We start from the raw sequence: 115,343 nt of genomic DNA on the forward strand, positions 1-115,343 counted from the left end.
GAAGAATTGATTTATTGATTTTAAGACAGCGCTTGAGATGATTTTTTACAATCCAGAAAAAAAATCTTCATTTTTTTCTGGTATATTCTATTTGTTAATTTCAGGTTAATTCATTTATGTGAATATTTTAGAAAACTTTTTTACAGGAGGTATCCACAGATGAGAAGAAGAGAGATATTATCAATTTAAAAGTTAATAAAAATAAATACGACAACGGGAGAACTTTGCCTTTGTTTTTGAAAAAAGGTATGTGATTTTTTTGTCAATTTTTAACCCCGCGTTGTCGGGGTTTTTTTTGTTGCCAATTTAACTTTCGGGGGTGATAAGTTTATGAAAGAATTTTATAAGTATTTTTTTGATTTTCACAGATTATTACCAAAAAAGCTTTTTTATCAAAAAGTATTTCTTGATCTTTTATATGTTTCAAGAGAAATTATAAATCTTTTTATACCGATGATTTTTGGTAAATTGGTAAATTCTCTTGGAAGTGAAACAGTATGGATTAACCTGAAATTGTTTATAATTGTTTATATACTAAGGGATTTAATAGGTGAAGGAGAAGGATTGTTCCGAACATCTTTAAATGATGTTTCTATACCTGCTTATTTTTATCAGGTTTCTATTAGAAATGTTCTTAAGAAAAAAGATAATATTTCTCCTGCAAAAGAGATGGATAAGATTTTTGATTTTAGATATGCATATAGGTTTTTTTATGATTCATTTACTCTTTTATTTGCATTATTGCCTTTGTTGCTTGTAGCATTTACTGTTATTATTTTCGTTCAAAATATAGTTATAGGAGTTTTAACGATTATAGGCGCAATTTTTTTAACTTTCAGTGCAAATAAGAAGATGAAAGAAGCGTCAAAGGCTTCTAAATTTATGAATGATAGTGAATATAATGTTGCCGCTGTTGTGGAAGATGTTTTAAATGGATATCAGGAGATAAAGAGTTTTAGAAGTTTTGAAATACCTTTAAAATGGGTAATTGATGCTTATAAAAATTTAAAACGTTCTTATATTGCATATGGAAATGTGGAATTAAAATACGCTGTTACCTATGAAATAATAAGTGTTTTATTAAAACCCATTTCGTTATTATATTTAGGTTTTATGATTTTTTCAGGAAATATGCAGGCAGGAAATGCTTTAGCTATAATGATGTATATCGACTATTTTAATGATTATTTTTCTCTTTATTTAGATGATATGGATTATATATCCTGGATGGTTGAAAAGGCAAAAACTGCTTATAATAAATATTTAAAGGAGGTTGCATAATATGTTTATATCTTTTGAAAATGTTGAATATAAATATAATGAGACAGTGATTCTTGATAATTTTAATCTTCAAATAAATAAAGGGGAAAAAATTGCTCTTGTAGGTTCAAGTGGTGAAGGAAAAACTACTATTATACGATTGTTGTTGAAATTTTTAACACCACAAAAAGGGAGAATATTAATAGAGAATAATGATTTAAAAGATATTCCAGATGAGGAATGGTATAGAAGAATTGGTGTATTGAGTCAGAATGCGCATATTTTCAACAGAACATTAAGGGAAAATCTTTTAATAGCAAAACCATCAGCAACTGATAAAGAATTATTAGAAGCACTTGAAAGATCAGGCTTAAAGAAGTTTCTTGAAAAAAGAAATGGTCTTGAAACGCAACTTGGCAGTAAAGGTGTTGCCATTTCAGGAGGAGAAAGAACAAGAATAGCGCTTACACGATTGTTATTAAAAGATCCAGAATTTCTTATTCTCGATGAACCGCTTGAAGGTGTTGATAAATTAGTGGAAAAAGAGGTTATAGAAAATATCAGGAATTTTATAAAAGATAAGACTTTGCTTTTAATTTCTCATAGATTCAGCATTTTATCCTTAACTGAAGAATTTGCTGTTTTACAGGATGGTAAGATTGTGGAAAAGGATAAATTCCATAATTTTTCTGAAAATAGTCTTTTAAAGAAATTTTTCAAGGCGGAAAATGAGCTTACTGAAAAATTCAGAAGGGGGAAGGAGAATGGGAACGCTGATAAAATGGATTATGAAGTCCAATAAAAAACGTTATGTGGAAATAACTATACTTAATATTTGCGGTATTTTATCTTCAATTGCAATTTCTTATTCTGCTGTAATCAGTAAGGATATTATAAATTTTGCCATTGAAAAGAATGATAAATTTTATTTTTATTCAATTATATTTTTCTTTCTGGTTATTATAGGACATATTACATTTGGTATAAGCAAAGCATATGTTTCGTATTTTAAGGGAGGATATATGCACGATGCAGGAATATATACGTATAAAACTATTATTAATAAGAATTTTCAGGATTTTATTAAAAAAACGCCTGCACAATATGCAGAACTTTCGTTAAGAACAGTAGAAAAGGTTGCAAATACACTTTCTAATTATGCAACTATGGGTGGCCTTGTTTATTTTTTCAAGTTGTTTATTTATATGAGCACTATTTTTGTTCTTGATTATTATTCGGGTCTGGCTTCCATTTTATTTTCTATAATATTAATTTTATTATTATTGGGTTCAAATGCCTATTATTATCCAAGAAGCAAAAAATTAAATGATCTGGAATTGGAAGTAAAGGAATATGTTTCAGATATGTTTGCAGGAAAATTTGAAAGTGCTCTTTTTAATGCTATAGATCATGAAATGGTTTCTTATAATAATTATGTAAAAGATTACTGGAAGAGATTAAGAAAGCTATATATAATCGATTTATTATATTCAAATACTTCAAGACGTTTTATTTCAACATTGTTTTATTTTTATATTGTTTATAGAGGAATTAAATTAAATGATGTAGGAAAATTGTATTCTATGACAACTATATTTATTATGATAAGAATGCAACTTTATAATGCAATGGGGGCCTGGCATGCTATAAGAGAGGGTATGATAGCTGCAAAACAATTGGAAGAATTTGTTGGATAAAAATTAAAAAACACCGGGAGAATTTAATCTCTCCCGGTGTTGATTTTTTATTAGTCAGCGTAGTTTACGAATTTTCCTCTCTTGAATTTAACAGCTGCCTGTGCTGCTGCTAATCTTGCAATTGGAACTCTGTATGGTGAACAACTTACATAGTCAAGCTGTGTTTTGTGGAAGAATTCGATTGATTCTGGATCTCCTCCGTGTTCACCACAAACACCTAATTTTAATTCTGGATTTACTGATCTACCGTAATCTTTTGCAATTTTAACCATTCTACCTACACCTGTTTGATCAACGTGTTTGAATGGATCTTTTTCGTAGATTCCTTTTTCGATGTAATCGTTGATGTATTTTCCGTAATCGTCTCTTGAGAAACCTAATGTCATCTGTGTTAAGTCGTTTGTACCAAAGCTGAAGAATTCAGCAACTTTAGCAATTTCGTCTGCTGTTACAGCTCCTCTTGGAACTTCGATCATTGTACCAACTTTGTATTCAAGATCTACTCCTGCTTCTTCGATTAATTTGTCTGCTGTTTCTCTTACGATTTTGTCAAGGTATTCTAATTCTTTTACTGTTCCTACTAATGGAATCATGATTTCTGGTTTAACTTTTTTACCTTCTTTTACCATTTCAATTGCAGCAAGGATTATAGCTTTTGTTTGCATTACTGCAATTTCAGGATATGTTATAGCTAATCTTACACCTCTGTGTCCCATCATTGGGTTGAATTCGTGTAAGTTTTCTACGATTTCTTTTAATTCTTCTACACTTACTCCTAATTGTGGAGCTAATTCTTTCATCTGTTCTTCGTCGTTTGGAAGGAATTCGTGAAGTGGTGGATCCAATAATCTGATTGTAACAGGGAATCCTTCCATAGCTTCAAATAATCCCTTGAAGTCTTCTTTCTGTAATGGTAATAATTCTTCTAATGCTGCTTCTCTTTGTTCTACTGTTTTTGATACGATCATTCTTCTCATTTTCTGGATTCTGTCGCCTTCAAAGAACATGTGTTCTGTTCTACATAATCCAATACCTTCCGCTCCGAAGTTTCTTGCAACTGTTGCATCTCTTGGAATATCAGCATTAGCTCTTACTCCTAATACTCTTATTTCATCTGCGAATTCTAATAATTCAGCAACTTCTCCTTCTAATCCTTTTGGTTTTATTGTTTTTACTTTACCGAGGTAAACTTTACCTGTTGTACCATCAATTGAGATCCAGTCTCCTTCTTTTACTTTAACTCCTCTTGCTTCAAATTCTTTTGCTTCTTCATCGATTACAATTTCTCCAGCACCAACGATAGCTGGTTTACCCATACCTCTTGCAACAACTGCTGCGTGTGATGTCATACCACCTGTTGCTGTTAAGATACCTTCAGCTGCGTTCATACCTCCAACATCTTCTGGACTTGTTTCAGGTCTTACAAGGATAACTGGTGTTCCTTCTTTTGCTAATTTTTCTGCATCATCAGCGCTGAATACAACTTTACCTGTTGCTGCTCCTGGTGATGCTGGTAATCCTTCTCCAATTTCCTGTGCTTTTTTGATTTCTTCTTCATCAAATGCAGGATGTAATAATTTGTCGATTTGATCAGGAGCTACTCTCATAACTGCTGTAGCTTTATCAATTAATCCTTCTTTTACTAAGTCAACAGCGATTTTTACTGCTGCTTTAGCTGTTCTTTTACCAGTTCTTGTCTGTAAGAAGTATAATTTTCCTTTTTCTACTGTAAATTCGATATCCTGCATGTCTTTATAGTGAAGTTCTAATTTGTCCATTATTTCTGTTAATTGTTTATATACATCAGGCATCATTTCGTTTAATTTTTCAAGTGGGTATGGTGTTCTGATACCAGCAACAACGTCTTCACCCTGTGCATTTGGCAAGTATTCACCGTATTTTACTTTTTCACCTGTGTTAGGATCTCTTGTGAAACATACTCCTGTTCCACTATCTTCACCCATGTTACCAAATACCATCATAACAACGTTAACAGCTGTTCCTAATAATTCTCCTTCTTTAATTCCATTGATAGCTCTATATTTTATTGCCCTTTCATTCATCCAGCTACCAAATACAGCTTCTATAGCAATCCATAATTGTTTTTTAGGATCTTGTGGGAATTCTTTTCCTGCTTTTCTATAGATTTCTTTGTATAATTCTACAACTTTTTTGAAGTCTTCTGCTTCTAATTCGATGTCTAATTTTACACCTTTTTCTTCTTTTACTTTGTTTAATGCTTCTTCAAAATCGTGATGTGGAATTCCTAAAGCAACATCACCAAACATTTGCATGAATCTTCTGTATGCATCATATGCAAATCTTGGGTTACCTGTATTTTTTGCTAATGCTTCTACTGTTTCATCGTTTAAACCTAAATTTAAGATTGTATCCATCATACCTGGCATTGAAACTGCAGCACCTGATCTAACAGATACTAATAATGGATTATCTTTGTCACCAAATTTCTTTCCTGAAACTTCTTCTAATTTTTTCATTGCTTTATCTACTTCTGCTTCAAGTGTTTCAGGGAATTTTCTATCGTGTTTCCAGTAATAGTCACAAACTTCTGTTGTAATTGTAAAACCTGCAGGTACTGGTAATCCTAATCTTGCCATTTCAGCAAGGTTAGCACCTTTACCTCCAAGTAAGTTTTTCATTTTTGCGCTACCTTCTGCAATTCCTCCACCGTAAAAATATACCATCTTTTCCATGTGTTTCTCCCTCCTTATCGAAAGAAAATTTACGAAAAATTCAAAATCAGAATTCTTCTCTTTTTAATTCCCTTCTCATTAATTCATGTATTGCCTTTTGTGGATTTTTGTTTAGATATAATACTTCATATGTTTTTTCCACTATTGGCATTTCTATTTGTAATTCTTTTATTTCTTCATATAACGCTTTACAGGTATATACACCTTCAGCAACCATATTCATGTTTTCAATGATTTCATTTAATTTTTTGCCTCTTCCTATCATTTCGCCGACATATCTATTTCTACTATGCTGACTATTACATGTAACTATCAAATCTCCAAGGCCAGCAAGTCCCATAAAGGTTTCTTTTTTAGCACCTTTTTTTTCACCATAACGGATTATTTCTGTAAGCCCTCTTGTTATTAATGCAGCTTTTGCATTATCCCAACCACCTATGCCATCAATAACCCCTGCTGCTATTGCTATTACGTTTTTTATAGAACCACCAAGTTCAACACCTATTACATCTGTTTGAGAATATACTCTGAATGATGCATTGCTAAATATTTCTTGAACCTTTTCAGCATATTCCAGATTTTCAGAAGCAGCTACAACGCTTGTTGGAACATCTCTTGCTACTTCTTCAGCATGACTTGGGCCACTTAAAACTACGTATTTTAAATCTGTAAGTATATCCTTTAAAATTTCGCTTATTCTTTCCTGTGTTTTTATTTCTAATCCCTTTGCAAGATTTACTATGATTTGTCCGTTATAATAACTTTTGAAGTTATTTGCTACTTCTCTTACTGCCTGCGTTGGCACTGCCATTACAATAATTTCCGAATTTTCTATAACTTCTTTTAAATCCATAGAAGGCTTTATGTTTTTTGGTATTGAAATTCCTGGAAGATAATAAGGATTTTCTCCGTTTTTTAAAGCATTAAAGACGTTTTCTTCTCTTGTCCATATTAAAACTTCATGTCCATTGTTTAATAATACTTTAGAAATAGCTGTTCCCCAACTTCCTGAACCAATTATTCCTATTTTCATTCTTTTCCTCCGTTTATATAACGTTTTCAATAAATATTATATCATAACTTTTGTAACAATCTGGTGTTAAAGTTTTTTATTTTTTTCTCTTTTTTCTGCTTCTTTTCGTTCTTTCCAGATTTTTGACGCTTCTTCTTTTGTTATTGGTTTATCCCAGAATAACCAGGGTTTTCTATTGGATATTTTATTTACTACTCCATTTATGATTTTTTCAGATGAAACATTATAATCACGTTCTGCAATTTTTAAAACGAGAAATGCATCATATATGAGATCTCCAATTTCTTCTTCAAGATTTTCAATATCTTCATTTTTTATGGCTTCTCTTATTTCATTAATTTCAGATTCCGTTTCGTTAAGCATATATTCTGTATTTATAGAACTTATCCATGGACATTTTTCTATATTTCTTTGAACAATGTCATATAATTTTTTAAATTCTTCCAGAAATTTTTTATCCATATATTTCACCTAATATATTAAATATAAGTCTTCTGGTATTTTTGATATTGCCCCATATTCAAAGAGATTTTTCATGTATAAGTCTGTTATTTCTTTTATATTTTTTGAGTAATATATTTCTGATCTTGTTGCTGCTTTTCTTAATACTGGTTCCGGCATTGTTTTCATTGTATCAAAAACAAATTTTATTGCTTCATCAAAGCTGTTTTTATAGAATACATTTGCTGAACATTCGTATTCATTTAATACTTTTTTTACCATCTTCATATCGTTATTTATTATTTTTTCGGATACAAATATTCCCGCTATTGGTAATTTTTCTTCTTTTAAATTGAATATGTCAGCATATACTTTTTGAAAGTCAAGCTGCGCCTTAACCTTGCCTTTTGTTTTTATTTCTGCAAGTGATACAAATGGTTCTGGAAGAACAGCTATCTTTTCTTTTCCAGCTGCAAGCATTTGTATTATTTCCGGACCACTTGTAACATATACAATTTCAAAGTCCATGTTTTTGCTTTTTTTTAATATTTTCAATATCACATCTGCTGTTTGGCCTGGGCCATGCAATGTAACTATTCTTTTTCCTTTTAATTCATCAACATTTGTAATCTTTTCTGAGGAAATTAGATAAAATGTTTTCCATAACGATACTCCTGCAAGTTTATATTTTGCGCCTTTATTCACCATCTCAATTCCAAGTGCAACAGGTAATATGATGAAATCTGCCTGTTGCTTTAACATTAATGTTTGAGCTTGATCTATTGTTCTCCAATAATCTGTTTTTAAACCCGGTACTCCATCTATATACAATCCTGCTGCTGGTAATAATGTTGGCCCCAATGGGTTATAAAACGTTGCTGAGAAAACTGAAATCATCAATAATAAAATCATTCCCGTTATTAAACCTTTTTTCATAAAAGAATCCCTCCTTATTTTAAAGAAATTGTGAATATATTTATAGTATTAAAATCTTTGGATTTTATGTATAATTCAATTTTTGTTGGATAATCATCAAGTATAGTATTAAAAGTATATATATTCCCTTTTAACCGCAGGTGTTTTTTTAGTTCACTACTGGAAAATTCTTTTTCTTTTATAGTATTTGAATAAAATACTTTTATTTTTTCAATTTTTATATTTTGTGCAAAATTTGAATTTCCATCGTATACAGAAAATTCCACCGAGAAATTTTTTCCTATTTTTTTATTTAATATTATAATTTTTCTCGGAAATGGTTTTACTTCTATTTTTAATTCACCGTTTAATTTGTAATTACCATTGTAAAATTCTACTTTATATATTCCAGGATATACACCACCTATTACTTCTATATAATTTTCATCGTAATTTATTTTTATTTTTGGAGTATATATATTGTCAGAAATTATTTTATATCCTAAATTTTTTATTCCAGGTATTAAATTTCCGTATCTGTCGTATAACTTATATTTTATTTTTTGTATTATAAAATCTTTTTTATTTTCTGAATATGTGGCAACTTTAACGATGCTATTGTCAAAGCTAATTTGTTTTATTATATCTGGAATTACGGAAAATTCTATGTCCTTTTTATTCCCATTAATGAACATGGAAAATATATATTTTCCTGGTCTGGTTAAATTATACAAATTTAACATATAAGATCCCTCAGAGATATGTTCAATATCGTATTTTACTACTGGATATAATTTTATTTCCTTTATTTTTTTTACTATGCTATTTCCATATTTATCTATAAAATAAATTTTTAATGGTATTTCAACTTTTTTATTGGCAATAAATATTTTTTTATCCAATTCTACTTTTAAATTTATGGGTGTTGCTGGAAGTATTTCTATATTTAAATCTGTTGATATATCACTATGATAAAAGGTTAATGTATATGTTCCAGCCTTTGTAAAATTTTTTAGATGCAATAAGCTACCTTCCAATGTTGCTGTTGCATTAGTAGAATCAGAATTTATTTCAATTTTATCAACGTAATTTTCAGGATTTAAATTCTTTAAATCCTTTATTTCTAGATTTATCGGAATTTGTTTTTCTTTAAAAGCTATATATTTATTCTTTTCTATAATTATATTGAGTTTTTGTTCTTTTTCTATTATTTTTGCAATTTTATCTTGTTGCGCTTTTTCTTTATTAAAATCAAAAAGAGAACAACCTGATAACATCACAAGTATTATCATAATTAATATACTATATGTTTTTTTCATACTTTTCCTCCATTTTTTGATATAATTAATATTGGTTTCTATTATAAAACCTTATCCTGTTTAATTATACCTTAAAATATCAACAATTTCAAAGGAGGATTTTATGTCAGATAAAAAACTACAATTTTTTATTTTTTTTAATATATTTTTTCTTGCTATTATTGTAAATTCCATACCCCCATTGATGACTACTTTGCAGGATAATTATTCTTTAACAATAGGGTTTTCTTCTTTTTTACCTCTGGCGAGAACTATAGGAAATATGAGTGTTTCTATTATAGGAGCTTTTATAATAGCAATATTAGGTTTAAGAAATAGTCTCCTTTTAGGCATTATTTTTGAAATTCTCGGTGTTTTTTTATTTATTATTTCAAAAGATATTTATACATTGATTTTTTCTATGTTTTTTATAGGTGCTTCTATGGGACAAACTATTTTATCTTTAATTTCTATGTTTGATCATTTGCCTGAAGAATTTCAAAAATATGGATTGTTACATGCTTTTTTTGGTTTCGGCGGAATAACAGGTCCTTTGATTATATCTTTTATTTTAAGAAATAATATTAATTATAAATTTCCTTTTTATATTTATGAATTTGTATTTCTATTTATTTTCTTTTTTATTATTTTGAAAAAGGTTCCAGAAAACGTAAAATATAAAGCTTTTAAATTTACTGAAGCTCTTTCAGTCTTAAAAAATAAATTTATCATATATATCCTGGTAATTTTTATTATGTATTCCGGTGTGGAAATTGGAGCTGTCACATGGGCTGGTAATCTTTTTACTGATCAATTTAATATCCCAAAGGATTCAGCTTCGATTTTTATTAGCTTATTCTGGGTATTTTTTACAATTGGAAGATTACTAACTGATACATTGTATAAGAAATTTAATTTTACTCTTACAACTATTTTTTCATTGTTTTCAGCAATTACTTTAATTATTATGATTTCAATAAAGTCTTTTTCTCCATATGCTTTTTCAATATTAGGAATTATGCTTGGACCAATTTTTCCTGTTACACAAAAATTTTTGAATTCTCACTTATCTCATAGGGAAGTCGGCCTTGTTTCCGGAATTGTTTCTTTAAGTATAGGAATTGGTGCGTCTATTATTACAACTCTTATGGGTTTCGTTGGAGATTTTTCTATTTTATATAGTTACTTAATTCCTATTACCGGTCTTCTAATAGTTTTTATCTTTTCAATAATGGTAAGAAAACTATAATTTAATAAAAAATACCGGGCAGTAACTGCCCGGTATTTTTTATATTATTCTGCTTTTTCTTCTTCTTTATTTTCAATGCTTTCTACTAATTGTAATAATGATAATTCTGCTGCATCTCCTCTTCTGTATCCAATCTTTAAGATTCTTGTGTATCCGCCATTTCTATTTTCGAATTTTGGAGCGATTTCATCAACAACTTTGTTTGTGAATCTTCTGTCGTTGAAGTATCTGTTAATCTGTCTTCTTAATGCAACACTTCTATCTTTGTTATCTGTTGTTTTTGCTTCTTTTGCTTTTGTTAAGATTTTTTCTACTAATGGTCTTACTGCCTTTGCTTTTGCTGTTGTAGTAATGATGCTACCGTGTTCAAATACTTCTCTTGCTAAGTTTTTTAATAATGCTTTCCTATGTGAAGCGTATCTGCTTAATTTATTTACCTTTACTCTATGTCTCATGGTTATTAGGCTCCTCCCTTCTGGATCTCGTCATAATCCAACTGGAATTTCTCTTTTAATTCCTTTCTAATTTCATCTAAAGATTTTTTACCGAAGTTTTTGATTTTCATTAATTCATCTGGATCCTTCTTTAATATGTCTCTTACTGTATTGATTTTTTCTCTCTTTAAACAATTTTTTGCTCTTTTGCTTAAATCGAGCTCGTCTATTCTTGTTTCAAGAACTTCAAGACTTACATTTTTAAATTCTTCTTCTACTTCCTGACCAGCAATTTCTTCTGAAACATTTGTTTCCATTGATTCTGGAATAGCTTCAGCTTCTGTTAAATCTATCTCTTCTCTCCATGATGAGTAGATTATATTAAAGTGTTCAATTAATATTTTTGTGGCTTTTACCAATGCTTCTTTCGGATCTATAGATTTTTTTGTCCATACTTCAAGTATTAATTTATCATAGTCTGTTCTTTTTCCAACACGAACTTTTTCTGTGAGATAATTAACTCTAATTACAGGACTATATACACCATCTATATAAATCATTTCAATGTCCTTTGAAAGATCCATTTCTGATGTTGATACAAATCCTTTTCCTACTGTTGCATATAATTCCATTTCAAATTTTTTGTTTGCATTCATTGTTGCAATTTTAAAATCAGGATTTGCAATTTCAATACCTGGTGGTGTAATTATGTCTCCTGCTTTAATTTCTGCTGGTCCCATTTTTTCTATTCTTAAAACTATTGGTTCTTTTAAATTTCCAATGTTATCAAAATCTACAACTTTTAATTCAACTTTTTTAAGGTTAACTGTTATTTCAAGTATATCTTCCTGTACGCCTTCAATTACATCAAATTCGTGTAATTTACCAGGAATTCTTATGCTTGTTATTGCAAGCCCTGGTATTGAGGATAATAATACTCTTCTTAATGCGTTACCTATGGTAACCGCATATCCTCTTTCAAGAGGCGACAGGACAAATCTTCCATATTTGTATTCTAATTCTTCTGATTCTTCTAATGTTTCTAATATCATCTTTTCCGGTTTTACAAATTCCATTCATTACCCCCAATTTAGCTTTCCTAAATTGGAGTGCACCCCCTTTCTTTTTGTTAGGCGCGTTGTTGCGATCATCATACAAACAACTATTATTTTGAGTAAAGCTCGATAATAGCCTGTAAGTCTACTGGTACATCCATTTCGTCTAATGTTGGTAATCTTAAGAATGTTCCTTTAAATGCATTGTAATCTACTTCTATCCAGTCTAACTTTCTGTTTGCCTTTTGAGCTAATTCGATTCCCTGTTTAATTGGTAATGCTGATCTGCTCTTTTCTTTTACTTCAATTACATCTCCTGGTCTAACTCTGTATGATGGTATATCAACTTTTTTACCATTTACAAGGAAGTGACCATGTCTTACTAATTGTCTTGCTGTTCTTCTGTTTACTGCAAAACCCATTTGATATACAACATTGTCAAGTCTTGTTTCTAAAACTCTCATTAAGTTTTCTCCTGTGTTACCTTCTTTTCTTGATGCTTCTTCAAAGTATCTTCTGAATTGTCTTTCTAATACACCATAAATTCTTTTTAAAGCCTGCTTTGATCTTAATTGCATTCCATATTGTGTTGGTTTTTTAGCCTGTTTTCCGTGCTGACCTGGTGCGTATGGTCTTTTTGCAATTGCACATTTATCTGTATAACATCTTTCGCCTTTTAAGTATAATTTAAATCCTTCTCTTCTACAAAGTTTACAAAGAGATCCTATATATCTTGCCATTACATTCCCTCCTCTTTGGCCTTACATTCTTTTTCTTTTCTTTGGTCTACAACCGTTATGAGGTATTGGAGTTTTATCTTTTATATTTTCAATTGCCAATCCTGCTGCTTGTAAGGTTCTTATTGCTGATTCTCTTCCAGCTCCTGGTCCTTTTACATATACATCAAGTCTTTTTACACCATATTTTAAAGCTTCTTTTGCAACTTTATCTGCTGCTAACTGTGATGCATATGGTGTTCCTTTCTTTGTTCCTGAAAAACCAGCTGTTCCTCCACTTGCCCAGAATAATGTATTTCCTGCTGGATCTGTTAAAGTGATAATTGTGTTATTGAATGTTGATTGAATATGCACAACTGCTTTTTCAAGAGATATCTTCTTTTTCTTTTGTGCTGATCTTCTAGCCATTGCTAAACCTCCTTATTACTTTTTCTTACCGATTTTTGAAGGTCTTGGACCTTTTCTGGTTCTTGCATTTGAATGTGTTTTTTGTCCTCTTACTGGTAATCCATTCTTATGTCTGTAACCTCTGTATGATCCGATTTCAATTAATCTTGAAATATTTTTCTGAATTTCCTGTCTTAATTCACCTTCAACAAGGTAATGTTCGTTGATGAAATGTGTAATTTTACTGATTTCATCATCTGTTAATTCTTTTGCTCTTTTGTCAGGATCAATTCCTGTTGATTCTAATATTTCCATTGCTCTGTGTCTTCCTATACCATAAATATATGTAAGAGCAATGAATAACTTCTTGTTGTTTGGTACTTCAACACCCAAAATACGTGGCATTCAACTTTCCCTCCTTTAAAAATTATCCCTGTCTTTGGTTGTGTTTAGGATTCTTTGAACAAATTACCCAAACTCTTCCTTTTCTTCTGATAACTCTACAGTGTTCACATCTTTTTTTAACTGAGGCTCTTACCTTCATTTGCTCATTCCTCCTCGCTGCTTGGATTTTTCTTTATTCTTTCTCTTCTTATTATTCTTCCTCTGTTTAAATCATATATTGATACTTCAACTATCACTCTATCTCCTGGAACTAATCTTATAAAGTTTTTTCTCATTTTTCCAGAAATATGTGCCAATATTTTATGACCATTATCCAATTCCACTCTAAAAGTAGCATTTGGTAATGACTCAACAATATGACCTTCCATTACAATAACATCATCTTTTTTTGCCACGATAATCACCTCTCGGGCCTTAATCTAATTTTGTTAATACTTCAGGACCATTTTCTGTTACTACAAGACTGTTTTCATAATGTGCAGATAATGAGCCATCTGCTGTTACTGCTGTCCAACCATCATCAAGCACTTTTACTCGCCAATCTCCCATAGAAACCATAGGTTCAATAGCAAATGTCATGTTTTTTCTAATTAATGGTCCTTTTCCTTTTACACCATAATTAGGAATTTGTGGATCTTCATGTAATTTTCGACCTACACCATGTCCTACATACTCTTTTATTATTGAAAATCCCTGAGACTCTACATATGTTTGTATCGCGTTACCTATATCGCCTATCCTGTTTCCAGGTCTTGCCTGCTCAATTCCAAGCCAGAATGATTTTTCTGTAACTTCAACGAGCTTTCTCACTTCTTCTGGAACTTCTCCGATTATAAACGTTCTTGCGGCATCTGCTATGTATCCGTCTAATGTAAGTCCCATATCAATTGAAACTATATCTCCATTTTTAAATACTTTTTCTTTTGTAGGGAATCCGTGAACGATTTCTTCATTTACAGAAATACATGTTGCATATGGAAAACCTGCATAACCTTTAAATGTAGGAATAAATCCTTTTTCTTTCATATAGCTATTTACAAATTTTTCTACCTCATATGCGCTGGATCCCTCAACAACTAAATCCTTTATTTTCTCAAAGAGGATAGCGAGCTGCCTTCCAGCTCGCCTCATTTTATCTACTTCTGAATTAGTTTTTATTAATATCATACTATCCCTTCCAATATATTAAACACTTTTTTTGTAACTATTTCTACCGTACCACTGCCGTCAATCGTAAAGAAATTGTTATTTTTCATATAAAATTGTATTACAGGATATGTTTTTTCCATATAAACTTTGTATCTATCTCTTACTACATCTTCTTTATCATCATCTCTCTGGATTAACTGCGTTCCACATTCATCACAGATATTATCAACTTTAGGTTTTAATGTGATAAGATTGTAGATTTTACCGCATTTTGGACAGATTCTTCTGTTTGTAATCCTTTTTACAACTGTTTCTACATCTACTTCGAAATATAATGATGCAGTAATTGGATTTTTTATTTCTTCAAGTAATTTTTCCAATCCTTCTGCCTGCGGTAATGTTCGCGGAAATCCATCAAGAATAAATCCCTTTTCTACATCTTTTTGCTGTAATCTGTTTTTAATTACTTCGAGCATTATTTCATCTGATACAAGCTGGCCTTTTTCAAGAATTTCTTTTACTTTATTACCAAGCTCGCTACCAGAAGCAACTTCTGCTCTTAACATATCTCCAGTGGATATGTGGGGAATTCCATATTTTTTTGAAACCTCTTTAGCTATGGTTCCTTTTCCAGCTCCCGGAGGTCCAAAGAATAAAAGGTTTAATTTAGACATTATTATCTCCTCCCGCGGAGTTTCCCCTTCTTCATAAATCCTTCATACTGTCTTGTGATCATGTGCGCTTCAATCTGCTGCATTATATCAAGGGCAACCCCAACTGAAATAAGTGCTGAAGTTCCACCAATCCAGATATTTACACCTGCTGCACTTCTGATTAAGTATGGTAATAATGAGATAATTACAAGGAATACTGCACCAATAAATGTAACTCTCATCATTGTTTTTGTTATGTAATCTGATGTTGGTTTTCCAGGTCTAATTCCTGGTATAAATCCACCATATTTTTTGATGTTTTCTGAAATGTCGTTTGGATCAATAACAACTGAATTATAGAAATATGCAAAGAAGAATATTAAAATTGCATATAATACAAGATATAATGGTGTTCCATAACCAAACCATTTGCTTACCCAACCTGCACCTGTTGCTGTTGCAAGCATTGATGGTAATGTCATAATTGCTGAAGCAAAGATAATTGGTAAAACTCCTCCACCATTAACCTTTATTGGTATGTATGTTGATGCTCCACCATAAATCTTGTTTCCTACAACTCTTTTTGCATATTGAACGTTTATTCTTCTTTCTGATGTCTGTAAGTAAATTGTACCAATTACAACTGCAATTGCAATAATTATAAGTACTATCCATTCAAATACGCTTAATCTTCCAACAAAACCACTTGCTATGTACTGTGGATATCTTGCAACAATACCTGCAAAGATCAATACAGAAATACCATTACCTATACCTTTTTCTGTTATCATTTCACCTAACCATAATAAGAACATTGTACCTGCAACAATAGAAATTGTTGAAACAATTAAGAATACAAAATAATTTAAATTTGCTGCTCTATAAGCAGAAACACCCATAGAGAGGAATAAACCTTGAAGGATAGCAAGACCTAATGTTACCTGTCTTGTTAACTTTCCAAACTTTTTCCTTCCCTCTTCCCCTTCTTTCAACATTTCTTTCAAACTTGGTATTACAGATGACAATAACTGTAATATAATCGATGCATTAATATATGGTGTAACACTTAAAACAAATATAGAAAATTGTTTTAAAGCACCACCAGCAAATATATCAAAAAAACTTATTAATCCCTGTGATGATGTTCCAAGTCCAGCTAAAAAGCTTTCCCATCTTGCTAAATCTATTCCAGGAATAGGTATATAAATACCAACCCTGAATGCAATAAGTGCTAACAATGTAAATATAATACGATCCCGGAGTTCCGGGATCTTCCACATATTTTTAAATGCATCTTTCATTATTCGATCACCTCGACCTTACCGCCGGCTGATACTATTTTTTCCTGTGCTTTTTTACTAAATGCATGTGCTTTTACTGTTAATGGTTTTGTTAATTCTCCATTTCCGAGAATTTTTACACCATCATTTAACTTCTTTAATATTCCTTTTTCAAGTAATTTTTCTGGTGTAACTTCTTCATTTGCTTCAAATCTGTTTTCTAAAACTGATACATTTACTATTGCATATACCTTTTTGAAAGGTGCATTTGTAAATCCGTATTTTGGAATTCTTCTGAATAATGGTGTTTGACCACCTTCAAAACTTGGTCTTACTTTACCTTTACCTCTTGATTTTTGACCTTTGTGTCCTTTACCTCCAGTTTTTCCTAACCCAGAGCTCCATCCTCTTCCGGTTCTCTTTGCTACTTTTCTTGATCCTTCGGCGGGTCTTAAATCAGATATTTTAAGAGACATCTTTGCTACCCCCTCATTCTTCAATTTCTTCAACTGTTACAAGATGTTGAACTTTTCTTATCATTCCTCTTATTTCTGGTCTATCTTCTTTTACTACTACCTGATTTGTCTTTCTCAATCCTAAGGCATCTAAGGTGGCGAGTTGTCTGTAATTCTTACCCGCTCTTCCTCTTACTAATTTTATTTTTAACTTAGCCATTTATTATCCCTCCTTATGGGCACCCTGGAATACCTTTGTTACACTCAAATCTCTGAGTTCTGCATATTCTTTTGGTGATTTTAATTCTTTCAATCCGTTTAATGTAGCTTTTGCTAAATTAATTGATGTTGTTGAACCCAATGCTTTTGAAAGGATATTGTGTACTCCTGCTAATTCAACAACTGCACGAACTGCTGCAGAAGCAATAATACCTGTACCAGGTCCAGCTGGTTTTAAAAGCACTTTTGAAGCATCCTGTCTTCCAAATACTTCATGTGGGATTGTTCCATTTTTTACAGGAACTTCTATCATATTTTTCTTTGCATTTTGAATTGCTTTTCTTATTGCTTGTGGAACTTCTCTTGCATTTCCACTTCCTACTCCAACTTTACCATTTCTGTTACCTACTACAGCTACAACCCTGAATGATATATTTTTACCACCAGTTGTAACTTTTGTAACTCTTCTAATTTCTATTATTCTTTCTTCAAATTCTTCAGCAGCTGCTGAAGCCATTAAATTTTTATCTAAGGCCATTATCTGTCAACACCTCCTTAAAACTCGAGACCTGCTTCACGTGCAGCATCTGCTAATGCTTTTACTTTTCCGTGATATTTGAAGCCGCCTCTGTCAAATGCTACTTTAGCAATACCTTTTTCTTTTGCTCTTTTAGCAACTAATTTTCCTACTTCTTTTGCTGCATCAATGTTCCATGTCTTTTCAAGATTTAATTCTTTATCTAAAGTAGAAGCAGCTGCCAATGTATGTCCTTTTGTATCATCTATAATTTGAACATAAATATGTTTATTGCTTTTGAAAACTACCATTCTTGGTCTTTCAGGAGTTCCAAAAACTTTTCTTCTAACCCTTAAATGTCTTTTTCTTCTTAATTTTTTTCTTGGTGTGGGTTTAATCATCTGGTCAGCCTCCCTTAAACTTTCTTACCTTGTTTTCTAATGATTACCTCGCCAACATATTTGATACCTTTTCCAGAGTATACATTTGGTTTTCTAAATCTCTTAATTTTTGCTGCAACTTCACCAACTAAGTATTTGTCAATTCCTTTTACAATTACTTTATTTGGTGCTGGTACTTCAATTGTTATTCCTTCTGGTGGAATATATTCTATTGGATGTGAGTAACCAAGTTCTAATACTAATGTTGAACCCTGTAATTTTGCTCTGTATCCAATACCAATAATTTCTAATTCTTTTGTGAATCCTTCTGTTACACCTTTAATCATATTTTTAACAAGTGATGCATATGTACCCTGGAACATATTGATTTTCTTTGCATCACTTTTTCTTTTCATTGCTGATTCATTACCTTCTACTTTTATTTTATTATCTTCAATTACGAATTTTACATATGGTAAATATTCCTGTGTTAATTCACCTTTAGGGCCTTTTACTTTAATTTCTTTTTCGTTTACTGTCACTTCTACCCCATTTGGTATATCTATTGGATTTTTTGATATACGTGACATTTATTCAGCACCTCCTACCAAACGTAACAAATTAATTCTCCACCGACTCCGAGTTCTCTTGCTTCTTTGTCGGTAAGAACACCTTTTGAAGTTGAGATTATTGATATTCCCATTCCACCTTTTACAACTGGAATTTTATCTTTTGATACATATACTCTTCTACCTGGTTTTGATACTCTTATTATGCTCTGAATTACTCTTTGTCTGTTCTTTCTGTCACCTTTGTATTTTAACTGTATTTTTAATATACCCTGTTTTCCATCTTCGATAAATTTATAATCTGCAATATAACCTTCTCTTTTTAATATTTCAGCTATATTTCTCTTTAAGTTTGATGCTGGAACTTCTACACTTTCTTTCATAACAAGGTTTGCATTTCTTATTCTTGTAAGCATATCTGCTACGGGATCACTCCACATTAAGATTCCCTCCTTACCAACTTGCCTTTTTAACGCCTGGTAATTTTCCTTCCAAGGCTAATTTTCTGAAACATACTCTACATAAACCGAATTCTCTATATACAGCTCTTGGTCTTCCACAAACTATACATCTTGAATATTCTCTTGTCTTATATTTTTTTGGTTTTTTCCATCTTGCAACCATTGATTTTTTTGCCATTATTTACCTCCTCCTTAATCTCTCTTGAAAGGGAAGCCCATTAATTGAAGGAGTTTTCTTGCTTCCTCATCTGTCTTTGCAGTTGTAACAATAGTAATATCCATACCCTGTACTCTTTTTACCTGGTCTGGTTTTAATTCTGGGAAAACTAATTGTTCTGTTAACCCAAATGTGTAATTTCCTCTTCCATCAAAGCTATTTGGATTCATACCTCTGAAGTCCCTTAATTTTGGGAAAATTATATTAATTAATTTGTAGAGGAAGTTGTACATTTTCATGCTTCTTAATGTTACTTTTGCACCAATAGGCATTCCTTCTCTTAATTTGAAGTTAGCAACACTCTTTTTTGCTCTTGTAACTACAGCTTTTTGGCCTGTAATTATTGATAATTCCTGAGCGTGTTTTTCAACTACATCAGCGTTTCTTGAGCCCTCACCAATACCCATATTCACAACAATTTTTACGATTTTTGGTACTTCATGAATGTTTTTGTATCCAAATTCTTTCATGAGGGCTGGAACTACTTCTTTTTCATATTTATCTTTTAAAGGTATAAATTCGTATCTCATTATCTATTCCTCCCTCATTAAACCTTATCTATGATTTCGTTACATTTTCTGCAAACTCTAACCTTTTTGCCTTCTTCGAGAACCCTGTAACCAACTCTTGTTGGTTTTCCGCAGTTTGGACAAACAACCATTACTTTATTTGCATATATTGGTGCTGGTTGTTCGATAATTCCACCTTCTCTTAACTGCTGTGTTGGTCTCTGATGTTTCTTTACAATATTTACATTTTCTACAATAATTTTATTTAATTTAGGCATTACTCTTAAAACTTTACCTTCTTTACCTTTATCTTTACCAGATATTACTCTTACTAAATCGCCTTTTTTTACTTTCATGCTCTCACCTCACCATACTTCTTGTGCAAGAGATGCTATTTTTGTGTAACCTGCTTCTCTTACTTCTCTAGCAATTGGTCCAAACACACGTGTTCCAACAGGCATATTGTTTTTATCTATTAAAACAGCTGCATTTTCATCGAATCTAATATGTGAACCATCTTTTCTTCTGATTTCTTTTTTTGTTCTAACTATTACAGCTTTTACAACCTGACCTTTTTTTATGTCTGTGTGAGGAATAGCTTCTCTTACTGAACATACTACAACGTCGCCTACTGTTCCTACTGATTTATGAAATCCACCTAATACTCTTATTACTCTTAATACTTTTGCTCCAGAATTATCTGCAGCTCTTAAATATGACTCAGTCTGTATCATTATGCGTCACCCCCAACTTCTTCCACTGTTTCGGGTGTTTCATTATTTTTTTCCGCAAAAATGTTCTTTTCAACAATTCTTACAACTTTCCATGTTTTTGTTTTTGAATATGGTCTTGATTCTTCTATTTCTACTATATCTCCAATACCACATTCATTGTTTTCATCATGAGCATGGAATTTCTTTGATTTCTTAACGAACTTTTTATATATAGGATGTTTTATTCTTCTTTCAACTTTAACAACAACTGTTTTATCCATTTTGTCGCTAACAACTTCGCCTATTAATGTTTTTTTAGGCATTACTCATTACCTCCTTATACCCAATTCCCTTTGTCTGAGAATTGTTTTTATTCTTGCTATGTCTCTTCTTACCATTTTTATGGAAGCAGTATTTTTTATCTGACCTAATTCGTGTTGGAATCTCATTTCAAATAATTTTTTCTTTGCTTCTTCTAATTTTGTTTTTAATTCTTCATCTGTTAAGTTGATTAATTCAGCTACTTGTTTCTTCATTTTGCTTCCCCCCTTATATGGTACCTGGGTACTATTTTTGTCTTGATTGGTAATTTTGTTGCTGCGTATTCTAATGCTTCTTTTGCTAATTCTTCAGATGTTCCAGCAATTTCAAATAAAACCTTTCCTGGTTTTACTACTGCTACCCATCCTTCTACGTCACCTTTACCTTTTCCCATTCTTGTTCCAATTCCTTTTGATGTAATTGGTTTATCAGGGAATATTTTAATCCATATTTTACCGTTTCTTTTTAATGTTCTAACCATTGCTAACCTACATGCTTCTATTTGTTGTGAAGTAATCATTGCTGGTTCTAATGCTTTTAAACCCCATTCGCCAAAGTCAACTAATGTTCCGCCTTTGGCTTTACCTTTCATTGTACCTCTTTGTATTTTTCTATATTTATATCTTTTTGGCATTAACATTTACATCACGCCCTCCTTTAGTTCATAACTGAGTGTCGCCTTTATAAACCCAAACTTTTATTCCGATAGTTCCAGATAATGTTTGTGCTTCAGCAGTTCCGTAATCAATGTCTGATCTCAATGTTTGTAAAGGTAATCTTCCTTCCATATACCATTCAGTTCTTGCGATTTCAGCACCGTTTAATCTTCCTGAAACCATTATTTTAATTCCTTTTGCTCCTCTTTTTAATGCTGCTGAAATTGCTCTTTTCATTGCTCTCTTATATGATGCCCTTTTAACAATCTGGCCAGCAATGTTTTCTGCAATTAATACAGCGTTTGTTTGAGGATTTCTAATTTCGTCTATGTTAATTCTTACGTTTCTATCATTTACCATGCCTTCAATTTCTTTTTTCAATGCCTGAATTTCTGCACCTTTTCTTCCAATAATTATTCCAACTCTTACTGCTTTTATTGTTATGTTTATTTGTGTTGAAGAAGGTCTTTCAATTAATATATCTCCAATTCCTGCTTCATAATATTTTTGTTTTATGTAATCTCTTATTTTTAAATCTTCTTTTAAATATTCTGCATAATTATCTTCACTAAACCAGTTTGCTTTCCATGGTTTTGATATTCCTAACCTGAAACCATATGGATGTACTTTTTGACCCACGGATATTCCACCTCACTTCTGAGATTTTAACTCTTTTTCTTTTTGTCTGTCTCTAACAACAACGGTAATGTGTGACATTCTCTTTAAAAGAATATCAGCTCTTCCTCTTCCTCTTGGCCAAAGTCTTTTCATTCTTGGACCATCATTTACATATACTTCTGCAACATATAAATCGTCTGCATTTAAGCCAAAATTGTTTTCTGCATTAGCAATAGCAGATACTAATACTTTATATGTTAATCTTGCAGCTTTTTTAGGGCTGAACATTAATATCTGTAATGCTTCATCAACATTTTTTCCTCTTATTGCATTTATTACTGATCTTGCTTTTTTAGGAGATATTCTTAAGTATTTTGCTGTTGCTTTTGCTTCAATTTTTGGCTGTGCTGCTTCAGCTTCTTTTCTTAATCTATGATAAACTGACCTTTTTAACCTTTTACCATCTTGAACTCTTGATACAGCCATGATTACGTCCCTCCTCATTTCACCTTGCCTTTTTTAGCCTTTTTATCAGCGTGACCACCAAATCTTCTTGTTGGTGCAAATTCACCTAATCTATGTCCAATCATGTGTTCTGTTATATAAACAGGTATATGTTTCATTCCATTATGTACAGCAATTGTATGTCCTATCATTTCTGGTAATATCATTGAAGCTCTGCTCCAAGTCTTTATTACTTTCTTTTCTCCTTTTTCATTCATTTCTCTTATCTTTTTCAACAGACTTGGGTGTACATAAGGCCCTTTCTTTAAAGATCTACTCACTAACAGCACCCCCTAGGTTACTTTTTTCTTCTTCTTACAATAAATTTATCTGATTTTCTCTTTCCACGTCTTGTTTTGTATCCTTTTGCAGGTGTTCCCCAAGGACTTCTTGGAATATGACCTTTACTTGCACCTTCACCACCACCCATTGGGTGATCAACTGGGTTCATAGCCATACCTCTAACGTGTGGTCTTCTTCCTAACCATCTTGTTCTACCTGCTTTACCGAATACTTCGTTTATATGATCTTCATTTCCAACCATACCTATTGTTGCCATACCTTTAATGTGAACTTTTCTTAATTCACTTGAAGGCATTCTTAATAATGCGTATTTTCCTTCTTTTGCCATTAATTGTGCATATGTTCCTGCTGATCTTGCAATCTTTGCACCTTTTCCAGGTTCAAATTCTATATTATGAACTATTGTACCCACAGGAATATTTTCTAATGGCAATGCATTACCTGGCTTAATTTCTGCATCTGGTCCTGAAACTAATGTTTCTCCAACCTTAACTCCTTTTGGAGCAAGAATATATCTCTTTTCACCATCTGCATATACTAATAATGCAATTCTTGCGCTTCTGTTTGGATCGTATTCTATAGATACAACTTTTGCAGGTACCCCAAATTTATCTCTTTTGAAGTCAATAACCCTGTATCTTCTTTTGTGTCCGCCACCTCTATGTCTCATGGTAACTCTTCCATAAGAGTTTCTACCACCAGTTTTTTTGAGAGGCTTTATCAATGATTTTTCTGGGGTATCCTTTGTAATTTCTGAGAAATCTGTGATTATCATAAATCTCCTGGAAGGAGTTATTGGCTTAAACTTTTTAAGACCCATTTCAGCTCACCTCTCCTTATAAATTACCTTGAAGCTCTTTTATTACATATCCTTCAGCTAACTTAACAATAGCTTTTTTCCATGATCTTGTTTTACCTTCAAATCTTCCCAATCTCTTTGGTTTTGGTTTTACATTCATTGTATAAACCTTTTCAACCTTTACATTAAATAATTCCTCAACAGCTTTTTTTATTTCAGGCTTTGTTGCATCTTTAGCTACTTCAAATGTATATTTGCCCTCGCCCATTAATAAGTATGTTTTTTCTGTGAGGACCGGCCTTATAACAACGTCATAATTAAATTCTTTTTTAACCATCAGCCGAGCACCTCCTCGATCTTTGCTACTGTATCTTTTGTAAGGATTACTTTTTCGTTGTTTATTATGTCGAATACATTTAATCCATCTACATTCACTTTTTTACCATCTTTACCCTGATTTGGGTTATCAGCAATTATAACCTTTACTGTTGGAATATTTTTTGCTGATAATTTTACATTAATATATCCATCTTTTTTCCAAGGTAATACTACTAATGTTTTTGTGTTTTCAAATCCGAAGTTCTTTAATACTTCTTTCATAGATTTTGTTCTTGGTTTTTCAAATATCAAGTCATCTATTACAATAAGATTATTTTCTTTTACCCTTACACTTAATGCTGATTTTAATGCTAATCTTTTCATTTTCTTTGTTAATTTTTTTGACCAATCTCTTGGTTTTGGTCCAAATGTAACTCCACCGTGTCTCCATAATGGTGACCTTATTGATCCTGCCCTTGCTCTTCCTGTATGTTTCTGTGACCAAGGTTTTCTTCCGCCACCTCTAACTTCTGCTCTTGTTTTTGTTGAAGCGGTTCCTCTTCTTCTATTTGCTAACTGCATATCTACATATCTGTATAACAAGTCTGTGTTTGGTTCAATTGCAAATATTGAATCTTTTACATCAATTGTACCTATCTTTTCACCTTTAACTGAATAAAGGTCTAACTGAGCCATTTCTTCTTACCTCCTCGTTCTTCATTTTCGGGGCTTACTTTTTGATTGCTTCTCTGATTATTAACAATCCACCCCTCGCACCTGGAACTCCACCTTTAACTGCTATAAGGTTGTTTTCTTTATCTATTTTTACGACTTCTGAGTTTAATACTGTAATTCTTTCATTTCCGTAATGTCCGAACATCTTTTTACCTTTGAATACTTTTGCTGGTTCTGTGTGGTTACCTGTTGAACCTAAAGCTCTATGGAATTTAGAACCGTGTGTTTTTCTTCCTCCACCAAAATTCCATCTTTTAATTACACCAGCGTAACCTCTACCTTTTGACCAACCTGTTACATCTACTTTTTCTCCTTCTTCAAAAATTGATACATCAATTGTCTGACCAATTTCATATGCATCTACGTCATCAACTTTGAATTCTTTAAGAACTCTCATTGGTTTTACGCCTGCTTTTTTGAAGATTCCAAGCTTTGGTTTGTTTACTTTGTATTCTTTTACTTCTTCAAAACCAACCTGAATAGCTTTATAACCATCTTTTTCTTCTGTTTTTTTCTGCACTACTACACATGGTCCAGCTTTTATAACTGTGACCGGGATGGCTTTACCATCTTTATAAACTCTTGTCATACCTACTTTTCTTCCTAAAATACCTTTCATGCTAACTTCACCTCCAGAGCCCGATCATTAAAATTAAGCCTTCATATCTACTGATACACCTGATGGTAACTGAATTTTTAATAATTCTGTTACTGTTTCCTGTGTTGCATCGTAGATGTAAATAACTCTTTTATGTACTCTTTTTTCAAATTGTTCTCTTGAATAGTTGTATTTATGTGGTGATCTTATAACACTGTAAATTGTTTTTTCTGTTGGTAGTGGAATAGGTCCTGAAACCTTTGCACTGCTATTTTTAACTGCATCTATTATTTTTTGTGCTGATTCATCTAATAATCTATGATCATATGATTTTAATCTTATTTTAATCAACTTTTTTGCCATACTGACCCTCCTTTAAGCATTTAGCAAAGGGAGCGTGGAAGCTCCCCGATTTTATATTTTATAATAAAAACTTTGCAAAAAGATTTTATTATTCTACTATTTCTGTAACAACACCTGCTCCAACTGTTCTTCCACCTTCACGAACAGCAAATCTCATGTTCTTTTCTAATGCTACAGGGTAGATTAATTCTACTGTTGTTACAATGTTATCTCCTGGCATAACCATTTCTGCTCCGCCTTCGAATTCTAACAATGTACCTGTAACGTCAGCTGTTCTGATGTAGAATTGTGGTCTGTAACCTTTCTTGAATGGAGTGTGTCTTCCTCCTTCTTCTTTCTTTAATACGTAGATTTGTGCTTTGAATTTCTTATGAGGTGTGATTGAACCTGGTTTTGCTAATACCTGACCTCTCCATACTTCGTCTTTGTCAATACCTCTTAACAAACATCCTACGTTGTCACCAGCGATACCTTCGTCTAATAATTTTCTGAACATTTCAACACCAGTTACAACTGTTTTCTTAATTTCATCTGTCATACCAACGATTTCTACTTCGTCACCTGGGTGAATAGCTCCTCTTTCGATTCTTCCTGTAACAACTGTACCCCTACCTGTGATTGAGAATACGTCTTCAACAGGCATAAGGAATGGCTGATCTACTGGTCTCTGTGGTTCTGGGAAGTAGCTGTCTACTGCATCCATTAATTCGTAGATTTTCTGTACCCATGGATCGTCCTGTGAATCTGCTTCTAATGCTTTTAAAGCTGAACCTTTGATTACAGGAACTTCGTCTCCTGGGAATTCGTACTGATTTAATAATTCTCTTACTTCCATTTCAACTAATTCGATGATTTCTTCGTCATCAACCATATCTGTTTTGTTGATGAATACAACGATAGCTGGAACGTTAACCTGTCTTGATAAGAGAACGTGTTCTCTTGTTTGTGGCATAACACCGTCTGTTGCTGCTACAACTAAGATAGCACCATCCATCTGTGCAGCACCTGTGATCATATTTTTGATGTAGTCAGCGTGACCTGGACAGTCGATATGTGCATAGTGTCTGTGATCTGTTTCGTATTCAACGTGTGCAATATTGATTGTAATACCTCTCTGTTTTTCTTCTGGAGCTTTATCGATTTGTTCAAATGGTGTGAAGTCTGCGTATCCTTTTAAAGCTAATGATTTTGTAATAGCTGCTGTTAATGTTGTTTTACCGTGGTCGATATGTCCGATTGTACCAATATTCATATGTGGTTTGCTTCTGACGAACTTTTCTTTTGCCATTTTTTGTCCCTCCTCTATGTTTTGTGATGCTATTTAATAAGATTATTTATTCATTATTTTTTCAGCTACTGAAGCTGGAACTTCATCATAATGTGAGAATTGAATTGATTGTGTTGCTCTTCCCTGAGACAATGATCTCAATACTGTTGCATAACCGAATAATTCTGAAAGTGGAACTAAAGCGTGAATTAATCTTGTGCTTGTATTTCCCACATTTTCAAAACCTTCAATTCTTCCTCTTCTTGAGTTTAAGTCAGCTATAATGTCACCCATGTATTCTTCAGGTGTTGTAATATCAACTTTCATGATTGGTTCTAATAATACAGGATTTGCTTTTTTAGCAGCATCTTTTAATGCCATAGAACCTGCAATCTTAAATGCCATTTCTGAAGAGTCAACTTCGTGGTATGAACCATCGTACAATGTAGCCTTTATACCAACCATTGGGTATCCAGCTAACACACCTGATTGCATAGCTTCTTTTATACCCGCTTCAACTGCTGGAATATATTCTTTTGGAATAATACCTCCAACGATTTTATCTTCAAATTCCAATACTTTTGTATTTTCAATAGGTTCAATTTTAATTTTAACGTGACCGTATTGACCTCTACCACCAGATTGTCTGATGTATTTAGTTTCAACATCAGCTGTTCCTCTAATTGTTTCTCTATATGCAACCTGTGGTTGACCAACTTTAACTCCAACTTTAAATTCTCTCTTTAACCTATCTACTATAATTTCAAGGTGTAATTCACCCATACCTGAAAGTATTGTTTCACCTGTTTCGTGATCAAGTTTAACATTTAAACTTGGATCTTCTTCTGTTAATGCTTGTAATGCTTTAGTTAATTTAGCTTCATCATTTTTTGTTTCTGGTTCAATTGCCAATGAGATAACTGGTTCTGGGAATTCCAATTTTTCCAATACAATATCCTGTCCTTCTTCTGTTAATGTATCACCTGTAATTGTATTCTTTAAACCTATTATAGCTACAATGTCACCAGCTCTGATGTAATCTACTTCTTCTCTTTGATCTGAATGCATGAACATTAATCTTGAAACTCTTTCTTTCTTACCCTTTGTTGTATTTAAAACATAGCTTCCTTTTTGTAATTTTCCTGAATATACCCTTGCAAATGTGAGCTTACCAACATATGGATCCACCATGATTTTAAATGCAAGAGCAACAAATGGTCCATTTTCATCTGGTTCGAGTTCTCTTACAAATTCACCTGTTCTTGCATCATATGCTTTTACAGGCGGTAAATCAAGCGGTGAAGGTAAGTAATCAACAATTGCATCTAATACAGGTTGAACACCTTTGTTTTTAAATGATGTTCCACATACTACTGGAACAAATGCACCTTCAATTGTTCCTTTTCTTATTGCAGCTTTTATTTTATCTTCTGGAATATCTTCTCCTTCAAAGAATAATTCCATTATTTCTTCATCATATTCTGAAATAGCTGTTATTAAATCTTCTCTGTATTGATCTGCTTTAGCAACTAAATCCTCTGGAATATCTCTGTATTCAAATTTTGATCCATCTTCACTAACCCAATATATTGCTTTCATTTTTACAAGATCAACAACACCTTCAAAATCAGATTCTGCTCCTATAGGAATCTGTAAAGGTAATGGGTTTGTTCCTAATTTGTCAATCATTGTTTGAACTGCATTATAAAAATCTGCCCCAAGTTTATCCATTTTGTTCATGTATGCAACCCTTGGAACATTATATCTATCAGCCTGTCTCCAAACTGTTTCTGACTGAGGTTCAACACCAACCTGTGCGTCAAATATAACAACAGCACCATCTAATACCCTTAATGCCCTTTCAACTTCAACTGTAAAATCCACGTGTCCGGGTGTATCAATGATGTTAATCCTGTGATCTCTCCAGAAACATGTTGTAGCTGCTGAGGTAATTGTGATACCTCTTTCTTTTTCCTGTTCCATCCAGTCCATTGTTGCTGTACCGTCATCAACGGACCCTATTTTATGTTTTTTACCTGTATAAAACAATATTCTTTCTGTTGTTGTTGTTTTACCAGCATCAATATGTGCAATAATTCCAATATTTCTTGTTTTATTTAAGGCATATAACCGCTCTTTCAAAACAATCCCTCCTCAATAAATTACCAGCGGTAATGAGCAAATGCTTTATTAGCTTCAGCCATTTTGTGTACGTCGTCTCTCTTCTTAACTGCTGCTCCAACACCATTATAAGCATCTATTAATTCTTGAGCTAATTTTTCTTTCATTGGTCTTCCTGATTTATCTCTTGCAGCTTTAACAATCCATCTTAAAGCTAAAGAGATAGCCCTTTCCTCTGGTACTTCAAATGGAACTTGATATGTAGCTCCTCCAACCCTTCTTGGTCTTACTTCAATTAATGGTCTTACATTTTGTACTGCTTGATGATATACTTCTAAAGGATCTTTTTCCAATTTTTCTTTTATTATATCAAATGCACCGTATACTATAGACTGTGCAACTGTTTTTTTACCATCTTTCATTACCCTAACAACCAATTTTGATACCAATACATCATTATATATTGGATCTGGTGTAACCGGTCTCTTTGGTGCCCTTCTTCTTCTCATTTACTTACCTCCTTACTTCTTAGGTCTTTTTGCGCCGTATTTACTTCTGCTCTGTTTTCTTCCTTCAACACCAGCTGCATCCAATGTACCTCTGATAATCTTATATCTAACACCTGGCAAGTCTTTAACCCTTCCGCCTCTTATTAATACATTGGAGTGTTCCTGTAAGTTATGACCTTCACCTGGAATATATGCTGTAACTTCAATTCCGTTTGAAAGTCTAACCCTTGCAATTTTTCTCAAAGCTGAGTTAGGTTTCTTAGGTGTCATTGTTGAAACCCTTACACATACACCTCTTTTTTGAGGATTGCTCTGTAATGCTGGAGATTTTGACTTTTTCTTTAGTTGTTTTCTTCCATGTCTAACAAGTTGATTTATCGTTGGCATATAATTTGTATTCCTCCTTTCAGAATTTTTAAAAATACCAAGTGTATTTTACCTCAGGTCTTTTTAATTTTCAATTAAAATGTTGTGATTTTTTTGTGAAGTTACAAAAACTAAAAAGTTTTATGTATTTTGTTACAGTACTATCCACGGTTTTGTGTGTACGATAACATTATAACTTTTCTTTTATTTTTTCAATAATCTCATTGAGGATCATATTTTTTGCAACTACTGCTATTCTATTATTATAATATTTAAAGTCCTCAGTAACATCTTTTATCGTTTCAATATCAAAATTTTTTAGTACTTCTTCAAAATCTTCTTTTTTATATTTTTTTTCTTCTTTCATTTCTATTTCAAGTAAAAATTTTTCCTCTATATTATACCTTATTTTATTAAAATCAACAAATTCATCAACAACAATTTCTGGATTATCATTTATCATATATCTTATTTTTGCTACCATTTTATATTTTATCAGATTTTCCAATTCCTGTGGTTTTTCTACTCTTTCTTTTTCTATTTTTTCATGTGCAATTTTTGTATTTGCTTTATATGCGTATGTCCATTTGTAATCATAATCTTTATTATTTTTTATTATTGAAAGCCTATATCTTTCTATTTCATTAATATCATCACGAATATACCATTGAACAATACCTATTTTCTTTATAGCCTTTTTTATTAATTTTTCACTTTCATCATTAGAAATAATATATTTTCTTTCAATTTCTATTGACATATAATCACCTCAAAATTGGTTTTATTTATTATATCATATTCATATTGCTCTCATTAAACATAATTATGATTATACTGAATAAATTCTTGAAAATTAAAAAAATTAATGATATAATCAAAATGAAAAGTGAATATTTATGATCCGCAGGGGAGCTGCTGATACCGCAGCTGAGAGTGAGGTGGAAACCTCTGACCCTCATAACTTGATCTGGATAATACCGGCGAAAGGAGCGGAGCAGGGAGTATAAAAAATCAATCTCCTGCTTCGTGCAGGAGATTTTTTTATATCAGGAGGTGATTTTTTGAAGGTATTTATAAATGGAAAAGAAAAGGTCTGTAAAAGCACCAATATAAAAGATTTAGTTGAAGAATTATCCCTTCATAACAAACCAATTGTCGTAATTAAAAACGGAGCCATTGTTTCAAAAAAAAGTTATCCTGATTCTCAAATTTCGGAAAAGGATAAAATTGAAATTATTACTGTTGTAGGAGGTGGTTGATATTAAATTTTATAATGAGGAAATAAATAATCTATTTTTTATGGGCACAGGAAAATTTAAGGATTATTCTATTATGAAAAAAGCTATTGAAGAAGCAAAAATTGAGGTTGTCACTGTTGCAATGAGAAGAGCATCATACGGAAGTTTAAATGAAAGTATTCTGGATTATATTAGTGCAAAAAAAATTATGGTAAACACTTCAGGTGCAAGGAACGCTGAAGAAGCTCTTTTAATTGCACAGGCAGGTAAAGAATTAATGAATACAGACTGGATAAAGATTGAAATTATAAATGATTCAAAGTATTTAATGCCTGATAATCAGGAAACTATAAAAGCCTGTAAATTATTAACAGAAAAAGGTTTTAAGGTTTTCCCTTATATGTATCCTGATTTATATGATGCAAGAAAAATGATTGAAAATGGCGCTGAGGTTTTAATGCCTCTTGGTTCTCCTATAGGAACAAATAAAGGCTTTACTACAAAAGAACTTGTAAAAATTCTTCTAAATGAATTTGATGCGAAAATTATTATTGACGCTGGAATTGGAAAACCATCTCATGTTTCTGAAGCAATGGAAATTGGATGTCATGCTGTACTTGCAAATACTGCTGTTTCAATTGCGGAAGATCCTGTAAAAATGGTAAAAGCCTTTTCTTTAGCAGCTCAGGCTGGAAGACTGGCTTATCTGGCCGGAATTCCAGAAGAAAAAGAAGTGGCAGAAGCATCTTCGCCATTGTTCGATTATATAGGAAGAGATTAACTATGTTTTCAGAAAACATAGAAAAAATCATTGCTTATGTTAATTCAGCCAGAAAGAACAAATATAATATTAATCTAAATAAAGAATTTTTTTCTGTAAATGACATATATGGATTGCTTCAAAATAATGATCTTCGAACAATGGCGAAGAAAGTAATAAAAAATAATAGAAAATTCTTTGGTGATGTTATATTTTTATATGCTCCACTTTACATTTCAAATTATTGTATAAATGGTTGCACATATTGTGGATTTAAGGCTTCTAATAAAATACATCGATTGAAATTATCATATAAAGAAATAGAACAGGAAGCCTTATACTTAAACCACGAGGGAATTGACCACGTTCTAATATTAACTGGAGAAGATCCTGTAAATTCTAATTTTGAGTATTTATATAATACCATAAAAATATTGAAAAACTTTTTCAAAGAAATTTCTATAGAAACATATTCTTTAACCCGGGAAAAATACGAGAAATTAGTCACAGCAGGTCTTGTAGGGGTTACATTGTATCAGGAAACCTATTCTCCGGAAAAATATAGAGAAGTTCATTTATTTGGTCCAAAAAAAGATTTCAAAAAAAGGCTTAATACTGTTGAAGAAGCCATAAAAGCTGGGGTAAGAGAAATAAATATAGGAGCTTTATTAGGGCTTTATGAACCGGAGTTTGAAATTATAATGATGGCATACCATATGGATTATCTTTTAAAGAATTATCCTAATGTAGAATATTCGATATCTTTTCCAAGAATTAGAACAGCTTTTAATGTAAAAGATAAATTTTATAGTATTTCTGATAAAAAACTTATCCATTATATTCTTGCTTTAAAATTAATTTTCCCTCGAGTACATATAAATATCTCCACTCGAGAAAGCATAAAATTTAGAAATGCAATACTGGGCATTGCCACAAAAATGTCAGCAGGATCAACAACAAATGTTGGAGGATATACATTATACAAAGATTCAACAAAACAATTTGAAATTGAAGATACCAGAACAGTAAAAGAATTTATGAATTATATCAAAACAAGAAATTATAATCCAACAACGGTAAATTGGTTTTAAGGAGGAATTTAAATGACACAATTGGAATTTGCAAAAGCTGGAATTATTACAGAAGAAATGGTTATCGCGGCAGAATATGAAGGAATTTCACCAGAAGAATTACGAAATAAAATTGAAAAAGGATATGCGGTTTTACCGGTTAATAAGAATCATAAATTTGATAATATTAGAGCTATAGGAGAAGGTTTAAAAACCAAGGTTAATATTAACCTCGGAACTTCTCAGGGATATTCAAGCGTCAAAGAAGAAATTGAAAAATTGAAAATTGCTGAGAAATTTGGCGCAGATTCTATAATGGATCTGTCTACATGGGGTAATCTTTCATATATTCGTGATGAAATAATACGTAATTCAAATATTATGGTTGGAACTGTTCCTGTTTATGACGCAGCAACAAAAGCTGTCCAGAATAAAAAACGTGTAATAGATTTTGATGCAGATGATTTTATACAGATGGTTCGAGATCACGCAAAAGCCGGTGTTGATTTTATGACTATTCATGCCGGTATTACAAGAACTACCATAGAAAAGTTGAGAAACTCCAGAAGAATAACAAAAATAGTATCGCGTGGCGGTTCAATAATAGTTGGCTGGATGATTAAAAATCACAAAGAAAATCCATTTTATGAGTATTTTGATGAAGTACTTGAGATATGTAGGGAATATGATGTTACTATTAGTCTCGGCGATGGAATGAGGCCGGGTTCTCTTCATGATGCTACTGATGATTTGCAATTTGAAGAATTATTAAGACTTGGAGAACTGGTAAAAAGAGCTCGAAATGCCGGGGTACAGGTAATGGTTGAAGGACCGGGGCATATGCCTATTGATGAAATTGAAGCAAATGTTATTCTTCAAAAAAAGATTTGTGATAGAGCACCTTTTTATGTTCTTGGCCCAATTACTACAGATATTGCACCTGGATATGATCATATAACCTCTGCAATTGGCGGCGCTATTGCTGCAGCTAAAGGCGCAGATTTTCTCTGCGCTGTAACTCCAGCTGAACATTTAAGACTCCCCACTCTTGAAGATATAAAAGAAGGTGTTATTGCAACAAAAATCGCTGCACATTCCGCTGATATAGCAAAAAATAGAAAACATATGAACATAGATAATCAAATGAGTCATGCAAGAAAAGAATTTAACTGGGAAAAGCAATTTGAAATAGCAATTGATAAGGAAAAAGCTTTGAATTTCTATAGTTCAAGAAAGGGAATGGAAAATAATATGTGTTCAATGTGTGGTCCGCTATGTGCAATGAGAATTACAGAAGAGTTTTTAGAAAAAGAAGAAAGTATTTTTATAGAATAGGAGGCGTTATAATGCTTATTTTCTCAGCTTTCGATCCATCAGGTGGTGCCGGAATAACTCAAGATATATCTATAATGAAATTATTTAAGATAAATCCTATTTCTGTTATATCCGCTTATACAATCCAAAACACAGAGATATTTAAAAAAATCGAATTTAGAAGTTCTTTTGAAGAATTTGAATTATTCAAAAATATTTCTATAATTAAAGCAGGAATGGCAAATGCAGAACAAATAAAATTACTAAGAGAAAAATATCCAGAAGCTAAAATTATATGGAATCCCATAATCAAAACCTCTACAAACTTCAACATCATTTCTCCAGAAGAAGTAAATGAAGGTTCAAAATATGTGGATTTAATAATTATGAATTCAGAAGAATTTCAATTAACAAATCCATTATGCGAAACAATTATAACAGGCGGACATAAAAATTCTGAGAAAATCGAGGTTATTTATAAAAATAAAACTTTCTTTTCAAAAAGATATGAAAAATCCTTACATGGAACAGGCTGTGTTTTCTCATCATTAATTTCCGCTCATATATATATGAAATATAGTGTTGAAGAAGCCATTATTGCTTCTTTAAATTATATGGATAAACTTGTTTTAAATTCAATCAAATTTGTTCAAACGGAAAATTTATTATACGAAGCACATAAAGGATATATAATAGAGGAATTATGGAAGATAAAACCACAAATAATAGAACTTGGAAAGTATACTATTCCAGAAGTAGGTCAAAATATTGTTTATGCACTTCCATTTGCTTCAAATGAAAATGAAGTTGGGAAATTTCCTGGAAGAATACACAAACTGGAAAATGAGATTAATTTCATTCATGAACCTGCTTTTTTTGGAAAAAGCCATATGGCAAGGGCAGTAATTGCAACAATGAAATACTTCCCATGGATAAGATCTGCCATGAATATACGCTATGAAAAAATATATATAGAAAAAGCAAAAGAACTTGGATATAAAACTTATTACCTTGATAGAAATAATGAACCTGTTGAAATACAGTCAAAAGAAGGACACTCTATACCTTATGGTTTATCAAATATATATAATGAAACTAATTCTCCTATAGATTTTGTATGGGATGATGGATTTTTCGGAAAAGAAGCTATGATAAGGGTTTTTGGAAGAACACCAACAGAGGTTATAAAAAAAGTAAAAGATATTGTTTTGTGATATGTATTATAAGCCTCCTAATAAGTCATATTAGGAGGCTTATATTAATAAAAATTTTATTTTTGAAAAAAATAAAATAATGATATAATTAATCTGAACATAAACTTTTTGTTTGGAGGAGTTTTTATATGAAAAAATTTTTGTATTCATTATTTATTGTATTTTTTATTACTTTGCTATATATTGTGTATATTTTCACACCTTTGAAATATCCAATAAAAAATATAACTACTGCAGAGTATAAAACAGAAAAAATTGGAAATTTGAAAATTTTATATTTATCAGGAGAATCTCAAGATATTGGTTACCAACATGGTTTAGCTCTACGAAATGAAATTAATAATATGGAAAAGCTTCTTGAAAATGAATTGAAAAATAAAACGATATTTGAAAAACTTATTATACGATATACAATGAAAAATTATTTTAGAAAGATACCAAAAGAATATAAAACAGAAATGGCTGCAATTGCAAAAGGAAGTAATACTTCTCTGGATTCAATATTCTTAATGAATATATATGATGAACTTTTTAATCTATATGGATGCACAAACATTGCTGTTTTTGGTAAAAAAACAAAAAATGGGGAAATATTGCATGGAAGAAACCTGGATTATTTTTTATCAGATAAACTATGGGATAAAAATGTTTTATTTGTATATCAGCCACAAAACGGATATAATTTTATTTCTCTCACGTGGCCAGGACTAATTGGTGTATTATCCGGAATGAACGAAAGAGGGATTTCACTTGGTTCAATGACATCAGAATCAAAATATCAAAGTTCCTCCGGAATACCTACTGGTATATTATATAGAATGATTATGGAAAATGCAAAAGATATCAAAGATGTTGAAGTCATATTAAAAAACAATAAACGAACTATTGGAAACAATTTGATGATAGGAAGTAAACATGACAAAGAAGCTGTAGTTTTTGAATTTGATAGCAATAACTTAAAAGTAAGAAAAAATGATAATTATATTGTTTCTACAAATCATTTTGTTTTACTAAAAAACAAAAATGGAATTTACAGAGGATCAATTTCAAGAAAAAATAAAGCAGAAAATTACATAAAATCTTATAATTATCTCACAGTAAAAAATATTATTGAAATATTAAGAGACCTTATAGCAAATAATGAAAATGATGAACCTATATGTAAATATGAAACTGTTCATAGTATAGTATTTCTTCCAATTAGTTCTGAATTTTACGTTGCAGCCAATGACGGAATATATGCTTCCGCCGGAAGATTTTTTCACTTTAAATATGATAAGAAAATCATACAATATATTGATTATATTGATTATTCTCCAGACTATTTATGGCTAACAAAAAATTTATTTATTGACAAATACAAAAACAAAGAATGGTCAAACCAAAAAGCCATTTCATATATAAAATCATTTATTAAAAATAGAAAATTATCAGGTTGGGATATAATAGATCTTATAAAATTCTATAAAGAACTTGACCTTAAAAATGAAACATCTTCACTTATTGAAAAATTAAAATCAATTTTTGAAAAAGACAAAAATACTTTATTTAATCTTCCAGCTGAAAAAATAAATTCACCGGAAACTTTTCTTTTAAGGGACCATTATAATAATTCATTATTAAATTTAATATTGGCATACGAAATCATTGATAATAAACAGAAAATGAAAGAATATAGCAAACTTGGTTTAAATGATAATGTAATTGAAGATGATAAATGGTATAGCATGAAGTTTAAAGAATATTATAATAAGTAATTCAAATATAAGGGGGTATAAATATGAAAAAAACTTTTCTTTTTTTAGTAGGATTGGTTTTAGTTGGAATATTATTTTTTTACTTTATATTCAAAACACCATTAAATAATACCTATAAAAAAATTGATGTTCAATTCCCTATTTACCCTGAAAATAAAAATATTGTTTACTTAAACAAAGGCAATTTTACCGCTGATGAAAATGGTTATTTATATTATGTCACACCAATCTTTAATTCAGAAAAAAATAAGGAACAATTGCTAGTCTCAAAATTAAATATTCTATCAAAAAATATTGATTATATATATTTAGATACTAAAACTTTTGAAACTACAGAAAACCATGGAATTATCCTTGGATCACTAACTTTTGATAATAATATTTTATACTATAAAGGTAGCAAAGGAATTTGGAAAATAGAAAATAATAAAGTTGAATTTTTACCTTTCTTAAACAAAATTGAATTTGACTATGCAAATGGTGGTTTTGTATATTTCAAAAATTCTTTCTGGATAATTAGCAAACCAATTTATCGTATAGGTAAAAAATATGGTATCTATAAATATACCAAAAAAAATGATGTTCTTATATCTGAAAAAACAATAAAAATCGAAGATGTACCTTTAAACATAATTAAAAATAATGATGAAGTTTATATTTTTTGCCATGATATATATTCAGAAAAATATAATTTATACCAAATAAAAAACGATTCTTTAAAAAAGATTTATTCAATTGATGGAAAAAGATTTAATTCTAGTGGTTGGTTCAAATCCAACGATTCTGATAAAAAATATCATTGGTTTAGTTTAAAATTCATTTCTGTTTTAGACAATAAAATGTATATTCTTGGAATTTTAAAAGATTCAAATGAATATAAACTTTTTGAAATTAATTTAAATACAAAAAAAGAAAAATCATATAACATTCTTCCACCTTTAAATTCAACATTTCCAACTACACAATATCTCTTAAAAAGATATAATAACAAATCATACTTATTTATAAAAAATCAAGATGATCCTCCTAACTCTATAAAAATTTATATAAAAAAATAACCTTTTCTGGTAATATAAAATCTTTTTAAATCTCCCGATTAAATTCGGGAGATTTTCTTATAATAAAAATATATTTTTCTCGTTTTCATTTTGCAAAGAAATACATATTTCTTTAAGAAATATCATGTTATAATCAAGATAAGAAATAATACATGGTGGTGATGGGGATGAAAAAACTTTCTACAACCTTGAAATTATCCGTATTAGAGGCTATGGCATTTAATGCCTTCTTTGTAGCAACACAAACGTTCATTATAATCTCCATAGCTCTTTATTTTAACGCTTCACCTTTTCAAATTTCGATAATATCTTCTTTCCCTGTATTTGCACAAATGTTTCAGGTTTTTACACCTTTAATCTATAAATTATTTGGAACTCGAAAAAAGAGTTTAATTATAGTTTCCATAATAGGAAGAGGATCTCTTGTATTGCTGCCTATAATAGTTTTATTAAATATAAGAAATTCTCATATATTTGTAATGATCATGATATTATATGCTTTTTTTGGAACGTTTATCAGTAATATATGGACAGCAGCTATGCGGGAGTTAGTACCTTTCGAAGATAGAGGAAAATATTTTGGAATGCGAAATGTTTTTGCCTCAGCAATAGGTATCTTAGCCACTTACCTTTATTCCCAATTTCTTGATTTTCCAAATGAAAAAATGGGAATTTTGCTGGTAACCTCTATTATGGCCTTATTTGCTGTAATAACAATAATCCTCCTTGCCTTTCATAAGATTCCAGAAATCTGCGAAACTTCACAAAATGAATTAAAAATAAAAAAAGCCTTTCAGGATAAAAAATTTCAAACGTTTCTTGTATTTGTTGGAATATGGACATTTGCAATAGAATTAACAAGACCATATTTTTCATATTTCCAGGTTGCTATATTACACATTAATACAACATTTCTCGGTAAAATGAGTGTTATAACCGGAATAATTTCATTAGTATTATATCCATTTTATGGAAAATTAAGCGATAGATATGGGAATAAGAGCATACTTATGATTGGAATTTCTCTTGCAACTATTGCACCATTATTATATTTTGTTATGACAGATTATAATTATAGAAGTTTATTATTGCTTGATAGTGTGTTTTCAGCATTTGCGTGGGCTGCTATAAACCTTACATTTTTCAATCTATTACTTGAAACCATTTCAGAACCTGCTGAAAATTATGTTGCTGCATATGCTTTAACTTCAGGAGTTACAGCAATTATAGCTTCAAATATAGGTGGTTTTTTTGGAAATATTTTAAAGGATAAAACATTTTATATACTTGGCGACAAATATCACGGTATACAATTATTAATATTCGCTGGATTTTTATTAAGAATATATGCTTTACTACATTTGACAAATGTTGAAGCATATGAAAAACCTATACGTTATAAAAGCTGGTTATTATCCAACCCGTCTTTATTTAAACGTAGAGAAATCTCATTACCTATATACTTAAAGATTTTTAGAGGAAAAAAGTTAAAAAAGAAATAATAAATAAAAGTAGGCTGTAAAAACTTTTACAGCCTACTTTTATTTATTAGCTTCTCCCCATTTCACAACAGCAGCAGCCCAGACAAATCCAAGCCCAGCTCCTACCATTACTATATTATCCCCTTCCTTTATCTTTCCTGTTTTCAATCCCAATTCTATTGATAATATCTGATCATTTTGCCCCATATGTCCATACTCTTCTAAATATGTACTCTGTTCTTCTTTTAATCCTAATTCTTCCAATACTCCTAAATGTGCTGATCTTTTAAAATGTAGTATTGCAAGGTAATTTATATCTTTTCTTGTTAATTCTGCCTTTTCAAGCGATCTGTCTATTACATAATAAAAATTTGGCATTGTTTTTTCTTTTAGTTTTTCCTTAAAATTCTCTATATCTCTCACTACAAAATGCATTCTTTTTACATCTTCTTTTTCCATTGGCCATTTTTTGCTTCCCCCGACTTCTATTACACAATCCTCTGCAAATGAACCATCACCTTTAAATGCTGTACTGAGTATTACATTGCGATTATAATTTTTCCTTAATATCATTGCTGCTCCGCCTGCTCCAAGGTCAAACATGAATGATGTCTCTTTTACTCTATAATCTATTAAATCTCCATTTCTATATCCGCTCACCAAAAGTACTGTATTTATCTCCTCATTTGCTATCATCATTGATTTCGCAACTTCCATTCCAGCCATCATCGAACCACACATTGCTTCCATATCAAATGACCATGCATTAACTGCCCCTATATCATTTGCTACTTTTAGTCCTGCTAACCAATTTGGATAATCCTTATGTTGTCCTCCATTCCAGATTACCAGGTCTATTTCTTCTGGAGAAATCTCAGCATCTTTAATTGCTTTTAATGCTGCCTGTATTCCCATATAACTTGTTGTATCTTCTGGACCTGGTATTGGTTTCTTTATCACTCCAAATTTTTCTTTTATTACATCAACCGGTATTCCACTTTTTTCTGCTATTTCTTCTGCTGTCATATAATTTTCAGGAATATACGTCCCTATTCCCATTATCCCTACTTTCATATTTTCACCCCAAATTACTTATAAATATTTAAAATATTATAACAAAATAAAATTACACATTTAAATTCTAACATTTTCACTTTTTTCACAAATCACCAAATTTGTTGCAAATTTGCACAAATAGCGAATTTTGGTAATTTACAAATCAAATAAAAAGTTATATACTTTTATTGCATCGAATTTTTAGATAAGGGAGTGAGTAAAATGGGTAGTTATCACTTAAAGTATCATCCTAAAAAACCAGAAGGTATTGAAAACAAAAAAGCATATTTAGTTGGTTCAGGAATTGCAACTTTAGCAGCAGCATTTTATTTAATAAGAGATGGACATATGGATGGAAAAAATATCACTATTTTTGAAAGAAAAAATGTAAATGGTGGCGCATTAGATGGTGCTGGAAACTTCGAAGACGGTTATATTATTCGTGGCGGTAGAGAAATGGAAGAACATTACGAATGTACATGGGATTTATTTGGAGATATTCCAACACTTGAAGATCCTGAAAGAACAGTACTTGATGATATGAAAGAAATCAACGATTGGGATCCTAACGTAGCAGCTAAAAGAGTTATTCAAAATCGCGGTGAAAAAGTTGATACTTCCACACTTGGATTAAAGGAACATCATATAAAACAATTAACAAAATTATTTTTAGCAAAAGAAGAAGATTTAGGAGATTTAACTGTTGAACAATTCTTTACACCAGATTATCTTGAAACAAATATGTGGTTATTATGGCGTTCAATGTTCGCATTCCAACCATGGCACAGCGTTGTTGAAATGAAAAGATACATGGAAAGATTTATTCATTTATTACCTGGAATGACAGAATTAAGAAATATCTTATTCTCAAGATACAATCAATATGATTCATTCGTTTTACCATTGGTAAAATGGTTAAAGGATCATGGTGTAAAATTTGAAAACAATACTTTAGTTACAGACCTCGATATTGAAATCAATGAAAAGGAAAAGGTTGTTACAGGTATTCATATTGTAAAAGATGGAAAAGAACAGGTTATAAAAACAACAAGAGATGATCTTGTATTTGTAATTAACGGTTCCATGACAGAAAATTCCACTTTGGGTAGCATGGATAAAGCACCTGAACTAAACAGAGAATTAGGACCTGTTTGGAGTTTATGGAAAAATATCGCAGCAAAGGATCCTGCATTTGGAAGACCAGAAGTGTTCTATGAAAATATAGATAAAACAAAATGGGAATCATTTACAGTTACTTTCAAAGACTCAAAAATGGCTGATGTAATTAAAGAAATTACAAATAGAGATCCTTATTCAGGAAGGGTTGTAACTGGAGGAATTATTACTATAAAAGATTCAAACTGGGGTATGAGTTTCACATTTAGTAGACAACCTCATTTTGCAAATCAGCCAGACGATGTATTGGTAATGTGGGCATATGGTTTATTTGCAGATAATGAAGGAGATTATATAAAGAAAAAGATGAGTGAATGTACAGGTGAAGAATTATTAAGAGAATTGTTGTATCACATTGGTGTAGAAGGAGAATTAATGGAAGAAATTGTTGACAGCGCTATTGTTATTCCTGCAATGATGCCACATATTACAAGTCAGTTCATGCCAAGGGTAAAAGGTGACAGACCAGAAGTTGTTCCAGAAGGTAGTGTTAACCTTGCATTCCTCGGACAATTTGTTGAAATCAAAGACGACTGTGTATTTACTGTGGAATATTCAGTTCGTTCAGCTGTTATTGCAGTATATAAATTATTAAATCTTGATAAGGAAGTTCCAGAAATTTATCCAAGTAAATACGATATTAGACATGTAATAAACGCAACAAAAACTCTCTATGGAAATAAACCATTACCTGGAGAATTTTTTGTAAAGAAACTTCTTAAAGATACCTCTTTAGAAGGATTGATATAAAATAATGGCCCCTTTTAAGGGGCTTTTTTTTCAAATTTTCTTAGCGATCTTGATATATCTCCTTCAATTATCTTGCTTACTTTATCTGTTAGAATTTGTGGATCTTCTTCCATTTTGTTTTTTATCCAGTCTATAATAATACCTGTTAATGCTATTTCATAGAATTTTACTATGTCTTTTTTTAGATTTTCAGGAACATTTATATCCTTTGAAAGCTCTTCTACCACATCATATATTAATTTCGCCACATAATCATAAAGATGGTCTTCAAGGCGATTTCTATCTATAGAATTATATGCATTTAATACTATTTTCTTATTTTCCTTTAAATAGTTTAAAATACTTAAATATCCTTTTTGCCATGTTTCATAAGTTTTATTTTCTCCTATTGCTTCGCCTACTTCTGTAATAAACATCCATTCAAGTAATTCATAAATATCATGGAAATAATAATATAAAGTTCTTCTGTTTACTCCACAATCTTTTACAATATCATTGACTGTAATTTTAGATAATGGTTTTTCTTTCATTAATTTCTTTAATGATGCGGCTAATGCTCGTTTTGTTATTTCTGACATAAAACCTTCTCCTATCTTCGTTATTATTCTCAAAGAATTATATCATACTTAAGTTAAAAAACTCTTTGTTAATTGAAAAAAATCAAAGTTGTCCTGTTTTTATTTTTTTGATCAAACAGGACAACTTTCTTTTTTCATTATAATATTGAAAAAAAGCAGATTATAGTGTATAATAAAAATAACTCCCTTTTTAAAACAGGACAAAACAGAGGTGTAACATGGCAAAAGATAACTTAATTGAATTTAGAAAAAAACTTTTTTCACTTCAGGTAATTAAAATCCCAAACAATGAATGGTTATATATGCTTGGTTCTGAAACCAGAAATTCAATAATGATTGAAGGAATATTTGTAGACGAAGATGAACTTGATTCAGCAATTTCAGGAAAATACAAATCTGGTAGTGAAGTTTCAAATTATTTTAGAACAGCAAGATATTATTACAACATGGCTATTGAATTGTCTCGAACAAATGAAGAAATTCCATGTTTAACCTTCGTAAAAAACACACATAGAATGTTATTTGAAAATATTATTAAAAATTATGATAAACTGGGAAATTTTAGAAATGGTCCTATAAAAATTACCGGCGCAAAAATCAATCCTCCTATGTATGATATAGCCGATTGGATAAGGTTATGGTGTAATTACTCAAAATATGCATTTTCTAATCATCCTATTGCAGAAGCCTCTGCAAGAGTACATGTTTTTTTTGAATCTATACATCCTTTTGAAGATGGTAATGGTCGTATTGGCAGAATCCTTTTAAATTTTTTACTTATAGCAAATGGATATTTAAATATTGTTTTAAAAGGTGAAAAGGAAAAGGACAGAAATAATTATATTTTAGCTCTTGAATCTGCAGAAAAAGGAATAAGAGAAATTTTTAAAAGTTCACCCACATCTTTTACTCCTGAACAAATTGATAATCATTTTAAAAAGGAGGACATCAAAAAACTTTCAAAAATTATAAGAGATGCTATAATAGAAACATATGATAAGTTAATATGTTCTGAAAATAAAGAAAAATTGGTTACTGTTGAAGAATATTCAAATTTATCAGGAAAAACACAGGAAAATATTCGAAAAATGATTTCAAGAAAAAAACTAATTGCTTGGAAACCCCGAGGAAGATGGTTAATTTACCCATTTCAGATTAAAAATAATTAATCAAAATCCCGGAATCCTACTTTGTAAGATTCCGGGATTTTCTAGATTTTATTAATTTTCCACAACTTCAAACTGAGAGTTATAAAGATTTGCATAAAATCCGTTTTTCTTTAGTAATTCTTCATGTGTTCCCTGTTCTACAACGTCACCTTCATTCATTACTATTATAAGATCTGCATTTTTTATTGTTGATAATCTATGCGCAATAACAAAACTCGTTCTTCCTTTCATTAATTTTTCCATTGCCTGTTGAACCTTTAATTCTGTTCTTGTATCAACAGAACTTGTTGCTTCATCAAGTATAAGTATTTTAGGATTTGCTAAAAAGGCTCTTGCTATGGTAATTAATTGTTTTTCACCTTGAGATATATTATTTATTTCTTCGTTTATAACCATGTTATATCCACCGGGCAATGCATGAACAAATGAATCCACATGTGCCATTTTTGCAGCTTCTATTACTTCTTCATCTGTTGCGTCAAGTCTTCCGTATCTTATATTTTCCATTATAGTTGTATTTGAAAGCCATGTGTCCTGTAATACCATTCCAAATAATGATCTTAAATCATTTCTTTTGAATTTTCTTATATCTATATCGTCTATTAATATTGCACCGTCATTTACATCATAAAATCTCATTAACAATTTTACAAGCGTTGTTTTACCTGCACCAGTTGGACCAACAATGGCTATTGTTTGTCCAGGTTGAATTATTTCAGAGAAGTTTTTAATAATTATTTTATCTGGGTTATATCCAAAACGCACATTTCTAAATTCAACCTTACCTTTTATCTGCGAAACATCAACAGGATTTTCAACATCTTCTATTTCCTCTTCTTCATCTAAAAATTCAAATACACGTTCTGCAGCTGCTGCAGTTTGCTGGAAAATGTTTGATATATTTGCCAATTGTGCAATAGGTTGTGTAAATGATCTCATATATTGTATAAATGCCTGTATATCCCCAACTTCTATTAATCTTTTTGCAGCAAACCATCCACCAACCACTGCAACTACAACATATCCAAGATTTCCTATAAAATTCATTATTGGCATCATCATACTGGAGAGGAATTGGGATTTCCAGTCAGAATCGTATAATTGATCGCTTAAATTTTCAAACTTTTTTATGCTTTTTTCTTCTCCATTAAACACCCTTACTATTGTATGACCGCCATACATTTCTTCAACATGTCCATTAACATGTCCAAGATATTCCTGTCTTTTTTTGAAAAATTTCTGGGAATGTTTTATTACTGTCATCATTAAAAATCCTGATAATGGAAGTATAAATAAAGCAATTAAAGTCATCATCCAGCTTATTGAAAGCATCATTATAATAACACCAATTATCATAGTGGAAGATATAATTAATTGTGAAATACTTTGATTTAATGTTCTACTTACTGTATCAACATCATTGGTTATTCTTGAAAGTACTTCACCGTGATTTGTCCCGTCAAAGTATTTTAATGGCATTCTGTGTATTTTTTCCATTATTTCTTTTCTTAAATTGTAGCTAACCTTCATTGAAATACCGGACATTATCCAACCCTGAATATATCCAAAAATTGCACTTAAAATATACAATCCACCTAAAATTAATATTATATTGGATATATATGCAAAATCTATTCCTTCTGTTTTTCCCATTATTTTTCCAATTATACCTTCAAATATCTTTGTTGTAGCTTTACCAAGAATTTTAGGACCAACTATTGAAAACGTTGCACTTGCCATTGCAAATACAATAACTGTTATAAATGACCATTTATATACTTTTAAATATTGCATTAATCTCTTCATTGTACCTTTAAAGTCCTTGGCTTTTTCAACAGGTCCTTTCATTCCAGGACCACCGCCCATTGGGCCTCCTCTTCGTGCGCTCATGCCAATTCCTCCTCTGATAGCTGTGAATAGGCTATTTCTCTATATGTTTCACAGCTCTTCATTAATTCATTATGAGTTCCTATTCCAACAATCTTTCCTTCATCTATAACTATAATTTGATCAGCATTTATTATTGTGGAAATTCTCTGGGCAACTATGATTATTGTACTATCCTTGGTGTATTCTCTTAATTTTCTCCTTATTGATAAATCTGTTTTAAAGTCAAGCGCTGAAAAACTATCGTCAAATATAAATATTTCAGGCTTTTTTGCAAGTGCCCTTGCAATGGATAAACGTTGTTTCTGACCGCCAGAAAAGTTTTTACCTGCCTGTGACACATCTGTTTTAAAACCTTCTGGAAGTTTTTCTATAAACTCCAATGCTTCTGCTATATCGGCAACCTTTTTCATTTCTTCATCAGTAAGGTTTTCATTTCCATATTTTATATTGGATTCTATGGTGCCGCTAAATAACGTTGTTTTTTGTGGGACATATCCTATGTGTTCTCGTAATTCTTTTTGTGTAACTTCTTTTACGTTTATTCCATCTATTAATACTTCACCTTTTGTTACATCATATATTCTCGGAATTAAATTTACCAGCGTAGATTTACCGGAACCTGTTGAACCAATTATAGCAGTTGTCTTTCCAGGTTCTGCTTTAAAAGATATCTCCTTTAAAGCATAATCTTCACCACCAGGATATTTAAAGAATACATTTTTGAATTCAACAACTCCTTTAAATGGCTTTTTAAAGTGTTTTGGTTTTTCTGGATCTGTTATTGATGGTTCCATTGCAAGTACTTCTGCTATTCTATTTGCGGATACAGAAGCTCTTGGGAATAATATGAATATCATGGACATCATTATGAATGAAAAGATTATCTGCATTGAATACTGCATAAATGCCATCATATCTCCAACTTGAAGATTGAAATTGTCTATTTGATGTGCTCCTACCCAAACTATAAGTATCATTGTAATATTCATAACAAGCATCATTGCTGGCATCATTACAGCCATTAATCTATTTACAAATAATGAAGTCTTTGTAAGTTCAACATTTGCTTTATCAAATCTCTTTTTCTCATGTTCCTGTGTGTTAAATGCTCTTATAACCATAATACCTGAAAGGTTTTCTCTGGCAATTAAATTTATTTTATCAACTAATTTCTGTATTAATTTGAATTTTGGAAATGCTACGCTGAATATTGATATAATCAATGTAAGTATTCCGGCTACTGCTACACCAATTATCCATGACATGGAAGGACTTTTATCAAGTGCTCTAAATACTCCACCAATACCAAGTATAGGCGCGTAAAACACTATTCTTATTAAAATAACCATTAAATTTTGTATTTGTGTTATATCATTTGTTGTCCTTGTTATTAATGATGCAGTGGAAAACTTGTCAAATTCCTCTCCTGCAAAGTTTTCTACCTTTGAAAATATGGCTTTTCTTAAATCCCTTGCCATTCCTGCTGCCGTTTTAGATGCAAAAAAACCAACTATTACTGCACTTGTTACACTTATCAAAGCTATTAAAAGCATTATGCTTCCTGTTGTTAAAATATAGCTTTTTTGTCTCTGATATAAATCTATTCCAACTTTTTCATATTCATTTTTTATGGCCATTGCCAATGACTGACTTATCATTGAATCCCCTAATTTACTGAATTTTTCATATATATTATCAGCAAAATCTATTCTTTGTTTTTCTGGTAAAAATATAAGTAATTTAAATATATCTACTTTGCTATTTTTATTTATTTTAAGGCCTTCTGTTTCACCTTTTTCTATTGCCTGAACTGCAAAAAAAGCCCTTGAAAATATTTTTTCAAATCCTTCTGTATTTTCATTCTCCTTTAAAATATAAACTGATTCTTTTTCAAGTATTGGATATTCATCTATATAATTTTTTGCCTCTTCACTGCCTGTTTTTATATATTCATAACCATTTAATATGCTTTTTTTCTCATCTTTATTCATAAACAAAAATAATCTTTTCATTTCAGTAGCTCTTATAACTTCCGGTATAGTTTCTGTAATGCCGCTTTTTTGAATACCAACATTAACTATATTTGACATATAATCAGGCAATGAAAGATCGCTTGTAGCCTGAATAAAGAGCAAGCCTATAGATAATATTAATAACACAGTATATGGTTTCATAAATTTCATTAGTTTAATTATTTTCATCATCTCCTTTCAGATTTTTTGTTAAAACATCTTTTAATATTCCAAGCCCGTCTATAACCTTTTTTAATTCAGTTTCTGATACATTTTCCAAAAATTCATTGAGTTTATTATCCATACTTAGATTTAATCCTTTTTTATTTTTTTCAAATTCTTCCGTTAATTCAATATATATAACCCGCCGATCCTTTGAATCCCTCACTCTTTTGACAAAATTTCGTTTTTCCAACCTGTCTATAATACCGGTTACCGTACTATTTGATAATCCAACTTCTTTGCTCAAATCACCTATTTTCATTCTCCCGTTCTTCATTAGTATCCCTAATATCATCCATTGGGAAGATGTTATTTCCATGTTTTCAAATTGTGTAGTCATAGCTTTTCTCAGCAATTCCTTTATTTCTTTGATAAGCTTTATTACCTCTATAGCAGAGCTTCTTTCATCCATTTCATCACCTCACTATTTATAAAAAACAATTTATTTCGTACGCGAAATATTTTTGTACGAAATAATATTAACATTTATATGTTAAATAAAAAGGTTCGATATGTTAACTAAAAATTATAGATAATTTTTGGTATAATAAAATCACAAAGATTATGAAAGGGGAATTAAATTGAAAGCTGTAATTATTGACGGTTATGTTGATGAACCAGCAATTTTAGGTGTTCCGCCATATGTTTCTCCATATGTTAGATATGCAGCTGGAGCATTATATTATCACGAAATTGATGTTGATTATTACACAATTGATCAGGTAAGAGATAAAGATTTATGGCAATCTTTTAATCACTATGAATACTTAATAATAATAGGCGGTGTTACTGTTCCTGGACATTATATGGGCGGAACCCCCATTTCATTAACTGAAATAGACAAACTTTTTTCGAAAAATAGAGAACCTTTAAAGGTTTTAGGTGGCTCTATTGTAAAAGGCTATACATTAAAAGGCGGAAAAGCAGCTATCCCGGTTAATCCTGATAATGTTGACTTTATTGTAAATGGTGATATAGAAAAGTTTTTATATGTTTATCCTGTTTCCGATGATTATAATTTAAACGATAAATCAGATTATGATTTAATCTCGAAAATAGCTCCTTTAGGGGCACAAATTTTAAAACAACATCCAAGATATCCTGACATTATTGCAGAAATGGATCTTTCACGTGGTTGCGAAAGAACTAATGGTTTTTGTTCTTTTTGTACAGAACCTTTAATTAGTGGTAAATATAGGGAAAGGCCTCTTGAAGATTTATTAATTGAAATGAAGGCTATTGCAGATGTTGGTGTTAAAAACTTCAGGTTTGGAAGGGCTGCAAACTTTCTTGCATATGGTTCAAAACTTAATAATGGAAAACCAAATATACCATTATTCCAGGAATTATATAGCGAAGCTGTTAAGTTTGCTGAGATATTGCATACAGATAATGCAAATCCCGCTTATATAATAAAACACAAAAACGATATTAAAAAATTGTTGGAGATTATAGTTAAATACAATACTGCTGGTGATATTCTTTCTTTTGGCGTTGAATCTTTTGATGAAAATGTGGTAAGAAAAAATAGAGTGGATATTTTTCCAGAGGAATCTATTGAAGCCATAAGAATTGTTAACGAAGTGGGCGGAATTAGAGATGAAAACGGTATTCCTAAACTTCTCCCGGGCATTAATCTGTTATTTGGTTTAATTGGTGAGACAAAAGAAACCTTTGAAATAAATAAAAGATATCTTGAACGCATAATGAAAGAAGATTTGCTTGTACGAAGAATCAACGTTCGCCAGGCAATGGCTTTTCCAGGCACTTTACTATTTAAAGAAAAACCGAAACAACATAAAAAGGAATTTAGAAAATTCAAGGAATATATGGAATCATATAATCATGAGATGTTGAAAAAGGTTTTCCCTATGGGTAGTATTTTAAAAAATGTAATTATAGAGGAAATAAGAGGAAAGATTTCATTTGGAAGGCAAATTGGAACTTATCCTATTAAAACAGGTATTATTGGGAACTTCAATATTTTCGAAAAAACTGATGCCATTGTAATAGACCATGGTGCGCGTTCTATTACAGCATTAAAGTATCCTTTTGATATTAATAATGCAAATATAAATGAATTATCTGCAATTCCTGGAATAGGGAAAAAAACTGCAGAAAAAATCGTTCTTTCTAAACCTATTACAGATATTTCAAAATTGGAAATAGATGATACTGCAAAAAGAAAAATTTCATTCTTAATAAAAAACAAATCTGCCATTTGAGGCAGATTTGTTTTTTTATTATGTTCTTTCAAAAAAATCGTCTATTTTTTTTATTTTCAATTCCATTGCAATTGGTCTTCCGTGAGGACAGGTTAAAATGTTGTATTCTATTATTTTAGAAATTAATGTTTCCAAACCCACAGGATCATCACCCGTTTTTACTGCTGCTCTACATGACATAGTTGCTATAACATTATCAAAAATCTTTTTTTCATTTTCTATACCTTCAAGTCTTAACTCATCAAGAATTTCTATAACTGTTTTTTCTGGCTCGTTTATTTTAATGTTAGAAGGCATTCCTTTTATATAGTAATCTTCATTAATTTTTGAAATTTCAAAACCAAGCTTTCTAACCCTTTCAATATTATTTTCCAATATGTCCTTTCTCACAGCATCTAAATTCAATTTTATAGGTATCATCATAAATTGCGTTGTTATATTTCCATTTTCAATAAACTCTTTTTTTAAATCCTCATAAATAACCCTTTCATGTGCTGCATGAAAATCTATAAAATATAAGGCATCCTTAACCTCCAAAAGAATATATCTATTAGCAAGCAATCCTAATATCCTATACTGAGAAAAATCCTTTGTTTCTTCTACATAATTCCTATTTTCTGAAATATTATTTTTTGAGCTATGCTCAATTATGCTTTCTTTTTTTATCCTTTCAGGTGATATTAAATTTTTAATTGGATTAGTTCTTTCATAATTCATATTTAATCCTGGTTTTTCGGTATTTTCCCGTTTTATATTAAATGTCTTATATTCAATTGTTTCTTCTTTTAAAGCGTATTCATTTTTGTTTTCCTTCTCATAATTAATTATATTCTGATTTAAATTTATTTGATTATTTTCAATATCTGAATTTAGGTTATTTTCTTCATGCTTTTCAATAGAAATCTGCATTTTAAATTTTGTTTCATTAAGAAGTGTTTGCCTTACAAGCCGCTTAAATGCATTATATAATATCTTTGATTCTGAAATCTTTACTTCTAATTTTTGAGGATGAACATTGACATCAACTTCAGATGGATCAATCTCAAAAAACACAATTCCATATGGATGTCTTCTTGATTCGAGCATTTCGCCATATCCTGCTTCAAAAACTGCGAACAACTCTCCTGAACGTATATATCTATTATTGACAAAGAATATTTGTGCGCTTCTGTTGTTCCTTGTAACCCTTGGATGTGATATATATCCTTTTATTTTATACCAGTTTTCTTCAAAATTTAATTCAAAAAAATCTTCCTCTTTTGTTTCCGGAAAAACAGTATTTATTTTTTGTATAAGCGGTGTATCTTTCTGTATATTATAAATGTTCTTTTTGTCTTTTATAAACTTAATTCCTACATTTGTGGCAAATATAAATTTTTCTATTATTTCAGTTACCATTCTTCCTTCAACAGCAGAAGATTTTAAAAATTTTCTTCGTGCTGGAAGATTAAAAAAGAGATCTTTTACTTCTATTGTTGTACCATACGGTGCCATTACTTTTTTTACATTAATAGGCTCAGAACCAACAAATTCTACTGCTGTAGCTATTTCATCACTTTTTCTTCTTGAAGTTATTTTCATTCTGGAAACCCTTGATATTGCTGCCAGAGCTTCTCCTCTAAACCCATATGTATGTATTGAATATAAATCTTCAACATCCTTTATTTTGCTTGTGGTATGTGGTTGAACTGCCAATAATATCTCATCTTCCGACATTCCTATTCCATTATCTGAAATTTTTATATATGTTTTTCCTCCATCCTGTATTTCAACAGTAATTTCATCTGCATGTGCATCAATTGAATTTTCAAATAATTCCTTTACAACTGCAAAGGTACCTGTTACTACTTCTCCAGCAGCTATTTTCATTATTACCGATTGTGGCAATTTAATTATTGCCATATTACTCGCCCCTCTTTTGTTTATATATTTCAAACAATAATATTCCAGCACTTACTGAAACATTTAGGGAATCTACATCATTTGCCATTGGAATTGAAATTAATGCATCACATTTTGATTTTACCTTTTCCCTTATTCCACTTCCTTCATTTCCCATAACAAGAGCAACCTTTCCTGTTAAATCGGTTTTATAATATACATTATTACTCATATCTGCACCATAAACCCAATATCCCTGCTTTTTTATTTCCTCAATAAACCTTGATAAATTGGTTACTTTCAATATTGGAATCCTAAAAGCCAATCCCACAGATACTTTTATAACTGTCGGAGTAACTTCAACGGAATTATCCTTTGGAATTACTATTAAATCAGCATCTGCCGCTATTGAAGATCTAATTATTGCTCCAAAATTGTGTGGATCCTGTAATTGATCAAGTATAACTATTGTGGCATCTTCTCTTAATGTTTCAAGTATCTCCTCATCCGCATATCTAAATTCTTTTCCAATATCTATAACAACGCCCTGATGTTTTGATATTCCTGACATTTTCTGCAATACCTTATCAGGCGCAAAAGAATAAGGATACTTGTTTTTTTCTGCAAGATTAATTAAATCGTTTAGTGTTTTATCCACTTTTTTGCTATCAGTAAAAAATATATTCTTAACGGGATACTTTGCTTTTATTATTTCCTTCAATACATTTCTTCCATAAACATACATTTTATTCTCTCTCCTTTAATAATTTTTTTGATTTTTCAAGTATATCGTTTAATCTAATATAATCCTTTTTCAAGAACAGATAGCCTATTACGGTTTCAAAAGCCGTTGCTTTTCTGTATTCAGGATCATTTCCTCTCTTTTTTGCACCCTTTGAATTTAATCCTCTTTTATATATATCAAATTCTTCTTCAGTAAAAACGTCTTTTAATTGATCTACAATTTTTGATTGAGCAGAAGCGCTTATATAATTTTTAGTTTCATTATGCAAACGCCCTGCTTTTTTTCTTCCATTATCTATTATATAATTAATAAAATATAGATTTAAAACAGCATCTCCAATATATGCAAATGTATCAACAGGTACTTCTTTTAAATCTCTAATATTATTTTGAAATAAACTTTCAAGCCCTTCAAACTCTTGCATTATCAGTCTCCTCTCATAATTTTATGCATCTTCATTATATCATAATTTATAATTATATTATTCTATTTAAAAACAGAAATTATGTAAATTTAATATATAATTTATAGAAAATAAATTAAAATAGTTCTTCCAGAAATTCTGGAAGAACTATTTTAAAAATCCCTCAATAATATCATCAATCAAAACTCTTTCATCATCTTCAAAAGAGTAATATCCTAAAGCAACACGCTTATAGCCTAAACCATATTTAAGAGCAAAATCCCTAACCTTTCCTTTTGGATAAGGAGTAATGGGCCATTTAATATCGTATCGAACACAATTTCTTAAAAAACCATCAAATATTCTCATTTCCTCATCACTGAGCTTAAAATAATTAAAAACAAACTCCTTAAAGTTCTTTGTTTTCTTAAAAAGCTCAGTGATGAGTTTTTTCTTGCTAAATAAAATGGTGAAATATTATATTCCGAATCTTCAACATCTTCAGAATTCAATAATCTTCTTTCAGCTTTCTTCAAATCAAAATCACTTATCATAACATTAAAAAAAATACATCTTCTCATAATTAGCAGAGAAGAATTTAATAATCTTATCCTCCCTTGCTAATTCTCTTAACATTGTTGTTGTCGAAATAACTTTATTTGCATAAAATAAACCTTCTAAAATATTGATAAATAGCGAATTTTATTTTTAAAAAAACACTTGCAAGTCGTGTTAGAAAGGATAAAATAAAAAAATAAGGTGAAAGAATGGAATTTGAAATGAACCCCGGAAAAAAATTTATTTTCTAATAATCAGGTCATTTTTTATAAAAATCATAAAATAAATTAATGATTATTGTCCTTTGAATTAAACAAAAAAATAACAATAAAAATATATCAAATGATATAATAATTATGTAAATTTATCGAATTTGTCAAAATAAAAATTAATTGAAATTTTACTGGAATTTTACATTATATATTGACATCTTTTTTTTTTTTCTGCTAAAATTATTGTGAATTAAATAAGTGAAAATAATATCTTTTAATTATACAATAATATAATATAAAAATTATCCATTTATTGGGTTTTATCTTGAATTATTAAGTTATAAAATTCACAATATTATCTCTAGTATTATTAAATAAATCACATAATACCTAAATAAATTTCAAAAATAATTTTGAATTACACTTGTGGATAGTTAGAAATATTATTTAAATATAACTGAGCAAGTTCTATAATCAAAAAATTTTCATTTCTCAGCCGGCTGAATTTTTCTCGTGCCAGATTTTATAAAAATTATAAAATCAATAAACATTGAAAAATACTTATAAAATGTTGTGAAAATCCTGTAAACAAAACATTTATATAATTGACACTATAATTTTTATTAATCTCTTCAAAAATAGAGAGAAAATAAAGTAAAGATTAAATAAAAATATTACAGGAAGTAAAACCGAAAAAAGAAGAAGAAAATAGAAAAAATGGAAAGAAAAATAAGAAAAAATCATGTAAGGAAACAAAAAAATAATAACCTTATTTGTTATTTTACTACTAATGTCAGCTAACATTGTTTTTGCTGGAAATATGATGAATATAAAATAGATTTAACCAATCTTCGTATCCAAATTGAGATTTTTAAGTGAAAAGGTTTGAGGTTAATAGTAAATCGAATGAATTGATATTACATATCTAATAAATTATGTATATCTTTTTATTTATCCCCCGGGCTAAATAATAATTTATTGGAGGAGATATAATGAAAATAGTTAATGATGAAAAAAATGAAAGTTTAAAATGTTTCGTTGTTTGTTCTGGTACATGTATTGTTATTTGCACTTTGGATACTCTTACACCGCTTTTAGATGCGATGGGTGTAGCAACATATGCTAAAGCAGAACAAACATCATTATAAAAGAGGAGTTGATTTCTATGAAAATAATTAATGATAATAACAAAGATGAAGGGTTATTATGTATTATAGGATGTGGAGTAATTTGCAGCATAGGATGCCAAACTGATTCCCCAATAATTCCTGTAATGGATGCAGCTGCGGGAATTTCTGGGAATATTGCTGCTATGGATTAAGATACTAAATTTTAATAATATTTTATATTGCCTGGGGGCTTTTTAAAAAACAATTTGATTATTCATATAATATGAAAACAATATACACGAGAGGTGAAATAATGAAAGGATTTTTTTTTAAAACAAAAAAAGGAAATGAATATTTTTATGATGATATTACAGGAAATGTTATATTTGTAAAGTCAAAAAATGATATTAAAAAATTACAAAGTAATTATCGAAAAAAGTATTTTTATGATAATAAAAAAATTAATGTTAAAAACATTAAAAATTATATCAAAAACAAAGGAAGTAAAGAATTATTTTTTATTGTTACTGAAGATTGTAATCTTAGATGTAAATATTGTGCATATTCTGGAGAATATTCTAACATGAGGACACATAATAATGTATATATGGATTATAATATTGCTAAAAAAGCTATTGATAAATATTTTTCTGATATTTCGAATACACAAAAAATAAACCCATATTTTATTCCAGCTATTGGTTTTTATGGTGGAGAACCTTTAATTAATTTTGATTTGATAAAAAAAACAATAATGTATATAAAAAATAAAAAATACAAATGTCATTTTACTATCACAACAAATGGAACTATATTAAACGATGAAATAATAAAGTTTCTTGCTGAAAATGAAGTTTCTCTTGCTTTTAGTCTTAATGGTTTTAAAGAAGAACATGATAGATTACGAGTATTTTCAAATCAAAATGGAACATTTGAAATTGTGTATAATAATTTATTAAAAATAAAAGAAAAGTATCCTTTCTATTATAAAAAATATTGTTCTATAATTGCCTGTTATGATTATGGAACAGATTTATTTAAAATGAAGGATTTTTTTGACAATAGTAATTTATCAGAAAGACTTATCAGACTTAATATGATAGGAAGTTCTTATACTAATTGGTATAACCAATACTCAAAAGAAAAAAAAGAAAAATTCTTTTCTCAAATGAGAAAACTCAAAAATTTATACTTCCATAAAATTAAAAAAAATGAAAATGATAAATTTTTATCTTTATTATTTGGGTTATCGTATTTTGCGATACTCAATAGAAATATAAATGTAAATTTATATGAAATTAGACCTTCTTTTCTTCCGTTTACAGGAACATGTGTTCCAGGAGAAAAAATAGCAATTTCACCTTCTGGAGATTTACATTGCTGTGAAAAAATTAATTATGATTTCCCTATTGGCAATGTTGAAAACTGGTTGGATTATTCAAAAATAGAAGAAATCGTGAAAAAATACAATAAAAAGTTAAAATCAGAATGTTTAATATGTCCTGTGTCAAGATTATGTCCTCTTTGTTTTGCACTATTAGCTGGAAATGGAGAATTTAAAAAAGATCCACCGGATATTTGTGAAAATGTCAAAGAAGGAATAAAAAAATCTTTCGAAGAGATTTGGAATTTACTGGAGGAAGGAGTTAATATATTTGATTTAATAAAGTTTTCAAAATATAAACAATGTGGGGTGTATATATGAAGAATAAATATTTTAAATTAAACAAAGATTATATTTTAGTTGTCGGAAAAGAAAATAAAGGTTTAATTTACGACTTAAAAGATGGAAATATGATAGAATTAGAGAAAACTTGGACTGACGTTTTAGTACAGCTAGAAAATGGCACTAAAGTTGAAAATGTAAAATCATCCTATACATATGAAGTCATAGAAAAAATCAAAGAAGAAACAATGGGAGAATTTTATGATAATTTTATATATGAAGAGAAAAATCGTAAAGGTACGATTTTACCTCCACAAGGTATGCAGAAATTACCACCTATAATTCAAAAATGCTATATCCAAATACCATCAGATTGTGATTTAAATTGCAAATTTTGTTTTTCCTTGAAAAGTTATCCGTGTTTTGTATGTACCAAAAGTTCAAATATAAATTCTATTGATTCAAAAATATATAAAACATTTCTAAATAAATTGTTAAATTTAAATGTTCATAACATAATATTTTATGGAGGGAATCCTCTTCCTTATATAAATACAGAAGACTTATTAGATATATGTTTAAATAATGAAAAAAGACCAGAAATCTGGATTTTACTTCATTGGATGCATATTAGAGATAATAAAATATTAGAATTAGAAAAAGAAATATACAAAAAAATAAATTTCTATATCATATTTTCTACAAGTGATATCTTTGATAAAGAAAACGAAAAAAATATTTCTTCATTTATGGAAACGTTAAATTATATAAAAAAATATACGAAAAATTTTGAATTAACTTTTGTACAGGATAGTGATGAAATACCCGAATTTGAAATTAAAGATACGCTGGAAATTATAATAAATAAGTATAAAACAAAAATATATATTTCAGAACTTTTAGATGAAAATAATAAGAGTTTTATGAATCATTCATTTATGAGAATAACTCCCGAAATTTTCTGGAATAATAATTATTATCATCCGTGTTTGAATGGAACCATAACCTTGAATGCAGAAGGAAAAATATTGCCCTGCCCATCAATGGAAAATGAAATAATTGGAGATATTACAGAAAATGAAAATATTCTTAAAGAAATATTTTTAGAAAACAAAATAGATAAATATTGGGAATTACATCTTGGAAAAATAGATAAATGTAAAGAATGTATATATAGATTTGGTTGTTTTGAATGTAGAGCAATAGAAACAAAAATAACTAAAAAATTAAATGGAAAAATATTATGTAAAGAAGGTGATTAAATGGAGTTAAGTGTATTTCTTATCATTATTACTGCTGTGATAATATATTATATTTTCAGAATAAAAATGGAATATGAAGAAGGGACACTGAAATATTATTTAAAAAGTCAGTTGAAACATTTTATAGTTATTATAATTATATTAACATTATTCTGGATAATACTAAAATAAGAGGAGAGGATATATATGGAAATAATAAAATTCAAAGGAGTAAAGAAGAGATATTATAGCGGGACAGAGGCATTAAAAGACATACATTTTTCAGTAAAAAGAGGAGAAATAATAGGTATAATAGGTCCCAATGGCGCCGGGAAAACCACATTAATAAAATTAATACTTGGATTATTAAAACCGACAGAAGGCGAAATAGAAATCTTTGGAAAAAACATAAAAAACATAAAAAAATTAGAAAGGAATAAAATAGGTATGGTGCTTGATACACCGGGATTATATGATGATTTAACAATAGAAGAGAACATAAAATTCTGGCAAAAAGTATATAAGAAGAACAATAATGAAATTTGGAATTTAATTGATAGATGGAAATTAACAGAAAAGAAAAAAACATTGATAAAAAATCTTTCGGCAGGAATGAGGCAAAAGGTTGCAATATTAAATTCATTATCGCATGATCCTGAATTAGTAATAATGGATGAACCCACATCAAACCTTGATCCTGAAGCCAGGAGAGATATAGTGGATTTTTTGAAAGGTTTTAAAGGAACTGATAAATCATTGATAATAACATCACATGATTTATTTGATATAGAAAGGATCTGTACGAGAATAATATTTCTCAGGAAAGGGAAAGTAATAGTTGATGGAACATTAAAAGAAATGAAAAAAGCATTAAAAATAGAAGATAAAGTAAAAATTATAGTTAGTCAAAAAATACCTGAAAGAATAATAAGAGAAAACAACATAAATCTATCTGATGAAAAAACAACAATTATACCAGAAGAAAAGCTTGATAAAATATTGGAAATATTCAGAAAAGAAGGAATTGATGTAAAAAGAATAGAAGACGAAAAAACAACACTTGAAGACATGTATATCTCAATTGTCAGGGAGGATGAAGAAAATGTGGGCTATAATTGAAAAAGAATTAAAAACATTTTTTCGTAAAAAGAAAGAAAGAAATTTATTTTTTATAGCAATGATAATATGGGCAGTAACAATACATTCAGGAAAAAAACATATATACAATCCATATTTTACTGTATGTGTATTAGTTTCTTTTTTTATTCCATATATATTTGGATGGATAGCTTTTAATGAGGAAAAAAAGAATAAGAATCTTTTATATTTATTATCTTCCCCACTTGATATAAAAGAGGTGTTTGCAGGTAAAATCATAGCTTTATTTATATTTACAATAGGTATAGAAATTTTACTTATAGCAATAGGGATGATAATAAATCCATTTGCTGCAGGGATATATCCAACAGTTTCTGATTTAATTACATTAATTCTTACAATACCTGTAGGAATGACAGTAATAAGTGCCATTATGGGAATTAGTCTTATGATTCTGGATAATCCATTTATAATAAGAATAGTACTATTTTTATTAATTTATTTTTTTGCTTTTAAAGGCGAAAAAATAAAAGAAGTACTTATAATGTCTGAATGGTATTACATACTATTGGGAATATTACTAATAATAGGAATAATATACTTAACACCACTTATTCTTAACAAAGAAAAAATTTAGAAATGAATTTGATAATCAGGAGGAAAGAAATGGAAAACATAAAATTTCTCTATAAATACACAAAAGGACATAGAGGAAGATTGACGATATCGATGATAATGATGATAATATTATCGTATGTATCAATAATGCCAGCAAAATACTACAAAGAAGCGATGGATAATGGGATACTGACAGGTGATTATGAATATTTAAAAAAGGTTTGTATGACATTAATAGTGATATACGTATTAAAAAGTATATTGAATTATATAACCTCAAAAATATTTATAATCAGCAGTCAGAGTATAATATTTGAAATAAAAAAGGATCTATTAAAAAGGGTATTAAAATTACCAATGACTTTTTTTGAAGGAAAAGAAACGGGATATATAATGGCAAGAGTTGGAGAAACTGATAAATTACAGATATTATTTTCACAACAAACATTTAAAATATTGATAAGTATAATAGAATTTATAATAGTGTTATATATATTGATGAAATATAATATAAAACTGACATTAATCGCGCTGGCAATAATGCCGTTATATTATATAGTAACAAGTAAATTTATGGGAAATATATCAAAAATTTCAATGGAATTGATGGAAAAAGGCGCAAAAATGAGTGGGAAATTAGAGGAAAGTATAAGTGGAATAGAAGAAGTTAAAAATTTAAATATAGAAGAGAAAGAAACCAAAAAGAATATAGATTATAACAAAGAATTTGTAAAAACAGCGATAAAACAGGGAATATTATACTCAATAGGAATGGAATTGTTAACATTAATAAGTGCAATAGCAGGTGTAATAGTACTATTATATGCTGGAAAAGACATAATTTTTTCAGGATTTACAATAGGAGGATATATAGCCTTTGCAAACTATATAGGAAAATTATATGCACCTGTAATACAGCTAGGAACAACAACATTAACAATACAGCCGGCAGTGAATTCATTAAAAAGAGTAAAGGAAATAATGGAGGAATTAACAGAAGAAGAAAAAAATATAAATGGTGAAGAATTGACAGAAGAGATAAAAAAAATAAAGATGGAAGATATAGAATTTTCATATGATGGAAAAACAAAAGTATTGAAAGGTATAAATCTGGAAGTAAAAAAAGGGGAAAAAATAATAATAAAAGGACCAAATGGGTCAGGAAAAACAACATTGATGAAATTGCTATTGGGGATATATGATGGATATAAAGGAAGAATAATAATAAATGAAAAAAATCAAAAAGAAATAGATATAAAATCATTGAGAGAAAGGTTTGGAATAGTATCGCAGAAAATATTCCTATTTAACGATACAATAAAGAATAACATAATGTATTCATCAAAAGAGATAAAAGAAGAAAAATACAAAGAAATATTGAAGAAAAGCAATTTGGAAAAATTAATAGAAAAATTTCCATTGAAGGATAATCATATGATAACAAATAATGGGCAAAATTTATCAGGAGGACAGAAACAATTAATTGCAATAGCTCGAGCACTGGCAAAAGGAGCAGATATATTCATATTCGATGAAGCAACAGTGCATATAGATAAAGAAACAAAAGAAACAATAAAAAGGATAATAAAAGAGGAATTAAAAGATAAAATATGTTTTATAATAACTCACGAAGATAGTTTTGATGAGATAGGAGATAAAATAATAAAATTAAAAAACATTGAAGAAGTTTCTATGTTTGAATAAGTAAAGAAAATTGCTGGAATTAATCAAATGAGGCGAAAGCCTCATTTTATTTTGATATGGTATAATTGAAGAATAGGAGGTGGAACGATGAGAACATTTTGTACGTCAGGACCAGTTGATAAGAAAACATGCTATTATGTGGAAAGACCGGATATAATGGAAGAAGCGCTTAATCATATAGAAAACTGGAGATATTTTACAGTGTCTGCACCGAGACAGAGCGGGAAAACCACATTATTAAGAGATATTGTAGAAAAAATAAAAGATGAGTATTTAACAATATTTATTTCATTTGAAAGTTATGGAGAAAAAGATAAAGAAGATTTTCTTGAAACATTAGTGATGGATATAATTGATGATATTGAATATAGATATAATGAAAAAATAGAATTACAAATCCCCAAAAATATAGATAATATAAGAATATTACTAAAAGAATTATATAAAAAATTTGGAAGAGAGATAATTTTAATGATAGATGAATTTGAAAGATTAAATGAGGAGATAATAAATGAATTTTTACATGTAATAAGAAGTGTATATCATAAAAAGGAAATATATAAACTCAGAAGTGTAATATTAATCAGTGTAAGCTATTTAAGCGGAGTATTAGAAGACAACGCCAGTCCATTTAATATAGCAGAACATATGGAAGTACCATACTTTACAAAAGAACAGGTATATGACTTACTTTCACAACATGAAAAGGAAACAGGACAATTATTCGATGAAAAAGTAAAAGAATTAATATGGCACAACGCAGCAGGGCAACCTGGACTAACCAATGGTCTTGCATATGATTTAGTGGTAAAAAAAGCAAAAGGAGAAAAGATAATAACAGAAAAGCATTTTGAAAAAACATTATATGACTATATAAAAAAATACATAGACAAAAATATGGAAAATATAATATCAAAAGCACACGAAGAAAAAGAAATAGTAATGCAGATACTATTTGAACCAGAAAGCGTTGAATTTGATATAAGTGATGAAAGAATAAAATTTCTGTATTTACATGGAGTAATAGATGATTGTGAAGGAAAATGTTGTGTAAAAGTACCGTTATACTACAAAAAATTATATAATCATTTCAAACCAAAAATAAATGGAGAAAGAAAAAAAATATTAGAATATGAAGATAACCTGAAAAAATATATAGATAAAGACGGAAACTTAAAACTCAATGAGTTATTCAAAAGATATATAGAATATATAAAAAGTAGAGGAGCTGTAATGTTCAAAGGCAGAAATTATTATGAAGGAGTATATCAATACAATTTGGATCAATTTTTAAGTACATACATGGGATTGCTTGATGGGAAAGTATATCCAGAAACACAAATAGGTGGAGGAAGAATAGATTTAATGGTAATGTATAAAGAAAAAGAATATCTAATAGAAGTAAAGGCAAATATAATAAAATACGAATATGAAATAGCAAAAAAACAATTAGTAGAATATTTAAAAAGAAGTGGTTTAAAAGAAGGCTGGCTTGTGATATATTCAGAAGCAATAGAGGATTTCAAACATGAAATAGAAGAAATAGAAGGAGTAAAAATCAATGTATGGTTTATAAAAACGAATTTTGAAAGTCCATCGAAAGTTAATTAAAATAACCCTTCCAGAATTTCTGGAAGGGTTATTTTAATTGATATTCGAAATATAATTTTACCTGGCAATTTTATAAAGACCATAATAAGTCAAAATATAGATATTGTCATTGATAATATTGAAATCAAGAGCACCGTCATTTAATTCAAGAAGATCCTCTATTTTGTTATTATTAATATCAAAAGTTAGTAGTTTTCCATTATATTTATTTTGAGAAAGAATGTAAATCTTATCATTTCTTATCTTCATTTTGTATTGATAAGCGGAATAATTTAAATTAATTGTCTTTTTTAATTTTCCATTTATGTTGAGAATAATTAAATCATTATAACTTGTAGTGAAAAATATTTCTTTATTATACACAATAATATTTGAATTTATATATGGCTTGAAATCTTTAAAGTTATTATAAACATCGAAAATATTGAATATGAAATTGGTATGATTGTTTCCAAGTTTTTTTGAATACAGTTTTTCATCAATAGCAAATATAACATTATTTTCATAGAAAGCAGGGAATCCGAAACTTAAATGTTCGTTTTTTATACTGGCACTTTCCATTAATTCATGAGAAAGTGCATTATTTTTATAAATAGCTTTATGAATTCCGAAATTATCTTTAATTGCCAAATATAAATTATCATCTATAATTTTAGAGGAAGTATTATACGGCAATTTGGATAAGAAATTAGGAGATAAAATATTTAATATTATTTGTTTGTTTTCCAATTTTACAGAATATATTAAATTATTCATAAGCATTAATAGAGTGCCATTATTTAATTTTGAAAACAAAATAGGTGGAGTTTTTAAGTTAAATTTTTTCATAGTATAAAGCGTTCCATCAGCATTGAGAAATATTAATTTGTTATCCATTGTTGTAAATGCAATTTTGTTGTTTACAGGATATATCTGTAAAATTTGGTTCGTGGAATTATAAATCCATTCAATCTCGCTTTTCATGTTGATTTTTATAATTTCATTTTGAAGATTTCCAAGATATATATTATTAAAATCATCTACTATTATATTATGAAAGTTAGAAAATTTATCAAATTTATATATGTAGCCTTTTGCCAATAATACCTGAAAAGTTAGAACTATCAAAATAATAACAAAAAAAGTTTTTTTCATTTTTCCACTCCTTTCATTAATTTAAATTAAAGATGAAACTATATTTATTATAATAAAAAATATTAAAAAAAGTCAATGGTTCTTAAAAAAATCCATTTATTTTGAAATATTGGAAAAATGCTATTATTAATGTTATTTGAATTTTTTTTATAATTATGTTATATTTAAGTTGGTTGGTTGCATCAAGCAACTAACTAAAAATAAAACAACTAAAAAAGAATTGAAATTCGATTAGAAAATTATAAAATACATGGAGTGATTTAGATGATAAGAATTACCGATTCATTAATAAAAACATTGAATTTTATATGGAAAAAGGAAAAGACATATTTAATGGAAATTTCAAAAGAAACAGGTTTGGAAAAATCCACAGTTTCTCGTTCTTTGAATAAATTAAAAGATTTGAATTTAATAAAAAAGGTTGATGAATTATCTTCTACACCTCAAGGAGGAAGAAAAACAACTGTATTTCAATTTGCTTATTCAATAGGGCATATCCTTGGAATATCTGTTGAACAGGATGGTATTGAAGTTGCTTTGACTGATCTTGCAGGAAAGGTTATTTCTTCAAAAAGGATAAGCGTAATGATTAATGAAGAAAATATCATTTCTCAATTAAATAACGTTATTGAAAGTTACAGCGAACTGGATATATATGGCATTGGAATATCTCTTCCGGGTATTATTGATTCTAAAAATGGAAAGATTATATATTCCAAGGCTTTGAATATTAGAAACTTTAATCTTGTTTCAAAGATTGAGAGAAAGGATAATATCCCTGTTTATATTGAAAATGACAGTAATTGTGGGGCCTTATACTTTAATTTATGTAACAGGGAAAAATCGAAAAACATTTTATATTTTCATATTTCAATTCCATATTATGTTAACGACGGAACCGGTATAGGTGTTGGAATAATCATTAAAAACAGATTATATCATGGAAGTAATAATTATGCCGGTGAAGTTGAAATAAAAAAGGCCATGATTAATGATGAAAAGAGAATATCTTTTGAAGAGTTAAGAAACTATCCAATTGAAAAATTATTGGATAATTCCAGAGAATTTCTTGATTATTATTCAGAAAAGATTTCCAATTTTATCAGTGTATTTGATCCAGATACTGTATTAATAGGTGGAAATATCGTTTTGCTTGATAATGAATTTCTTGATGTGTTTATAAGTCAAATAAAAGAAAAAGTATTTATGTTTGAAAATAGAAATATTTATCTTAATCATACATCTTCTAAAGACTTTTTAACTTCGCGTGGAGCGGCTTCTTTGATATTACACAAGATGTTTTCCACTAAAAATGGTGCAGAAAAGTTCCTTGAAATATACTATAACATGAAAAAGAGGCGATAGGAATGAATTATGGGAAATTGTTCTTTTTAGGTTTTCCAGATGGATTGGATGACGAAGCAATTGAGATTATAAAAGAATATAAACCTGCCGGAGTAATATTGTATCCAGGAAATATGAGAAGTATAGAAGAATTGCAGATTTCCATGGACAAATTATATTCACTTGATTTTCCGTTATTAATTACCTCCGACCATGAAGGCGGCCAGCTTGAGACAGTTCCGGGAATACTTTCTTCCCCTGGAAATTATTCTATTGGAAAGGTTAACGCCCCGGAATATGCATATGAGTATGGAAAATATTCCGGGGATAAATTAAAAGAATATGGTTTTAATATGGTTTTTTCTCCAGTTTTAGATGTTTTGCACAGAGATTCAAGTGCGGTTACTGGCTTTAGAATTTTTTCCGATGATCCGAGAAAGGTTGCAGAATTTGGTAAAGAATATATCAGGGGATTGTTAGATTCAGGTATTTTACCAACAGCAAAGCATTTTCCCGGTCATGGAAAGGCCATTCAGGATTCACATGAAGAAACTCCTGTAATCGATGATTTTTCATTTGAAGATGAAGATATTTTTCCATTTGAAGAAGCAATAAATACTGGAATTGAAATGATTATGACAGCCCATATTATCTATAAATCCCTGGACAAAGAGCTGGCTACAGTTTCAAAAAAAATATTAACGGATTTATTGCGTGAAAAGCTTAAATATAATGGTCTTGTAATTAGCGATGCCATTGAAATGAAAGCGTATTATAATAATTATTTTCCTGAAAAAGGTGTAAAGATGTTCTTTAATAATGGCGGAGATATCTTATTAATAGCAGAAGCAAGGGAAAACTTTAAACCTATATATAATGCCTTTATAAATGCAGTTGAGAATGGAGAAATTGATAAAAAACTTCTTAAAAACAAAATAGAAAAGATTGAGAAATTGCAAAAAAAGTATTATACATCGGAGTATAAGGGAAGTTTTTTGAATAAAATAGCAAGAAAGGCATTAAAGGTAAGTTTAAACGAGAAGTTTGAGTTAAAAAATCCTGCGATTTTTATTCCAAAACCAAAAAATCTCAGTCAGGCAGATACAACGGCAAATGACTTAAAGATTCTTGAAGAACTGGTAAAATTTGAATTTAAAGATGCAAATGTATATTCATATGATCCTGTTACAGGTGAAACGGAAGAAGAAAAATTTGAAGGTAATATTGCAATTTCTTTTGTGCTTGATTCATTTAGATTTTCAGAACAATTGCGATTGCAAAAAGGATTGAAGAGACAATTTAAAAAGGTTATTTATGTAATTATCAGAAATGATCAGGATGAAGAATTATATGAAAGCGATAATCATATAGTTACCTATTCAACGAAATTAATATCCATTTATCAGGCAATACGCGTAATTAAGGAACATCAAATATAAAATCACCAAATTTAAAGGGGAGGTATTTGTATGAAAAAGTTGTTTTTGGTATTGGTATTGAGTTTATTGGTAGTTTTCTCATTTGGTAAAACCAAGATAACATTCTGGGGGTTTATGCTTGATGATGAATCATCAGCAAAGATTCTTGGTCAATTTATGAAGGAAAATCCTGATATTGAAGTGGAGTATGTACAGTTATCATGGTCAAACGGTTTTGATAAAATTGTTACAGCTATTGCAGCAAATAATGCACCAGATGTTGTTGAACTTGGAAACACATGGGTTGCAAACTTTGCAAGTCAAAAAACTATTATGAATATGGACGATTATGCAGCAAAAGAAAAGGATCATTATTTTGGCTGGACTTCAGTTGAATATGATGGCCATTATTGGGCAATGCCATGGTTATTGGGAACAAGAGCTTTATTCTTTAATTTAGACTTATTTGAAAGAGCAGGACTTGATCCAAATAATCCACCAGAAACATGGGAAGAATTATATGTTGCAGCACAGAAAATCGATGCTTTAGGTGATGATATTTATGGATTTGGTATGCCAGCTGGTGAAAATTTCAGTCCATGGCAGCAATGGTTCTTACCAGCAGTATGGGGAAATGAAGCATCAATTCTCTCAAAGGATATGAAAAAATCATTATTATATTCAACAAAGGTTATAGAAACTGCAAAATTCTATAAAGCATTATCAAAATATTCATTAAAGACAAAACAGGCAGATTTAGCAAAAGCATTTGGAGAAGGAAAATTAGGTATGTATGTAAGTGGAGCATGGGATATTTCAGGAATTGAAAACAATTATCCAAATATATTATTTGATGTAACATTAATACCAAAACCAAACAAATGGAGCGGTTATCATGCATCATTTGCCGGAGCAGAAGTATTGGCAATTACAGAACAGTCAAAGCATAAAGAAGCAGCTATGAAATTAGTAAAATACTTATTAAAGTCAGACGTTGCAATGCAGATTACAAAATTAGTACCTTCAGTATTCCCTTCAGTAGTTGGAGCAGATAAGGATCCATGGTTTGAAGACCATCCAATGCATCAGGTATTCTATGAACAAAACAAATATGCAAGACCAGCACCTTCACATCCACAATGGTTCAAGATTCAGCAATATTTAACAGAAGCTATAGAAAAAATGATTTTAGAAGATCAGGATGTAGAAAGCACATTAAGATATTATAACCTCAAGATACAGCAAGTATTGAATCATTAAGAAAATTGCCTGCGTAGAGCCACCTACGCAGGCCTTTTAAGGAGTTGAAAAAATGAAAAAGAAAACACGATATAATTTAGAAACTCTTATATTGCTTTCGCCATTTTTAATAATATTTATGGTTTTTGGAATATTTCCAATAGGATATTCCTTTTTTATGAGTTTTACCAATTATACAGGATTAAATCCACATTTTGATTTTGTTGGATTTTCAAATTATACACGTGCATTTAGCGATGATGTCTTTTTAAAGGCTTTAAAAAACACGTTTATATTTGTAATTGGAACTATTCCATTTACCACAACATTTTCTCTTATACTTGCTGTATTAATCAACAGTAAGTCATTGCCTTTAAAAGATTTATTTAAGGCTGGATTTTTTCTGCCTTCAGTAATATCCATGGTTGTTATATCAACAATATGGATATATCTATACAGCGCAAATGGATTTTTCAATCAAATGTTGCCGTTAATAGGAATAAAACCTCTTGGGACAAGCTGGCTTGCATCTACAAAAACAGCATTGCTCGCAATAATGATTATGGATATATGGGCAGCTATAGGTTATTATACCATATTATTCCTTGCAGGATTGCAAAGTATTCCTGGGGAGGTTTATGAAGCAGCATCAATAGACGGTGCTTCAAAAATACAGACATTTTTTTCTATAACATTACCTTTATTAAAACCAACTATGTTTTTCATTATATCCTTGAATACAATTAGATCATTTCAGATATTTGCAGAAATCTTCACCATGACAGGTGGAGGACCATCAAATGCCACACAGACAGTGGTACATTATCTCTATCAAACTTCGTTTAGGCAATTTGATATGGGTTATGCTTCTGCAATAGCATATATCTTAATGACGATAATTCTTATATTCACCATTATACAGAAGCGCCTGCTTAGGAGTGATATATAATGAAGAGATTTACATTTCTTTTGATTATGTTTGTTTTACTTGGAATCTCCCTATTTCCATTATTAACAATGTTTTTTACTGCAATAATTCCGCAGGGAAATTTAACACATGTGATTACTGAGAAATATCTTAATGATTTTGAGATTAAGTATATTCGTTATGTAAAAAGAAAAGTAAAAACATATAATGGCGCTAAAATAGGATTAGTAAAGGATTCTCCAGAAAGCACACAGAGTTTAAAGGTTTTAATCACAGGTGAAAACCAAAAAATAGCTCTTCTTACAAATGATATGGATTTAAGAGTTATGAAAACACTGGATTTTTATATAAAATCAGATAATGTAAAAGCTTTTGATATGCAGTTTTATGATATTGATGGCAATTATTCTGATATTAAGGTTGAAATTAATAATGATTCAAATAAATGGCAGAAAGTTTCAATTAGTTCAAAAAATATTAGCAAAAATGGTGTAAACTTGAAACACATAACCAAAATAGCATTTTTATTTAACACTAAAAATGCCACTGTTTATCTTGATGATTTTAAGATAAAATATAAATTCCCAACGATGCTAAATTTTGTAAACGTCTGGAAAGAAAATATGTTTGGGCGATATATGTTTAATAGTTTTATAATAGCTATTTTTGCAGTTGTTGGAAATATAATATTCTCTACAATGGTGGCATATGCATTTGCTCGAAGAGAATTTTTTGGAAAAAATGTGTTATTTTTAATAGTATTGGCAACTATGATGATTCCCCCTCAGGTTACCATAATACCAATATTTATCCTTATGAAAAACTTTGGATGGATTGATACCTATTATTCCCTAATCGTCCCGTTTCTTGTAACCCCATTTGGAATATTCTTATTAAAACAGTACATAGAACAACTGCCTATAGAGCTTGAACAGGCAGCATATGTGGATGGCGCAAATACCTTTCAGGTATTGTTCCATGTAATATTCCCATTGTCAAAACCAGCGCTTGCGGTTATGGGAATAAATACCTTTATCAGTTCATGGAATATGCTGTTTTATCCATTGGTAATGACTACTTCAAAGGAAATGAGAACTGTTCAGGTTGGTCTTGCATTATTCCAGAAGTTCAATCAGGTTGAATGGCCAACATTAATGGCAGCATCATCGATTATAGGAATACCGGTTATAATTGCATTTTTGATTTTCCAGAAACACATTATAGCCGGAATAACACAAGGGGCGGTGAAAGGATGAAAGGTGAAAAAACTTTAAGGGAAATAGAAAGAATACCGGAATTATTAAAACATACAAAGGAATTTGATTTTTCATTTGAAAAAGATAAAAAATATACCTTTGTAGGATGCGGTTCTTCATATAATCTTGGATACATTACAACAGAAATGCTAAGAAAAAATGGATATAATGCCGAAATAATTTCAGGTGGAAATGTAATAGTATTTGATAAGGTTCCAGAAAGCGATGTTGCAATATTCCTATCAAGAACAGGAGAATCAACAGAAACAGTGAAGGCTGTAGAGCATTTTAAAAAAAGAAAGATAAAGACCATAGGTATTACATGTGAAAAGAATTCAACACTTACAAAGGTATGTGATGAAAGTTTTGTTTTTGATTTTGCCAATGAAGAAAGCGTGGTAATGACAGGTTCTTTTGTGTTTATATTAAACTTTTTATTAAATGGTATAGAAAAGCATGAGCTTTCAAATGAATCAATTGAAGTGGTAAAGAATGTGGAAAGCATAATAGACAAAATAGACTTAAAAAAATTCAGCCATTTTGTATTTTTAGGTTTTGAAGAACAATATGGAATTTCTAAAGAAGGCGCTTTAAAGATTCAAGAAATGGCTATACAAAATGTGGAATTTCATGAGCCATTGGAATATAGACATGGACCAAAATCATTGGTTACGGATAAAACGCTTGTTATAATAAATTCAAAGGATACAAAAGAAGAAAGAATACTTGCAGAAGAATTAAGGGTAATGGAAGCCGAAGTGATTTTTGTAGGAGAAAATGGTGATTTAAAGATACCATATAAGAATGGATTTGAAAGTCCCCTCAAAATGATACTTCCACAGTATCTTGGATACAAAAAAGCTTTAGCAGAAGGTCATAACCCAGATAAACCAAGAAATCTCAGCAAATCTGTTATTTTAGAATAAAAATGCCCGGAGAAAACCTCCGGGTATTTTTATTATATTGCCCATTTTCCATTTTTCATAATTAATTCTTCTTTTCCGTCTTTTATTCCATAAACATCTAATTCTTCATTTCCAATCATAAAGTCAACATGTGTAATGCTGGTATTTAAACCATGTTCTTTTAATTCTTCCTCAGACATTTTTGTTCCATCTTTAATACATATTGGATAAGCCTTTCCAAATGCAAAGTGTGAAGCGGCATTTTCATCAAAAAGTGTATTATAGAAAATGGTATTGAGTTGATAAATTGGTGAATCTACAGGGACAAGAGCCACTTCGCCAAGGTAGCTTGCGCCTTCATCAAGTGAAATTGCCTGTTTTAATACGTCTTCACCTTTTTCAGCAGTTACCTTTACGATTTTTCCGTCCTTAAATTCCATTGTAAACCCATCTATAATATTTCCGCCATAAACTAAAGGTTTGCTGTTTCTAACATATCCATTTATCTTATCTTTATGTGGAGCACTAAAAACCTCTTCCGTTGGAATGTTTGGTAAAAATACAGTTCCATCTACATTTTTTTGTGTTCCTGCAACCCAAATATGATTTTCCGGCATTCCAACCATTAAATCTGTTCCTGGACCTTTGTATCTTAAATATTCATACTGTCTATTATTTAAAAATTCTGTTCTTTTATTAAGGTTTTCTATGTGTTTATTCCATAATTCCACAGGATCATCATTTTCATTAACCCTTATAGTTTTTAATATAGCATCCCATAAATCTTCAACGGGATTTGTGGATTCAGGGAAAACCTTTTTAGCCCATTTTTCATTAGGAACTGCCACAACAGACCAACTTACCTTTCCTGACATAATTTCTTTTGATACCTCTTTCATTGCCATTTGATTTGCTTTGGAGAATTTTCCTATAATTTCTGGAGGTATTTCTTTAAAAAGATCTGGATCTGAGCTAATTACACTGAGGAAAGCCCCTTTTTCGTCACAGAAAAATTTTGCTGCTTCAACTTCCCAACTGTGAACCTCCTCAATAATTTCTTCAGGTGCATTTTTTAATTTTAAAAAGGTTATATATTCATCACTATATCTAACATATACCTCTTTTGCCCCGGCTTCATAAGCCTTTTCAGCGATTAATCTTGAAAATTCAACAGCGTCTACAGAGGTTCTTAACAATAATCTCTGTCCTTTTTGAATATTTACGCCAACCTTCACAGCAAGTTCAGCATATTTTTCCAATAATTTTCTATCCATAATACACCTCTTTCTTTATAATATGAAATTACTTTTATTATAACATATAACTTCTGCCATCAATATAATCAGAATAAGTGGAAAAATGCACAATATTAAACTTTTATTGTTTTTTATTACTTCTCAATGCAAATAAATGAATATAATCACAATAGTATTTTTTTTAATAAAGTGCTAATATTGAATTAAGGGGGTGAAAAAACATGGAAAAATTCTATGAAAAACCGCTTCTTGATGAGTTGCATGAAATTCAAAACACATATGGGTATATTCCAGAAGAACAGATTATCAGAATTGCAAAAAAAAGAGGTATGCCAAAATCTGAATTATATGGTGTAATAACTTTTTATTCAATGTTTCACACTAAACCACGTGGTCGTTATATAATTCGTGTATGTAATAGTCTATCCTGCCATTTAAATAACAGTAAAAATGTAGTTGAAATGATTAAAGAATATTTAGGGATTGACTCGGGAGAAACAACAAAAGATAGAAAATTTACACTTGAAATTGTTGAATGCTTGGGACATTGTGGTGAGGGACCTGTAATGATGATAAACAACAAAATATATACCAAAGTTACACCACAGCAGGCAGTTTCATTATTAAAAGACTGTATATAAAGGTGGTGAGAATATATGATAGAAGAAAAGATTTTTTTAAAAACTGACTTGAAAAAAACACCAGAAGAATATGAATACTTAGGGTTGAAAAACTCTTTGAAATTAATGCCAGAAGAAATTGTGAAAAAAATAACCGAATCTGGGTTGCGTGGAAGAGGTGGAGCAGGATTTCCAACAGGAAGAAAATGGCAATACGCCCTTGCTCAGGAAGATGATGTGAAATTTTTAATTTGTAATGCTGATGAGGGAGAACCAGGTACATTTAAAGACAGATTTTTATTGGAAAATATGCCATTTAAGGTACTTGAGGGAATCATTATAGCTGCTTATGCTGTAAAAGCAAATTACGGATATATTTATATTAGAGGTGAGTATTCAAAGGCTATAGAAATATTTGAAAAAACTATTAAAGATGCATATCATAGTGGGTTATTAGGAAAAGATATTTTGGGAAGCGGATTTGACTTTGAATTGAAACTGGTAAAGGGTGCAGGTGCATATGTTTGTGGTGACGAAACATCATTAATAAATTCAATAGAGGGTAAAAGAGGATTTTCAAGAATTAAACCTCCATATCCAGTTCAAGAAGGGTTATTTGGAAAACCAACTGTGGTAAATAATGTTGAAACATTAGCAACAGTTGCGGAGATTATGAAATATGAAGATAATGTATATGCCAGATTAGGAACTGAAAAAAGTAGAGGAACAAAGCTTATATCAATAAATGGAGATGTTAAAGTTCCAGATGTGTATGAAATTGAATTTGGTAGTTGTACAATAAGGGAAATAGTGGAATTAGCAGGAGGACCTATTGAAGAATTAAACTTTGTAGTTCCAGGAGGTATAGCTACTTCAATATTAAAGGATAATGAGATTAATGTTAGATATACATATGAAGATCTCGAAGCAGCTGGAAGTTCTATTGGCTCTGGTGGAATGATAGTAGTATCTAAAAATCATGATTTAATTGAAATATTGCTGAATGTATCGGAATTTTTTGTAAAAGAGACATGTGGAACTTGTTTCCCTTGCCGTGAAGGAAATAGGAATATCAAAGAGATATTATTGAAATTAAAAAGAAATGGCTATAATGATGAATATAAAAAGATAATAGGAGAATTGAAAGAATCTATTATGCTCGCTGCGAGATGTGGATTTGGACAATCCTCAGTTAATTTTATCTATTCTGTTCTTGATAAATTTTTTAAAGAAGAGGTGATTTAAATGAGAATCACTATAAATAATAGAGAATATGATATGCCAGAAGGAAGTACTATTCTTGAAGCTGTAAAAAAAGCAAATATAAAAATACCAACATTGTGCTATATAGAAGGTATGGAGCCATATGGCGGATGTAGATTGTGCGTTGTTGAGGTTGAGGGTTCAAAAACATTAGTTCCATCATGTGCCGTGAAGATTTCTGAAGGGATGAAGATAAAAACACATTCTGAAAAGGTAAGAAGAGTTAGAAGAACGATAATGCAGTTGATAATAGCTTCTCATGGTATTAGTTGTGAATTGAATTGTTTGACATGTTCAAAAGCTACATCATGTGAATTAAAGGAAATTGCTGAAGAAATAGGAGTTACAAAGGTTAATATTCCACCAGTTGAGAAAAACCTTGTTTCTGATTATTCCAGTTATGCAATTGTTAGAGAACCCACAAAATGTATAGTTTGCGGAAGATGTATAAGAGCTTGCTCTAATATACAAAGTGTTAATATTTTCACATTCGCTGATAGAGGTCCAAATACAATAGTAACTACATTTATGGATGAAGGTATGGGAAATGTAGATTGTACAAATTGTGGTCAATGTGTAATGAATTGTCCTACGGGTGCATTACATGAGGTTTATCATATAGATGGTGTTTGGAATGCATTAAATGATCCGGAAAAAGTAACCATAGTTCAAACTGCACCTGCGGTTAGAGTAGCTATAGGAGAACCATTTGGTATGGAACCTGGGACAATTTCAACAGGTAAACTCGTAGCAGCTTTAAGATTGTTGGGATTTGATAAGGTATTTGATACTAATTTTACTGCAGATTTGACTATTGTTGAGGAAGGAACTGAATTTATACATAGATTTAAAGAAGGGGGAAAGCTTCCGTTATTTACTTCATGTAGTCCTGGCTGGATTAAGTTTATAGAACACAATTATCCTGAATATCTTCCTCATCTGTCTTCAGCAAAATCTCCACAACAGATGTTTGGTGCTGTTGCTAAACATTATTATGCAAAAAAATTGGGTATTCCGAAGGAAAAATTAGTAGTGGTATCGATAATGCCATGTACAGCGAAAAAATATGAAATGAACAGACCAGAACATGCTGGAGATGTGGATTTTGTATTGACGACAAGAGAATTAGCCAAGATGATAAAAGAGTCAGGAATAGACTTTAAAAATCTACCTGAAGAGGAATATGATAATCCATTTGGCATATCAACAGGTGCTGGAGCAATATTCGGCGCATCAGGTGGTGTTATGGAAGCCGCTTTGAGAACAGCGTATGAAATATTAACAGGAAGAGAGCTTGAAAAGCTTGATTTTACTGCTGTTAGAGGTTTGGATATGGTAAAAGAAGCCGAGGTTGAAATAAATGGAAAGATTATAAAAGTAGCTGTTGTAAATACCTTGGGTGCAGCAAGAAAATTGCTTGAAAGAATGAAAAATGGCGAAGTGGAATATCATTTTGTAGAATTTATGGCATGTCCGGGTGGATGTATAGGTGGTGGCGGACAACCAATTCCTACAACAGAGGAAATTTTATTAAAGAGAATGGAAGCAATTTATGAAATCGATTATGGTTCAAAATTAAGAAAATCACATGAAAATCCTGCGGTAAAAGAATTGTATAAAGAATTTTTAGGTGAACCAAATAGTGAAATAGCCCATCATCTCCTTCATACTCATTATGTTGCCAGAAATTAATAAAATCCCCGATTGATAAATATCAATCGGGGATTTTTATATAATGTTTATTCGATTAAATTTCCGTCTTTGTTAAATTTAAATTTTTGATCATTTAAAGCAATTCCAATAGAACTTATTATTACATTATTATAAGTTTCTCCATTATATTCATATGTTCCAACAAATGCGCCATTGGCAAAATGACCTTTAAATGTGCCACCGTTTTTAAGTTTTATTACAAGTTCATTATCCACAATCTGGAAACTTTCTATATTGGAATCTTCGCTTGAAGCATCTCCTTTAGTAATTGATTTATCTGTAGCTTCAAACCATTGCCAGCCTATACTAAAGACATAATTATCATTTGAATCCTTTTTCAAAGAGACATAATATCCATTTCCAGTATCATTACCATTCCAGAACTTTTTAATAGTTCCTTCATATTCTGCAGTATTTTCTCCTGTTTCTTCTAATTCAATAATTTCCTTATATGAGAAATTATTTTCGCTTATATTTTCTGGTGAATCCCACCATTCCATAAATACTTTCTTATAATGCGTAAGATTATTTTCTGAACCAGTGGCATCTATAGTTACATCATCACTTGCAGAATACCAGATTACGCCTATATTTCCAGTTGCTGTAAAGGATTTTGTTGTTTGATCCTTTCCAACCGTTTTGAACCTAACAACAGTTTTTGTGTCGGTATCCCAGAGAAAATCCTTTTCTGTTTTGATATATGTGATACCTGAATTCATAAATATATCTTCTCCATTAATTTCTGTTGAAGATTCGGTATAAAATTCTTCTGCTGTAATTCTATTCCAGAAAGAATCAATTTCAGAAATAGTATGTGAATACCAATCTATACCTGTTGTTGTGGCAGGTTGTGGGATATTATCCGGATATAGATATTCATTTAGATTTTGCAAAATATCAGGTGCTTCAAACATTGCATATCCTACAGTAGAATCCCAATCTTCTTTTTGTTCAATAATATTTCTATTAACAACGCTACCATCTGATAATACTGTTTTATATTCTAAGAGATTTTTCAATTTGAATTCCCAGGAATTAAATGCAACCTTATATTTTTCATAATCATATTTTACAGAAAGATCAAGATAAGGATCCATATATACTTCTAAGATATATCCTGTACTTTCATCTGTTAATGTTGTAGGAGTCATATAAAATGCAGCTCTAATATGAGAATCTTTACCGTAAAAGTTATCAAAATACCCTGTATTAGGAACTCTTACGGTGTTAGAACCTGTACCTCCGTATTCAATATAAACCTGTTCAGGAGTTTTGCCAATTAAATCGGGGATATGTTCTATATTTACTGTTTTTTCTGGAATAACATCCTCTTTTTTCCCCTGAGCAAGACCAATTATTGTTTCAGCAGTTGAAATATATTCCCTTAACGGTGCGAGTGTTTCAGCAACAGGTTTTAGTGAAACTTCTTCTTTATTAAAAATACATCCTGAAAACAGAATGCTTAAAGCAAAAATAAATAATAATACTTTTTTCATAAAAATCACCTCTGATAATTTTTGTATTGATTATATTTTTAAAATTGTTCAATATTATTATACTCTTTTAATGTTAATTGAAAATTACATAAAAAGTTTTGTAAGTGGTATAATAATATAGATGAAATTAATAAAAAGATTTTGAGGGGGGATAACATTGAAGAGCTTAGTGTTATATGGTTTTGGTATAGGAGTTATAGACGTTAGAAGTATAAATAAGATAAAAGATAAGTATGAAAAAATTTATGTATTTGTATCAAAGGCGCCTCAGGGGAAGGCAAAAGAAATGCTTGATGAAATGGATTTTGTAGAAATCATTGAAACATTGAATTTTTATAAAGAAGCTAAAAGAAAGAACAAAGAACTTACTGATTCAGAAATTAAAGATCTTGGAGATTTTGGAGATAGAGCAATGATGAGGGATCCATGTTGAAGGATAGCATAAGTTTTTTACTGCTTGAAAGGGTTTCACTTATTCTTGTTATTACCTATATTATAATGCAGACATATTTTATAAAAAAGATTTTTGGCAATACTCTTGTTGTCAAAAATAAGCTTATTCTTGGAATAATTGGAGGATTTTTAGGGATTCTTGGAACAATTTTTGGAATTCCGTATAATGGTGCAATTGTAAATTATAGAGATATAGGCGTTATTCTTTCTGGAATGATTGGTGGAATGCCAGGAGGATTGGTAGCTGGCATAATTGCAGCGACGTTTAGATTGTTTTTAGGCGGAATTACCGCTGTTCCATGTTTTTTTGGAACAATATCAGCAGGTTTAATTAGTGGTTTTATATCTCAATATTATGGAAGAAAACATTTTACCTTTTTTAGAACTTTGTTTTATACAGCGGTAATAGAGATTATACATTTAACCTATGTGTTATTAATGGTAAAACCTTTCGAGGTAGCTTATAATATAACCTTTAATATATTATTCCCAATGGTTATCACCAATGCTTTAGGTGTTTCATTCCTTAATTTCATGATAATTAATATGGAAGAAAAGCTGGAATATACAACGGAAAATGCTATAAACTCAATTTTTGTAATAATGGAAAGGTCTTTGAATACAATAAAAGACGGATTCACTGAACGAAGCGCAAGAGAGATTGCAAAGACAATACTTGATAATACTTCTTTTGAAGCTGTTGCATTAACAGATAAAAAGAAAATATTAGCTCATGTTGGGATAGGTGATGACCATCATTATTCTGGAATACCAATAAAGACAGAGGCTACAAAAAAAGTAATAAAAAGCGGTCAGGGATTAAAGATAGTTGGGAAAAAGGGAATTAATTGCCCATATCCTAATTGTCCGTTATATTCGGCGATTATAGTTCCTCTTGAAAATGTAGAAGGGAAACTAATAGGGACATTGAAGCTGTATTATTCCAGAAATAATACAATAAAAAATTCAGATATAGTCTTTGGTAAAAAACTGGCACAGACACTTTCATTGATAATATCAACTGCCAAAATCAATGAAGAATTAAAAATGGCAACAGAGGAGAAATTGCGTGAATTAATGGCGAATTTAAGTCCGCATTTCTTATTTAATACATTAAATGCTATAAAATATATTTCAAAGAAAGAACCTGAAAAGGTAAATAAATTTATAGACGATTTGTCAGAACTTTTGAGATATACTTTATATGAAAATAGCACGTATGTTACTCTTAATAAGGAATTGACATTTACTAAAAATTATCTTTCATTAATGAAATTAAGATTTAAGGATAAAATAAATTATAATGTTGAAGATTATGAAAAATACAGTGAAATACTTGTTCCACCTTTTATACTTCAACCTATTGTAGAAAACTCAATAAAACATGGAATGAAAGAGACTATTCTAAACATAAATATACGATTTTTAGAAAAAGAAAATAGTTTTTATATTTATATTGAGGATGATGGAAAGGGAATGTTGAATTCGAGAAAAAAGGGTAAGGGGTTGTCATTAATTGAAAATAGATTAAAATCCCTTTATAACGATGATTATAGTTTCTCAATAAAAAGTGGATTGTTTGGTGGAACTACGGTTGAAATAAGAATACCTAAAAAAGCAGGTGAGGCAATTGATTAATGTGGCTATAATAGATGATGAATATTATGCAAGAGAGTCATTAAAGGACTTAATACATGAAATGAGTGATTTTAATATTGTTGGTTGTTATGAAAGCATTGAAGAGTTTATGAAAAAATCAAAGAATAATGAAATTCACGTTATATTTTTAGACATAGAACTTCCAAAAATGAATGGAATAAAAGCAGCGAAATACTTAAATCAGCATAAAATAGTTTTTGTAACAGCATATTCCGAATATGCTGTAGATGCATTTGAGGTTAATGCTCTTGATTACATAACAAAACCTGTCTCAGAAGAGCGTTTTATTGAGACAATAAATAGAATAAAACAATTATTTACCAACACAGAAAACAAAACTACAAAATTGGCTGTTGAAGATGAAAAAGAAATAATATTTCTTGATTTTAAGGATATATATTATTTTGAATATTTTGACAAAACAATACATGTATTTACATTTGATAATGAATATATACTTAAGCATTTTAGAAAATTTTCAGAATTATCAAAAAATTTGCCAAAAAATTTTGTAAGGATTCATAAATCGTATATTGTGAATCTTGATTATATAGAAAAATATATAAAAGAACTATCTTCTCTGGAATTGAAAAATAAAAAAATATTACCAATAGGTAAAACATATTTGAGGCATGTCAAGAAAATTTTAAATCTTTGAGTTTAGAAATTTGCCCGTTTGGGGCATTTTTTTTTACTTTTGTCGAAAAAGATGAATATTGTATGATATTTTTATAATGGTATAGTTTAAAAATTGAAAGGGGGTATTTTTAGTGAATTCGTTATTGTTGGCTATTTTAGCATTTGTAGGTTATTGGTTGGCCTATAACACATATGGCAAATGGATAGCAAAAAAGATTTTCGGTCTTAACGACAACAACCCGGTACCTTCAAAGGAATTTGAAGATGGTGTTGACTATGTTCCTACTAAAAAGCATATTTTATTGGGACACCACTTTACAACTATTGCAGGAACAGGTCCAATAGTTGGTCCAGCAATAGGTGTTATCTGGGGTTGGGTACCTGCATTTATCTGGGTATTCTTTGGTTCTATATTTATGGGTGCAGTACATGATTTTACATCACTTGTAGTTTCAGCAAGAAATCAGGGTAAAACTATAGGTGAATTAACAGGTAATTTAATTAACGAAAGAACAGCAAAGATATTCTTGATTTTAATCCAGTTCTTATTATGGATAGTTCTGGCAGTATTTGGACTTATTGTTGCATTGTTGTTTAATATGTATCCACAGTCAGTATTTCCAGTATGGATGGAAATACCTATTGCCATGTGGTTAAGTTATATGATTTATAACAAAGGTAAAAACGATACACTTTATTCAATAATTGCTGTTATTTTAATGTATGTAACTATTGGCATAGGTGTTGTTATGCCTATAAAACTTGGTGGAAATGCAATAATTACATGGATTTATATATTGATGGCATATGTTTTCATCGCTTCAACTATGCCTGTTCATAAGTTATTGCAGCCAAGGGATTATATAAACTCACATGAATTATTAATTGCTATGGGATTATTGGTTCTTGGAGTAATTATTGGACATCCAAAAATCGTTGCTCCTGCATTTCAGACAGTTCCAGATGCACCACCTATATTCCCAATTCTTTTCATAACAATAGCCTGTGGTGCAATATCAGGGTTCCATAGTTTAGCTGCTTCAGGAACTACAGTTAAACAATTGGAAAAAGAAACAGATGCTCAGATGATTGGTTACGGCGGAATGATTTTAGAAGGAGTTCTTGCAACAATTGTTATTATTGCAGTAACTGCAGGTCTTGGTATGAATGGTGGAGGCGTTGAAGCATTTACATCACATTATTCATCATGGGCAGCAGCAAGTGGTCTTGGTGCAAAATTATCAGCAGTTATCAATGGTTCAGCAAATCTTATGAACTCTTATGGTATTCCTCTTGACCTTGCAAAAACAATAATGGCTGTATTTATTGTTTCATTTGCTGGTACAACAATGGATTCATCAACAAGAATTCAAAGATTTGCATTGCAGGAATTATTCTCAAATAAAGAAGGAAAAATCATAGTTAAACCTCTTGAAAATAGATATGTTGCAACAGCAATAGTAATTCTTGCAGCAATGGGATTAGCATTGTCAACTGGAGACGGTAAAGGTGCTTTAATTCTCTGGCCAGTATTTGGTGCTTTAAATCAGTTACTTGCCAGTTTAGCATTGCTTATTGGTACTGTATATCTTGCACAGAAGAAAAAGCCAATATGGATTACAGGATTACCAATGTTATTTATGATGGTTATGACATTATATGCAACAGTATTAAACTTAAAGAAATTTATAGCAAGTAATAATAGCTTATTAATATTCATTACAGTTGCTACTCTCATTATAGCTCTCTGGATTTTTGTAGAAGGATTTATAGCTATCGCCCGTGCAGGTAAAAAAGATCTGGAAGAAGTAGAAGAAGAAATTTAATAAGAACATTAAAAAGGCAGCTCATCAGAGCTGCCTTTAGTTTGAAATAGTTTTTTTATTATTTTATTTCTTCGATATGTTTATTTATTGAAAATATACACGCCCCTACTAAATTGGAATTATATTTTTTAAATATAGTAGGTCTTATAATAGTTTTTTTTGATGAAAAAGGTAGAGAATTTTCACGAATTTTTTTTATTAAATATTCATAAAAATATATAGGCATATCACTTAATTCACCACCAATTATAAGTGCTTCAGGATTTAAAGCATTTATTATATTTGCCATTCCAATAGCATTATTTTCAGCCCAGTTTAATAAAGTTTTTTTTGCGTTAGGTTGTCTTTTTAAATTTTCAAATTTTTCAATAGGATCTTTACCTTCAATAATACCTTCATAATTTTTTATTACATTTAAAATAGATCCATACTGTTCCCAACAACCTTGCCTTGAACAATGGCATTGTTCCTTTGAATTCATATTTATTACAGTGTGTCCAAATTCTCCACCACTATAAGAAAAACCTCTATATAATTGATTATTTATTATTATTCCTGTTCCTATACCTTCTCGTATTTCTACAAAAACTATATTACTTATATTTTTAAGATCTTTTGCATGATATTTTTCTGCTATAACCGAAAGATTAGCTTCATTATCGGCTAATATAGGAATATCTAGTTTTAAAAATTGTTCTATATTCACATTTTTCCATCCTAAATTAGGAGCTAATAAAATAATATTTTTTTCTACATCAACAAGTCCTGGAATGGAAAAAGATAAAATTTTAATATTTTTAATCTTTTTATATTTCATATAAAATTTTTTTATTTCATAAAAAAATTCTTCTGGATCCTTTGGGGTCAATATTTTTTTTAATATTTCAACATAACCATTAAAATAACCAAACCCTATTATTGTTTCATTTACTCCAACATCTACAATTAAAGAAATAAAAGCTTCTTTATTAATATTTAATAAAATTTTTTTTCTTCCAGGAGCGTTATCTTCATAAATCCCTTCTTCATAGATATAACCTTTTTCTATCAATTCTCTAGTTAATCTGGTAACGCTACTAGGTCTTAAATCAGTTAATTTTACAATATCTTTTCTGGATATTGGATTATTTATATGAAGAATTCTTAAGATGTTTTTCATATTTAACTTTTTAATTTCGGAAGAATTATATTTTTTCAATAACTTCACCTCACCTAATTTTCAATACTCCTGGCCTTGTTATTATATCACCATTTATATCAAATGACAAAACTGGCCATATACTATTTTTATTCCAAGTTATAAAATCTATATCATTTTGATTCAAAATAAAAGTATCTTCAGACTTTGTTCCTGTAATAGTTGGATTCCAGCAAAATGCCATATTATTTTCTATTTTTATTTTGCTATTTGGTTGAGCTATTTCTTCTCTTGTATCATAACCGATTATTCCGCCTTGATGATGTTTATCAAATTCTTTTTCGAATCCGATATTTTTATAAATTTCTTTGATGTCATAAAACATATCTTTTAAGTAAATATTTTTTTTTGTTAAATTTATAATTTTCGCTTCGAGTTCTGCGTTAATTCTATGTTGATTAATAAAATCTTCATCTTCAATAAAAAGAAAAGATCTTGTCATAGAAATTATTGGACCACCATTAGTTACACATATTGATATAAATCCTCTATTTCCTATTTGTACGTTTCGTGGAAGATTATGCCTATATTTTGTTCTAGAATCATCTGAAAACACCAAAATCACGTATGAATAAAATCCTTCTTTTTGTAAATTTCTATATATATTTCCTGCAACTTCTAATTCCGTCATTTTAGGAGAAATTTGTGATATAGTTTCTTCAAATATTCTCATAACAATGTTTCCCGATTTTTTATATAATTTTATATCTTCTTCTTCTAGTACCATTCTAATTTTTTTTATTTCAATTTCAACATTTATTCCAAAACCAAAACCAAAATCAGTTCCTATTTTATTAATATCTTTTACAATATTTTTTATGATATTATATTCAGATTCAAACCAATTGTATTCTATAATTTTGAAATTTACATTTTCTTCTTTTTTTAATCTTTTAGATTCTATATTATTTGTGATTACATAAATGTTGTCTTTTGTTATTAAAATTGAAGCACAAGATAATTCGTGTGATATTGAAATCCACCCTTTTCCATGAAATAACCATGAAAAATTTGAATTTTTTTTCAGCCACAAGCCATTTAGTTTATATTTATAAATTAAATTCCTAAGTTTTTTTATTTTATTCAAAATTTCACCTTCTTTATATAAAGTTAATTTAATAATTCTTTTGTTTGAAGATATAATTTTTTATATTTTGAGTATATATTTTTATATTTTTCAAAATTTTCTTTGTTATATAATATAGGTTCTGTATATTTTATCCACTTTTTTGCTATTTCATAAGGATTACTATTTGTTAATCCTGCATAGGCTAGTATAGCGGCACCGTATGCAGCTCCTTCATTTATTTTACTCTTTTTAATAGGAAAACCAATTATATCTGATAATATATTTATCCATATATAACTTTTTGATCCACCGCCTGTTACTATTATCTCATTTATTTCGTAACCAAAACTTTTAATTATTTCTATAGAGTCTTTTAATCCAAATGCTACTCCTTCATAAATAGCTTTTATAATATCCCATTTTGTATTAAATGTGGTTAATCCAAAAATTATACCTTTAGCATTTGGATTATTATGAGGTGTTCTTTCTCCATTTAAATAAGGTAAAAATATAACACCATTTGAACCTAAAGGGATATTTGATATATATTTATTTATCTCGTCGAAAGTAATATTTTCTGAAATAAAATTCTTTTTAAACCAATCAAAGGTGTGAGTAGCAGATAACATTACTCCCATATAATACTTTGTTTTTGGGATAACATGTTCAAATAAATGAATTCTTTTATCTGGAATTCCATTTTTAACAGGTTTTAAAACAGTTCCAGATGTTCCTAAACTTATCATTATTTCATTTCGTACAACACCTATTCCCAGTGCTGCACAAGCATTATCTGCTCCACCACTTACTACAAGTGTATTTTTAAGTTTTAATTCATCAGCTATATTTTTTTGTACAACACCTATAACCTTTCCCGAATTAATTATTTTTGGAAGAATTTTATTATTTATGTTAAACTTTTTTAATATAATTTCACTCCATTTTCTATTCCTTATATCATACATCGCTGTTCCGGAAATATCTGAATATTCACTAACATGAATCCCAGTCAACATATAACTTATATAATCTTTTGGTAAAAATATTTTATTTATTTTTTTATATATATCTATATGATTTTCTTTTATCCATAATAATTTTGGAAGTGTAAATCCTGTTAAAATAGGGTTTCCCAATTCTTTAATGACATTATCTATACCACCTAAAATTTTTGTTGCATAATAACTTTCTTTTTTTGTTCTCTGATCATTCCATAAAATAGCATTATATAATAAATTATCTTTTTCATCTAATAATACTAAACTATGCATTTGACCACTTATAGATAAGGTTTCTATTTCATATTCTTTAGTTAATTCTTTTATTATATCTTTAGTTTTTTCCCACCATTCTCTGGGGTTTTGTTCCATCCAACCCAATCGTGGTGATTCTATATTTAATTTTCTATAAGTTTTTTTTAAAACCTTTCCTTCATAATTTACTATAATACCTTTTATACCAGTAGTTCCTAAATCAATTCCTAATATCATGGTTAATCATCCCCTGAAAATATGCATATTTAGAATTAATTCTAATAATTCTTGCTTTAAAGATTCAATAGTTTCTACTTCAGTTTCTTTTATATATTCAAATAGATCGTCAAAATTAATTTCTTTATTAATTATTTTTTTTCCTAACATAGTATTATAATATTTTTCATATCTTTTTTTTACCATTTTATCAATCTCATTTTTTAATTCATTAGCTATTCTTAAACCTAAAGAAAAAGAATCTATTCCACCAATATGCCCATAGATTAAATCCATTAAATCTGTAGAAGCACGTCTTACTTTAGCATCGAAATTGAAACCTACATCGACACCGCCATTTTTTATAACTTCATACATTGCCATAGTAGTTTCATAAACATTAGTAGGAAATTGATCGGTATCCCATCCTAACAGCAAATCACCTCTATTAGCATCAATACTTCCTAGTTTATTATTAATACGTGCATATCTCAATTCATGTGAAAATGTATGCCCAGCTAATGTTGCGTGATTGGCTTCAATGTTAAGTTTAAAATCTTTTTCTAAATTGTATTTTGATAAAAAAGCTATAACACTTGCAGCATCAAAATCATATTGATGTTTTGTAGGCTCTTTTGGTTTTGGTTCAATTAATAAAACTCCTTTAAATCCTATTTTATTTTTATGTTCAACTACCATTTGCAAAAAATTAGCAAGTAATTTTTCTTCTAATTCTGAATTGGTTAGTAACAAATTATCATAACCTTCTCTTCCACCCCATAATACGTATCCTAAACCATTTAATTCCTTCGTTATTTCTAATGCTCTTTTTACTTGAGCTGCTGCATATGCGAAAACTTCAGGATCGGGTGATGTTGCAGCTCCTTGAGCATATCTTGGATGAAAAAATAGATTTGCAGTTCCCCATAATAATTTTATATTTGAAGTTTTCATGTTTTCTTTTATTTTATCCACTACTTTATCTAAAGAATTATTAAAATCTTTAATTGTTTTTCCCTCAGGAGCTATATCTGTGTCATGAAAAGTAAAGAATTCTATACCTAATATTTCACATAATTCAAATATCGCATCAACTTTTGCAAGAGCTGTATCTAAAGGATCTTTTAAATTCCAAGGTCTTTTCATAGTTGGAGCACCAAAGGGATCCATACCTATGTTTCCTAATGTATGCCAATAAGCTATAGAAAAATTAAACCAATCTTTCATTTTTTTTCCTTCTATTATCTCGTCCGGATTATAAAATTTATAAGATAAAATTTTTTTGGAATTTTTTCCTTCATATAAAATTTTTTCTAAATTAAAATACATAAAAATGCCTCCTTTAGTCATTTTTTTTACTTGTAATATCAAACCATACAGCAATTATTAATACCAATCCTTTAATTATGGATTGCCAAAACATTGGAACGTTCATTAAACTCATTCCATTATCTAAACTTGACATGACAATAGCACCTATAACAGCACCAAATGCATGACCAATTCCTCCCATTAAGCTTGTTCCACCGATTACACAAGCAGCTATGGCATCCAGTTCAGCACCTTGCCCAGATGCAACTGATGCGGCATCCAATCTTGCTGTAAGAAATATTCCAGCTAATGCAGCTAAAATTCCGTTAATAATAAAAACAATAAAAGTTATTTTTTTTACATTAATACCAGCGACTATAGCAGCTTCTTTATTTCCACCAGATGCATATATATATCTTCCAAAAACAGTGTATTTAGAAACATACATAAACAATATCAGTATTCCTAACATGATCAGAAAAAAGATTGGAATTCCACGATAACTATTTAAAGTAAAGACAAATAAAAAAATTAATATTATATAGATGATTATTTTTATGACTTCATAATTAACAGGCAAATATTCTAAATTATATTTAATTTTTTTCTTCCATTCATTTAATTCAAAAAAAATATATATAATTGCTGCTATTATACCTATTATCCAACCAATATTTTTGTTTAAATAACCTTTTCCTAACATTTCATAAAAATTACTTAATGGCCCTATAGTAGTTCCTTTAGTAATTCCAACCAAAATTCCTCTAAATATTAGCATTCCACCCAATGTAACTATAAATGCAGGCATTTTCATATGTGCAGTCCAAAAGCCATTCCACATACCTATTATCGCACCAACTAATAAAACTATGAAAAATGAGAAAATAGGATTCATATTAAACCATACGTCTAATATTGCTAATATTCCACCACTTAGTCCTACAACCGAACCAACAGAAAGATCGATTTCACCTAGAACAATTACCCAAACCATTCCTATTGCAAGAATTGAAATAAATATTGATTGTCTAAACAAATTTGATAAATTTCTTGGATTTAGAAAGAAACCTTCTGTCAAAATTTCAAATGTTATCCAAATACCTATTAGGGCTATTACCATCATATATTCTTTTAATTTTAAATTTTTTAACTTATTCATTAAACTAACACCCCCGTAGCATAATTCATTACTTCTTCTTGCGTAACATTTTTTTTACTATTATCAAATTCTGCAACAAGCTTTCCTTCGTGCATTACTAAAATCCTATCGCTTATTCCTAATATTTCTGGTAATTCAGATGAAACCATTATAATTGATATTCCTTTTTCCGTTAAATCATTCATTAATTCATATATTTCGTACTTTGCACCTATATCTATTCCTCTGGTTGGTTCATCTATGATTATTATTTCTGGATAGATCATAATATTTCTTGCTAAGAGCACCTTTTGTTGATTTCCACCGCTTAATGTAGTTATTTTTACTTCTGTACTGCTCGTTTTTATCTTTAACTCTTCTATTTTTTCTTTTACTAATTTTAATTCTTTAAATTTGTCAACATAATATTTATTTTTCGTTTTTTGAAGATATAGTAAAGATATATTTTCTCTTACACTAAGCGTTGGTATTATTCCATATATTTTTCTTTCTTCAGTTAATAAAGAAATACCATTTTTTAAACTATCTTCAGGTGTTTTTATTTTTAATTTGTTATTTTTCAAATATACATTTCCGGTATATCTTCCTCTATATGAACCATAAATACTGTTTACTAGTTCAGTTCTTCCTGCACCAACGAGACCAAAAATACCTAATATTTCACTTTTATTTAAAAAGAAACTTACATTATCTACAACTTTTTTTCCAAATTTATTATAAGTATTAAAATTTTCAGCTCTAAAAACTACGGTTTTTTCGGGAGTTATTCTTCTTTCTGGATACAATTTTTTTAAGCTCCTTCCTACCATTAATTTAACTATTTTATTTTTATTGTAGTTTTCTATATTATTGGTTTCTATTAAATTTCCATCCCTAAAAACACTTACGGTATCGGCTAATTCAAAAATTTCTTCTAATTTATGTGAAATATAAATAAATGATAGTCCCTGAGATTTCAATTCTTTTATTATATTAAATAAAATTTCGGTTTCTTTTGCAGAAAGCGATGAAGTTGGTTCATCCAAAATTAAAATTTTAGGTTTTTGAATTAATGTTTTAGCAATTTCAAGAAGTTGTTTTTCACCAACACCTAATTCTTTAACTTTTGTTGTAGGAGTTATATGCATTAAACCAACTTTTTTTAACCATTTTATTGATTCTAGGTAGAGAAAGTTCCAGTTAATATAATATGGTTTTGTATTTTCAAAATCTATGAATAAATTTTCAGCTATACTTAATTCTTCGAAAAGAGATAATTCCTGGTGAACAACGGAAATTCCTTCTTTTTCGGAATCTTTTGTCGAATAAAACTTTTTTAGTTTCCCTTCTAAAAAAATATTTCCAGAATATGTTCCGTATGGATATATTCCACATAGTATTTTTACAAGGGTTGATTTGCCAGCACCATTTTCGCCAACTATAGCATGTAATTCATTTTTTTTCACTTTTAAATTTATATTATTTAATGCTTTTACCCCTGGAAATTCTTTAGATATATTTTTCGTTTCCAAGATCAAGTAAATCCCTCCTATACTCTATATATAACGGGATGTAATTTCTATTACATCCCGCTTTTTTCATTATTTAATCTTAGGCCATTTTGATTTAGGTATGTTTTTATATACTTCTTCTATAGAATGAAAACCATCTTTTATTACTGTTTCAACCATATTATTTTTATCAACAGGGATTGGTTCTAAGAAAAATGTAGGGACATCTTTATAATTATTATTTACTTTACCATTAGTAATAACTTTTATATTATTAGCAACAGAAATTGCCATAAGAGCTGCTTGTGTAGCAATACTATCAATAGGTTTATAAACTGTCATTGTTTGTAATCCCTCTACAATTCTTTGACATGCAGCTAAATCTGCATCTTGACCAGAAACTAAAACTTTACCTGCTAGTCCTTGCTCTTTTAATGCTTCAATTGCTCCACCAGCTGTACTATCATTTGATGCAACAATAGCATCAATTTTGTTTTTAGTTGCTGTAAGAGCATTTTCGATTATTTTTAAAGCTTCTTGAGGTAGCCAGTCTTTTGCCCATTGATCACCAACAATTTTAATTTTTCCACTATCAATATAAGGTTGTAAAACTTTCATTTGACCTTTTCTAAATAAGTATGCATTATTATCTGTAGGTGATCCACCCAATAAGAAATAATTTCCTTCAGGTTTTTTTTCAATTAAATATTTTGCTTGATATTCACCTACTTTTATAGGATCAAACGTTACATAATAATCCACATCACAATCCATTAGAAGTCTGTCATATGCAATAACAGGAATTCCATTTTCATGTGCTTCTTTTACGATACTTCCCATAACTTTTCCGTTATGAGGTAATACTACTAAGACATCTACACCTCGAGCTATCATATTTTCTACTTGTGATAATTGCAAAGAATCATCGCCATTTGCTGATTGAACTAAAACTTTTGCACCAAGTTTTTTTGCAACACTTACAAATATATCCCTGTCTTTTTGCCATCTTTCAAGCCTTAAGTTGTCCATGGATAATCCTATAAGAATTCCTTTAGAAATACCGACGATAATCATCAAAACTATCAACGTTACTAAAAACAATCTTTTCATCATACATACCCCCTTCGCTTTTTTTAATTAATTCCCGGAAGGAATTAATTAATACAACAAGATTATATATTTTTTTACATAAATAAAAAAATCGTATAGAATTCATTTTGATCTAATTAACTATAAATATTATCAATTATTATCAATTATTTACATTTTTTTAATTTATGTAATATTTGTTTGTTTTTTACATGTGGATTTATAAGTTCTTCGGGATAATCGATATATAATATAGAATAATAATTTAGAGATAGTATAGAAAATTGGAGGAATTGAAATGAAGAAAATTTTAAATCTTATAATTATATTACTGATGCTTTTTCTCTTTCAGGGATGTATATTTAAAAACAATCCCCCGAAAATATTGGAGATGACTCCACAAAATGGCGAATCTTTAACTGATAAAGAAGTTAAATTTTCCTGGAAGGCAGAAGATCCTGATAATGATCTTCTGTATTATAATTTTTATTTATTTTCCAATACTGATAAAAAGGTAATAAAAGATATTAAGGAATATACAGAAACAGAAATTAATTTATCCCTTGATGAAGATAAAACATATTCATGGAAACTTGAAGCAGTAGATAAAAAAGGGAATTTAGATAGAAAAATTATTGAATTTAGAATTGAAAAAATCAATAAAAATCCTCCAACTAAAACTTTTTTAATAAATCCAAGAGATGGTGCAGAAGAAGTTTTTCCATATGAAATAAAGTTTCAATGGATTAAAAGTGTGGATTTTGATGGAGATAATGTTTATTACAATCTTTATCTTGATGAATCTACATCGCTTATAACACCGATTGCAACATATCTTACAAAAACAGAATATACCGTAAAAGATTTAAAGTTAAATACAAAATATTATTGGAAAGTAGTAGTTTTTGATTCAATGGGTGCAAGTGAAACATCAGATATATGGACATTCAAAACAGATGACAATACACCTCCTGTTGTTGACTTTCCCGCTAAAACATTTGTGATAAAAGAAAATGAAAAATTTGAATTGGATTTGAAAAATTTTGTATACGATAGAGAAAACGATCCAATAGAATACCATATATTAACAAATAATAAAGGTGCAATGATTGAAAGAAGTAAGTATATATTCAAACCAGATTATGATTTTGTAAAACATCCAGATTTAACAAAACAAATTCAGGAACAGATAGTGGTATCGGATACAAAAGAAAATTCACTGGGAGTTTTAAATATAATAGTTCAGGATGTAAATCAAACACCTGAAAATCCGGAATTTATATATCCAAAAAACAATTCAATAATTCCGGATAATATCAGATTAAATTGGAATGGAGTGGATAAAGATAATGATAAATTGAAATTCTCACTTTATATGGGTAATAATCCAATGTACTTATCTCCAATTGCCACAAATCTTGAAGATACATACTATGATATATCTCTTGAAAAGAATAAGGTATATTATCTAAAAGTAATGTCAGAAGATCCTTATGGTGAGAAAAGCTGGAGTGAAGTGTATAAAATAAAAACAACAAAAGAGCCCGTTTCCCTTGAATGGCAAAAAGAAATAGAAGATATAAAAGATATGTTTATCTATGATGAAAAAATTTATGTTATAACAAATGATAAAATATATAAATTAAATACAGATTCTTCAGAAAATAATATCATAGAAGTTGAAGGCCTTTTACCTGGTGGTATTATTTATAATGGAATTTTATATATTCCTTCTGAAAATGGTGAAATAAAGGTAATTGATTTAAGTAAATTCATTATTCAAAAAACAATATCTCTGGAAATATCAGATACTATTATAGGTTTAACAGCAGGTCAAAATACACTTTATATTACAGTTAAAAATGGTAATATAGTAGCTTATGATCTTTCTAGAGATACAGTAAAATTTAATAAAATATATGAAATTGAACCAATAGCTCCATTAACGATAATTGAAAATGGTAAAATGGTGATTTCGGGTAATTATGAAAATAGTGGGAAAATTATAATTACAAAACCACTTGGCAAGGTACTTTGTGAAATTAATTTATCAAATAAATTGACAGGTTCTATTATTTCTGATGAAAATTATAATTTGTATTTTGCAACAGGTGAGAAATTATATAGTTATACACAGGAAGGAGATGAAAATTGGGAAATAACTTTAAGTGATAATATATATGGTGAAGGAATTTATGATGGAGAGTATGTTTATGTTTTCGGAAATTCTAAAATATTTAAAATTTCAAAATCCGGAAAACTTAAAGCAAGTTATTCTATTGCTAATTTGTACAATAAGAGCAAAATAATTCATGGAAATAATATATATATTTTTACGAAAAACGGAATATACAAAAACTTTGAATCTACAAATAATAAAGATGAATTTGGAGAAATATTATCCTCATCTTTTAATGATGGATTGCTATTGGGAATTTCTCAGAATAATTTATATGCATTATCTATAATTCCCTCAGAAGAGGCTACAGATAATATATGGTGTCAAGACGGAAAAAATTCAGAGCATAATAGAAATCTATATAGTAGAAATAATCATCAACCTGAGAAACCTGTGTTAATTTATCCTGAGAATCAAAGAACAGAGGTTCCTATAAAAGTAACACTCTCCTGGAAAGGCGAAGATCCAGAAGATGATCCTTTGAAATATACTATATATCTTGCTCAGGAAAATGAAGAATTACAGGCTATTGGTACAACCGAAGCTACATATTTTAACATTACACTTGAAAATAATAAAAGATATTATTGGAAAATTATAGCTTCTGATGGAGAATTTGAAACAGAAAGCGATATATATTCTTTTAAAACAATTTTAAAGCCCGCAGATTTAAAATTTAAAAAATATATAGGTAGTGCAATTCAATCGCCTGCAATTTCTGAAGATAATACAATTTATTTTTCAACATCAGACGGAGCAATATATGCATTGGATACCTATGGGAATATAATATGGAAATATAATACAGAAGGCTTTATAAAAGCTCCTGTGGTGTTAAATCCAATTAATCAAATAATTATAGGTGATGAATTAGGTGAGTTATATATAATAAATCCAGATGGCACGTTATATGAAAAAACAGAGTTGGAAGGTCCTATATCAAAGCCTGTGTCTATTGGAGTGAATGGAGAAATATTCGTAGTAACGGATACAGGTATATTGTATAAATTTGGAGCGTTTGGCAACGAAATATGGAAAAAAGAATTATTTGGTAATGCAACTACAAATATACTAGTTAATGGAAATAACCTGTATTTAGGTATTGGACAATTCCTGTATGGATTATCCAGCAATACAGGAGAAGAATTGTTTAAAATATCCTTTGCTCAACAGATTTCAACAGATTTATCCATGGATAAAAATGGAAACATATATTTTGGAACAAAAGAGAAAAAAATATATGGATATGATTTGTATGGAAATAAAATATTTGAAAAAGAATTAGATGAAGTAATTACAGGAAGTATAGTAGTTGATACAGATAATTCAATAGTATTTGTAGGCGAAAGTGGATATCTTTATAAATATTACTATATAACTGATATTCTGGAAAAAGATTTATATAATGAACAATTATATAATGTTACTCTTACAGGAGAATATAAATATTTAGGCGGTAAAAAAAGTTTTAGGGTAATAAACTCTACTGAAGAGTGGACGTATCAGGATACGGAGGAAACGCAGTTAAAATTAAAATCATCACCAAATATAGATGAAAATGGTGTTATAGTTTTTGGAACGTTAAATGGGTTCATTTATGGAGTATATGGCGATTCAATAGAGCTGAAAGATTCAGGATGGCCAATATATCTTGGAGATAGAAAACATACCGGAAATATTCATGCAAACTTAATCACAATGCCGGACAATAGACCTCCAATAAAGCCATATAATCCATACCCGGCAGATAAAAGTACATTAAGTTTAAAGACACTTACTTTGAAATGGGAATCATATGATCCAGATGGAGACAGCGTAACTTATGACTTGTATTTTGGAAATGTACAGGAGCCTGGATTAAAAGCAAAAAATATAACTGCTAAAAATTATGAAATTACAAATTTGGTTCCAGGAACATATTATTGGAAAGTAATAGCAAAAGATAGCGAAGGAAATATAACCTCAGGGCCATTGTGGGTATTTACAATAACAGAATCATCCAATGAAAATAATCCACCATTAGAACCAGAGTTGCTTGAACCAGCAGATAAAGCAGAAAATATTCCTACAACAGTAACATTAAAATGGCAGGGAAACGATCCGGATGGAGATACGTTAAAATATGATATATATATCTCAGATTCGCAGCAATTTACAACACCAAAAGAAAGCGACTATACAAATACCGATTATACAGTAACTCTTGATTCAGGTAAAACATATTACTGGAAAGTAGTTGCAAAAGACGGAAAAGGTGGAGAGACATCAAGTAAAACATATTCATTTACAACTGCTTTACAACAAAATACGCCGCCTGATAAGCCTGTATTGCTTTCGCCGCAGAACAATGCAACAGATATTGAACCGGATATAACCTTACAGTGGAGTTGTAGTGACCCAGATGGAGATTCATTGAGATATGATGTATATCTGTCAACAGATCAAAATCTTTCAACACCATATAAAACAAATTTGGCCAATACATCATTAAGTGTATCCAATCTTCAAACTGGAGCAACATATTACTGGAAAGTAGTTGCGAAGGATGGAAAGGGTGGAGAAACATCAAGCGATACCTATTCATTCACAATAAAAGAAGATACAGGACCATTAGTTCCAAAACTCTATTTTAAAGATACAACGATACAATCAGGGTCTAAAGGTAATGTGATAATACACGGGCAGGTTATAGAAAATATTCAGGCATGTGATATAGAAATTACATATGATCCGGCTAAACTATCCATTACAGAAAACGATATAAAAGGTATAGGAGAATTAACTGGTAAAGGATTACTTATAAGCATTTCAAATGGAAAAATAAGCATATCTATTTTATCCTTAGGAGGAACCTTTAGTATAAATAATAGTGATATATTACAACTTACCTTTAAAGCAATTGGAACTCCTGGAGAAACAGAACTTAGATTTACAGATAACACAAAGTTTGCATCGGGAATAGATAACTATTTGGATATTGATATATCTGATGTAGGTAAGGTTTTAATACAATAACAGCGCCTTAAAGAGGCGTTGTTATTTTTTTATTGAACCAAAAAAGATAATTTTAAGTCTAATATAATATCATATTAATAAAAAATAACATTAAAGATATTCAAAAAAAAGGACGATAATCAGATTGGATGGAATATAAACCACATGGAGGTGAAATTATGAATATTAAACGGAAAGGATTTGTAATCCTGTTGGGGATAATGATAATTATCCTGTTGAGTAGTTGTTTTAAAAGAATTCCTGTTTCATCGTTGAATACCGATGAAGTCAGCGTAACTCTGGCATCAAATTACAATTTTTATTCTAATGTAAATGCTTCAGCTATTGAAATAGTGATCAATAAAAAAATACCAGAAGATGCATTTTTATATGATAAAGATAATTCAATAGCTATAATTAAACCAATGGATAATAAAACAATTGTATTATTTTCTAAAGCTCAAAGAGATATAACCAAAGGTGAAAAGCTATTTACATTAAAAAGAAAATATCTAAACCTTGAAACAGACAAGTTGGAAACAGAAGCTGCATTTTATGATGAAAAAAGTAAACGCGTTATCACAAAAGCTTCAGATCCATTTGAAGATGGCATATCGGTTACAGATAACCTTGCAATAAAATCAGGTGATCCAGCAACTGTTGCTATTCACATGAAAGGAGTTTCCGATACTCTTGCTCTGGAATTTGATGTTATGTTACCTTCAAATAATATTGTAAAATTCGATGATACAACAAATGCAACAGTGGAATATATAGGCAGTGAAAGTGCTCCTCAAATGATAGTTAAAGAAATTCCAAATGGATTAAGAATTTCACTTGTAAAAACAGATGGAATGAATTTTGAAGATGAAGATGTGTTGGAATTAAAATTAGTGGGTCAGGGAGATTCTCCAAAGACTCCAGGACAGATTACAATAACAAATTTAAGTGCAAAGGATTTAAACAATGCAGATATTAGTTATAGTGTATATGCTGGAGATATAGTTGTTTATAATCCTGTTCTTTTAGGTGATTTTGATAATGAAGATACGAGTGATGATGAGAGAGATAATAAAGTTGATTTAAATGACTTCCTTATTTTTGTAAAACATTATGGAACACAGCAGGGAGATACATTGTACTCAACACAATGTGATATATATCCTGCAGAAATTGCACCTGTTAAGGATTGGGTTGATGAAAATATTTATAGTGTGGCTTTTAAAGATGGGAAAATAGGAATAGAAGATTTTATTATCTTTGCAAGAAATTATAAAAAGAGTGTTCCTGTTGAAAATTCAATTCCAGAATTTCCATCAGATGCTGATTCAAATGTAACACCTTCAGATGAAGCGCAAAATGTGAATATTGGTACGGAAAATGTAACTTTCCCAGATGCCAGTGATGAAAATGGTGATGAGCTAAAATACACTGTATACATAGGAGTTGATAAAAATAATCTTAAGAGTGATACTTCATCATCGACAACGGTGAATATTCTTAAAATCTTAGGAGTGGATAAATTAGATAGAGGTAGAACCTATTATTGGAGAGTAAAGGTATCAGACGGAAAAGGCGGAGAAGATTGGATACCTTCTAAAGATGATTTCTATGAATTTACCACTTCAGGTCTGGATACATTGTTTGTAGCAGGAGGATATGAAGGAATATTTGTAATTGATATTTCTGATACTTCTGCTTCAACCCCAGCAACTGTTGCAAATTCAGTAAATACAGAAGGTTATGTATATAATTTATCTAAATTTGAATTTGATAGTAAAGAATATATAGCTGTTTCAGATGGAAATAACGGAGTAGCAGTTTATGAATATACACCATCAAGTTCAGCTTTAACAAAGAAAACAGATTCTTATTATTTTGGAAGTACTGCATATGATGTTCTTGAAACAACTGTAACAAGTCCATCTACAAAGGCATATATTCTGGTTGCAGCATCAACAGAAGGATTACAGATATTGCATTTTGATAATAGTGCAGGAGAATTATCTTACGTTTCAAGTATTTTAGGTTCTTCAGATGTAAGAGGATTGTACCAATCTGGAGATTATGTATATGTTGCTGCAAATGATGGATTGCATATTGTAGATATTAGCAATATTAATAGCCCAACAGAAATTGGTAGTTATGAAATAAGTGGTGCATTAAATGTATATGTTGACGGAAATTATGCATATGTTGCAGCGGGAAGCGGAGGAGTATATAAGATAGATATTTCAGATCCAGCAAATCCTTCAGAGGTTGCAAATGCAAGTATGGAAGCATATGATGTTAGTTACAAAGACGGTTATGTATATATAGCTGCAGGAACAAATGGAGTTATAAAATTAGATGGAAATACATTAAGCGAAGATTCAAAATATGATAGCGGTATTTATTATGTAGGTAATATACTTATCGATGGTGGAACTTTATTTGCTGGAAATAAGAGATATGGATTATTAATCTTAAATATTGATACTATGGAAAAAATTAATACATTGGATAATGGGGCTGTAGCAAAAGCCACAAAAACATTGGAAAATTATATTATTGTAGCTGATTCAGAAAATGGAGTAAATATTTTAGACGCAACAACATTATCCTTTACAACTGCAAAATCAACAGCATCAATACAGCTTGATGGAATTGCAAAGAGTGTTGAAGCTACACAATTAACAAATATTTTTGTATCCAAAGGGAGTTATGGAGTAGATGTATTAAAATTTGATACTTCAAATGGAAATCTTACTAAATTAAAGAGTTTACCTATTTTAGGAGAAGCTTATAATGTAACTATAGTTTCAACAGTTGTTTATGTAAGTTCCGGTAGTGGAGGATTAAATGTTTATGAAAATAGCGGAAATTATGATTTTGTAAACAGAGTTCAGCTTTCTGGAAAAATAGTAACTGATTCAGCAACAACTGATGATAATAGATTAATAGTTTCTACAACTGATTCTATTGAAATATATGATATTTCAAATCTTGGTGCCCCAACAACAAGTTCAGATTATAGTGGATATAATTTAAGTAATGGTAGTATTTTTGATATTGAAACAGCAACAATTGGTGCAACAAAAACGTATATATATGCAGCAGCTGGATCCGAAGGTGTAATAATTTTGAAATATGAAGGAGATACCAGTAGCGCAACGTTAACTAAATTAGGAAGTTCAAGATTTGATGATGCATTTATTACAGATATAACCTTAGATGGCACAGATACGCTTATATTATCTGCAGGAAATAAAGGTGTAATAATTATGAAGGTTTCTGATCCAACAGAACTTGGTGATGCAGATGCAAGAAATATAGGTGCAAGCAATGATTCAGACAGTGATGGAAATTACGTAGAAAATTCTTATGATACTCAGGGAAATACAACGTTTGTGGAAAAGGTAAATGATGGAACTAATGATCATTATGTTGTATCTGATGGCGAAAACGGCCTTGTAATATTAGATAGCAATCTTGATTTAGAAAAGGATTATAACTGGTTAAACTTTGAAGGTTTAGCTGCAAATTGATCTGTTATACCCCCGGGAATTTTCCCGGGGTTTTTTTATGGTTCTTTATATTCATGAAATTATATGATATAATATACTCGAAAAATAAAAAGTAAATAAAAATTCCTTTAAAGTGTAAGGGAAAGCGGTGAAAATCCGCTGCGGGCGCGCCACCGTGAGTGGGGACGAAACTGGCAAAGTAACGCCACTGGAATTGTTTATATTCCGGGAAGGCGCCAGGAGTAGGAAGATCCACAAGCCGGGAGACCTGCTTTAAAGGGATTTGTTCCATCTTCTCGCGAAAAGAAGATGGAAAATAGATTTTATATAGGAGGGATTATAGATGAAGAAGGTATTTTTGGCAACACTGTTGTTATTATCTTTTATGGCATTTGCTTTTCAACCTGTGACACTTGTAGATGATCTTGGAAGGGTTGTTGTATTTGATAAAGAGGTAGAAAGGATTGTTGTAGCTGCACCAGCTATTTCTGATTTTATTGTAAAGCTTGGTGCTAAGGATAAAGTTGTTGGAGTTACTGATTTTGATTCCTATATTACAGATGTTGAGAAAATAGGAAATATGGTTCCGCTAAATGTTGAAAAAATTGTATCTTTAAATCCTGATGTTGTATTATTAACCGGGGGATTTCAGGAAGGGGAAGTTTCAAAGCTTGAAAAATTTGGAATAAAGGCTTTTGTTATAAATCCAACTACTTTAAATGAAATGTTCAGGGATTTATCTCTTGTAGGTGTAATTCTTGGGAAGGAAAAAACTGCACAGGATTATTCATTTAAGTTAAGACAGAGAATGTTGAATATAGCCAAAAATACATTTACATGGAAAGAGAAACCAAGAGTTATATATCTTTCTGCATATGGTAGTGTTTCACAGATGTGGACATGTGGAACTGGAGCATATTTAAATGAATTAATTGCATATGCTGGTGGTATTAATGTAACTGCTCCATATACAGGAAATAATGGATGGTTTGCAGTGGGTCCGGAATTTGTAATTAAGGAAGATCCTGATATAATTCTTGTTCCTTCATATTATCCTGGGGATAAAGGAGCATATGATTTAATTATGAATGCTGAACAATTTAAAGATATAAAAGCTGTAAAAAACAAGAAAGTATTTATCATAGACGGAAATAAGGCTTCTTTACCAAATACAGGATTAATAGACTTATTGGGAGAGCTAAATAAACTCTTCAGTGAAAATAGATGAAATTAATTAAATCGGGGAAAACTTCCCCGATTTTTTACCTGATTTCTGGAATTGTTTTAGTGTTTTTTTCTATAATTCTTTTTGTTTCACTTGGAACTATAAATATTCCATTTGTTGAGGTAATAAAAGGATTTTTTAATTTATCTGAAAATACATTGTACAATAGAATAATATTTAATTTAAGATTGCCTCGTGTTTTAGGAACATTGCTTATAGGGGCAATACTTGCCGTTGCAGGGAATGATTTTCAAATGATAATAAAAAATCCACTTGCAGATCCGTTTATTATTGGTATTTCTTCAGGGGCAAGTTTTGGAGCTATATTATACACCGCTTTAAAAAGTGTATATGGTCTTGAATTACCTTTTGGAATAGAGATGTTTTCATTTATTTCAGCGATTATAGCAACATTTATTACCTTTTTATTAGCAAAAGAAGGGAAAAAAATTCCTGTTATATCTTTAATTTTAAGTGGTGTGATTGTTGGATTTACATTTAATTCAGTTTCGACATTATTGACAGTTTTATTCTGGCAAAATTTATTGCATATAAACTTCTGGCTAATGGGAAGTACAGGAAATATAGTCTGGGGAGATTTATATCTTCTATTGTTTTTTTTGATTTTACAAATTACTGTGAATTTTGTATTTCATAAAAAAATTGAAGTGGTAGCAATGGGAGACGATATTTCGGTTTATTCTGGAGTTAATCCCGAGAAAATAAAAATTTTAGTACTTTTAATTAATGTTTTTGCAGTTGCTGTTGTTGTTTCCAAAGCAGGGATTATAGGTTTTGTAGGTTTGATAATTCCACATCTGGTGAGGAAATTAACAGGTCCTGGAATTAGATATTCAACATTGGGATCTATTATTTATGGAGGAATATTTCTCGGGTTTGCCGATTTGTTTTCAAGATACCTTTTTAGACCTACAGAGCTTCCAATTGGTGTAACTACTTCTATAGTAGGGGCTCCTATATTCATAATTATCATGAAAAGAGGAAGAAAGATATGAGTATTTTAAAGATAAAAGATCTTATCTTTTCATATAACAATCATTTTAAATTGAATATTTCTGAAATGTATCTTGAAAAAGGTGAATTTGTTTCTATAATAGGGCCAAATGGTTCAGGGAAAACAACTATATTAAAACTTTTAACTGGTTTAGAAAAACCAATGAAAGGGAATATATATGTTGAAAATAAATCTATTTATGAATATTCCAAAAAAGAATTGTTTAAAAAGATTGCTGTTGTTCCACAGGAATTCTTTACATCATTTGATTTTAAAGTGGAAGATATTATTTCTTCTGGAAGAATTCCATATGCGGGTTTAGTATCAGTTGAGGAAAATAACAAAGTAATGGAAGAAACAATGAAAAAAACAAATACATATGTTTTTAAGAATAGAGTATATAATTATTTAAGTGGTGGTGAAAAGCAACGCGTGATGTTAACGCGTGCTCTGGTTCAACAGACCGATATTTTATTACTTGATGAATTTGTTTCTCAAATAGATCCAGGATTTACCCAGCAATTAATAAGAATGGTGAAAAATGAAGTTGTAGAAAATAATAAAGGAATACTGGCAATATTCCACGATATTAATATTGCATCATTGTATTCTGATAGAATATATATTTTAAAAAATGGTGAAATAAAGTATTCAGGAACGCCTGAAAAAGTAATTACCAGGAAAATAATGAAGGAAATTTTTGATATAGAATGTTTTATTGTGGAGCATCCTTTCAAAAATAAGCCACAGGTGATTTTTGAATATTAATTTGATAAAAATTGTGAAATTTGATATAATAGAATTGAGTTATATTTATACAAAAAGAACGAAAGGAGGAGGATGAATTGAGTAAGGTAAAGTATTTAGTAAAAATTGATCAGGTGGAACAATTATCACAGGAAGAGAAAGAACAGTTAAAAAAAGTAACTGAAAAATACAAATTTAGAGCAAATGATTATTATCTTGGATTAATTAATTGGGAGGATCCCAATGATCCTATAAGGAATTTGATAATTCCGCAAATGGGTGAATTGGAAGAATGGGGAAGATTAGATGCATCCAATGAGAAGTCATATACCATAAGCAAAGGATTGCAGCATAAATATAGAGATACAGCTTTGCTTTTGGTAAATGATGTATGTGGAGGTTTTTGTAGATTCTGTTTTAGAAAAAGATTGTTTATAAATGTTGGTGCAGAGGTTGTTAGAGATGTAAGTGAAGACCTTGAATATATAAGACAACATAAGGAAATAACAAATGTATTATTAACAGGTGGAGATCCATTATTGCTTGCAACTGAAAAGCTGGAAAATATTATAAAACAGATTAGAGAAATTGAACATGTTCAGATTATAAGAATTGGATCAAAGATGGTTGCATTTAATCCACATAGAATTATTGACGATCCAAAATTAATTGAAATGATTAAAAAATATTCAACTGATGAAAAGAAGATATATATTATGACACAGTTTAATCATCCAAATGAAATAACTGATGTAGCAATTAAAGCTGTAAATATGTTATTAAAAGCAGGAGCAATTTTAGCCAACCAGACACCGTTAATTAAAGGTGTAAATGCTGATTATAAGACATTGGAAGCATTGTTTAAAAAGCTTTCATTTATAGGTGTTCCACCATATTATGTATTTCAGGGAAGACCTGTTGCTGGTAATAAACCATTTGCAGTGCCTGTTGAAGAAGGATATCAAATTTTCTTAAAGGCTATTATGAATGTTTCTGGACTTGCTAAGAGAGCTAAATTTGCTATGTCTCATGAAACAGGTAAAATTGAAGTTGCAGGACTTACAAAAGAGCATATTATCTTTAGATATCAAAGGGCACATGATCCTAATAATGCAGGTAAGTTTATGGTATATAAAAGAAATCCAAATGCATATTGGCTTGATGATTATAAGGAACTTGTTGAAGAATTCGTTGTTGAAAATCCACAACCATAATAAAATCCCCGGTTATTTTTTATAACCGGGGATTTTATTATATAAGTAAAACATAAAAGAAAACATGAATAAAAAGGTGAATGAAGGCTTGAAATTTCCCTAACGGAAATATTGTGTGAGCCGGAACAGCAAAAGTATTGTGAAAAATAAAAACGAATGAAGACTCGAAGAACGCCCGAAAAAACTGCGAATGAAGAGGGACAAAAAAACAGGATGTTTTTTTGAGCGCAGCTTCTGCAGGGATGCAGAATCTAAGCGACCCCGCGAATATGAGCAGTTTTTGAGGATCAGCGTTCGAGTTGTCTGAAAGAGTTTTTATTTTTCACAATTATAAGAAATTTCACCGCCTGAAGAAACCTTTTTAGGAGTGTTTTTTATAGAACAAGGATTAGAAATTCTTGCCGTCTGAGTGAATATTATTTTTCTACTTGAGGGAGTTTTTATTTTTCTCAATCAACACCACAAAAAGATTTTTGTTTATTGTAAAAATAGTGTATAATTTTAGTAAGGGATAAGATGAAAAACAGGAGGGGAAGAATATGGATTTAGTAGAATCAGGAAGAAAGAAGATTGAATGGGTTAAACAGCACATGAAGGTTTTAAATACTTTAAAAGAAATGTATATGGATGAACAACCTTTTAAAGGAATTAATGTGGCAATGAGTATTCATTTAGAGGCAAAAACAGCATATACAGCTGTTGTTTTACATGAGCTTGGTGCAAATGTTGCTATTACAAGTAGTAATCCTTTGTCCACGCAAGATGATGTTGCTGAAGCGTTGAAGACATATGGTGTAAATGTATATGCAAAAAGATCAACAGATGAAGAATTATATTGGAAAAATATAGATAAAGTTCTTGAAATTAAACCTAATATTGTTATAGATGATGGTGCAGATCTTGGAATTAGAATAGTTGAAAAATTTCCAGAATTGCTTGAGAATATTTGGGGGATTAATGAAGAAACGACTACAGGGATAAAGCGATATAAGGCGCTTTTAAATGATGGGAAATTGCCAGTTCCTGTAATAGATATAAATGATTCATATATGAAATATCTTTTTGATAATAGGTATGGAACAGGGCAATCAACATGGGATGGAATAATAAGATCAACCAATCTTACAGTAGCGGGTAAAAATGTTGTTGTAGCTGGATATGGCTGGTGTGGTAAAGGTGTTGCAATGAGAGCCAAAGGGTTAGGAGCAAGGGTAATAGTAACAGAAGTTGATCCAATAAAGGCAATAGAAGCTGTAATGGATGGATTTTCTGTAATGCCAATGGATGAAGCAGCAAAAATTGGAGATTTCTTTGTTACTGTAACAGGAGATATTGATGTAATAACTGAAAAACACTTTATGATGATGAAAGATGGAGTTGTTTTAGCTAATGCAGGACATTTCGATATTGAAGTAAAGGTTGCAGATCTTGAAAGAATAAATACAGAAAAGAAAGAGGTAAGACCGGGTGTAACTCAATATACAATGCCAAATGGAAATAAATTGTATTTACTTGGAATGGGGAGACTTGTAAATCTTGTAAATGGCGATGGACATCCAGTAGAAATAATGGACTTATCTTTCTCTTTACAATTAGAAGGTGCAAAATATATTAAAGAACATAGAGGTGAAATAGAAGTTTCTGTAAGGCCTGTTCCTTATGAAGTGGATTTAAATATTGCGAAAATAAAATTAAAGACAATGGGAATTGAAATTGATGAGTTAACTCCTGAACAAATTGAATACTTAAATAGTTGGAAATAATAATAAATAATAAAACAACGCCAATCATTAAAGGTTGGCGTTGTTTTTTAAGTTAACGTCTATTTGAGTAAATGGGATTTCAATATTATGTTCTTTAAGTAATTTATGTATTTCTGCTGCAATTTTATTTGGATTTTCGAAATAAACTTCTTTTTTAAGCCAGAATTTTAAAGAAAAGTCAATTGATGATGAATTAAATCCAGAAAATAAAACCCATGGTTTATGATTTTCATCTCTATATATTAAAGAGGAAGAATTTAAATATTCATCTATAATATTAAGGAATTTATTCAGGTCTGTATCATAAGAAACTCCAATATTTATCTCGTTTCTTCGTATGTCTTCAGGCCAGAAATTTGTTATTGAACTGTTCCAGATTGTTTTGTTTGGAATTCTTATAAGTTTTCCATCAAAGGTTTTTAGTATTGTATGATTCAAGTCTATTTGATCTATTATTCCAGATATTCCATTAACTTCAACAATATCTTTTTCTTTTATTGTTTTTGAAAACATTAATAATATTCCACAAATAAAATTAGATAAAGGTTCTTGAATTGCAAATGCCACAATAACTCCGGAAACTCCAAGTCCTGTAAGAAAGGGCATAAAATCTTTAAATATGAGGGATAATATTATGAATCCACCAAGAGTATATGAAACTATATTTGTTAATACTTTTAAAGTATTTTTGTATTCAAGTTCTTTTCCAGTTTTTTCTGTTACCGCTATAATGGTTTTATATACAATTTTAGAAAAGTATTTTGAAAGAAATAAAACTATAATACTTATTCCTATTCGTATTGCATAATCTATCATCAAATTAACGTCAATATTCATATTATATCCCCCAGTTAATTATTATCTCTTAAGTGTTCCCACCGTTCTTAAGAAATCATCTGCTGTTTGAACAGCTTTTGCGTTTAAATCATATGTTCTTTGAGCTACAATCATATTTACCATTTCTTTTACTACATCTACATTTGATTTTTCAAGAGAACCCTGTTCAATTGAACCGTAGCCGTCCTGATTTGGTATACCTTCAGTTGCTACACCTGAAGCGTCTGTTGCAAGATAAAGATTATTTCCAATAGCTTTTAATCCAGCTGGATTTACAAATTTTACCAATGTTATATTTCCAACGTTTTGAGTTGTTCCATCTGGTAATTTTGCACTTACAATTCCATCAGGTGATATATTTACACCTGTTGCGTTTGCTGGTATTGTAATATTTGGAACCATCAAAAGACCGTTTGAATTAACAAGCCTTCCATTTGCATCGATTTTAAATGCACCGTCTCTTGTATATGCAATTCTTCCGTCCTGCATTTGTACCTGAAAGAAACCGTCTCCGAAAATGGCTAAATCAAATGTTCCACCAGTTTGTTCAATGTTTCCCTGTGTGAATATTCTATTTGTTGCTGCTATTCTAACACCATGACCAACATATTCTCCAGTTGGTAGCATTGAGTTTTGTGCTGTAGGTGTTCCAGCTTCTTTTATAGGTGTGTATAACAAGTCCTGAAACTCAATCCTTTGAGCTTTATAACCTGTTGTGTCAACGTTAGCAAGATTGTTTGATACAGTATCAAGTCTTCTCTGTTGAGCAATCATTCCTGTTGATGCAGAATATAATGATACTAACATAATATCTTCCTCCTTGAATTATCTTAAATAGGTTATTTTATATTATTTTAAATTCTTTGAGCGCTTTCTATTACCTTACCTGTCATTGTGTCCTGGGTAGTTACAGATTTTTCTAATATATTAAATGCTCTATTAGCATTTATAAGATTTATCATTTCTTTTAAGGTATTCACATTTGATTTTTCTATACTTCCCTGAATAATCCTGAAATTATCAGCTTTTATTTCATTTCCTGTAAAGAGATTTATTCCAAATTTTGAAGGGTTTTCAAGATTTACTATTGCTATTTTTTGACCTGTTAATTGATTACCATTGTAAATATTTCCTTTTTCATCAACATTGAAATTTTGTGGGATTTGTATAGGTTTATTATTTTCGTCTAAAACATAATCGCCTTCAGAAGTAACTAAAAATCCTTTATCATTTCTATTGAATTCTCCATTTCTTGAATAATAAATGTTGTTATTTCTCATAACTTTAAAAAAGCCATCTCCAAAAATTGCAAAATCTAAAGGATTATTTGTTGTTGTTATCTGTCCTTGCTCCAATATGGGTTTTGTTTCATCGGCAATTAAAGCAGTTTCCATATAACCAACATGTTTTCCGCGGTTTATATCGGTAGAATCATAATTTCTAAATTCTTTTTCAAGATAGGCTTTAAACATTATTTCATCTTTTTTATATCCTGCAGTATCAGCATTTGCAAGATTATTTGAAATATTATCCAGTTGAGCCATGTTGGCAAGCATTCCCATTGTTGAGAAATATAAACCTCTTGTCATATATAAAATCGCCTCCTGCGAATATACTCATTAATATATTTCTATTGTTGAGGTAATATTCCCTAAAAAATTAAGGCTTTCCATATTGGAAAGCCTTAAAAGGACGATATCTTTGACATCTCTGATACTAAATTGATAGTACATGTGTATTTGGAGTTTTCGAAATTATTTGAAACATATGTGTTGTCATCTTTTTTGATGAAGTTATTTAAATCTTTCATGGAAAATTCTCCATTGTGTTTTAGAATTACAAAAACTTCATTTGGTATTTCAAATATAATGTTACTTAGATATGATTTTATATAAATTTCACTGTCGTTCTTTGAAGATGGGATTATATGGATTTTTGAAGCTTTTGCGTCAATTTTTGTTATTTTGTTGTTTATTCCAAATAAATCCAGTAATAGATTTCCTGTGTTTGAATTTATTTCAATATGTGTTTCATAATTTTCCGGGATTTTTATTATATTTGCCATCTTTTCCATGGATTTTATTGAGTCAAAACGTAATTTGTTTTTAAGCTTTAATTCGTTATTTTCAAAAAGAATATAATTTTTAAATAAGGAATTTTTATAGGATTCGATAACTTTAATTTTATTTTTTTCGTCTTCGTTTAGTGTTACGCTATTATCACTCCAGCTGGTATCAATATAAACTTTTAATTCAGAATTTTTTTCAGGCGTAAAAACTTTTTCTTCCTGTGTTTTATCGTTTTTTTTCATGGATATAGAAACTTTAAATGAAAAGATTCCAATTAATCCGGCGGAAAATAATAAACTTCCAATATAGAGCATAAATACATCACCAAAGGAAAGAGGATTTTTAAATCCGATTGTGATATCAATTACAAGTAAGAGGCCAAATATAACTGAAGCAAGGGCTTCTTCTGTTTTTTTCTTAAAATTTGAAATACCAAATACAATACTTGCTGCGGCTAAAAAACCTTTTATAATGATTCCTATTGTTATAATATTTCCTGAAAGTGATAATAATATTAAAGCTCCTAAAATTATAAATAATATGCCGTATATCATTGTCCCACCCCGCTTATCGTTTTAAGATTTTTGTTATTCCATAGGATATTAACCATGCGCCGACTATCACAAAAAAAATATCTTTATATCCAAAATTAAAGTTATATATATCAAATGCATCGAGTAGTAATATAGGTCCTGTTAATAAACCAAAAATCAAATCTGATACAAACTTTATTTTTCGATTTTTTGAAGTTAAAAAACGTTTATTCCATAGATTTTCTGTTATATCATCTATTATTTCTTCGGCTTCTTCACCCCTTAATGTTACCTTTTCGCCATCTGTTGAAAGTTCAAGTACAGTATTTTTGTTTCCAAGAAATGGAAATATTAATGCAAAAATTCCAAAGAGTATTTCAAAGATTATCAAAAAAGATGTAGGCCAGCTTATTGTAATTGAAGTAATAATAAATAATCCTAAAGCCATAAAAAATACAGGAATAAATTTCATAAAACCCCTCCTTAAAAATATTAAGTATTTGATTTATAATCATTAATATTATATACTATTTTTTTATAAAAATCAAGTTATCTATTTAAATTTATTTATTCGAATAAAATTATCTTTTTTTAAATGTTTTTGAATCTGAAAAAAAATATGGTATAATATCGTTGAGATATCTTAATAGTACATGATTATGGAGGTGGAATAATGGATTTCACAGTTGATTTCTCAGAAAAGGACTCCTATTATTTAATAAAGGTTGAAGGTGAAATTGATGCTTATCATTCCGCAACGTTTAAACAAAAGGTAAAAGAGAAATTTGCTGAACCTAAATTTACTAAGTTTGTGATTGATATGTCAGCGGTTTCATATATTGACAGTGCTGGATTAGGGGCAGTTGTAAGTTTATTAAAAGAAGCAAGAAATCTTAATAAAGAACTTGTTTTAGCAGGATTACAATCACAGGTTAGAAAGATTTTTGAAATGACAAAGCTCGATAAAATCGTTAAAATTGTAGATACTGTTGAAGAAGCTTAAATAATAAAAAGCTGGTTCGAAAATGAACCAGCTTTTTTATTTATAGGAGTATTATTTCATAACAAAATTAATTTCAACTACAGGATTTCCTTCAACATCCTTTGTTAATATAGCAGATGCCAATCCGCCATAATTTTTTTCTGTTAATCCTGAAATCCCAAGATAATCTTCTGCAAATTTTATTATATTTTTTAAATCAAAGAACATTATGCTAAATTGTGGATTTGGAACCTTGTTTTTTAATTCATTGTATACTTTGTTTTGAGATAATTTTTCTTTTGATTTCTGGAATTTATAAACTTCTTCTTTTTCTTTGTTTGAAACGTATAATAAATCTCCATCCTTCCATATATATATGCTTAATTCTTTGTCTTCTACATTTTCTTCGATTTTTATATAATTATCTGATATTACTTTGTATGTGGTATCATTTTTTGAAAGAATATCTTCAACTTCTTTAATTGTTAATCCAGTGTTGGCGACCAAAGAGAAGATAAGATCTATATTTATTTCTCCAGTTTCTTCATCGCTATTTATATTCATATTCATGTTTTGCTCAACCCAATTTGATTTGTTTAATATATCTTTTATTGTATCGCCGGAGATATTTAAACCTGGAATATTTGTATCAAAATCTTTTGGAATATAATTTGTTTTTGAATAATATAATCCATAGAAATTATCTGTTTCGTAATTAAATGAGTCTTTTATATTTTCAGGTATATTATCCAGGATATAGAATTTTCCATATAAGATAGAATCTTTTATATATGAGAATCCATAACCGTTTAAGCTGCTTGTTTGAATTTCTTCATAAATACCTGTATCATTAAATCGTTTTTTAGGCGTATAACCAATTTTTGTATTGTTGTAAAAATCACCATTTGATGTAATGATTAAATAATCCTGTAAATCGCTTTTTTTAACTATATAGCTGAGGTTAAGATTTACATCGTCTGTAGGGATTAATGTATCTGCTAATTTTTTGAATACTTCAACAAACTTTTCGCCATCGTTTAAAGGACCGAGTATAATACCGAAATCGTAATTGTTATCTTCAGGTTCAACTACAAAAAAAGCAATGTTATTTTTAAATGCATCGTATATATCAGAGCTTTCCATTTCCAGAGATTGAGCTATAGCATCGATATATGCGACAGCATATGTTTCTGCATATAGCGGATCGTCCAATACAGTTCCAAATGAATTAACTGTTTTTAAGTCTTCATATACTTTTTGTGCATTGTGAAAAACAAAAACTGTTTTGGAATTTTCCGGAATTAATTGATAAATATCAGCAAAAATACTCAATGAAATGATAAGAATGGTAAATACAAGTAAAACCTTTTTCATGCTCCACCTCCATAATTTTAATAATTAATAAAATCAATTTAATTATATCATAAAATAAAAATTTAAAGTGATGATTATGAAAAAATTAACATATAAATTAAATTTTTGAAAAATAAATTTATAATATAAATGAGGAAACCATTATGGTTTCCTCAAGGTTTTTGATAAGCTTTTAGGATGTCGTTTATAAGAGGTTTCATGTTGTTTTTTGCTATTAGTACTGAATATTGATCGATAATCATATCATTAAACCATTTCTCTGTATTAGATTTTGGAAGTAAGGTGTTTTCAAATGCCTTTGAGTTATACATATCTTTAAATACTTTTGAGAATACTGAACTTACCAATTCTGCAGCAACTTCTTCTTTTTTTAGATTATGATAATCCTTTGGAGCGCCATTTAATGTTATTGATGAAATATTCATTATATCACCACCAGTTCAGCATATAAATATCCGGCAGATGAAAGATTTTGTATAATAGCGATTATATCTTGGGGAGTTGCACCTGCTGCTTTTAATGCATTGACCAAATTATATATAGTTGCATCACTATCTCCCACTTTTCCATTATTAACAGTAATAACAAAATTACCATAACTTATAGTAAAATCTGCTATTTTTACATTTCCGCCAAATACTATAGTTCCTGTTTTTTCGTTTATAACAATTTTTGCTTTTGAATCTGGATCAATTTCAACATCTTCTATTAATGCGAGGAATGAAATTAAATCGTCTGAGAAAACATCAGGTATTTTTACACGTATAGCAGAAGGATCCATAGCCTTAGCTAATTTTTGACCAAATTGAGCATTAATTGATAATGCTGTTCTTGCTGCTGTTGTTATATCGGGGTTTCTGAGTAGCACTGTTACAGTATCATTTGAAACGATATTTGCAGGTATTTCATTTTCTACTATTGCTCCCTGGGGAATTGTACCGTTTACCTTGTTTCTCTTTTGAAGGTTTGCAGTATTGCTAACTTCTACACCACCTGTAATTACACTTCCCTGAGCAACAGCATACACCTGACCGTCTGCACCGTATAAAGGAGTTTGTATTAAATATCCTCCTTCAAGGCTTTTTGAATCTCCTGCAGCTGTTACAACAACATCCAGTTTCATACCTTCTTTATAAAAAGCCGGTATATCAGCAAAAACAAAAACAATAGCCGAATTTTTTGTTGTGAATGAATTTTGAATATTGATGTTAAGATTTTTCATCATATTTGATAGTAATTCTGATGTAACCTTCCCTGAATCTCCTGTGCCATTTAATCCTGTTACCACACCAATTCCAAATAACTGATTATCTCTTGCACCTCTAAAATAGGCAATATCTTTTAATCTTACAGCTGAAAAAGATATAGAATAAAGCATTATAATTAAGCTAAATATAATAAAAGTTTTTTTCACCATAGTCACCCCTTAAAAGAATAGATTTGATATTCCAGAAAGCATCCATGCCAACCATGTTTTTTTGTTGGGATTTTTTTGTAAATCAGTATCTCCCTGATACCATATTTTTGCTTCAGCAAGATTTTTAGAGTCTATAACGCCATCTTTAATATATTGCGGATCAACATAACCTTCTATTATCATTATCTTTTTCTGTGAATCTACCTTAAATTCCTTTTCTCCGTATATTTTTACAATGCCATTATCTAAGACCTCAACTACTTTTGCAGAAACATATAAACTAACCTTTGCCTGACTTTGAGAAGAGGTTTTTTTATTTGAAACGCTAACCTTATCTGGAGAATTTGCGCCAAGAGGTAAAAATTTAGTTAGATCAAGATTTCCTATTGTATTAAATATTGCGCCAACTGTTCCCATTACACCAGAAAAAGGATCAGGGTTGTTATCTGATAAACTTAAAGATGGTGCTTCAGAAACAGCTACTGTTATAATATCTCCCAGGGAATATACCTTTTCTGGATTTGAGTATAAATTTTTTGTATGGGCTTTTTTCCATAATGAATCCGAAAATGAAAATGTTGATAATAAGATTATCATGATAATAAACGAAATCCTTTTCATCTTAGTTACCTCCTATGTCAATAATTACTTTTGGTCCTTTGTATAACTTTCCTGTTATTAATACTCCTGTTTTTTCATTTCTTCCTGAAACAATTTCACCAATTATTGCATCATTTAAAACGCGCATCCACGATAATATTTTTACACCATAAGCATAAACTTCGACAGGAATTATCTGGCCGGCTTTTACATCAGGTATCTTTTTTACTGAATTTTCGTAAATAATTTCATTTTTTCTTATTTTTCTATTAGCTTGAAATTTTATTAAATCTTTTTTTTCAACTATAAGTGGTGAAAAATTAAGAGAATATATATCAACGGTTTTTGTTGCTAAAAGTGAATCATTTAAAGGAGTTTTATAATCTATATTGTTTTTTGCTATAAATACATTTTTATAATTTGAAACATTTGCTTTGAAGGATATATATTTTTTATTATTAAAATCATCAAGTATTAAAAAGTTACCAAATACATTGTTCATAGTTCTTCGATAATTTATATCAAGTACAGTTGAGACTTTTGTGTCTGTATAAAACTTGCTTATTTCAAAGGAATTGATAGTTGCTGTTTTTGAATCTTCAAGGAATATATTTTTAAAATAATCTTCCAATATATATTTTGTATCATTTTTGTTTAAATTAGAATTATTTTTTGTTTTAGTTGGCATATAAAATATTGTTATTATGGTTGACTCAAAGGTTATATTTTCATAATTTGTAAGAGACTCAATCATATTTTTAAGTTTTGAAGCGTCATAAGTTATAGTTTCGCCTGTAAAGAAAGCAAGTGTTCTGTCATTTTTTATTTCAGGAAAAATATCTTTTAAAGAAAAGATATTATCAATAGAAATTATGCTTGCTGGTAATGTAATCTGGTTATTTGCAAATATGAA

At 29.9% G+C, this 115,343-nt stretch carries 115 protein-coding genes and 2 riboswitches (1 of these 117 running past the window's edge); of the genes, 45 read left to right on the forward strand and 70 right to left on the reverse strand.

Annotated elements, in window-relative coordinates; all coding sequences use genetic code 11:
- Positions 1-330: 330 nt before the first annotated feature.
- The 3 genes from XO10_RS04210 to XO10_RS04220 are packed head-to-tail and all read left to right on the forward strand — an operon-like array spanning position 331 to position 2,957.
- The gene (locus XO10_RS04210; protein ID WP_175421168.1) at positions 331-1,281 is read left to right on the forward strand and encodes an ABC transporter ATP-binding protein; all 951 of its coding nucleotides are present in this window, start codon (positions 331-333) and stop codon (positions 1,279-1,281) included.
- A gap of 1 nt (position 1,282) precedes the next feature.
- A complete protein-coding gene (locus XO10_RS04215) occupies positions 1,283-2,062 on the forward strand; it encodes an ATP-binding cassette domain-containing protein (RefSeq protein ID WP_175421169.1) in 780 nt (259 codons plus the stop codon).
- Positions 2,025-2,957, forward strand: coding sequence for a hypothetical protein (locus XO10_RS04220; protein WP_014296332.1), 933 nt, complete (start codon positions 2,025-2,027; stop codon positions 2,955-2,957). The genes XO10_RS04215 and XO10_RS04220 overlap by 38 nt, the downstream gene beginning before the upstream one ends.
- A gap of 50 nt (positions 2,958-3,007) precedes the next feature.
- Here the strand turns inward: XO10_RS04220 and ppdK are convergent, their stop codons facing one another.
- The 5 genes from ppdK to XO10_RS04245 are packed head-to-tail and all read right to left on the reverse strand — an operon-like array spanning position 3,008 to position 9,379.
- A complete protein-coding gene (gene ppdK, locus XO10_RS04225; protein WP_014296333.1) occupies positions 3,008-5,671 on the reverse strand; it encodes a pyruvate, phosphate dikinase in 2,664 nt (887 codons plus the stop codon).
- Positions 5,672-5,717: 46 nt separating this feature from the next.
- Complete coding sequence (locus tag XO10_RS04230) at positions 5,718-6,734, reverse strand: NAD(P)H-dependent glycerol-3-phosphate dehydrogenase (protein WP_255370590.1); 1,017 nt, start codon at positions 6,732-6,734, stop codon at positions 5,718-5,720.
- A 36-nt stretch (positions 6,735-6,770) separates the two neighbouring features.
- Positions 6,771-7,166: a MazG nucleotide pyrophosphohydrolase domain-containing protein gene (locus XO10_RS04235; protein WP_014296335.1), complete on the reverse strand. Its 396-nt coding sequence runs from the start codon at positions 7,164-7,166 to the stop codon at positions 6,771-6,773.
- 9 nt (positions 7,167-7,175) lie between these two features.
- The gene (locus tag XO10_RS04240; protein WP_075780429.1) at positions 7,176-8,081 is read right to left on the reverse strand and encodes an ABC transporter substrate-binding protein; all 906 of its coding nucleotides are present in this window, start codon (positions 8,079-8,081) and stop codon (positions 7,176-7,178) included.
- Between the two features lie 14 nt (positions 8,082-8,095).
- On the reverse strand, positions 8,096-9,379 hold the full coding sequence (locus XO10_RS04245; RefSeq protein ID WP_175418213.1) for a hypothetical protein: 1,284 nt from the start codon (positions 9,377-9,379) through the stop codon (positions 8,096-8,098).
- Positions 9,380-9,482: 103 nt separating this feature from the next.
- Between XO10_RS04245 and XO10_RS04250 the strand changes: the two genes are divergently transcribed.
- Positions 9,483-10,607, forward strand: coding sequence for a sugar MFS transporter (locus XO10_RS04250; RefSeq protein WP_014296338.1), 1,125 nt, complete (start codon positions 9,483-9,485; stop codon positions 10,605-10,607).
- 44 nt (positions 10,608-10,651) lie between these two features.
- Here the strand turns inward: XO10_RS04250 and rplQ are convergent, their stop codons facing one another.
- From rplQ to XO10_RS04430, 36 genes are all read right to left on the reverse strand, one after another.
- On the reverse strand, positions 10,652-11,062 hold the full coding sequence (gene rplQ, locus XO10_RS04255) for a 50S ribosomal protein L17 (RefSeq protein WP_014296339.1): 411 nt from the start codon (positions 11,060-11,062) through the stop codon (positions 10,652-10,654).
- Between the two features lie 5 nt (positions 11,063-11,067).
- Positions 11,068-12,117: a DNA-directed RNA polymerase subunit alpha gene (locus XO10_RS04260; RefSeq protein WP_014296340.1), complete on the reverse strand. Its 1,050-nt coding sequence runs from the start codon at positions 12,115-12,117 to the stop codon at positions 11,068-11,070.
- A gap of 89 nt (positions 12,118-12,206) precedes the next feature.
- Complete coding sequence (rpsD, locus tag XO10_RS04265) at positions 12,207-12,836, reverse strand: 30S ribosomal protein S4 (RefSeq protein ID WP_014296341.1); 630 nt, start codon at positions 12,834-12,836, stop codon at positions 12,207-12,209.
- Positions 12,837-12,857: 21 nt separating this feature from the next.
- On the reverse strand, positions 12,858-13,241 hold the full coding sequence (gene rpsK / locus XO10_RS04270; protein WP_014296342.1) for a 30S ribosomal protein S11: 384 nt from the start codon (positions 13,239-13,241) through the stop codon (positions 12,858-12,860).
- Between the two features lie 15 nt (positions 13,242-13,256).
- Complete coding sequence (gene rpsM, locus XO10_RS04275; protein WP_014296343.1) at positions 13,257-13,625, reverse strand: 30S ribosomal protein S13; 369 nt, start codon at positions 13,623-13,625, stop codon at positions 13,257-13,259.
- Positions 13,626-13,647: 22 nt separating this feature from the next.
- Positions 13,648-13,764 carry a 50S ribosomal protein L36 gene (gene rpmJ / locus XO10_RS04280; RefSeq protein WP_014296344.1) on the reverse strand — a complete coding sequence of 39 codons (117 nt, stop codon included), beginning with the start codon at positions 13,762-13,764 and terminating at the stop codon, positions 13,648-13,650.
- A gap of 4 nt (positions 13,765-13,768) precedes the next feature.
- On the reverse strand, positions 13,769-14,020 hold the full coding sequence (gene infA, locus XO10_RS04285; RefSeq protein WP_014296345.1) for a translation initiation factor IF-1: 252 nt from the start codon (positions 14,018-14,020) through the stop codon (positions 13,769-13,771).
- Between the two features lie 19 nt (positions 14,021-14,039).
- Positions 14,040-14,792, reverse strand: a complete 753-nt coding sequence (gene map / locus XO10_RS04290) for a type I methionyl aminopeptidase (RefSeq protein WP_014296346.1) — start codon at positions 14,790-14,792, stop codon at positions 14,040-14,042.
- On the reverse strand, positions 14,789-15,448 hold the full coding sequence (locus tag XO10_RS04295; RefSeq protein WP_014296347.1) for an adenylate kinase: 660 nt from the start codon (positions 15,446-15,448) through the stop codon (positions 14,789-14,791). Before XO10_RS04295 ends, map begins: the two co-directional genes overlap by 4 nt.
- Positions 15,449-15,450: 2 nt before the next feature.
- Complete coding sequence (gene secY / locus XO10_RS04300; protein WP_014296348.1) at positions 15,451-16,728, reverse strand: preprotein translocase subunit SecY; 1,278 nt, start codon at positions 16,726-16,728, stop codon at positions 15,451-15,453.
- Positions 16,728-17,183, reverse strand: a complete 456-nt coding sequence (gene rplO, locus XO10_RS04305; protein ID WP_014296349.1) for a 50S ribosomal protein L15 — start codon at positions 17,181-17,183, stop codon at positions 16,728-16,730. The genes secY and rplO overlap by 1 nt, the downstream gene beginning before the upstream one ends.
- A gap of 13 nt (positions 17,184-17,196) precedes the next feature.
- Positions 17,197-17,382, reverse strand: coding sequence for a 50S ribosomal protein L30 (gene rpmD / locus XO10_RS04310; protein ID WP_014296350.1), 186 nt, complete (start codon positions 17,380-17,382; stop codon positions 17,197-17,199).
- Between the two features lie 3 nt (positions 17,383-17,385).
- A complete protein-coding gene (gene rpsE, locus XO10_RS04315; RefSeq protein WP_041638849.1) occupies positions 17,386-17,898 on the reverse strand; it encodes a 30S ribosomal protein S5 in 513 nt (170 codons plus the stop codon).
- Between the two features lie 38 nt (positions 17,899-17,936).
- Positions 17,937-18,299, reverse strand: a complete 363-nt coding sequence (rplR, locus tag XO10_RS04320; protein ID WP_014296352.1) for a 50S ribosomal protein L18 — start codon at positions 18,297-18,299, stop codon at positions 17,937-17,939.
- A 14-nt stretch (positions 18,300-18,313) separates the two neighbouring features.
- A complete protein-coding gene (gene rplF / locus XO10_RS04325) occupies positions 18,314-18,868 on the reverse strand; it encodes a 50S ribosomal protein L6 (RefSeq protein ID WP_014296353.1) in 555 nt (184 codons plus the stop codon).
- Positions 18,869-18,882: 14 nt separating this feature from the next.
- Positions 18,883-19,287: a 30S ribosomal protein S8 gene (rpsH, locus tag XO10_RS04330; protein WP_014296354.1), complete on the reverse strand. Its 405-nt coding sequence runs from the start codon at positions 19,285-19,287 to the stop codon at positions 18,883-18,885.
- Between the two features lie 13 nt (positions 19,288-19,300).
- The gene (locus XO10_RS04335; RefSeq protein ID WP_014296355.1) at positions 19,301-19,486 is read right to left on the reverse strand and encodes a type Z 30S ribosomal protein S14; all 186 of its coding nucleotides are present in this window, start codon (positions 19,484-19,486) and stop codon (positions 19,301-19,303) included.
- Positions 19,487-19,500: 14 nt separating this feature from the next.
- Entirely contained in the window at positions 19,501-20,055 is a 555-nt protein-coding gene (rplE, locus tag XO10_RS04340; protein ID WP_014296356.1) for a 50S ribosomal protein L5, read from the reverse strand.
- A 17-nt stretch (positions 20,056-20,072) separates the two neighbouring features.
- Positions 20,073-20,390: a 50S ribosomal protein L24 gene (rplX, locus tag XO10_RS04345; RefSeq protein ID WP_014296357.1), complete on the reverse strand. Its 318-nt coding sequence runs from the start codon at positions 20,388-20,390 to the stop codon at positions 20,073-20,075.
- A 9-nt stretch (positions 20,391-20,399) separates the two neighbouring features.
- Complete coding sequence (gene rplN / locus XO10_RS04350; protein WP_014296358.1) at positions 20,400-20,768, reverse strand: 50S ribosomal protein L14; 369 nt, start codon at positions 20,766-20,768, stop codon at positions 20,400-20,402.
- Positions 20,768-21,070: a 30S ribosomal protein S17 gene (gene rpsQ / locus XO10_RS04355; protein ID WP_014296359.1), complete on the reverse strand. Its 303-nt coding sequence runs from the start codon at positions 21,068-21,070 to the stop codon at positions 20,768-20,770. Before rpsQ ends, rplN begins: the two co-directional genes overlap by 1 nt.
- A gap of 6 nt (positions 21,071-21,076) precedes the next feature.
- Positions 21,077-21,283 (reverse strand): 50S ribosomal protein L29, encoded by a 207-nt coding sequence (rpmC, locus tag XO10_RS04360; RefSeq protein ID WP_014296360.1) that lies wholly within the window; start codon positions 21,281-21,283, stop codon positions 21,077-21,079.
- A complete protein-coding gene (gene rplP / locus XO10_RS04365; protein ID WP_014296361.1) occupies positions 21,280-21,708 on the reverse strand; it encodes a 50S ribosomal protein L16 in 429 nt (142 codons plus the stop codon). The genes rpmC and rplP overlap by 4 nt, the downstream gene beginning before the upstream one ends.
- Before the next feature lie 22 nt (positions 21,709-21,730).
- The gene (rpsC, locus tag XO10_RS04370) at positions 21,731-22,363 is read right to left on the reverse strand and encodes a 30S ribosomal protein S3 (RefSeq protein WP_014296362.1); all 633 of its coding nucleotides are present in this window, start codon (positions 22,361-22,363) and stop codon (positions 21,731-21,733) included.
- Positions 22,364-22,375: 12 nt separating this feature from the next.
- Complete coding sequence (gene rplV / locus XO10_RS04375; RefSeq protein ID WP_014296363.1) at positions 22,376-22,828, reverse strand: 50S ribosomal protein L22; 453 nt, start codon at positions 22,826-22,828, stop codon at positions 22,376-22,378.
- A gap of 14 nt (positions 22,829-22,842) precedes the next feature.
- Complete coding sequence (rpsS, locus tag XO10_RS04380; protein ID WP_014296364.1) at positions 22,843-23,127, reverse strand: 30S ribosomal protein S19; 285 nt, start codon at positions 23,125-23,127, stop codon at positions 22,843-22,845.
- Between the two features lie 17 nt (positions 23,128-23,144).
- Positions 23,145-23,969 carry a 50S ribosomal protein L2 gene (gene rplB, locus XO10_RS04385; protein ID WP_014296365.1) on the reverse strand — a complete coding sequence of 275 codons (825 nt, stop codon included), beginning with the start codon at positions 23,967-23,969 and terminating at the stop codon, positions 23,145-23,147.
- Positions 23,970-23,985: 16 nt separating this feature from the next.
- A complete protein-coding gene (gene rplW / locus XO10_RS04390; protein WP_014296366.1) occupies positions 23,986-24,285 on the reverse strand; it encodes a 50S ribosomal protein L23 in 300 nt (99 codons plus the stop codon).
- Positions 24,285-24,962, reverse strand: coding sequence for a 50S ribosomal protein L4 (rplD, locus tag XO10_RS04395; protein WP_175421170.1), 678 nt, complete (start codon positions 24,960-24,962; stop codon positions 24,285-24,287). The genes rplW and rplD overlap by 1 nt, the downstream gene beginning before the upstream one ends.
- Before the next feature lie 34 nt (positions 24,963-24,996).
- A complete protein-coding gene (rplC, locus tag XO10_RS04400) occupies positions 24,997-25,620 on the reverse strand; it encodes a 50S ribosomal protein L3 (protein ID WP_014296368.1) in 624 nt (207 codons plus the stop codon).
- A 33-nt stretch (positions 25,621-25,653) separates the two neighbouring features.
- Complete coding sequence (rpsJ, locus tag XO10_RS04405; RefSeq protein WP_014296369.1) at positions 25,654-25,962, reverse strand: 30S ribosomal protein S10; 309 nt, start codon at positions 25,960-25,962, stop codon at positions 25,654-25,656.
- 88 nt (positions 25,963-26,050) lie between these two features.
- A complete protein-coding gene (gene tuf, locus XO10_RS04410; protein ID WP_014296370.1) occupies positions 26,051-27,250 on the reverse strand; it encodes an elongation factor Tu in 1,200 nt (399 codons plus the stop codon).
- Positions 27,251-27,292: 42 nt separating this feature from the next.
- The gene (gene fusA / locus XO10_RS04415) at positions 27,293-29,371 is read right to left on the reverse strand and encodes an elongation factor G (protein WP_014296371.1); all 2,079 of its coding nucleotides are present in this window, start codon (positions 29,369-29,371) and stop codon (positions 27,293-27,295) included.
- 20 nt (positions 29,372-29,391) lie between these two features.
- Positions 29,392-29,859, reverse strand: coding sequence for a 30S ribosomal protein S7 (gene rpsG / locus XO10_RS04420; protein ID WP_014296372.1), 468 nt, complete (start codon positions 29,857-29,859; stop codon positions 29,392-29,394).
- Between the two features lie 12 nt (positions 29,860-29,871).
- Positions 29,872-30,246, reverse strand: a complete 375-nt coding sequence (gene rpsL / locus XO10_RS04425; RefSeq protein ID WP_014296373.1) for a 30S ribosomal protein S12 — start codon at positions 30,244-30,246, stop codon at positions 29,872-29,874.
- A 169-nt stretch (positions 30,247-30,415) separates the two neighbouring features.
- Complete coding sequence (locus XO10_RS04430; protein ID WP_175421171.1) at positions 30,416-30,985, reverse strand: hypothetical protein; 570 nt, start codon at positions 30,983-30,985, stop codon at positions 30,416-30,418.
- 135 nt (positions 30,986-31,120) lie between these two features.
- Positions 31,121-31,231, forward strand: a riboswitch (TPP riboswitch).
- 55 nt (positions 31,232-31,286) lie between these two features.
- Between XO10_RS04430 and thiS the strand changes: the two genes are divergently transcribed.
- The 8 genes from thiS to XO10_RS04470 all read left to right on the forward strand — a co-directional run bounded on the left by thiS (position 31,287) and on the right by XO10_RS04470 (position 40,138).
- Positions 31,287-31,484 carry a sulfur carrier protein ThiS gene (thiS, locus tag XO10_RS04435; RefSeq protein ID WP_014296375.1) on the forward strand — a complete coding sequence of 66 codons (198 nt, stop codon included), beginning with the start codon at positions 31,287-31,289 and terminating at the stop codon, positions 31,482-31,484.
- The gene (locus XO10_RS04440) at positions 31,477-32,244 is read left to right on the forward strand and encodes a thiazole synthase (protein WP_175421172.1); all 768 of its coding nucleotides are present in this window, start codon (positions 31,477-31,479) and stop codon (positions 32,242-32,244) included. The genes thiS and XO10_RS04440 overlap by 8 nt, the downstream gene beginning before the upstream one ends.
- Before the next feature lie 2 nt (positions 32,245-32,246).
- The gene (thiH, locus tag XO10_RS04445) at positions 32,247-33,314 is read left to right on the forward strand and encodes a 2-iminoacetate synthase ThiH (protein WP_014296377.1); all 1,068 of its coding nucleotides are present in this window, start codon (positions 32,247-32,249) and stop codon (positions 33,312-33,314) included.
- A gap of 12 nt (positions 33,315-33,326) precedes the next feature.
- Positions 33,327-34,628, forward strand: a complete 1,302-nt coding sequence (gene thiC / locus XO10_RS04450) for a phosphomethylpyrimidine synthase ThiC (protein ID WP_014296378.1) — start codon at positions 33,327-33,329, stop codon at positions 34,626-34,628.
- An 11-nt stretch (positions 34,629-34,639) separates the two neighbouring features.
- Positions 34,640-35,821 (forward strand): thiamine-phosphate synthase family protein, encoded by a 1,182-nt coding sequence (locus XO10_RS04455; protein ID WP_014296379.1) that lies wholly within the window; start codon positions 34,640-34,642, stop codon positions 35,819-35,821.
- Positions 35,822-35,949: 128 nt separating this feature from the next.
- Entirely contained in the window at positions 35,950-37,578 is a 1,629-nt protein-coding gene (locus XO10_RS04460) for a C45 family peptidase (RefSeq protein WP_175421173.1), read from the forward strand.
- A gap of 23 nt (positions 37,579-37,601) precedes the next feature.
- A complete protein-coding gene (locus tag XO10_RS04465; protein ID WP_014296381.1) occupies positions 37,602-38,636 on the forward strand; it encodes a hypothetical protein in 1,035 nt (344 codons plus the stop codon).
- A gap of 167 nt (positions 38,637-38,803) precedes the next feature.
- The gene (locus tag XO10_RS04470; RefSeq protein ID WP_014296382.1) at positions 38,804-40,138 is read left to right on the forward strand and encodes an MFS transporter; all 1,335 of its coding nucleotides are present in this window, start codon (positions 38,804-38,806) and stop codon (positions 40,136-40,138) included.
- A gap of 39 nt (positions 40,139-40,177) precedes the next feature.
- Here XO10_RS04470 and XO10_RS04475 read toward each other — a convergent pair whose 3' ends face one another.
- Positions 40,178-41,191, reverse strand: a complete 1,014-nt coding sequence (locus XO10_RS04475; protein ID WP_175421174.1) for a 3-oxoacyl-ACP synthase — start codon at positions 41,189-41,191, stop codon at positions 40,178-40,180.
- 204 nt (positions 41,192-41,395) lie between these two features.
- Here XO10_RS04475 and XO10_RS04480 point away from each other — a divergent pair, with 204 nt between their 5' ends.
- A complete protein-coding gene (locus tag XO10_RS04480) occupies positions 41,396-43,099 on the forward strand; it encodes an oleate hydratase (RefSeq protein WP_014296385.1) in 1,704 nt (567 codons plus the stop codon).
- Between the two features lie 14 nt (positions 43,100-43,113).
- On the opposite strand, the gene XO10_RS04485 is transcribed toward XO10_RS04480, so the two are convergent.
- Entirely contained in the window at positions 43,114-43,677 is a 564-nt protein-coding gene (locus tag XO10_RS04485) for a TetR/AcrR family transcriptional regulator C-terminal domain-containing protein (protein WP_014296386.1), read from the reverse strand.
- 218 nt (positions 43,678-43,895) lie between these two features.
- On the opposite strand from XO10_RS04485, the gene XO10_RS04490 reads away from it, so the two are divergent.
- Positions 43,896-44,846 carry a Fic family protein gene (locus XO10_RS04490; protein ID WP_175421175.1) on the forward strand — a complete coding sequence of 317 codons (951 nt, stop codon included), beginning with the start codon at positions 43,896-43,898 and terminating at the stop codon, positions 44,844-44,846.
- Between the two features lie 51 nt (positions 44,847-44,897).
- Here XO10_RS04490 and XO10_RS04495 read toward each other — a convergent pair whose 3' ends face one another.
- Genes XO10_RS04495 through XO10_RS04505 form a run of 3 tightly spaced genes read right to left on the reverse strand, consistent with a single transcriptional unit; the run spans position 44,898 to position 49,382 of the window.
- The gene (locus tag XO10_RS04495; protein WP_175421176.1) at positions 44,898-46,736 is read right to left on the reverse strand and encodes an ABC transporter ATP-binding protein; all 1,839 of its coding nucleotides are present in this window, start codon (positions 46,734-46,736) and stop codon (positions 44,898-44,900) included.
- Entirely contained in the window at positions 46,733-48,931 is a 2,199-nt protein-coding gene (locus XO10_RS04500) for an ABC transporter ATP-binding protein (protein ID WP_175421205.1), read from the reverse strand. Before XO10_RS04500 ends, XO10_RS04495 begins: the two co-directional genes overlap by 4 nt.
- A complete protein-coding gene (locus XO10_RS04505) occupies positions 48,924-49,382 on the reverse strand; it encodes a MarR family winged helix-turn-helix transcriptional regulator (protein WP_014296390.1) in 459 nt (152 codons plus the stop codon). The genes XO10_RS04500 and XO10_RS04505 overlap by 8 nt, the downstream gene beginning before the upstream one ends.
- Before the next feature lie 169 nt (positions 49,383-49,551).
- Here XO10_RS04505 and XO10_RS04510 point away from each other — a divergent pair, with 169 nt between their 5' ends.
- Positions 49,552-51,195 (forward strand): radical SAM protein, encoded by a 1,644-nt coding sequence (locus XO10_RS04510; RefSeq protein ID WP_075780432.1) that lies wholly within the window; start codon positions 49,552-49,554, stop codon positions 51,193-51,195.
- An 18-nt stretch (positions 51,196-51,213) separates the two neighbouring features.
- On the opposite strand, the gene mutL is transcribed toward XO10_RS04510, so the two are convergent.
- The 4 genes from mutL to XO10_RS10580 form a co-directional block, all read right to left on the reverse strand.
- Positions 51,214-53,097, reverse strand: coding sequence for a DNA mismatch repair endonuclease MutL (gene mutL / locus XO10_RS04515; protein ID WP_014296393.1), 1,884 nt, complete (start codon positions 53,095-53,097; stop codon positions 51,214-51,216).
- Between the two features lies 1 nt (position 53,098).
- Positions 53,099-53,821 carry a 23S rRNA (guanosine(2251)-2'-O)-methyltransferase RlmB gene (rlmB, locus tag XO10_RS04520; RefSeq protein ID WP_014296394.1) on the reverse strand — a complete coding sequence of 241 codons (723 nt, stop codon included), beginning with the start codon at positions 53,819-53,821 and terminating at the stop codon, positions 53,099-53,101.
- A gap of 1 nt (position 53,822) precedes the next feature.
- On the reverse strand, positions 53,823-54,245 hold the full coding sequence (locus tag XO10_RS04525; protein WP_014296395.1) for a Mini-ribonuclease 3: 423 nt from the start codon (positions 54,243-54,245) through the stop codon (positions 53,823-53,825).
- 147 nt (positions 54,246-54,392) lie between these two features.
- Positions 54,393-54,593 (reverse strand): hypothetical protein, encoded by a 201-nt coding sequence (locus tag XO10_RS10580; RefSeq protein WP_254871348.1) that lies wholly within the window; start codon positions 54,591-54,593, stop codon positions 54,393-54,395.
- 1,393 nt (positions 54,594-55,986) lie between these two features.
- Between XO10_RS10580 and XO10_RS04535 the strand changes: the two genes are divergently transcribed.
- The 9 genes from XO10_RS04535 (at position 55,987) to XO10_RS04575 (ending at position 64,041) form a co-directional block, all read left to right on the forward strand.
- The gene (locus XO10_RS04535; protein WP_014296402.1) at positions 55,987-56,142 is read left to right on the forward strand and encodes a huazacin family RiPP peptide; all 156 of its coding nucleotides are present in this window, start codon (positions 55,987-55,989) and stop codon (positions 56,140-56,142) included.
- 17 nt (positions 56,143-56,159) lie between these two features.
- Complete coding sequence (locus XO10_RS04540; RefSeq protein WP_014296403.1) at positions 56,160-56,315, forward strand: hypothetical protein; 156 nt, start codon at positions 56,160-56,162, stop codon at positions 56,313-56,315.
- A gap of 101 nt (positions 56,316-56,416) precedes the next feature.
- Complete coding sequence (locus XO10_RS04545; protein ID WP_014296404.1) at positions 56,417-57,808, forward strand: radical SAM protein; 1,392 nt, start codon at positions 56,417-56,419, stop codon at positions 57,806-57,808.
- Positions 57,805-59,031, forward strand: a complete 1,227-nt coding sequence (locus tag XO10_RS04550; protein ID WP_175421177.1) for a 4Fe-4S cluster-binding domain-containing protein — start codon at positions 57,805-57,807, stop codon at positions 59,029-59,031. The genes XO10_RS04545 and XO10_RS04550 overlap by 4 nt, the downstream gene beginning before the upstream one ends.
- A complete protein-coding gene (locus XO10_RS04555) occupies positions 59,032-59,202 on the forward strand; it encodes a hypothetical protein (RefSeq protein WP_014296406.1) in 171 nt (56 codons plus the stop codon).
- 15 nt (positions 59,203-59,217) lie between these two features.
- Entirely contained in the window at positions 59,218-60,129 is a 912-nt protein-coding gene (locus tag XO10_RS04560) for an ABC transporter ATP-binding protein (protein ID WP_014296407.1), read from the forward strand.
- The gene (locus XO10_RS04565) at positions 60,113-60,745 is read left to right on the forward strand and encodes an ABC transporter permease (protein WP_014296408.1); all 633 of its coding nucleotides are present in this window, start codon (positions 60,113-60,115) and stop codon (positions 60,743-60,745) included. Before XO10_RS04560 ends, XO10_RS04565 begins: the two co-directional genes overlap by 17 nt.
- Positions 60,746-60,774: 29 nt before the next feature.
- Complete coding sequence (locus tag XO10_RS04570) at positions 60,775-62,430, forward strand: ABC transporter ATP-binding protein (protein ID WP_014296409.1); 1,656 nt, start codon at positions 60,775-60,777, stop codon at positions 62,428-62,430.
- 87 nt (positions 62,431-62,517) lie between these two features.
- Positions 62,518-64,041: an AAA-like domain-containing protein gene (locus XO10_RS04575; protein ID WP_175421178.1), complete on the forward strand. Its 1,524-nt coding sequence runs from the start codon at positions 62,518-62,520 to the stop codon at positions 64,039-64,041.
- A 57-nt stretch (positions 64,042-64,098) separates the two neighbouring features.
- Here the strand turns inward: XO10_RS04575 and XO10_RS04580 are convergent, their stop codons facing one another.
- Positions 64,099-65,175 carry a hypothetical protein gene (locus tag XO10_RS04580; protein WP_175421179.1) on the reverse strand — a complete coding sequence of 359 codons (1,077 nt, stop codon included), beginning with the start codon at positions 65,173-65,175 and terminating at the stop codon, positions 64,099-64,101.
- A 264-nt stretch (positions 65,176-65,439) separates the two neighbouring features.
- Between XO10_RS04580 and XO10_RS04585 the strand changes: the two genes are divergently transcribed.
- The 6 genes from XO10_RS04585 to XO10_RS04610 are packed head-to-tail and all read left to right on the forward strand — an operon-like array spanning position 65,440 to position 72,286.
- The gene (locus XO10_RS04585) at positions 65,440-66,540 is read left to right on the forward strand and encodes an ROK family transcriptional regulator (RefSeq protein WP_014296506.1); all 1,101 of its coding nucleotides are present in this window, start codon (positions 65,440-65,442) and stop codon (positions 66,538-66,540) included.
- Between the two features lie 2 nt (positions 66,541-66,542).
- Complete coding sequence (locus XO10_RS04590) at positions 66,543-67,958, forward strand: glycoside hydrolase family 3 protein (RefSeq protein ID WP_075780461.1); 1,416 nt, start codon at positions 66,543-66,545, stop codon at positions 67,956-67,958.
- 30 nt (positions 67,959-67,988) lie between these two features.
- Positions 67,989-69,197 (forward strand): extracellular solute-binding protein, encoded by a 1,209-nt coding sequence (locus tag XO10_RS04595; protein WP_014296504.1) that lies wholly within the window; start codon positions 67,989-67,991, stop codon positions 69,195-69,197.
- Between the two features lie 52 nt (positions 69,198-69,249).
- The gene (locus XO10_RS04600; RefSeq protein WP_175421180.1) at positions 69,250-70,125 is read left to right on the forward strand and encodes a carbohydrate ABC transporter permease; all 876 of its coding nucleotides are present in this window, start codon (positions 69,250-69,252) and stop codon (positions 70,123-70,125) included.
- Positions 70,125-71,360 (forward strand): carbohydrate ABC transporter permease, encoded by a 1,236-nt coding sequence (locus tag XO10_RS04605; RefSeq protein ID WP_014296502.1) that lies wholly within the window; start codon positions 70,125-70,127, stop codon positions 71,358-71,360. Before XO10_RS04600 ends, XO10_RS04605 begins: the two co-directional genes overlap by 1 nt.
- Positions 71,357-72,286, forward strand: coding sequence for an SIS domain-containing protein (locus XO10_RS04610; RefSeq protein WP_075780460.1), 930 nt, complete (start codon positions 71,357-71,359; stop codon positions 72,284-72,286). Before XO10_RS04605 ends, XO10_RS04610 begins: the two co-directional genes overlap by 4 nt.
- Before the next feature lie 32 nt (positions 72,287-72,318).
- On the opposite strand, the gene XO10_RS04615 is transcribed toward XO10_RS04610, so the two are convergent.
- Entirely contained in the window at positions 72,319-73,539 is a 1,221-nt protein-coding gene (locus XO10_RS04615; RefSeq protein ID WP_075780459.1) for an aminopeptidase, read from the reverse strand.
- A gap of 203 nt (positions 73,540-73,742) precedes the next feature.
- Between XO10_RS04615 and nuoE the strand changes: the two genes are divergently transcribed.
- The 3 genes from nuoE to XO10_RS04630 are packed head-to-tail and all read left to right on the forward strand — an operon-like array spanning position 73,743 to position 77,096.
- Positions 73,743-74,162, forward strand: coding sequence for an NADH-quinone oxidoreductase subunit NuoE (gene nuoE, locus XO10_RS04620; protein WP_075780458.1), 420 nt, complete (start codon positions 73,743-73,745; stop codon positions 74,160-74,162).
- Between the two features lie 15 nt (positions 74,163-74,177).
- Positions 74,178-75,386, forward strand: coding sequence for an NADH-quinone oxidoreductase subunit F (locus XO10_RS04625; protein WP_175421181.1), 1,209 nt, complete (start codon positions 74,178-74,180; stop codon positions 75,384-75,386).
- A complete protein-coding gene (locus XO10_RS04630; protein ID WP_175421182.1) occupies positions 75,387-77,096 on the forward strand; it encodes an NADH-dependent [FeFe] hydrogenase, group A6 in 1,710 nt (569 codons plus the stop codon). It begins immediately after the preceding gene.
- Between the two features lie 47 nt (positions 77,097-77,143).
- On the opposite strand, the gene XO10_RS04635 is transcribed toward XO10_RS04630, so the two are convergent.
- Complete coding sequence (locus XO10_RS04635) at positions 77,144-78,613, reverse strand: hypothetical protein (RefSeq protein ID WP_014296496.1); 1,470 nt, start codon at positions 78,611-78,613, stop codon at positions 77,144-77,146.
- A 157-nt stretch (positions 78,614-78,770) separates the two neighbouring features.
- Here XO10_RS04635 and XO10_RS04640 point away from each other — a divergent pair, with 157 nt between their 5' ends.
- From XO10_RS04640 to XO10_RS04655, 4 genes are all read left to right on the forward strand, one after another.
- Positions 78,771-79,046: a hypothetical protein gene (locus XO10_RS04640; protein ID WP_014296495.1), complete on the forward strand. Its 276-nt coding sequence runs from the start codon at positions 78,771-78,773 to the stop codon at positions 79,044-79,046.
- The gene (locus XO10_RS04645) at positions 79,040-80,704 is read left to right on the forward strand and encodes a LytS/YhcK type 5TM receptor domain-containing protein (RefSeq protein WP_175421183.1); all 1,665 of its coding nucleotides are present in this window, start codon (positions 79,040-79,042) and stop codon (positions 80,702-80,704) included. Before XO10_RS04640 ends, XO10_RS04645 begins: the two co-directional genes overlap by 7 nt.
- Before the next feature lies 1 nt (position 80,705).
- Positions 80,706-81,383: a LytR/AlgR family response regulator transcription factor gene (locus tag XO10_RS04650; RefSeq protein WP_368494259.1), complete on the forward strand. Its 678-nt coding sequence runs from the start codon at positions 80,706-80,708 to the stop codon at positions 81,381-81,383.
- Positions 81,384-81,495: 112 nt separating this feature from the next.
- Positions 81,496-83,190: a carbon starvation protein A gene (locus XO10_RS04655; RefSeq protein ID WP_014296492.1), complete on the forward strand. Its 1,695-nt coding sequence runs from the start codon at positions 81,496-81,498 to the stop codon at positions 83,188-83,190.
- A gap of 58 nt (positions 83,191-83,248) precedes the next feature.
- Here XO10_RS04655 and XO10_RS04660 read toward each other — a convergent pair whose 3' ends face one another.
- The 7 genes from XO10_RS04660 to xylF all read right to left on the reverse strand — a co-directional run bounded on the left by XO10_RS04660 (position 83,249) and on the right by xylF (position 91,996).
- The gene (locus tag XO10_RS04660; protein ID WP_175421184.1) at positions 83,249-84,388 is read right to left on the reverse strand and encodes an ROK family transcriptional regulator; all 1,140 of its coding nucleotides are present in this window, start codon (positions 84,386-84,388) and stop codon (positions 83,249-83,251) included.
- A 10-nt stretch (positions 84,389-84,398) separates the two neighbouring features.
- Entirely contained in the window at positions 84,399-85,475 is a 1,077-nt protein-coding gene (locus XO10_RS04665; RefSeq protein WP_175421185.1) for a Xaa-Pro peptidase family protein, read from the reverse strand.
- Positions 85,476-85,498: 23 nt separating this feature from the next.
- Positions 85,499-86,947, reverse strand: a complete 1,449-nt coding sequence (gene xylB, locus XO10_RS04670; RefSeq protein ID WP_175421186.1) for a xylulokinase — start codon at positions 86,945-86,947, stop codon at positions 85,499-85,501.
- Positions 86,948-86,953: 6 nt separating this feature from the next.
- Positions 86,954-88,261 (reverse strand): xylose isomerase, encoded by a 1,308-nt coding sequence (gene xylA / locus XO10_RS04675; protein ID WP_175421206.1) that lies wholly within the window; start codon positions 88,259-88,261, stop codon positions 86,954-86,956.
- Positions 88,262-88,268: 7 nt separating this feature from the next.
- Positions 88,269-89,396 (reverse strand): sugar ABC transporter permease, encoded by a 1,128-nt coding sequence (locus XO10_RS04680; RefSeq protein WP_175421187.1) that lies wholly within the window; start codon positions 89,394-89,396, stop codon positions 88,269-88,271.
- Positions 89,396-90,913, reverse strand: coding sequence for a sugar ABC transporter ATP-binding protein (locus XO10_RS04685; protein ID WP_217671649.1), 1,518 nt, complete (start codon positions 90,911-90,913; stop codon positions 89,396-89,398). Before XO10_RS04685 ends, XO10_RS04680 begins: the two co-directional genes overlap by 1 nt.
- 63 nt (positions 90,914-90,976) lie before the next feature.
- Positions 90,977-91,996, reverse strand: coding sequence for a D-xylose ABC transporter substrate-binding protein (xylF, locus tag XO10_RS04690; RefSeq protein ID WP_175421188.1), 1,020 nt, complete (start codon positions 91,994-91,996; stop codon positions 90,977-90,979).
- 277 nt (positions 91,997-92,273) lie between these two features.
- On the opposite strand from xylF, the gene XO10_RS04695 reads away from it, so the two are divergent.
- The 7 genes from XO10_RS04695 (at position 92,274) to XO10_RS04725 (ending at position 106,618) form a co-directional block, all read left to right on the forward strand.
- Complete coding sequence (locus XO10_RS04695) at positions 92,274-97,169, forward strand: PQQ-binding-like beta-propeller repeat protein (RefSeq protein ID WP_175421189.1); 4,896 nt, start codon at positions 92,274-92,276, stop codon at positions 97,167-97,169.
- A gap of 158 nt (positions 97,170-97,327) precedes the next feature.
- Complete coding sequence (locus XO10_RS04700; protein ID WP_075780455.1) at positions 97,328-100,675, forward strand: hypothetical protein; 3,348 nt, start codon at positions 97,328-97,330, stop codon at positions 100,673-100,675.
- Positions 100,676-100,768: 93 nt separating this feature from the next.
- A riboswitch (cobalamin riboswitch) is annotated at positions 100,769-100,945 on the forward strand.
- Positions 100,946-100,997: 52 nt separating this feature from the next.
- Positions 100,998-101,882, forward strand: a complete 885-nt coding sequence (locus XO10_RS04705) for an ABC transporter substrate-binding protein (protein WP_175418247.1) — start codon at positions 100,998-101,000, stop codon at positions 101,880-101,882.
- Positions 101,883-101,941: 59 nt separating this feature from the next.
- Positions 101,942-102,895, forward strand: a complete 954-nt coding sequence (locus tag XO10_RS04710) for an iron ABC transporter permease (RefSeq protein ID WP_171814209.1) — start codon at positions 101,942-101,944, stop codon at positions 102,893-102,895.
- Positions 102,892-103,662: an ABC transporter ATP-binding protein gene (locus XO10_RS04715; protein ID WP_014296487.1), complete on the forward strand. Its 771-nt coding sequence runs from the start codon at positions 102,892-102,894 to the stop codon at positions 103,660-103,662. The genes XO10_RS04710 and XO10_RS04715 overlap by 4 nt, the downstream gene beginning before the upstream one ends.
- 77 nt (positions 103,663-103,739) lie before the next feature.
- The gene (locus XO10_RS04720; RefSeq protein WP_014296486.1) at positions 103,740-104,855 is read left to right on the forward strand and encodes a KamA family radical SAM protein; all 1,116 of its coding nucleotides are present in this window, start codon (positions 103,740-103,742) and stop codon (positions 104,853-104,855) included.
- Positions 104,856-105,394: 539 nt separating this feature from the next.
- The gene (locus XO10_RS04725; protein ID WP_075780454.1) at positions 105,395-106,618 is read left to right on the forward strand and encodes an adenosylhomocysteinase; all 1,224 of its coding nucleotides are present in this window, start codon (positions 105,395-105,397) and stop codon (positions 106,616-106,618) included.
- A 27-nt stretch (positions 106,619-106,645) separates the two neighbouring features.
- On the opposite strand, the gene XO10_RS04730 is transcribed toward XO10_RS04725, so the two are convergent.
- The 5 genes from XO10_RS04730 to XO10_RS04750 all read right to left on the reverse strand — a co-directional run bounded on the left by XO10_RS04730 (position 106,646) and on the right by XO10_RS04750 (position 110,529).
- Positions 106,646-107,455 carry a mechanosensitive ion channel family protein gene (locus XO10_RS04730; protein ID WP_075780453.1) on the reverse strand — a complete coding sequence of 270 codons (810 nt, stop codon included), beginning with the start codon at positions 107,453-107,455 and terminating at the stop codon, positions 106,646-106,648.
- 21 nt (positions 107,456-107,476) lie between these two features.
- Positions 107,477-108,262 (reverse strand): flagellar basal-body rod protein FlgG, encoded by a 786-nt coding sequence (flgG, locus tag XO10_RS04735; RefSeq protein WP_075780452.1) that lies wholly within the window; start codon positions 108,260-108,262, stop codon positions 107,477-107,479.
- Positions 108,263-108,309: 47 nt separating this feature from the next.
- Positions 108,310-109,044 carry a flagellar basal-body rod protein FlgF gene (gene flgF, locus XO10_RS04740; RefSeq protein WP_014296482.1) on the reverse strand — a complete coding sequence of 245 codons (735 nt, stop codon included), beginning with the start codon at positions 109,042-109,044 and terminating at the stop codon, positions 108,310-108,312.
- Between the two features lie 95 nt (positions 109,045-109,139).
- Positions 109,140-110,078, reverse strand: a complete 939-nt coding sequence (locus XO10_RS04745) for a hypothetical protein (protein ID WP_014296481.1) — start codon at positions 110,076-110,078, stop codon at positions 109,140-109,142.
- A gap of 13 nt (positions 110,079-110,091) precedes the next feature.
- The gene (locus XO10_RS04750) at positions 110,092-110,529 is read right to left on the reverse strand and encodes a hypothetical protein (RefSeq protein ID WP_014296480.1); all 438 of its coding nucleotides are present in this window, start codon (positions 110,527-110,529) and stop codon (positions 110,092-110,094) included.
- Positions 110,530-110,730: 201 nt separating this feature from the next.
- Here XO10_RS04750 and XO10_RS04755 point away from each other — a divergent pair, with 201 nt between their 5' ends.
- Complete coding sequence (locus XO10_RS04755; protein ID WP_014296479.1) at positions 110,731-111,060, forward strand: STAS domain-containing protein; 330 nt, start codon at positions 110,731-110,733, stop codon at positions 111,058-111,060.
- A 51-nt stretch (positions 111,061-111,111) separates the two neighbouring features.
- Here the strand turns inward: XO10_RS04755 and XO10_RS04760 are convergent, their stop codons facing one another.
- The 5 genes from XO10_RS04760 to flgA form a co-directional block, all read right to left on the reverse strand.
- Positions 111,112-112,413 (reverse strand): hypothetical protein, encoded by a 1,302-nt coding sequence (locus XO10_RS04760; protein ID WP_014296478.1) that lies wholly within the window; start codon positions 112,411-112,413, stop codon positions 111,112-111,114.
- 152 nt (positions 112,414-112,565) lie between these two features.
- The gene (locus XO10_RS04765; protein WP_014296477.1) at positions 112,566-112,838 is read right to left on the reverse strand and encodes a rod-binding protein; all 273 of its coding nucleotides are present in this window, start codon (positions 112,836-112,838) and stop codon (positions 112,566-112,568) included.
- Complete coding sequence (locus XO10_RS04770) at positions 112,838-113,830, reverse strand: flagellar basal body P-ring protein FlgI (RefSeq protein WP_014296476.1); 993 nt, start codon at positions 113,828-113,830, stop codon at positions 112,838-112,840. Before XO10_RS04770 ends, XO10_RS04765 begins: the two co-directional genes overlap by 1 nt.
- Positions 113,831-113,839: 9 nt before the next feature.
- Complete coding sequence (locus tag XO10_RS04775) at positions 113,840-114,451, reverse strand: flagellar basal body L-ring protein FlgH (RefSeq protein ID WP_014296475.1); 612 nt, start codon at positions 114,449-114,451, stop codon at positions 113,840-113,842.
- A gap of 1 nt (position 114,452) precedes the next feature.
- Positions 114,453-115,343, reverse strand: partial view of a flagellar basal body P-ring formation chaperone FlgA gene (gene flgA, locus XO10_RS04780; protein ID WP_014296474.1) — the 3' portion only. The gene runs 51 nt beyond the window's last position; only the last 891 of its 942 coding nucleotides appear in the window; its start codon lies off the right edge, out of view; it ends in the stop codon at positions 114,453-114,455.

The organism is Marinitoga sp. 1135, assembly GCF_013363245.1.
Taxonomy (GTDB): Bacteria; Thermotogota; Thermotogae; order Petrotogales; family Petrotogaceae; genus Marinitoga; species Marinitoga piezophila.

Bases quoted from the DNA above. Each gene is read 5' to 3' on its own strand.
- XO10_RS04210 (WP_175421168.1), top strand. From the start codon at position 331: ATGAAAGAATTTTATAAGTATTTTTTTGATTTTCACAGATTATTACCA.
- XO10_RS04215 (WP_175421169.1), top strand. From the start codon at position 1,283: ATGTTTATATCTTTTGAAAATGTTGAATATAAATATAATGAGACAGTG.
- XO10_RS04220 (WP_014296332.1), top strand. From the start codon at position 2,025: ATGGGAACGCTGATAAAATGGATTATGAAGTCCAATAAAAAACGTTAT.
- ppdK (WP_014296333.1), bottom strand. From the start codon at position 5,671: ATGGAAAAGATGGTATATTTTTACGGTGGAGGAATTGCAGAAGGTAGC.
- XO10_RS04235 (WP_014296335.1), bottom strand. From the start codon at position 7,166: ATGGATAAAAAATTTCTGGAAGAATTTAAAAAATTATATGACATTGTT.
- XO10_RS04240 (WP_075780429.1), bottom strand. From the start codon at position 8,081: ATGAAAAAAGGTTTAATAACGGGAATGATTTTATTATTGATGATTTCA.
- XO10_RS04245 (WP_175418213.1), bottom strand. From the start codon at position 9,379: ATGAAAAAAACATATAGTATATTAATTATGATAATACTTGTGATGTTA.
- XO10_RS04250 (WP_014296338.1), top strand. From the start codon at position 9,483: ATGTCAGATAAAAAACTACAATTTTTTATTTTTTTTAATATATTTTTT.
- rplQ (WP_014296339.1), bottom strand. From the start codon at position 11,062: ATGAGACATAGAGTAAAGGTAAATAAATTAAGCAGATACGCTTCACAT.
- XO10_RS04260 (WP_014296340.1), bottom strand. From the start codon at position 12,117: ATGGAATTTGTAAAACCGGAAAAGATGATATTAGAAACATTAGAAGAA.
- rpsD (WP_014296341.1), bottom strand. From the start codon at position 12,836: ATGGCAAGATATATAGGATCTCTTTGTAAACTTTGTAGAAGAGAAGGA.
- rpsK (WP_014296342.1), bottom strand. From the start codon at position 13,241: ATGGCTAGAAGATCAGCACAAAAGAAAAAGAAGATATCTCTTGAAAAA.
- rpsM (WP_014296343.1), bottom strand. From the start codon at position 13,625: ATGCCACGTATTTTGGGTGTTGAAGTACCAAACAACAAGAAGTTATTC.
- rpmJ (WP_014296344.1), bottom strand. From the start codon at position 13,764: ATGAAGGTAAGAGCCTCAGTTAAAAAAAGATGTGAACACTGTAGAGTT.
- map (WP_014296346.1), bottom strand. From the start codon at position 14,792: ATGATATTAATAAAAACTAATTCAGAAGTAGATAAAATGAGGCGAGCT.
- XO10_RS04295 (WP_014296347.1), bottom strand. From the start codon at position 15,448: ATGTCTAAATTAAACCTTTTATTCTTTGGACCTCCGGGAGCTGGAAAA.
- secY (WP_014296348.1), bottom strand. From the start codon at position 16,728: ATGAAAGATGCATTTAAAAATATGTGGAAGATCCCGGAACTCCGGGAT.
- rplO (WP_014296349.1), bottom strand. From the start codon at position 17,183: ATGTCTCTTAAAATATCTGATTTAAGACCCGCCGAAGGATCAAGAAAA.
- rpmD (WP_014296350.1), bottom strand. From the start codon at position 17,382: ATGGCTAAGTTAAAAATAAAATTAGTAAGAGGAAGAGCGGGTAAGAAT.
- rpsE (WP_041638849.1), bottom strand. From the start codon at position 17,898: ATGGCTTCAGCAGCTGCTGAAGAATTTGAAGAAAGAATAATAGAAATT.
- rplR (WP_014296352.1), bottom strand. From the start codon at position 18,299: ATGATTAAACCCACACCAAGAAAAAAATTAAGAAGAAAAAGACATTTA.
- rplF (WP_014296353.1), bottom strand. From the start codon at position 18,868: ATGTCACGTATATCAAAAAATCCAATAGATATACCAAATGGGGTAGAA.
- rpsH (WP_014296354.1), bottom strand. From the start codon at position 19,287: ATGTGGAGTGATCCCGTAGCAGATATGCTTACAAGAATAAGAAATGCA.
- XO10_RS04335 (WP_014296355.1), bottom strand. From the start codon at position 19,486: ATGGCAAAAAAATCAATGGTTGCAAGATGGAAAAAACCAAAAAAATAT.
- rplE (WP_014296356.1), bottom strand. From the start codon at position 20,055: ATGAGATACGAATTTATACCTTTAAAAGATAAATATGAAAAAGAAGTA.
- rplX (WP_014296357.1), bottom strand. From the start codon at position 20,390: ATGAAAGTAAAAAAAGGCGATTTAGTAAGAGTAATATCTGGTAAAGAT.
- rplN (WP_014296358.1), bottom strand. From the start codon at position 20,768: ATGATACAGACTGAGTCATATTTAAGAGCTGCAGATAATTCTGGAGCA.
- rpsQ (WP_014296359.1), bottom strand. From the start codon at position 21,070: ATGCCTAAAAAAACATTAATAGGCGAAGTTGTTAGCGACAAAATGGAT.
- rpmC (WP_014296360.1), bottom strand. From the start codon at position 21,283: ATGAAGAAACAAGTAGCTGAATTAATCAACTTAACAGATGAAGAATTA.
- rplP (WP_014296361.1), bottom strand. From the start codon at position 21,708: ATGTTAATGCCAAAAAGATATAAATATAGAAAAATACAAAGAGGTACA.
- rplV (WP_014296363.1), bottom strand. From the start codon at position 22,828: ATGGCTGTATCAAGAGTTCAAGATGGTAAAAGGTTAAAAAGGTCAGTT.
- rplB (WP_014296365.1), bottom strand. From the start codon at position 23,969: ATGGGTCTTAAAAAGTTTAAGCCAATAACTCCTTCCAGGAGATTTATG.
- rplW (WP_014296366.1), bottom strand. From the start codon at position 24,285: ATGGTTAAAAAAGAATTTAATTATGACGTTGTTATAAGGCCGGTCCTC.
- rplD (WP_175421170.1), bottom strand. From the start codon at position 24,962: ATGGCTCAGTTAGACCTTTATTCAGTTAAAGGTGAAAAGATAGGTACA.
- rplC (WP_014296368.1), bottom strand. From the start codon at position 25,620: ATGAAAGGTATTTTAGGAAGAAAAGTAGGTATGACAAGAGTTTATAAA.
- rpsJ (WP_014296369.1), bottom strand. From the start codon at position 25,962: ATGGCAAAAAAGTTGATTAAAATAAGATTAAAATCATATGATCATAGA.
- tuf (WP_014296370.1), bottom strand. From the start codon at position 27,250: ATGGCAAAAGAAAAGTTCGTCAGAAGCAAACCACATATGAATATTGGT.
- rpsG (WP_014296372.1), bottom strand. From the start codon at position 29,859: ATGAGAAGAAGAAGGGCACCAAAGAGACCGGTTACACCAGATCCAATA.
- rpsL (WP_014296373.1), bottom strand. From the start codon at position 30,246: ATGCCAACGATAAATCAACTTGTTAGACATGGAAGAAAACAACTAAAG.
- XO10_RS04430 (WP_175421171.1), bottom strand. From the start codon at position 30,985: ATGTCAATAGAAATTGAAAGAAAATATATTATTTCTAATGATGAAAGT.
- thiH (WP_014296377.1), top strand. From the start codon at position 32,247: ATGTTTTCAGAAAACATAGAAAAAATCATTGCTTATGTTAATTCAGCC.
- thiC (WP_014296378.1), top strand. From the start codon at position 33,327: ATGACACAATTGGAATTTGCAAAAGCTGGAATTATTACAGAAGAAATG.
- XO10_RS04455 (WP_014296379.1), top strand. From the start codon at position 34,640: ATGCTTATTTTCTCAGCTTTCGATCCATCAGGTGGTGCCGGAATAACT.
- XO10_RS04460 (WP_175421173.1), top strand. From the start codon at position 35,950: ATGAAAAAATTTTTGTATTCATTATTTATTGTATTTTTTATTACTTTG.
- XO10_RS04465 (WP_014296381.1), top strand. From the start codon at position 37,602: ATGAAAAAAACTTTTCTTTTTTTAGTAGGATTGGTTTTAGTTGGAATA.
- XO10_RS04470 (WP_014296382.1), top strand. From the start codon at position 38,804: ATGAAAAAACTTTCTACAACCTTGAAATTATCCGTATTAGAGGCTATG.
- XO10_RS04475 (WP_175421174.1), bottom strand. From the start codon at position 41,191: ATGAAAGTAGGGATAATGGGAATAGGGACGTATATTCCTGAAAATTAT.
- XO10_RS04480 (WP_014296385.1), top strand. From the start codon at position 41,396: ATGGGTAGTTATCACTTAAAGTATCATCCTAAAAAACCAGAAGGTATT.
- XO10_RS04485 (WP_014296386.1), bottom strand. From the start codon at position 43,677: ATGTCAGAAATAACAAAACGAGCATTAGCCGCATCATTAAAGAAATTA.
- XO10_RS04490 (WP_175421175.1), top strand. From the start codon at position 43,896: ATGGCAAAAGATAACTTAATTGAATTTAGAAAAAAACTTTTTTCACTT.
- XO10_RS04495 (WP_175421176.1), bottom strand. From the start codon at position 46,736: ATGAGCGCACGAAGAGGAGGCCCAATGGGCGGTGGTCCTGGAATGAAA.
- XO10_RS04505 (WP_014296390.1), bottom strand. From the start codon at position 49,382: ATGGATGAAAGAAGCTCTGCTATAGAGGTAATAAAGCTTATCAAAGAA.
- mutL (WP_014296393.1), bottom strand. From the start codon at position 53,097: ATGGCAATAATTAAATTGCCACAATCGGTAATAATGAAAATAGCTGCT.
- rlmB (WP_014296394.1), bottom strand. From the start codon at position 53,821: ATGTATGTTTATGGAAGAAATGTATTGAAGGAAATAATAAAAGCAAAG.
- XO10_RS04525 (WP_014296395.1), bottom strand. From the start codon at position 54,245: ATGCAAGAGTTTGAAGGGCTTGAAAGTTTATTTCAAAATAATATTAGA.
- XO10_RS10580 (WP_254871348.1), bottom strand. From the start codon at position 54,593: ATGAGAATATTTGATGGTTTTTTAAGAAATTGTGTTCGATACGATATT.
- XO10_RS04535 (WP_014296402.1), top strand. From the start codon at position 55,987: ATGAAAATAGTTAATGATGAAAAAAATGAAAGTTTAAAATGTTTCGTT.
- XO10_RS04540 (WP_014296403.1), top strand. From the start codon at position 56,160: ATGAAAATAATTAATGATAATAACAAAGATGAAGGGTTATTATGTATT.
- XO10_RS04545 (WP_014296404.1), top strand. From the start codon at position 56,417: ATGAAAGGATTTTTTTTTAAAACAAAAAAAGGAAATGAATATTTTTAT.
- XO10_RS04550 (WP_175421177.1), top strand. From the start codon at position 57,805: ATGAAGAATAAATATTTTAAATTAAACAAAGATTATATTTTAGTTGTC.
- XO10_RS04555 (WP_014296406.1), top strand. From the start codon at position 59,032: ATGGAGTTAAGTGTATTTCTTATCATTATTACTGCTGTGATAATATAT.
- XO10_RS04560 (WP_014296407.1), top strand. From the start codon at position 59,218: ATGGAAATAATAAAATTCAAAGGAGTAAAGAAGAGATATTATAGCGGG.
- XO10_RS04565 (WP_014296408.1), top strand. From the start codon at position 60,113: ATGTGGGCTATAATTGAAAAAGAATTAAAAACATTTTTTCGTAAAAAG.
- XO10_RS04570 (WP_014296409.1), top strand. From the start codon at position 60,775: ATGGAAAACATAAAATTTCTCTATAAATACACAAAAGGACATAGAGGA.
- XO10_RS04575 (WP_175421178.1), top strand. From the start codon at position 62,518: ATGAGAACATTTTGTACGTCAGGACCAGTTGATAAGAAAACATGCTAT.
- XO10_RS04580 (WP_175421179.1), bottom strand. From the start codon at position 65,175: ATGAAAAAAACTTTTTTTGTTATTATTTTGATAGTTCTAACTTTTCAG.
- XO10_RS04585 (WP_014296506.1), top strand. From the start codon at position 65,440: ATGATAAGAATTACCGATTCATTAATAAAAACATTGAATTTTATATGG.
- XO10_RS04590 (WP_075780461.1), top strand. From the start codon at position 66,543: ATGAATTATGGGAAATTGTTCTTTTTAGGTTTTCCAGATGGATTGGAT.
- XO10_RS04595 (WP_014296504.1), top strand. From the start codon at position 67,989: ATGAAAAAGTTGTTTTTGGTATTGGTATTGAGTTTATTGGTAGTTTTC.
- XO10_RS04600 (WP_175421180.1), top strand. From the start codon at position 69,250: ATGAAAAAGAAAACACGATATAATTTAGAAACTCTTATATTGCTTTCG.
- XO10_RS04605 (WP_014296502.1), top strand. From the start codon at position 70,125: ATGAAGAGATTTACATTTCTTTTGATTATGTTTGTTTTACTTGGAATC.
- XO10_RS04610 (WP_075780460.1), top strand. From the start codon at position 71,357: ATGAAAGGTGAAAAAACTTTAAGGGAAATAGAAAGAATACCGGAATTA.
- XO10_RS04615 (WP_075780459.1), bottom strand. From the start codon at position 73,539: ATGGATAGAAAATTATTGGAAAAATATGCTGAACTTGCTGTGAAGGTT.
- nuoE (WP_075780458.1), top strand. From the start codon at position 73,743: ATGGAAAAATTCTATGAAAAACCGCTTCTTGATGAGTTGCATGAAATT.
- XO10_RS04625 (WP_175421181.1), top strand. From the start codon at position 74,178: ATGATAGAAGAAAAGATTTTTTTAAAAACTGACTTGAAAAAAACACCA.
- XO10_RS04630 (WP_175421182.1), top strand. From the start codon at position 75,387: ATGAGAATCACTATAAATAATAGAGAATATGATATGCCAGAAGGAAGT.
- XO10_RS04635 (WP_014296496.1), bottom strand. From the start codon at position 78,613: ATGAAAAAAGTATTATTATTTATTTTTGCTTTAAGCATTCTGTTTTCA.
- XO10_RS04645 (WP_175421183.1), top strand. From the start codon at position 79,040: ATGTTGAAGGATAGCATAAGTTTTTTACTGCTTGAAAGGGTTTCACTT.
- xylB (WP_175421186.1), bottom strand. From the start codon at position 86,947: ATGATATTAGGAATTGATTTAGGAACTACTGGTATAAAAGGTATTATA.
- XO10_RS04680 (WP_175421187.1), bottom strand. From the start codon at position 89,396: ATGAATAAGTTAAAAAATTTAAAATTAAAAGAATATATGATGGTAATA.
- xylF (WP_175421188.1), bottom strand. From the start codon at position 91,996: ATGAAAAGATTGTTTTTAGTAACGTTGATAGTTTTGATGATTATCGTC.
- XO10_RS04695 (WP_175421189.1), top strand. From the start codon at position 92,274: ATGAAGAAAATTTTAAATCTTATAATTATATTACTGATGCTTTTTCTC.
- XO10_RS04700 (WP_075780455.1), top strand. From the start codon at position 97,328: ATGAATATTAAACGGAAAGGATTTGTAATCCTGTTGGGGATAATGATA.
- XO10_RS04705 (WP_175418247.1), top strand. From the start codon at position 100,998: ATGAAGAAGGTATTTTTGGCAACACTGTTGTTATTATCTTTTATGGCA.
- XO10_RS04715 (WP_014296487.1), top strand. From the start codon at position 102,892: ATGAGTATTTTAAAGATAAAAGATCTTATCTTTTCATATAACAATCAT.
- XO10_RS04725 (WP_075780454.1), top strand. From the start codon at position 105,395: ATGGATTTAGTAGAATCAGGAAGAAAGAAGATTGAATGGGTTAAACAG.
- XO10_RS04730 (WP_075780453.1), bottom strand. From the start codon at position 107,455: ATGAATATTGACGTTAATTTGATGATAGATTATGCAATACGAATAGGA.
- flgG (WP_075780452.1), bottom strand. From the start codon at position 108,262: ATGTTAGTATCATTATATTCTGCATCAACAGGAATGATTGCTCAACAG.
- flgF (WP_014296482.1), bottom strand. From the start codon at position 109,044: ATGACAAGAGGTTTATATTTCTCAACAATGGGAATGCTTGCCAACATG.
- XO10_RS04745 (WP_014296481.1), bottom strand. From the start codon at position 110,078: ATGATATACGGCATATTATTTATAATTTTAGGAGCTTTAATATTATTA.
- XO10_RS04750 (WP_014296480.1), bottom strand. From the start codon at position 110,529: ATGAAATTTATTCCTGTATTTTTTATGGCTTTAGGATTATTTATTATT.
- XO10_RS04755 (WP_014296479.1), top strand. From the start codon at position 110,731: ATGGATTTCACAGTTGATTTCTCAGAAAAGGACTCCTATTATTTAATA.
- XO10_RS04760 (WP_014296478.1), bottom strand. From the start codon at position 112,413: ATGAAAAAGGTTTTACTTGTATTTACCATTCTTATCATTTCATTGAGT.
- XO10_RS04765 (WP_014296477.1), bottom strand. From the start codon at position 112,838: ATGAATATTTCATCAATAACATTAAATGGCGCTCCAAAGGATTATCAT.
- XO10_RS04770 (WP_014296476.1), bottom strand. From the start codon at position 113,830: ATGGTGAAAAAAACTTTTATTATATTTAGCTTAATTATAATGCTTTAT.
- XO10_RS04775 (WP_014296475.1), bottom strand. From the start codon at position 114,451: ATGAAAAGGATTTCGTTTATTATCATGATAATCTTATTATCAACATTT.